Raw genomic sequence first — 109,983 nt, forward strand, 5'->3', positions numbered from 1 at the left:
CAAGCCCGGTGGACCATGCGATGGAAACCCGCATTGAACGCGTTCGCCAACACGTTCGGTGACCGCTGGCCGGGCGCCGAGAAGTACTAACCACGAACGCCGAAAACACCGTTCCTGTTACAGACCCACGCCTTTTGAGTTCTATGAGGCGCTGGCCCGTGCTGAAAGCCGCAAGCGATGACGTTCGCGCGAGTCGGCCGCCATTGTGTGCGTTGCTCGCGCGAACGGTGGCGCAGGGCCTAGCGAAACTCGGGATCTCGGCTCCGGAAAAGGAGGTAGCGCACCGGGCTCTGACGCCCACCGTCGCTCACCAGGGGTTGTGCGCGTGTGGCGAGAATCTGCCATGTGACACTCAGAGGAGTCTCCAGGATCCTCGCCTGCGGTGAGCCATTCGAGTGATCCGGACGGAGGTGGCTTACACGCGCGGCAGGTATCCGTAGCGTTTCGTCTCCTGCGTGACCTGTCGGCTGACCCGAGAAGTGAAGGACTGGAACGGACGATGCTCCGCGACCACATCGATCTCGACGGTAGCTACCTAGTTGTGGAGCGAAACGTACCCGCCCCCGGCGATCTTGCCATCGTCGAACGCAAAGGCTTGGGCCATCCGGACACGTTGGCCGACCACTTGGCGGAGTCTCTTTCGCGCGCCTACGGTCGCTACACACGCAGGGAGTTCGGGGTAGTGCTGCACCACAACTTCGACAAGCTGAGCTTGCTGGGCGGTTCCTGCGAAGTTCGATACGGAGCGGGCCGAATGGTTGACCCAGTTCGCGTCCTGGTCAACGGTCGCGTGGCCCGTTCCTGTGGGGGAGTGTCCATCCCCGTCGATGACCTGATCGCCGGGGAGGTGCGTGGGTTCTTCGCCGACCGTATACCTGAGCTGGACGGGCACGTGTCCATTGAAATGAACGTGACCAGTAATCCCAGTCCCGGTGCTGTGCTGACCGGGCAGGGTTCCACTGACCGGGGGCGGTGGTTCGCGCCGCGGTCGATTGATGACCTGCGTGAGCGTCGGCAGTTGCTGGCCAACGACACGAGTCTCGGTACAGGCTGGGCGCCAGAGAACCGGGTGGAGCGTTTCGTAAGAACGCTTACTGATCACTTCTCCAGTCCGGATGGGTTTCGGGCGTCCCACCCCTGGTGCGGCTCTGACGTCAAGGTGATGGCTCACGGCGTGGATCGGGAGCTCGATGTGGTGCTGGCGGTGCCGCAAAAGTGCGAACAGGTGACGAGTCGTGCCGAGTACCTGGAGAACAAGGACGCCGTACTGGCTGAGTGCAGACGGATAGCGGAGCGGAGCCTGCCCGAGGTAGAGGCACGTTTCCACCTCAACGCCCGTGATCTTCCTGAGCGTGACGAGCTGTATCTGACGTACACGGGATCCTCGATCGAGTCCGGGGATGAAGGCGTGGTAGGCCGGGGTAACCGGGTGAACGGCCTGATCACGCCGCTGCGCCCGATGAACGTGGAGGGTGTCAGCGGGAAGAACCCCGTCTACCACGTCGGCAAGCTCTACAACGTGGCCGCGGACCGTATCGCCCAGCGCTTGTTTGAGGCGACCGGGGCACCGGCTGAAGTGCACCTGGTCAGCGCTACTGGGCAGCGCTTGGATCGGCCGTGGCGGATTGTGGTCCGGCTGGCCGAGGGCGGCGATGAGTTGGCCAACGACAAGCTGCGGGCGCTCCTGTTGGAGACTCTCGACACCTTCCCGTTGCTCACCGACGAGATCATCTCGGGCGATGGACCAGCGACGGCATGACAAGGCCCGCCGCCACGACATACCTGCTCCGCCACGCACCTAGTGCATACAGCGTCGACTACCGGGTCAACGGGGATCCAGCGGTCGATGTCCCCCTGACCAGCGACGGGGTTGCCGAATGTCGGGTGGCACGGTGGGCGGTTCCTAGTGAGAATCTCGGGACATGCGTGACCAGCGCGTTTGGTCGGTGCATACGTACGGCTGAGTGGGTTGTTGCCGGACGAGCTGAGGTGTATGTCGATCCACGTCTGAACGAGCTGGACTACGGCGCGTTTGAGGGCGCTGCTTTCCTGGACTACGCGCGTTGGCTCATCGAGCATGGCCCGCACGTTCGGCCGCCAGGCGCTGGGGAGTCGCAAACCGAGGGGATCGAGCGGATGCTTGCTGGCCTGCGGGGGGTGCTGGAACGGCCGGGGCCGCGTCTTGTCGTTGCTCACGGACTGCTCGTCTCGGTGATCCAATGGGCGCAGGCGTTCCCGCAGCAGTCGTTGACTGAGGTGTTTCTGCCTCCGGCGCCGTGCCTGAAGCCGGTGCTTATCGACGATGAGGAGCTACAGGTCCTGACAGGTTGGCTGTTATGCGATCTCGCTTCGGCGCAGGACCGCGGCTGGCATGTGGACCTCGGGGTATTCCCGCGAGAAGCGCAGGCTGCACTTGCTACCGTCGGTACACACGCTTCAGCAAATAGAGACGAGGACGAGGCAACTCATGCATGATGCCCGCACCCTGCTCGACCTGGGCGAGGACGCTGTTCGCTCCTTGGCTAGGCGGGGCTACACACTCGACCTGACCACGATCGAGGATCTTTTCACGCGCCGGAACTCCTCGATCAAGAGCGCGGATGAGTTGCGGGCCGAGTCCAAGAAGGTCGCGGCCGAGGTGGGCAAGACCGCCAAGGCCGGCGACGACACGACCGAGCTGAAGGAGCGTGCCCGAGCACTCAAGGATCGGGTACGCGAGCTCGAGGAAGAGCAGGAGAAGGTCGAAGGCGAGCTGCGCGAGATCCTGCTGACGATCCCGAACTTCCCAGCCGACGATGTGCCCGACGGTGCCTCCGAAGACTTCAACGTCGAGGTGCGCAAACACGGCACCCCGCCGAGCTTCAGCTTCGACCCCAAAGACCACGTGGACTTGGGTGAAGCGATGGGCATTTTCGACTTCGGTCGGGCCGCGAAACTCTCGGGTTCACGGTTCAGCGTCACGCGTGGGCCCGGCGCGGTGCTGGAACGGGCGCTGGCGACGTTCTTTCTGAATCTGCATACGGGTCGTCACGACTATCAGGAGATCGGTGTTCCCAACCTGGTGAACCGGGCCACCATGACTGGAACCGGTCAGTTGCCCAAGTTCGAGGACGACCTGTTCCGTACCGGGGTGGCCGATCGGGAGCTGTTTTTGATCCCGACCGCCGAAGTGCCGTTGACGAACCTGCACGCTGACGAGATTCTGCCGTCGGAAGCACTGCCCTACGCCTATACCTCGTGGACTCCGTGCTTCCGTTCTGAGGCCGGGTCGTATGGCCGGGACACGCGCGGCATCCTGCGGTTGCACCAGTTCTCGAAGGTCGAGTTGGTGCGAATTGTGCGTCCTGAGGAGTCCCGTGCCGAGCTGGAGACGATGCTCGGACACGCCGAAGTGTGCCTGAAGGAACTCGGGCTGGCCTATCGAGTTGTGGCGTTGGCCGCTGGAGATCTGGGCTTTGGTGCCACGTTCACTTACGACATCGAGGTGTGGTTGCCTAGCCAGGGCACCTATCGCGAGATCAGCTCGTGCTCGGACTGCGGCACCTTCCAAGCCCGGCGAGCGGCGATTCGCACCAAGACGAAGGACGGTAAGCGTGGGCTGGCTGCGACGTTGAACGGGTCGGGCCTGCCGATCGGGCGGACGCTGGCCGCGCTGCTGGAGCAGAACCAGCAGCACGACGGCTCGGTGGTCGTTCCCGAGGTGCTGGTGCCGTTCACCGGCTTCCGTCGCCTCGCAGCTGACGGCACTCCCGAGTCGTAGTCCGATGCTCGTCGGCGTCTGCGACTTCCCCGGCGACTACGCATTTCCGCCAGCTGGCTATGGCGGGATCGAGCGATGGCTGTGGGCGGTAGCCGTAGGCGCACGCGCCGCTGGAGCTGACGTGCACCTGCTCGGTCCGCACTGGCGGCCGGAACTGGCGGACGAGTGGCACGTGTGGCCGACCCGGCTGGAGGACGTGACACCGGGGTGCCAGGAGGCCCGCAAGCTGCGCGACGCCAGCTATGACCTCCTCGTGGTCGGCCACGAGTACCCGTCGCTACCTGCCTGGCGGTCGGTATGGGAGACGCTGGACGCCGATGTCGCCACATTCCAGCATTGGCCGTACTTCGAACATCGCACCGATGCCTTCGACGGGCTGCGATCGCGGCTGTACTGCTACTCGGAGCAGATGCGGCAGCGATACGCGGAGCATCTGCCCATTGCAGAGTTGGCTGTGCATCTCGGTCTGAATGAAGCCGAGTTACCGGCCCGCGGGGAGGGCGAGCTGCTGTGGATGGGCCGTATTGACCGGCAGAAGGCTCCACACCTGGCGATCCGTGCTGCCGGGCTCCTCGGGCAGCGCATCACCGTCGCCGGACCGGTGTTCGATGCCGACTACGTGGACGCCTACCGCGAGGTGTTCGGAGCGGAGCACGTGCGCATGGTCGGCGAGGTCGGAGGCGAGGCCAAGATGCATCTGCTGGCCGATGCGAGTGCGTTCGTCTATACCTGCGCCCCCAACTACATCGAGGCGGGAGCCGCATCGTTCGGTGAAGCACTACGCGCGGGAACACCAGTCGCCGCACTGGCCTGGCAGACAGGCACCTGCGCTCATGCCGCCCTTTGCGAGCACACTGGCAGCATCGCCCAGGTTCACCATGACGCCGACGACGCCATCGCTGCAAAAGCGCTCAGTGACGCGATTGAACAAGTGCTACCGTCCCGCGCTCGGGAGGTGCAGGAAATCGGACTGAGCCGTTTTGACCCGGCCGCGCATTTCCACGCACTCGCTACACGCCCATGCTGACCGGCCGTTCCGCCGAACTGCTGGCAGCACTCCAGCAAACCTTCCCGACCTGGAAGTGCACCCTGGACGGCGATCAGGTGACCCTCGTCTACGGACGCGTCACGAACGCGTTCCGGCCACCACGGCGCTCGCCGTCGTTGCCCGAGATGCTTACGACCCTCACGGAGGCCTGTACTGCCCACGGCATCCAACGACACCACCCGCTGCCGCTTCGCGGACTCGAGGACGCCGAGCTGACCTTCTCCGCTGTCCAGGCTCTCGACCCGTACCTCAAACACACCCAGCATCACGTCCATGCGCACGGCTTCCTCCCACAACCGGTCGTGCGCTTCACCGGCGAGCGTGACGAGCACGGCGCATTGTTACCGGGTTTCGCGACCTCCTTCGTCAACGTCTCGATCGTCGAGCCGATCGCAACGGTCCGCGAGCACGCCACCCTCATCGACGCCTGGATCGGCGTTCTCTCACGTCTCGGCTTCCACGCCCAACACCTCACCATCAGCGGCAAGCTCCCCGTCTGGCATCGCGCAGCGGTCGCTGGGATCACCCTGCGGATCCACCATGAGAGCCGGGAACTTGGGGACGCCGTGCTGCTGTGGAACCGCGAGAACCCGTCGAAACTGGCTACTGATATCGGCTCCGGCCTGGAACGGATGGCCTGGCTACTCACCCAACGCGACTGGGACCAGGTCGTATACGGCACCCTGGCTGAGCACGTGAGCCTTCGCGTCCTCGACGCTGTCCGAACCGCGACCCTCATTGTCGGCTCCGGCATCGACCTGGCCCCACGCGGCCCCGGCAACGCCATTCGCCGTTTGCTCCGCCGCGAAGTCACGTGCCAGGGCAGCCTTGGATTGAGTCGAATCGTCCGATGGGCACATGCCTACTGGACCGGGATTGCCCCACTGCCAATGCCGTGGGCCGAGGTCTGCCGCATCCTCGACTCGGAATTACTCGACTACTCGGCAACCGGTGCCGCATGGCCCCACTAAGCCCGGGCCTTCCGACGGGAGCGCGCCAGCGGCTTGTCGAGCACTACGGCTCGTCAATCCGTACCTGGTTGGGCGATGTCGAGGACAACGTCGCGGCCACTGCTTCCAGCTGCGACATCACCGTCGACGGATTCCACGATGCCGGGTGGGCCTCCGTGGTCGGCGTCGGACGCTTCACGACTGGACAGCCCGTCATTCTGAAGGCGATTCCCGACTCGGACCGCTACCAGCAAGAACGAGCAGCTCTCACGCACTGGGGAGGGCACAGCGCAAGTCGCCTGATTAGCTCCGACGATACGACTCAGATCCTCCTAATTGAACTCGTCGGAAGTGCGGCGGGTGGATCGCCACGGCCGGACGATCACATCGAACGAATCGCAGATGCGCTGCCACAACTACACGAGGTCGAAGTTAAATCCTGCACTCCGGTCCCAACCCTTCGCGGCTACTACGTTCGAACAGTTCTGCCAAGGATTGAGCGACGCGCGTCCCGATTCGGCGAGGCTGTCGGCGAACGAAACGTTCGGTTGGCCCTCGACCTGGGCGCCGATCTATGTGCGACATCGAATCAGCGCGCGATGCTGCATGCCGACCTCTACGCTGAGAACATCCTGTTCGACTCAAACCTGACTCCGGTCTTCATCGACCCGCACCCCAAGGTGGGTTCCCCGGCTTTCGACTGGGCGTTCTGGTGCGTCTACTACCGTCAAGACGGCGAATTTGCCACCAGGATACGACTCTGCCGATCACGAGTGCCTGGGCTGCACGACGAGGTACTGGCGTGGTCACTGACACTGGCCGTGGACGGCGCCTTGTACTACAAAGCGAATGACGAAACAAATGTCGCAGCAATGCAATTGGTCATCTCCTCACCCGAGTTGGCCAGCTTGCCCACTTAGATAACAGGGCAAACGTCTGGTGACGACCCCAGCAAGGGGTTCGCCGCCGCAGACTGATACGCGGAGCCGCAAGCGCCGTCAGACATCTGAATTGCTAGCTGGCCCAGGCGCGCCAGAAGGGAGTTTGTTCGTCAGCAGGGGCCAGGAGAGCGTCTTTGAGTGTGCGTGGTCGCACGTCGGACTCAGCGAGGTCGTCTACGGGACACCAGTGAAATTCCAGGTGGGCTTCCTGGCTGGTGGGTTCGCTGTCGGCGAGGTCGACCTCGAACACGAAGTTGAGTTCGTGGTGGGTGGTGTCGTCTTCGATGTATCCGTGTTCGACGACACCGAGGAACCTCGCAATCGTGGCCTCGGTCCCGAGTTCTTCCGTGATCTCGCGGATGAGGGCGGGTTCGACCCGCTCGCCGGGTTCGACATGACCGCCGGGCAGGAACGACCAGGACTTCGTGCGTTGCGTGGCGAGCAGCAGGTGTCCGTCCCGTCGGATGACGGCCCTCGCGATGATTTCCGTGGCAGCCGCGCCCATGTGTGGCCTTTCGTGTCGTTGGTGCCATCTAGTGTCCAGCTTGTGACTGTTGCGGATCTTACGGTCGATCAAGTGGTGGCTGCGGTGGAGCGGCTGTTGCCGGAGGCAGTTCCCGTCCGTCCTGTGGGCGTATTGCGTAAGGGGCGTAGCCATACGTCATGAGTATTGGACTCCGGTCTCGGGCGGCTGGTCGGCAAGGTAGGGCTGCATGGCGATAAAGCTGTCGCGCTGAGACGGCTCGATGAGCATCGTCGGGTGTGGGAGCACGGTGTGCCGGTGCCGAGGCTGCTGGGTTTCACGGGCGCCAGCAGTGCGGTGGGTGATCGGTTGTTGATTGTCGCTGAGTATCTGCCCGGTCGCGATGCCGAGGATTCGCGTTCGTTGCCTTCAGCAGTTATGGGCGACGTGATGTACTCCGCAGGGGCCGCTCTGGCGGGCTTGCACGGCGTTCCAGTGGCGTGCTTCGGCGATTCGGACAGTGGGCTGGGCCGGGGTTTCGCCACCTGGGACGCTGCGATCTCGTCGCGTGTCGAGTTGCTCGCTCGCGCCTACAGAGCGCAGAGCGGGTCTTTGGACGGCGACGTGGAGCGATTGGTCGCCGCCGGCCTGGTGTTGCTGGGTCGGCTCGCCGACGAGGTATCTGCCGTTGTGCGTCCGGCGCACGGGGAAGATGCTGGTTTACACCCAGCACAACGTCAACGCTGTCGCCCTCATCCCACGCATGTGCGGTGTACTTCTTGCCTCCGGCGTGACCGACGAAGATGGCCCCGCGCACGCAGACGCCCTGCGCGAGCCGTCAGATTCCAGGCGAGTCGAACGTACGTGCGAACATGGTAGTTTGCCGACGTGACTCCGCTGCCTTCACCTCCGCGCCGGACGGCGCGCTGCGCTACCGAGTCGGTCAGGCTGGCACGACGATCGCCGTCCTTCCTGCCACCTGCAAAGGCGGAGGGCACATCGTCGTTTCAGGAGTCAACAGAGCTATCTCTGCCGGGGGCGAGGTCCGCGTGGACTGCCCCGCCTGCGCCGCGACGCCCGGAGTCGACGCGAGCTGGCTGTTGACGGATGTCATCACCCTCCCAGCGCGTGAACGGGCTGTTGATCACGGCACACCTGCCTACCTCGGACCGATCGCCGCCCGCACGCGGTGGATGAGGTCGTCGTACGGTTGGTCGTCCAGCTCGGCACGACCGAGGCTGGCGTGACTGCTGGTGGGTCGACCTGGACGTCCTCTTCCGGCCGGCGGACGCACCACGGCACGTCATCGTGACCGGGCTGGACCTCACGGGCCTGGTCCCCGGTCAACTACACGGCCGTTTCTCGAGGGTGGAGGTTAGCCCGGTGTTGCCCCTGATCAACAGCCGAATCACGTAATCCAGAGCGACTTACGCCTGACAAGTATTGCCCGGAGGACGCCCGGTGTCCGAGTCGCCTTCAGTCTGACATTCCGCCGGATGACGGCTCGAGCGCCGCGGTGACGGCTTCGAGTTCGACCAGTGCGGCGGTGAGGTCCTCGATGATCTCGCGGGCGATGAGGTGTGGGGCTGGGAGGTTGTCGGTGTCTTCGAGCGACTCGTCACCAAGCCACGTGATGTCCAGGTTGACCTTGTCGCGTGCGAGAAGGTCGTCGTAGGTGAACGACTTGAATCGTTCGGACTCGATCCGCTCTGAGCGCGCCTTTCCCGGCGCGTAACACTCGACGAAATCGTCCAAGTGTTGACGGCGCAGCGGATTCTGCTTAGGCGTAAAATGTTGATTGGTACGCAGATCGTAGATCCAGAGTCTGTCGGTCCAGGGGCGTTCGGCCGCAGGCTTCTTGTCGAAAAACAGCACGTTCGCCTTGACGCCCTGTGCGTAGAAGATCCCCTTTGGCAGGCGCAACATGGTGTGCAGATCGAAGTCGCGGAGCAACTTGCGCCGCAGCGTCTCACCTGCACCGCCCTCGAAGAGCACATTGTCCGGCAGTACGACGGCCGCGCGGCCGTTGATGTCCAGGATCGTGGCGATGTGCTGAAGGAAGTTGAGCTGCTTGTTTGCCGTGGTAACGACGAAGTCCTGGCGTTCGATCTCGCGGTCTTCGCGAACCTCCAGCCCATCGGCGCCCACCATCGTCAACGAGGATTTACGACCGAACGGAGGGTTGGACAGAACAACAGACCAACGGCGGCCGGGGTCGGCGATCAGCGCGTCGCGCACCTCGATCAATGAGTCCCCAGCCGGATCTCCGATGCCGTGCAGAATCAAGTTCATCGCGGCAAGGCGGGCCGTCCCGTCGACAAGCTCGTGGCCGTAGGCGAAGTCGTGCCGGAGATGGTCCCTCTCAGTGCGGGTCATCGACTCCGATCCACGGGAGGCATACTCGTGCGCTGCGAGCAGGAAGCCCGCCGTCCCTGCGGCGGGATCGACCACGGTGTCCTTCACCGTAGGCTGGACGCAGTCGACCATAGCCTGGATCACCGCGCGGGGCGTGAAGTATTGTCCGGCACCGGACTTGATGTCTTCAGCTCCCTTGGACAGGAGCGCTTCGTAGGCGTCGCCCTTGATGTCGGTGCCGGTGGCCGACCAATTCTCCTTGTCGATGAGGTCGACGATGAGCCGCTTCAGTTTCGCGGGATCTTGGATCCGGTTCTGCGCCTTCCGGAAGATCGTTCCCAACACGCCTGGCCGCTTCCCGAGCTCTTCCAGAATGTGCCGGTACTGCGTCTCCAGCGCGTCACCCCTGGCATCCAGCAGGGTCTGCCAGGAGTATTCCGACGGAACGATCTGCTGCGGATTGAGTTCGCGCGTTGCACGTTCATGCGCCATCTTGAGAAAGAGCAGATAGGTGAGCTGCTCGACGTATTCGATCGTGCCGACGCCATCGTCACGCAACACGTTGCAGTAGGACCACAGCTTGTCGACCAACGACCGCGCGTTAAACATTGGCCAACTCTCCCAATAGGTTCATGTCAAATTGGTATCCACTTGCCCTCGAAGGAGCTCACCCGAGAAGGCAGTCATAAATAGTGCTCGCCGTAGGCGATTCACTCGATGTTGCGCCGTTTCGAGTGCCGACTCCTGCATCCTGACGCTGTCCAGACTTTCGCGAACTTGTGCGGCGATGCGCAACTGCTCACTAAGCGGGGGAAGCACTATCTCGACGTTCTTCAAGTCCGTTCCAGATATACCCATCTGCCCGGATGTTGTCTTTATCTTCGATTGAATCTGCTTCCTACCGTCTCCGAAACTGCACGCCAATGCGACGAAACCGGGATCTGCAAGATCAGGGTCTGGGCGCACGCGAATCAATTTGTCGGGATACGTGAGTGCGGGGATCCCGCCGGGAACCACAGCACATGCGCCGACATACTGCGAGTTCCCATTATAACGGGTGAATAGCAAGTCCCCGGGTTGCAGCAGCGCGTCGCTGCGCAGGAGATCCTCTGCCTCACGCTCCGAATAGCGCAGATCGGTTAGGTCGAGCGCCAATGGACGAACAGCACCGATTCGCAGGATTGGCGTGCCGTTAGGCTCCGCCTTCGCTCGCGATACAAAGATGCCATTACGCACACCAATGGATAGTCCGCCGATCAGGTGTCGTTTTCCGTTGACCTTGGCCAGCTCAGCGGAGACGATTGCAGCCCTAAGTCGCCTTGCTCGGCGGCCAGCCTGGTCAAAGTACGTAGCTGCCGCGTCGAGGCGAGAGAGATGGTCCTCAAGTAAATCCTGCAGTCGCTCCTGCTCATCCAAAGGAGGAATCGGAACAGGTAGCTGCTTGATCATTGAAAGACTTATCGATGCCAGATTTGTAGTCTGCTTGCCGTACCTCTCGAACCACTCCCTTGCGCACTCGTTGGCGAACCAAGCAAGGAGCTTTGGGCGCAGCGCTTCGTTGCGAATTCGCGCCCGAAACACGTGGTTCTGATGGATACAGCGAGGGATCTGTCCCTCCCATACCCATCCCCGCCCCAATTTGTCGCGATCGCCGCCCTCATTCAGCAATACATCGCCGGACTGAAGCTGAAGCCTATTAGCCGTAGATTCGGGCACACGGATTTCGGTCACCGATGAAAGATCGATGCGACCCCGCTGAACATTGGCGACACGCAAGTACGGCACAAGGGGAATCGTTGGGTCCGATTGCTTCTTCGAATCTTTCGTTACACCGCCAACAACATCGGCGATTTCGCCTAGCAGTGCCCACGTCCAACCGTCGGGGATAGGGAGCAGAGGTGTCATGCAGGCAGTTCCCTGTTCAGTTCGTCCAGCAGTTCGGCCGCACGGGACACGCCAAGGTCACGGAGGGCGCCGTCGGCACCGCCGCGGTCGGTGAAGGGGGCTCGGTCAAGGTCTTCGGGGGTGATACCGGCCGAGGACGCGACTACCTCGACCATGCGATCGAGCCACCACCTCTCGGTCTCACTGAACCTGGCTCCAGCATGTTCTTGCTGGTTTAGCCACGCAGCGTAGCGCTCACGAATTCGGTCAGCGTAAGGGACCAGCTCTTCGTCTTCGCCGATCGTGAAGCGTATGAGAGACACCAAGTCGGTGAGGGTGTGGCGGGTACTGCGGCGGACGCGACCAGCCGCGATGGCCTCGTAGGCGGCCCAGAGCACCTCGGGGGTCCAGTTGTAGGGAGGCCGGCTGATCCGGTCCGCCAGTTCCTGGATGTCGTCGAAGGAGATGTGACGTTCTCGGGCCTCGGTCATCAGTTGAATGGCAGTGATCTCGTCGCGGTGCTCTGCGAGGTACTGCGACCAGCTTTCGACGAGAGACCGGGCGCGGTCGGTGTCGACCACGCCGTGTGCGTCCAAGAGCACGTCCACACTGACCTCGTCGATGATCTGGTCGTGAGCGCGTCGGAGTTCGAGGATCCGGTTGCGCAGCTCGGGGTTGGCCGCCAAGGGCTCGATCGCGCTATCGAGGAGCTGCTGAACGACAGCGGCCGGGTCAGCGGCCCCCAGGACCGCGTGGGCCTGCTTGTCCGGGTCGACCGCATCCACGAGACCGCGAACGATGGCCTGGACTGCGTTGCCCGCAACCAGGTCCAGCTCGGCCCGCTCGGCGGGCGTGAGTTGCAACTCTAAGGCCGTCAAGCGTGAAGCGAGAGTCGCGGTCTCATCCTCAGTGAGTGTGAGCGTGGCCACCTTGTCCAGCAACTTCTTCAGGCTGATGCCCTTCTGGCGGTTCAGGGGCGGGTCGACGAAGTCGTGCTCGGTGACCCCGACGGCGTCGACAATGACGAATCGGGTCTTCTCGGTGGCGTCCGGAGTGACAGCGCGGAAGTCGGCAGAGGAGATCGTGCGTGCTCCGCGGCCCTTCATCTGCTCGAAGTACTGTGCCGAACGCACGTCACGCATGAAGAACACGCACTCCAGCGCCTTGACGTCGGTGCCTGTGGCGATCATGTCCACGGTGACCGCGATCCGCAGGACCGTCGAGGTGCGGAACGCTTGGAGCCGCCCCTTGGGGTCCTTCGCGTTGTAGGTGATCTTGGCGGCGAAGTCGTTGCCCTTGCCAAATACCTCCCGCACCGTCGTGACGACCTCCTCGGCGTGGTTGTCGTCCTTGCAGAAGATCAACGTCTTGGGCACGGCCGAGCGGCCGGGGAAGATCTCGGGCAGCTTGTCGCGGAAAGTCTCCAGCACCAGCCGGATCTGACTGGTGGAGGTCACCGCGCGGTCCAGCTGCCTACTGGTGTAGACGAGATCCTCGTTGAGCGCCTCTAGGCGTTGCACACGGGTGCGGCGATCCACCATCGGCACGACGGTGCCCGCCTCGATCTCGGAGCCGTCGGCGGTGATCTGTGTCTTGATCCGGTACAGGTCGAAGTCGACGTTGACCAGGTCAGCCACCGACTCGGGGTAGGTGTACTCGGATACCAGGTTCTGGCGGAAGAATCCGAAGGTCTGCTTGCCGGGCGTGGCGGTCAGGCCGACGACGTGGACGTCGAAGTACTCCAGCACCCCGCGCCAGACTCCGTAAATGGAGCGGTGCGCCTCGTCGACGATGACCAGGTCGAAGCTCTCCGGCGGCAGCAGTCGGTTGTACGCGACGGTGACCGGCGCCTCGGGGACGTAGCCATCCAGGCCGGGATCGTCGCCCTCGGCCACGTCCTCGTTCTTGAGCACCTTGAACACCCGCTGGATCGTGGAGATCGCCACCTGGGTGGAGCCAAGCATCCCCGCGCTGGTGAGCTTGTCGACGTTGTAGATCTCGGTGAAGCGGCGTCCGTCGTCGGGTGTGCGGTAGTTCTGGAATTCCGCCAGCGTCTGATCGCCGAGGTTGTTGCGATCCACCAAGAACAGTACCCGGTTAAAGCCACCGAACTTCAGCAGCCGGTAGGACTCGGCGACCGCCGTAAAGGTCTTGCCGGCGCCGGTGGCCATCTGCACCAGCGAACGGTCGAACCGCTGCTCAGCCAGCGACTTCTCGATCCCACGGATCGCGGCGACCTGAGCCTTGCGCATCGGTCGCTCGTCCAGCACCGGCAGTGTCCGCACCTTGGCTCGCCAGGTCGGCCGGGCCGGGTCGCGCTCAGCGTCCCGCAGGACGCGGGCGAGTGTCTCCGGCTTGGGAACGTTGAACAGCCGCCGGGACCGAGGCTGGGGGTCGTAGCCGTTGGTGAAGTGGGTCTCCGTGCCGCTGGCCTCGAAGACGAACGGCAAGCGCCCGTCCACGGTCAACGCCTTCAGCCGCACCTCGGGCGGCAACCCCTCGGCGTACATGGCGGACTGCCACTCAACGCCGGACAGGGTGGTCCCTACCGACTTGGCCTCGATGACCCCGACTACCCGCTTGTCGACGTAAAGTAGGTAGTCCACACGGCCGTGCCCCTTGGCCATGATCATCTCGCGGACCGCGATACCCAGGCCGGCGAACAAGTTGATGTGCTTCCGATCCTGGACCAACCATCCGGCATCAGCCAACTGTTGATCGATGAGCACCCGCGCCCGCTGCTCAGCGGCAAGCCTGGGATCGTCCGTCACCCCACTGCCTCCCCCACGCTGTCGTGTCGACCACAGAAGTATCTTCCACCACGGGCAGACCAGCGTAGGTAGCACTGACGCTGGAGCTGCTGACATGAAGATCGCCTGCCGACCTCTGCAAGTTACACACCGACAAGTTCAAAACTCCACACGAGGCCGTTCGCTGATATCCCTGTTGAGCAGAGTACGAACGTCCGCTTTGGGAAGCCCTGAGCGGTGGATAAACTCAGGGAATGAGACGCCGGTCGTTTCCGTGAGTTCCAGCGCGCGTCGTAGGAGTACCGGAGCCTCCGGGTTTCCCAGCGGGCCAGGCTCTACCTTGCGCCATCCTCGCACGGACAAGGCTTTCCATGCCTGCGCGTAAGTGTGCTCACTCATGACCCCGAGCGTCTTTGCCCTGACCAGCAGGGCCGCAAGTGAGACGTGCCACTTTGCCTTCAGGCGGAGAAATGTGGGCCAGTCGAGTCGGGCCGGAAGTTCGGGTTTGATGTCGTCGGCTGGCATGAGGAATGCGGCGGCGAACTCGTTGGCTTGATTCTCGGTAGCCTTGTCGCCGATTTGGCCATTGATGCCATGTAGGACGAGATGTCCTAGTTCGTGGGCTGCGTCGAAGCGTGAGCGGTCGCGCAATCCCTTGTCGGCTCCGAGAGCGACCACCGGCCTGTCAGGGAAGTCGACGCAGAATGCATCGACTTTCTCGATGCTGACACGGAAGCGAACAACGACTATCCCGTTCATTTCGAGCAGTCTCACGACGTCCTGAATTGGACCACGAGGCACGTTCCAGTGGCTTCGCGTCTGTGCCGCGGCGTGTTCGATATCGGTGGCTTGTAGAGGCTGTCCTTCGTCGGCAGGAACGCGCGGCAGGTTGAGATCCGGCAGCGCGACGTATTTTTCGAGCTCGAGTGCGAGTTCCCGTGTGAGGTGCACGTAGGCCAGTGCTTGTTGGCGATCTCGAGGAGAGGTGGACCTGAGGCTTCGGAAGAATCCGTTGAGCTGCTCCTGAGCAGGGGGACGGGCAGGGGCGGCGAAGAAAGACGGTGGCACGCGTAGCGCCACCGAGAGCCGACGCAGGGTCGATGCGGCGGGCCGGGTGTGCCCGTTCTCGAACTGGCTGACCGAGGCCGCCGTGACGGAGCCGACTTCTCGAGCCAGTTGCACCTGGGTAAGCCCTCGAAGCTCGCGCGCCATCCGCAGTCTGGCCCGGTCGAACAGGGCCGCGATGTCGCCGGGGTCCAATTGCGGGTCGTTCACGTCTTGTCTCCGCGCCAGTCCACGTCCGCTGGTGAGCGGACGATTCTCGATCTTGATCGGTCCGCTCGCATCTTAGGCATACCTTGGTTACCACTGAGTCAAGTTGCGTCCACTTCCGCCGACACGCCCGGGTGAGATGTGGCGACTCGGCGGCAATCTTCGCCGTGTACTCTACCTGAAACCAAGAAGATGATGCTCAAATCTGAGGCAATCGCACTCGGGGGATGGAGTCGTAGAAGTGAGGGTTCAGGAGTGCGCGGGGGACTTCAGGGGGTTGTGGACGTGACGCCGACGATCACGCATGCCGACGTGGCGGCCTTCGCGGAACGGGCGGTGAACCTGCCGCGCCAGACCGCGATCGACAGGCGAAAGCAGGTGAACACACTGCGCGACCGGCTGACGTCGCACATCGCGGACAACCCCGGGTTTTCGCTGGTGAAGATGCTGCACGCGGGCTCGGTGGCCAAGGGGACGGCGCTACGTACATTCAACGACTTCGACGTGGCGATCTACGTCAAGCGCGACGACGCCCCCGTCGAGGAAGCCGAACTGGTGGAGTGGATCAGCGCACGGCTCCGTGCGGCGTACAAGGGACTGCTCGACCCGTCCCAGATCACGCCGGGCACGCACTGCGTGAACGTCCACTTCAAGTCCACCGGCACCGATGTCGATGTCGTGCCGGTGCTCTACGAAGGCGACGCGGATGATCGCGGTTACCTGATCGCCAAGGACGCCGTTGACCGGACCGACTGGTTGCTCACCAGCGTCCGGCTGCACCTCGACTTCGTTCAGGTCCGGAAGAATGACTGTCCTGACGACTGGGCACAGGTGGTGCGCCTGGTGAAGTGGTGGGTCCGCGAGCAGGTCATGAGCAGCCCTCCGAGAGACAAGTTCCGGTTCAAGTCGTTCATGATCGAACTGCTCTGCGCGCACCTTCTGGATACCGCGCGCGTCGACTTCACCGACTACGCCACCGCGTTGGAGGGCTTCTTCGACTACATCGTACGCACGGAGCTCGGCGAACGGATCGCGTTCGACACGTATTACCCGGCGTCGGACCTGCCGAACACACGGGTCGGGGAGATCGAGATCTTCGACCCGGTCAACCCGGCGAACAACACCGCCCGCCTGTATGAGCACCGGGACCGTGTTCGGATCGTGGACGCGGCCGAGGCCGCCCTGGACGCCATCACCGAGGCGAGCTTCGCCACGACGAAGGACCAGGCCGTGAAGTGTTGGCAGGTCGTGCTCGGCAGCAGGTTCCGGGGGTAGCCATGACCACCTCCTACACGCGCTCAGAGTCCGCGACCTACAGCCTGACCTCCGCCAAATACGTCGCCTCGAAGATCGCCACCGATCTGCGGCAGGTGCAACGCTACTACGGCCGCCCCTCCGACACCGACATCGCGGACTACGCCTTGGAGGCGGCGCTGCTGTCCCACGGCGACTACGTCGACAAGGTCATCTACGGCTTCCAGCGTAACGGGGCCTGGGTTCCCGTCACGCTGGAGTACACCAGCGCCAACGGAACCCTGGTTGCAGACGATCGCGCAGGCGGGATCGACCGCCACGCCGACACCAGCGGCACCGTGTTCACCAGCTTCCTGCACTACAGCTCGAAATGGTCCCAACTGACCGGCACCGACCGGGACAACTTCACCGAACTGCTGCCCTTCACTCGCGCCAACGCCCCCGCCCCCGGCTACACGGGCGGTTACCACACCTCCGACCGCACCTACTCGGCCCACGGGACGGGATTCACCAGGAGCACCTACCGATCACTATGACCACCAGCAACGATCTGTTCGAGGACGACCTCGACCTCCCTGATCCCCTCGCCCAGCAGCGCTACGCACGCTTGATCGGGCTCGACCACGTCAAGACCCGTCTGGCCAAAGAAGCCGAACTGATCCTGCAACCGCACCTGTTGCGTGAGTGGAGTCTCCGCGCCCACGACACCGTGCTGCCCGCAGTCGACCGGCTGACTCACCGACCGCCGCTGATCATCTTCGCTGGCGACGTCGGCACCGGGAAAACCACCCTCGCGGAGACCTTCGCCGACACCATCGCCCGTCGGCACCGCATCGACGTGCGCGTCAAGCGGCTGAGCCTGCGCGCCCGCGGCACCGGCGCCGTCGGCGAAATGACCCGGCTGATCGGGACCGCATTCGACGTCGTACTCGACGAGGCCCGCGCCGCCGGTTCGACACGACCCACCATCCTCGTCATCGACGAGGCCGACGCCCTGGCCCAATCCCGCGAAGCCAGCCAAATGCACCACGAGGACCGAGCCGGGGTAAACGCGCTGATCCGCGGCATCAGCCAGATCGCCACCGAAGCACCCGGCGTCCTGGTCATCATGTGCACCAACCGCATCGGCGCCCTCGATCCCGCGATCCGTCGCAGGGCCGCAGCCGAGTTCGATTTCGTCCGCCCCCACGACGCCCAGCGCGCTGCCATTCTCACCGCTCTTTTCGAGGGAATTCACCTCAGCCCGTCGAACCTGGATCACCTGGTAGAGCTGACCGGACCAGACGGGCGCGGATACGGCCACACCTACTCCGACCTGGTCGACCGAGTGCTCGCCGCGACCTGCCTGGCCGCCTATCCCGACAATCCCATCACCGCCGAGCTCATCGCCGAGCAAGTCCGCACCTGCCCACCAACGCCTCCGTTCACGGCCCAGTCATGAAGCAGGTGCCAGCCGCCACCCGTCCAAGTGCAAGCGGCGCCCGCCTGACCGGCGACGACGTCCAGCACGCCGTGGCCTGGCACGCCGCCCTGCGCACCCTGGTCCCGCACACCGGGATCCAAGCCGTCACCGTCGAAGCCGCCCACGTCGGCAACGTCGACGACGTCGTGATCACCAAAGACCCCGGCCCCAACGACTACCTCCAGGTCAAGGCGACGGTGTCCGCACAGCGAGCCGCGACACTCGACTGGCTGTGCGAACCGACCCGAACCGGCGGGGCCAGCATTCTGCAACGGTTCCACCACGCATGGACCGATCTCTCTCAGAACGAGACGCACCCCCAGTTGACCCTGGTCACCACCCGCTCCATCGACCCCGCCGACCCGGTCCTGACCCTGCGAGATCGCCACGACAGGCTTGGCGAGCGACTCCAACACACAACGACGGCTAACGCACTCGCGGCCCGCAGCCGCCTCATTGACCACCTGAGCTGCACCGACGACGAACTGTTCGCCTTCCTCGCCGACCTGCGGCTGCGCACCGATGCCTCAGAAGCCGTCTGGCGAGACCATGTGGCCGAGATCAGCTACGCCGCCGGCGTCCGCGCTGACGACACCGCCTTCCGCCTCGGTATCACCGAAGTCCGGGAATGGGTCAAGACCAACCGGGTAGAGAGAACAGCCAGTGACGTCCGGGATGCGGTTGACCGGCTCGGGCTCCACGCCACCGAACCGTTCACCATCCTCGCCATCAACTCCCTCGACGACCACACCGCACATCCCGACGCCGCGATCAGCGTCAACTGGGTCGACCGGTTCCGCGGCAGCGAGGCCCGCAACCGCCGCGGCTTGAAAAACCCGCAGGAATGGGAAACCGTCCTCCGCCCACAACTTGTTGCAGCTCAGCGCACACTGCGCAGCCTCCGCGCACGCCGCATCCTCATCACCGGCACCATGCGGCTTCCCACCTGGTTCACCGCCGGAGTGATGTTCCAGGAAACTGCAGGGTTCACCCCGGCAAAGATCAAAGACGGGCAACTCTGGACCCTCCCAACCGGCCACGTCGCCCCCGCAGCGATCTCCCTGTCCCGCCCTCTCACCGACCTGCCAGCCGGACAGGATGTTGCTCTAGCCGTCGCCATCTCCGCCGACCTGACCGCCGACGTCCACCAGCACCTCGCCTCAACTGGCCATGACATTCCCCTGCTGATCGTCCGGCCATCCACCGGCACGTCCAACACGAGCATCGCCAGCTTGGACCACGCCTTCGGAGTGGCACTCGCCATCCGCGACCTCGCCCGCGAGATCGCCCGCACCCTCAGACCCCCAGTTCTACATCTCTTCCTCGCCACACCCGCCGGATTTGCCGTCCTCCTCGGCGGAATCTGGGACCGAGTCCCCACCACTCAGACCTACGAAGACCTCGCAGCCAATGGCTACGAACCAGCCTTCAGCATCCCCAACTAGAGCCCGTATGTGTCGTTTGGTGGACGAAGCCGATACCTCATGCCGTCACAAGTGCCTGTGACCACCTTGACCCAATAGAACGTAGATCCACATCGATCAGATTGAGTCGGAGCCCGGCCCCCGGCCCCGTGACCGCGGGCGTCCCCAAGAGCTTGGGTGAGACGCTGGATGACTGGATCTCCCTTCGCTGAGAACGTCCGACAAGGAGATCGCGGAGTTCATCGGCTTGTCGCTGGACAAGGTCCGTCATCACAGGCGGGTGATCCCGGCCATTCGGAAGTAGGACACGCCTCTGGCAGTCGATGCAGCCGTGGGGCGGGACCATCGTTCCCGCCCCCACGTGGCCGTCACACGCGCAGAGCAACTCCAAACGCGACTCGACTACCAGGTTGCCGGCACGAAACCGCTGGTCATCCCTGTTCCCATACTTGGTACTCCCTCCCCGAGGTCCGGCCCTCCGCAGAACGATCTCGCGCAGGTTGGTGCCCTCCCCGAGGTCCGGCCAGGGCGGCGGCACGTACCGAAGTCACCAATCGACAGGAGGGAATGGCGCCGCCACTGGGCTCCCAACAATGCCTCGACCTCCGAAGGATGGCGCGGCAACTGCATCTGACGAGCTGCGCTCCTCCGTGGCGGTACCCGCCCCAGGCTCCTCACCAGCATCGTCTCGTCGTCTCCGCTGGTGGCGATCCGAGGGGTCTGCTGCAATCGCGCGTCTCAGCAGGTCACAGAAGAGGCAACCGGACATGGGCAGCAGTCATCCCTGCCCGGCGTCAGCATCTCTGTCCTAAGCGAACGACCTCACCCATGATCCAGCCGACACACCGTCACCAACATGTTGGCCAGGTACACCTAGCGTCCCGTAGGAAGCCAGGAGCATTCGCAGGGCAACGCCCGCGGAGCGCAGGCGACCTCGCACGCTCGTCGTGGGTTCGACATCCACGTCGTCCGCCGATCGAGGCAACGCGGCCCCGTCACCACACCACACACATCGGTGGGAACTCATCCCACGACGACCCACTGGCTTTATTCTTAAGACCTAGCCTGGGAGGCCGTCACCGACACTGCCGTTTCGAACACCGTGAAGGTACTTCATTGGCCGGCAGGGCAAGCGCACTCTTTGTAACGTTTCGGCATATACATGTCTCCAAATGAGCTGTTTCTCGGTATTGCCCGGCGAAACCGACAACCGCGCATGCGGCGTTGTACCGCTCACGGAGGCCATCGTCATGATCGACCGTTCGGGTCCCGTTGCCCCGCACAACCAGAATTCCGTCCACGGGTTCGGTGATGTCGTTCCGGCTACGCCGGGAGCGTCGCTGCCAATTCCCGGCTCCGACTCCGACTCAGCATTGACGGACCGCAACGGTGCCGCCGCTGGCGGCGAGGCTTGGCCGTCGTGTCCGCAGCTTCTCTTCACCCCGGCTGAGGCGGGTGAGCTTCTCGCTGTGAAGGAGTCCTGGCTACGACGCCAAGCTGGGATGCGTGCGATTCCGTGCACGTTGCTGGGGAAGCACTTGCGTTTCTCGCGAACCGACCTGGAGCAGATCGCCGCAGCGGGCCACCGTCCCAGCGTTACGCACCCACGGCGTGGCGGCCGACGGACACGCCGGCCATCCCGGTCATGATTCGCGGCAACCATCGAGTCTTTTCCTTGTACGCCAGAGATTTTCCGCGGCATCGGGTTGCTCTCTGTCGGTTGTGGAGCGTCCATGGATGTCGTTGTGATCGTGACCCCCTCACCTTTGCGAAAGAGTTCACCATGCCCTGGGCAGAACAATCAGCAGACACCACCTGGCGCGTGCGGTATCGGCGCGACGACGGCACCATCGGCTCCATACCCGGCTTCCCCACCAGCACCGCAGCCAACGACCACATCGCCGACATGGAGGTCGCTCAACGCCACGGAACCTGGATCGATCCGGCCGCCGGGCGGATCACTGTGGCCGTCTGGGCGCCGGACTGGCTCGCCTCACTCGACATCGATCAGCGCACCGAGGAGAACTACCGCAGCTTCCTCACCAAACACGTCCTCCCTCGCTGGGGCAGCACCGCGCTGGCCGACATCACCAACCTACAAGTCCGTACGTGGGAGAAACACCTCCGCGCCTCCGGCCTGGCGAAGACCACTGTCGACAGCATCATCAAATGCTTCTCCCTCACCCTCGGCGACGCCGCCGACGAGAAACTCATCGCCGCCAACCCCATCCACGCCCGCCGCCGCGGGCGCCGCCGCCGCGCCCACCGCACGCCACGCAAGGTGTGGGCGGAGCCCGCCGAAGTCCTGCAGATCGCCGACCAGATTGCCCGGATCTACGGCCCCGCCGGCGCCGTCCTGTTCGTCACCGCGGCTTGGACGGGCGCACGCTGGGGCGAACTCGTCGGACTGCAACGCCACCACTTGCACCTCGTCGACGGCGACACCGGATTCCTCGTCGTCGACCCCGACCACGGCGCCCTGCACGAACCCAACCGGGGGCCGCTCTACCTCGGACCACCCAAAACCGAGGAGTCCGCCCGCACTATCACCCTGCCCCCGTTCCTCGTACCGCTGCTCCGCGCCCACCTGGCCACTCACAGCCACCCGCACGTATTCGTCACCCCGAACCACGACCTTCACCGCCGCAGCAACTTCAGCCGCCGCGCCGTCCGCCCCGCCGCCGACGGCAACACCCACATAACTAACCCCGCCCACCGGCTCCACCCCATCAAACCCGGCCTGACCTTCCACGGCCTGCGCCACAGCCACAAAACCTGGCTCATCGACGATGGCGTCCCCGAAATCGCCCAAGCCCTCCGCCTCGGCCACGTCCTCGCCGACAAAGTCCAACAGACCTACTCCCACGTCGCCACCGCCGTCGAACAACGACTCCTCCACGGCCTCCAAACCCGCTGGAACAAAGCCCTCGCCGACAACACCACCCCACCCGAAAACACCACCTGGCGCACAACCACCTCACCCCAGCAGTCATGAAACGCAGCCCTCAGCCGCCCACGGGCCAGCGCCGGCGCACGGCTACCCCACCGCACCGAAGGTCAACGCCCAAAACGCCTCAACAGAACCACCCATACGGGCGACCGAGGTGGAGCAGTTCTGGTGACCCCATTTCGCCCGGAACCCCACACTGCTCCAGTTTTGCTCCACCTACTGAACAGTAACTGAAGCGGAATCCACAATGGACGAATTTACGGTGCACCTAAAAACAACGCCCGGCCTGCGACAACACGCAGACCGGGCGATCATGAAAGCTGTGGAGCTAAGGGGACTCGAACCCCTGACCCCCTCACTGCCAGTGAGATTAGGGCTACTCTCCGTTCGCAGGTCAACGGTAGCAAGACGAGAATCCGGTAGTCAAACGTTGCCCTTGATTGCCGTTGGCACCGTTTCCATGCCGTTCAACACGCCCGTGTGCTCCAGGGTTGCTCCAGGCATAACCGCGTGAAGTCCGGCACTCCATCGTCATCAACCGTGGCTACGCTGCTCTGTCTTTGGGGCCGTTACAGTAGTTCATCGCGGATCTTCACGGCCGATCAGGCCGCACCAGTGGTCGATCGCTGCACATCGCCAGACTGCCCTACTGGCCCGGCTTGACATCATCTATCCCCTGCGCCAGACCGCGCTCGACGGAGATGCACTGCAACCGTCACCTCCACTCTTCCACCCGTGCGGGTTCGTTGCCAGCAGGGCGATCCCTCAGCACCCTCGGCGCTTCCATCCTCAGGCGCGTAGCGATCAGGACCGGCAAAGCCATCGAGATACACGACGCGGCCGTCTTTCGAGGTGAAACCTGTCTTGAAAGCGAACATGACGGATCTACGCCGCAAGATGCCGTGCTTGAGCACTGCACCGGTCTGTGTTGGAAGAACTTGTCGTTCGACGTCATCGCACCCACCGTGATCACCAGTACCACTAGTCGGCACCGAAATCACCACCACCATCAGCAATACCGCCAACGGACCCGCGCCCGAACCCGCTCAAGTAACACTGGAGGCCGCGAGCGCGACTTATTCGGTGAATCTCATCGTGTTGATCATTGCCTAGGATGTGTGTGTCACACAAATGGAGTAGCCGTCGCACTTCGCAACACGACGATATTGGGTTCGACGCACGAGATTGTCGGACCTCGTGTCTACAGTCAGAAAGCGGTCACCGACTGGTGCCCTGTCCGGTGACGCGGGAAGGTAACTGAGGCGTGGCGAAAACGTCGGCTGAGCACCTTTTTCACGAGTTCCGCACCAGTGCTACAGCCGACGTGACGATGTCGTTGCTGCGGTCACAGGACGCGTTGCTCCACCTGGCCTTGATGGCGGCTCACCTGGGGGACGGTCAGGTGGTCGATGGGCAGACGCTCACCGCCCAGATGGACGCCGATCTCCCCGCGTTACTGCGCAGTAATGTTTCCACTGGTGATCAGGCTGCAACGGAGGTAACCCTGGATGCCGACACGCTGCTGACCCGCTGGACCAAGAAGGGATGGGTGTATCGCAGCGTTGATCCACAAACTCGCGTTGAGCGCTACCAACTGGCCTCGGGGGCAGGACAGGCCGTGCGGCAAATGCGCAACCTGCAGCGGCAGACCTCGATTGCCACCGAGTCGGCCCTATCGATGGTGATGGCCGAGATGAGGCAGATCGCTATCGAGGCGAACCCTGATCCAAACGCCAGGCGAAGCGTGCTGAAGGAACAGCTCAAGGTCCTCGTTGCCCAGCTCGACGCGCTGGACAGGGGCGAATCCCCGGAGGTCAATCACGCGAACCTCGTCGATAAGGTCGGCACGCTCGCTCAGCTGGTGGAACGTATCCCTCCGGACGTCGCCCGGTACGGCGAGCAGATGCACGCCAACACCGCGGCACTGCTGCGGCAAAGTCTGAGCGACGACCCTGCTCAGTTCGCCGAGTCGCTGCAACGGATGTTCGACGGGCACAACGTCATCGCCGAGTCTCCGGAAGGGCAGGCCTTTCGAGCCTTCGCCACCGTCGTCGCTGTCCCCACCCAGCGGGCGCAGCTGGAGTCGGACATCGCCGAGATCGTGAGCCGCGTCAATGGGTTGCCATCACATCTGGCCGAACTCTTGGATGGGTTCATCGACGCGGTGTGGTGCCGGGTCCAAGAGGTGGAGGACACCCGCGCGGTGGCCTTCCGCCGCATGAGTAACTTCGTCCGCGGAGGGGACATCCTGCACTACCGAAGTATGAGCACCCGGATCAACGAAGCTCAGGCTTCGGCGGCGGAAGCCTTCCAGCGCACGCACGGCGGCCGCGATATCGGGTTCGTCGTCCCAATGAGCGGGGTGCAGACCAAATCGGTAGGTCGTGTGCGGCTTGATGACGGCGACTTCGCATTGCCTGACCCGGTGACCGACTCCAGCGGTGAATTTGAGATCGATCCCGCCACGCTGCTCGGACAGGAATCTATCGACTGGGCCGCACTACGCTTGGCAGTGCACTCGGCGATGGATGCCCGAAGCGGCTTCGCCACCCTCTCCGAGGTGCTCGAAGAGCTGACCAAGCCGCGCACCGGGGACATCATCGGCCTTTGGTCACTGGCCACCCGTTTCGGGGACGTCGATGACACCGCGCGAACCACAGTCTGGGCTCACACACGGCGCGGTCGACGAGAAATCACCGTCCCCTATCTGGTGTTCGGCGAACTGATTCCCGACCTCGTCGCCCCGCCCGCGCACCGTCCACCGCTGTGGTCTCAGCCCACTCTTCTAGAAGGTGTCGCCGATGACTGACACCGACATTCCACCGTTCGGGGATGTGTTCTCCGACGACCTGTTCGACGAGGACGATGGTACGACCACCACCCAAGTCGCACTTGATCCGTCAGACGTGTTCGACGATACCCACGACGGCATCGGGTCCCGGATCAGCGACGGAGATCTCCACCCGCGTTTCGTGGGCGACAGCAGCGAACTACCCGCCGAAGTGTGCTGGGCACTGCAGGAACTGGTCGCCGCCCCGCACGTCACCGACAAGTCGACGAGACACTGGCCGATCGTACTGCAGTTCGAGGACGTACTGCGCCGCCGACTGTCAGAGCTCGGTCTCATCCTTGAGGTAAACCGAGACCACCGGTACGCCTTCACCCGACAGGCCGACGATCCCAGTCCCCACAGCCGCACGCTCCTGCGAACCAGGACGCTCAGCCTCGCAGCCAGCACGCTGGCGCTGTATCTGTACCACCAATACGTGATCTCCCCGGACAACCCGATCGTCGAGACCGCGGACATGATCGACCACATGATGGCCTACAAGCGGGCCGACGACACGGACGAGGCCAACTTCCAGAAGAAGATCAAATCAGCGATCAAGGCACTCGACGACGCGGTGATCATCAAACCGATCAAGAACACCAGTCGCTACATCATCTACGGCGTGATCACGTCCATTCTCACCGCGGAACGGGTCGCCGCACTCGATCAGCGATACAAGGCGATCGCCCGGGGCAAATTACCCCACGGAGCCGACACCGACCCGACCACGAACACCCCAGCAGAAGAGGACAAGGATGCCTGAAACCGTCAACGGCAGCCGTACTATTCACCTGGGCCAGTTCCGCATCACCCGGTTGCAGGTTATCAACTGGGGCACCTTCTGCGGCTACAAAGACTTCCCCATAGACGAGCGCGGGATGCTACTTACCGGTCCGTCCGGGTCAGGAAAGTCCTCCCTCATGGACGCTCACTCCATCGCACTCCTACCCACCAACGACCATCGGTTCAACGCCTCAGCGGACCTGACCGCCCGCGGCGCCAAACAGGGCACCCGCAGTGTCACCGACTATGTTCGCGGCGCCTGGTCAGAGAACGACGACGAGCACGAACAGTCCCACGTGCAGTACCTGCGCGGCGGGAAAACGACCTGGTCAGCAGTCGGCGCCACATACGAAGACGGACTGGGGGCGGTCACCACCGCAGTCGTAGTCAAGTGGTTCACCGGCGCCGAAACCGACGGCGCTTCGATAAAGACGATGCACCAACTACACGACGGGCACTTCGATCTCAGAGTCCTCGAGACGTGGGCCGCGCAGGAGTACAACACACGCTGGCTCAAAGCCACGTACCCGGCGGACTATCCCGATAACCAAGCGAACTATATGCGCGCCCTGGCCAAACGCGTTGGACTCGGCACCTCGAAAACTGCTCTGTCGCTGCTGGGTAAGGCCAAATCCATGAAGAACGTCGGCGACCTGAACCAGTTCATCCGCAGCAACATGCTCGACACTCCAGTGACATTCGGCGCAGCACAGAAAATGCTTGACTCGTTTACCCCGCTCAACGCCGCATACGAAACCGCGCGCCGAGCGCACACACAGGAACACGTGCTGCGCGACGTACCCGAGTACTGGACTAAATACCAGAAATCCCGCGAAACGGGCAACCGCGCCGCAGCCCTTCTCGGCGCTCCCATGGACCACTATCTCCGCGAGGTGCACCTACGAGTGCTCCAAGAGGACATGGACCGTCTGGACCTAAACATCGACGCCTTGGACCGTCGGCTCACAGGACAGGAACAGGCCAAGAACGACGCTTACCAGAGCTTCATTTCGCTCGACCAACAGTTGCGCCGAGAAGGACAGGCCATGCAGGAACTCAAGGTCCGCCTGCAGGCCGCGAAAGACGAGGCCACAGCTCGCGAGAGCGCATACGGGTTTTACGCCAGCCACGTCACCAGGCTGGAACGGCGGTGCCCCGAGGATGAACCCGCCTTCACCGCACTGCGTGAGGAAGTACCGGAGATCCTGCACCAGGCACAAGCCGACAAGAAAAAGATCGAGCCAGACCGGCACACAACGTTCGCCGCCCTAGCAGACACGCGTCGGCTACACGACTCGAAAGCCGCCGAGCTACTTGCCTTGCAGACCGCAGGATCGCTTATCCCGCAACGAGAAAGTAAGCGCCGAGAGTACATCGCGCAAGCCACCAACGTCCCGGTGTCCGACCTGCCATACGCGGCGGAGCTGATCGATATCGTGGACGGGGAGGAGCGATGGCGCCCCGCCGCGGAGAAGGTACTGCGCAACTACGCCATGCGGATGCTGGTGCCCGACGTCCACAAAGATGTCGTCCGGGAGTTTATCGACAACAACAACATGGGCGGCATTGTCGAGTACAGCGTAGTGACGGCGACCTCGGCCCACCGACATCAACCACCCGTTGACGTTCTGGCGGGCAAGCTCACTGTAGACACCAACCATCCCAGTGGACCGTGGCTGGCTGGGCAACTGGCGCGTCAGTTCGAGCACAAGTGCGTCGAAACGGCCCGCGATCTAGAACAACACCGGATAGCCGTGACCGTCCGCGGCACGGTCAAACTACCGGGCAATCACTATCGCAAGGACGACCGACCGGAGCTAACCAACCCTTCATCGTACGTTCTCGGCGCCAATACCGCGGCCAAGCGCGCAGCCCTCGAGATCGAGGTCACCGAACTGGCCGTGGCCAAAGAACAAGCCCTCGAGGCGGCCGACGAACTCGACGTGAATTACCGGAACCTGGAGTCCAGGATCACGGCCGCGACCCAGATCGCCGACTACGACACCTGGGCTCAGCTGGACCACTGGACATCCAAGCGCAATGCCGGGGATTTTGAACAACGGATCGACGAGATCAAGGCAAGCAATGTCGACCTGCAACGACTGGAACGAGACCGCGACGACGCCGAGACCACCTGGACAACCGCGTCGGAACTCTGTTCAACCACCAAATCCAAGATTACGGAATACGGCCAGCAGCACACACAGCTGCTCAGCACCTATGAACACGAACTACCCAAACCACACACCATCGCCGACGACGAAGATCGTACTTACCTCGACCGCATATTCGCCGACATCGAAATCCCCGTTAACCCGGCAGCAATGCGGCAGGTTCGCTCCGCGTTCGGCAAGGCACTCGAACGCCACCGCGACCTTGCCGAAGCCGACGGCAAATATTCCTTCACGAAGGTCAAGACAGCCGTGGACCGCTTCCTGGAGTCTTGGCGAGACTTTGCCCCAGATGCCAGCGGTGACATCGAACGTTCGGGAGGCGACTTCGCAGCCCTGCACGAAGAGATCGTCCAACGACGACTGCCCGAAGCGATGTCACAGTTCCAGCAGATCATTACCGAGGACATGGTCCCGTCCATCGGTATGCTGCAACGAGAGATCGAAAATGCTGCCACCGACATCAAACGTCGCGTTTACATGGTCAACGACGGACTCCGGCGAGTCAAGTTCAACCCGGACACCCACCTCCAAATCGCATTCAAAGCAAACCCCTCCAACGATGTCAAGGAGTTCCAGCGCAAGGTGGACGCCTTGCTGAGCAACGCCCCAGCCGCACAGCGGGACGCACATAAAGCGTTGGCACAGTTCAAACGTGTGCGTGAGTTGATGACCCGATTCACCGCAGACGACGCAGCGTCGCGCCAATGGCGCAGCAACGTGCTAGACGTGCGCACCAGCTACGCCTTCTACGGCAGAGAAGAGAATTCCCATGGGATCACCGTGTACACCTATCGCAACACCGCCAGCAATTCCGGTGGCGAACAGGAAAAGTTAGTCGCATTCTGTCTGGCCGCCGCCCTGAGCTACAACCTGGCGGACGACGACTCCGACGGCCGCCCACGGTTCGCGCCGTTGATGCTCGACGAAGCGTTCAGCAAGTCCGACGAGACCTTCTCCGGACAGGCCTTGTCGGCCTTCGACGAGTTCGGGTTCCAGTTACTCATCGCCGCACCCATCCGCATGTCCGGCATCGTTGAACCCTTCATCGGGCAGGCGATCCTCGTCGAAAAGCGCATGACCACCGAGGGAAGCCACTCCAACGCGGCCATGGCCACCTTCGGCGACCTTGCGGTTCGCCGCACTGACGAGTCGGACGGAGGCACGGGTGCGGCAGCCTGACGACGTCATCGAACAACTGCGCAGGCGCTTCGTCCAAGAGTACCCGGACTGGGCCCGGCAAACGGGGACTTGGCCGATACGAATCAGCCTTCAGCCACCGACTACAACACAACGATCAGCCGACCCGATCGCCTGCCACACCTGGGCAGAGCAATGGCGTGCCTACAAGGGCCCCGGAGTGATCGAATACACCAGCTCGCGGTTCCCCACCGGCACACACAAGATGCCGAAAACACTGGTGTTGGGTCACCCGCGCGAAGTGGCGGCCGCCCACGCCGACACCCAACAAACATGGCAGCGCTGTGGGAGACGTCTGACCTCGCTGTACCACAGATTCCCAGAGGCCCAGTTCACCGGCATTATTCGCCGCCTCAACGACATGGGCGAGCGCGACTACCTGCGATTAGTCACGACAGTCACTTGGCTGCAAGCCAACCCAACATCCGGGATGCTGTTGCGCCAGCTGCCCATCGAAGGCATCGACACTAAATGGCTCGCCAAAAACGCCCACCTCGTACTCGCCCTACTCGGCACCAGCGACGCCGCCGACGACGAAACAACACCCGTGCCTCGGCGCAGACGCCTACACGAACGGCTCGGACTGCGCATTCCACCAGACCTCGTCCAGGTCGCCTTACTCGACCCCGCACTACGAGCGCAACTGGCGGGCATGCGTCACCTAGCTGCCAGTGTCGAAGACCTCAACCGATGGCAACACGTACCCAGCACCGTGGTGATCTTGGAAAACAAAGAAACCGGATACGCAATAACGGAGGACCACACCGATGTCGTCGTACTCCACGGCCACGGCTTCAGTGTCTCCTACTACGCTCAAATCGCCTGGGTGCGAACCGCTCGACGAGTCATCTATTGGGGAGACATCGATGCACCTGGACTCCAATTCGTCAACGATCTACGTGGCTACGGTATCGCCGTCAACACAACGCTCATGGACATGACGACACTGGAAGAGTTCCGACACCTCTCAGTCGACGGTGCAGGCCCTCAACGCAAATCGCTTCCCCATCTCACCGACACCGAACAACAACTGTACGAGCATCTAGTCGACCACGCCGCCAATCATGACAACGGACTACTTCTCGAGCAGGAACGCATCCCCTGGCCCCATGCACACCGTGCACTGGCCACAGCAATAGGAAGCGCTCATGACTCAACAGACGCTCAACGAGAAAAACTCGGCAGACCGACTACGAAGTGATCTTCGATCCAGTCCCGTCATAGTCTCAGGCCCCTCTTGACCTCATGATGTAGCGGTACCCACCTCCCAAATCGGGACAACCAGCAACATCACACTCTCGAAGGTCGTCATGGCATGGGCCGAGCAATCAGGACAACATTCGTGGCGGGTCCGCTACCGGCAGACCGCGGGCGGCACAAGTTCAGTGGGCGGATTCCACAGCGCCGAGGACACCCACGCCTACCTCTCCGACATGACCACCAACCGGCGGCGCGGTGCCTGGATCGACCCCGCCGCCGCCCGGACGCCCCTCGCCGACTGGGTCCAGCGCTGGCTACCCGCCCTCGACCTGGACCGCGTCTGCCGTCCAGCGGCAGCGTGGGTCCGGCGATCCTGTCCGCAACCGGACCATGTGGCCGCGAAACCACGCATCGAGCCCGGGGCACCGGCCGGCTCTGGCTGCAAACGTTCGGCGATCACGGGACGTGATCTGCGCCCTGGGCCGTCGCACAAGCGCTCACCACCAGTTGGGGTCGTCTATGCCTAACTCCTGCTGCATTCGACGTACGAGGATTTGAAAACGTTGCTCAAATTCATTGCCAGCCACGTGACTGTCCTCGATCACGAGATTACGTCGATGTGCAATCAAGAAGGAGGTGTCGCAAAAGAACTTTCGGAAGCCTTGACACTCGTAGTAGAGCGCCGGAGGGAGAACGAGGCAAAGTCGCGATAGCTTTGCCCGTAATTCTTCAGCGCCGGCAGGTCCGGTAGGTGACATGCGGATGTTTGGGCCTGACGAGTAGCGACTGTTCGTCGGGAATCTTTGACGATGGAGCGTCCGAAGGTGCATGACGAACGACGCGAAGCCCGTCCTACCCGTGCCGACAGGCTTCGAGATTGCTGGTTGACTCGGGTAGACTGGCGCGTCAGGCTGCGCGATGATCTTTGTGAGAGGCTGTCGTACGCAGCATTTCGGGAGTGATTCAACTAACGCAGGAGTAAGGGCTTGAGCTACCGGAACAAGACGTACGTAGCCTTCGCCAGCGAAGACATCCATTGCTATCGGATGATGGAAGCCTGGCGTGATAATGCGAACATCGACTTCTCATTCTTCGATGCCCACGATCTCTACGTAGCCCGCGATACTAGCTCGCGTGAACAGATCAAGCGCCGGTTGCGAGAGCGTATCTCAAACACTGCCAAGCAAGTTGTCTTGCTCGGGAGTAGTGCGGGTCGCCGCAAAGGCGGCGACGGATACTCGTTCTTGGCTTATGAAGTTGACACGGTTATTCAACTGGGGCTGCCGGTGGTTATCGTCAATCTGGGCGGAAGTCGTTCAGTCGAGAGAAGCTTTATTCCTCAGCCTTTTCTAGACGCCAACTACTACACTATGTCTGTCTCGTTTCAGCCCGCAATCATCAAGTATGCCCTAGATGAGTATGTGCCCGTCTTCAACGCCGGAGACGTGGCGGGCCCGCATTACTACAACCCGGATCACTATGCAAAGGTCGGCCTGTGAGTCGTCGACTATTGCGCGATCTGGGGACGTGGCGTTTCTGGGCTCGATTTGGACTGCGAGTCTTCGCGGTCGTCGGTGTCGAGGCGATGCTGCTTGGCCTGTTTGACGTCATTAAGCCGGACGCTATCTCCAAACTCAACTTTCCTGTGATTCTCGCGGTCGTGCTTATCGCATTGATCATCGGCGCAGTGCGTTCTTGGCCACGTCCCGTCGAGGAGAAGTACTCGGCACCCAAGACAGAGATCCGTTTAATCCCCGGCAACCTGTTTGAGTGCGCTGATAACTTAGTGATCGGGATGTCCAACACGTTTGATACGGCCGTGCCACATATTATCCAGCGCGGCAGTGTTCAGGGGCAGTTTCTGGAGAAGGTCTACAAGCAAGATCAAGACGCGCTCGATCAGGACCTGAACAGGGCGCTTGGTGGAGTTCAGTCATGTGGAACGATCGAAAAGCCAGGTAAAACGACGACTTACCCGGTAGGAACGATCGCCGTTCTACGTCATCATCGGACGCACTACTTTTGTGTTGCGTATTCGGCGATGGACAAGAACAACAATGCACAGGCCGACATCGACGGCTTGTGGCGCAGTCTTATGAACCTTTGGGAAGCCGTCCGCCAGACTACGAACGGTGAGGCGGTGGCTATACCTATCATAGGTGGCGGACAGTCCCGACTTTCCCAGGTTCTTCCCGCCCAGGACTCGATCCGATTTATTGCTCTATCGTTTATGTTCGCATCCAGACAAAAAAGAGTCTGTGAACGATTGGATATATTCGTGCGTCCAGAAGATCTGAATCGTATCGACATGCTTGAGTTTCAGGACTTCCTCACTTCGCTGAAACCGTCATAATGGCGACGGACAACATCGAAGCGCCTGAGGCTACTAGGTGCGCGTTCTGCGAGTATCTCTCTGGACTTCGTCCCTATACAATCCTTGGCTGCGACCGCTTGACTGCAACGCTTGTAACTCGGGAACAGCGCGGTATTTCTCATCTTCTCGTAGTGCCGCTGCGGCATTGCGAGACGATACTTGACCTTGAGGACAATGAGGCTGCGGCGCTGATGAAGGCCGTCAGGCAGGCGGCGCGAGCGATAGATGCTGCCGACAAGAGGCCCGGGATTGCGGTGTGGCAGAACAATGGCGTTCCGGCTCATCAAACCATTCCGCACGTGCACTTTCATGTCGCAGGAACGCTTCCCGGGGGGGATACCGAACGGGGGCGGGTCCGGGAGCTGTCCGTTGTCGAAACCGACCGAATTGCGACACGACTTCGCCCGTTCCTCCAAATGCGATCTGCGTGACGCGGTACGGAAGGATTGAAGGGTCAAAGGCCAAGGTTGATGTAGGTTTCGTCAACGTAACGAAATGTGCCGTTTAGTGCTTCCACTTTATTGCCATAGTAGTAGTCAGGCCAGTTGTCCAGAGCGTATTTTATGATCTTAGCCTCAAAGGAGATGTGAACAGCACCTTTGCCTCCTTCGATACTGGAGGGACAGCGAGCGGCGTCATATTGACGCATATCGTTGAGGTTCGCGACGATGATAGGTAGATCCAGGTAGCGAGCGTAACCGATCTCCCAAGGAATGTAACCGCGGATGTACTTCGTTCGCTCGCCGACCAGCAGAAGTAAAGTCTTCGAGTTTTGCATCCGAGCACGAAGTTGCACCTTGATTGACTCTGGCAGGCTGGAGTCACGCGCCATGTTAAGGTCATGAGCGTCGTGGAAGCCAAAGTCAATATGTTCGTTGTCGCGCCATGCCTTCAGGATGTTGTACCAGCGCATGTCCTCGTCGCCATCAAAGGCAACGTAGAGCTTGTTCCGATATGCCACTATTTCCACTCCTTGAGATCAGGCCTCCGCAAGGTGTCCAGGATGGTGCGTATCGGAAGTGTCATTCAACGTTCATCATTGACAGCATCCATTTCCGGGTCGATACCGTCAGGTCGAACGACCGCAGCGATCTCGTCGGCGATCTCCTCAATGGTGGACAGCGCGGTGTTACGGGCAATCTTGTCGACCAAGGACGGCGACTGCGCCATGACCTCATCCTTGGTGATCTCGTGCCAGATGGGCAGCAAGGTTTGCTCGCCGGACACCGATCGGCTGACGATGCCGTCCAGCTCGTACTGCGGCCAACCCTTGGCGAAGAACGACCGCGACAACACCACGATGCCGAACCTGCTCCGCGCTAGGCCGGTATCGATCTTGCGTCGCAAGCTGTAACCGATTCGCAGCTCGAAGTCGTCGAGCCATACCTCAACGCGGCGTTGCTGGAGAGCCTCGGCCAACGGCCGGGCCACAGTCGCCTTGTCCTCGCTGGCATGTGAGATGAACACGTCCCAGACGCGGCTGTCGTCACCATTGACGATTGGCGGAGCTTCGTGGCGGATGTTGGCGAGCGATCCGGCAGATGCCGAGCGGACTGTCGGTAGCGGCGGAGGCTCTACCGCCACGCTGGATCGCACCGAGTTCGCCCGCAGCCCCATGAGATCGACTGTGACGTACCAGTGACCGCTGCTGGGCACGGTGATCCGGAACGGGGAGCGCTTGGCCAGCCCGCCGTGGTAGCGATGCCGCTGACCGTTCTTGTACGCGCGCAGGTTGGTGCCGTTCATCAGGCGAACGTTTGCGCCTGTGTTCAGCGTTACGACCATGGTCGATCCACGCTGCAGGTTACCTAAGTTGTACTCCACGAACTTGGTACCCGTGGCCACGATGGGACCTCCTCTCCGAGACGTACGTCGCTCAGGAAGGCCAAGTTGAGGTCGTCCTCGTGATCGCGTGCCGTACTGCTCTTGAACCACTGCTTCTGGCAGGGGCTGTTGCCGCCGTGACGAGCGCCACGAGCGCTACAAGTCCAGCATGGGTAGCTGGTAGATCTGAGAACGACACGCGGGGGTATTTCCGCCGAGCTCGGGGCGTTTCGCGATAAAAAGGAACGGCGACGACACGGGCTTCGCAGCGTGCGTGGTGAACGTGGGCGGAAGCGGCGCAAGCACATCACCACGTCCAGTCACACACTCCTCCTATCACGAACTAAAACCATACCATTAGACATCGATCTGGCATGGTTTTAGTTCGGCACTCGCAGCTAAAAGATCGACTGAAGTGACTACCCCCGCTGCAGCCAAGTGTGCCGAGCAAGAGTCTTGAGCACGACAGAGCGAACGGAGACATAGAGGAGCCAGAACGGCCGTTCACAACCGTCAGCATGACCTTGAATTCGCCAAAGCCGCAGGTAGAAGCCCCTGCAATCGAAAGCCGTTTCAAGATCACCGGGATCTAACCATCGGGCTTTTAATCTGTGGGAATGCCGTGTCAGCGATTGTCGCATAGTGTCGCCCAGGGTTGATTTGTGCAGGTCAAACGGCATTTTTCGTCGGCGTTAATGCCGGGCAGTGTTGCGGTGTATCGGGCGCTCTGTGAGCAACGGAGCCCAATCGGAGACCGGCGGCTCACGCAAGCACCGTGCCGTCTACGAGCTGTGACTCTCGACGGCGCGCCGATGATGGCGGACAACCGGTCGTTCAGCGGTGGTGACGGCACCTTTCGACGGGGCTCTCCCCGATGAAGGTTGTGCCCGTGCTCGGCGCGTAGATGTCCACCGTGTTAGGTGGCGGCTGCTGTAGTCAAGGAATGTTGATTTTCGGCGTGTCGGGCCGGTGATGGGAGCGGAGCTTCGGTAAGAGAGGTCGTCCGCCAAAGACATCCTCGCCACCAGGAGCTCCGCTGAGCGTGAATTCTGTCATCACTCGTGTCATCACTGTAGCGGCGGGCCGGTCCGCGCCCGGTCATCTTGGTGAGCTGACCCAGCACCTGCCGTTCGAGATGGTCGATGAAGCACTGGCCGCCACCGGCACCACACAGTCCCGGCTGCGGGACCTGCCGTCGCGGGTGGTGATCTACCTGCTGCTGGCCGCTTGTCTGTTTCCCGAGATCGGGTATCCGGGTGTGGCGCAAACTCACCGCAGGCCTCTGGACGCTATCCGGACCGCGACACCGACCGCGGGTGCGTTAGCGCAGGCCCGCCGCCGGATCGGGGTCGCGCCGCTGCGGTGGTTGTTCGACCTGCTGCGCGGCCTAGCAGCCATACCGCGGCAGCGCGGACCCTGGTGGCGCGGGCTGCTGGTGTGCGCGATCGACGGCACCACCATGACCGTGCCCGACAGCCCGGCGGTGCTGACCCGCTTCACCAAGCAGGCTGGCAATCACGGCGGCACCGGCTACCCTCAGCTGCGCCTGCTGGCGCTGGTGGCCTGCGGCACCCGCAACCTCATCGACGCGGTCTTCGGCCCCACCACCACGGGTGAGACCACCTACGCTGCTGCGCAGTCTGCGGCCCAGGATGATCCTGCTGGCCGACCGAAACTTCGCCGCCAAAGACCTGATCGCCGACGTCGCCGCGACCGGGGCCGAGGTACTGGTGCGGCTGAAGAACGACCGCAAAATGCCGGTGCTGGCCCGCTACCGCGACGGCTCCTACCTGTCGACACTCGGCGCCGTGCGTGTGCGCGTCATCGAGGCCGAGATCACCATCCACGCCACCGCCGGCCACCACACCGGAACCTACCGGCTGGCCACCACCCTGCTGGACCACCACCGCTACCCGGCCGCCGAACTGATCCAGCTGTATCACCAGCGCTGGGAGATCGAGACCGCCTACCTAGAGCTGAAGTCGTCCATCCTGGACGGCCGCGTGCTGCGCGCTCGCACCCCCGGCGGAATCGAGCAGGAGGTCTATGCCCTGCTGGTGACCTACCAACCGCTGCGCATCGCCATGGCCGACGCCACCATCACCCAACTCGAGGTAGACCCCGACCGCGCCAGCTTCACCACCGCCCGGCACGCCGCCCCGCGACCTGGTGATCCAGGCTGCCGACGTCATCGCCGATGGTACTAGTCAGTGCCAAACCATTCACCTTCGGCGCACCCCTGAGTAGGACCTCACGGCTCGCCACGCCCGGCACCGGCCAGGTCAAGGGCGATGTCAATGATCATGTCCTCCTGCCCGCCGACCATACTGCGACGACCGACCTCCACGAGAATTGTTCGGGTATCCAGGCCGTATCGAGTGGCCGCCGCCTCGGCGTGGCGCAGAAAACTCGAGTAGACGCCCGCGTAGCCCAGGCTGAGGGTTTCCCGGTCCACGCGGACCTCGCGATCCTGCAACGGCCGAACGAGGTCATCAGCGGCGTCCATCAGCGGGAACAACTCGCACCCGTGCTCGAAGCCCATCAGATCGGCGACAGCGATGAAGGCTTCGAGCGGGCAGTTTCCGGCTCCAGCCCCCTGGCCGGCAAGTGAGGCATCGACGCGAGTGGCGCCGTTCTCCACCGCAACGACGCTGTTGGCGACGCCCAGGGCGAGGTTGTGGTGGGCGTGGATTCCCAGTTCCGTAGCGGAGTCCAAGCCGTCACGGTAGGCGCGGAAGCGTTCGCGCACATCGTCCATCGTCAGCCGCCCACCCGAATCGGTGACATAGACGCAGCAGGCTCCGTAGGACTCCATGAGCTTGGCCTGGCGAACCAACTCTGCGGGCTCGGCCATGTGGGACATCATCAGGAATCCCGAGACGTCCATACCCATTTCACGAGCGGCGCTGATGTGCTGAGCGGAGATGTCGGCTTCGGTGCAGTGGGTGGCGACCCGTACCGAGCGGACGCCCAGGGCATACGCCTGCCGAAGGTCGTGCAGCGTGCCAATCCCGGGCAGCAGCAACGTGGTCGGCACTGCTCGGCGGGCGGCGTCGCACACCGCCTCGATCCAGTCCCAGTCGGTGTGGGCGCCGACGCCATAATTGATGCTGGAACCGGAAAGTCCGTCGCCATGGGCGATCTCGATGGCCGCGACCCCGGCAGCGTCTAGAGCCGACGCAATCGCCCTGGCCTGCTCGACGGAGTAGCGGTGCCGGACGGCGTGCATCCCGTCCCGCAGGGTCACATCCTGGATGTACAACCGGTTCATCGGGCACTCCCTTCACCCGAGCGACGTGCGGCGATACGTTCGGCGGTGCCCAGCGCCGCAGAGGTCATGATGTCGAGGTTCCCGGCGTATGCGGGCAAATAGTGCGCGGCGCCTTCGACCTCCAGGAAGACCGACACCCTCACCGGAGCCGCGCCGCTTGGCAGCAGCGCGCGCAGTGGATCATCCACGGCGACCGCGTCGAACTGCACCTTCTGCTTGAGCCGGTAGCCGGGTACATAGGCCTGCACCCTGCCGACCATCGTCTCGACCGACGCCGTGATCGCCTCGGTATCATCGTCCGAGACCAGACAGTACACAGTGTCGCGCATGATCAGCGGCGGCTCCGCGGGATTCAGCACAATGATCGCTTTGCCTCGCTCCGCGCCGCCCACCTGTTCGATCGCCGCGGTAGTGGTCTCGGTGAACTCGTCGATGTTCGCTCGCGTGCCGGGCCCGGCGGACCGTGACGAGATCGAGGCAACGATCTCCGCGTAATGCACCGGCGTGACCGCGGCGACCGCCGCGACGATCGGGATCGTCGCTTGGCCGCCGCAGGTCACCATGTTCACGTTCGGGGCGTCGAGGTGAGCCTCCAGGTTGACCGGCGGCACAACGTAGGGACCTACGGCAGCCGGTGTGAGGTCGATGACCGTCCGGCCCAGCGCGCGCAGGACTTCATCGTGGTACTGGTGCGCCCCGGCGGAGGTCGCGTCGAAGACGTAGCGGACGTCGGTGAACTCGTCCAACCGCACGAGCCCGTCGACGCCTTCGTGTGTCGTCGCGAGCTTCAGCCGACGAGCGCGGGCGAGGCCGTCGGAATCCGGATCGATGCCGGCCATCGCGGCAATCTCGAGGGTTTCGGACAGCCGCAGTACCTTGATCATCAGGTCTGTGCCGATGTTGCCCGACCCGATGACGGCAACTTTCGCCTTGCTCACAGGGATTCTCCTTCGGCGGCGAAGACGACCCGTACCGAACCGAGTCCGGAGAGTTCGGCGTGAAAGACGTCGCCCGGCGCGGCGGCGACCATCGGCCCGAGCGCGCCCGTCAGCACCACGTCCCCCGCCCGCAGCGGGTCTCCTCGGCGGGCCAGCGTGGACGCCAGCCAGAGCGCGGCGTTGAGGGGGCTGCCGAGGCAGTCTGCACCGCTGCCCTCCGACACCACAGTGCCGTGACGAGACAACGTCATGCGCACCGACCGCAGGTCTACGCGGTCGAGCGTCACCCTGGTGCCGCCCAGCACGAACAGGCCGGACGAGGCGTTGTCCGCAACAGTGTCGACGATGGAGATATCCCAGGCGGCGATCCGACTGTCCACGATTTCCAGCGCGGCAACGGCGAACCCGGTGGCACGTACGAGTTCTGCCACGGTACAGCTGGGGTTCGGCAGGTCGTCGGTCAGGACGAGCGCAACCTCGGCCTCGACCTTCGGCTGCAGCAGCCGCTGGACGGGCACGAGCCCGCCGTCGGCCACGGCCATGTCGGTGAACAGCGCCCCAAAGTCGGGCTGCGCGACACCGAGCTGGCGCTGGACGGTGGGCGATGTCAAGCCGATCTTGCGGCCGGCCAAGCGTCGCCCCTCGGCCACGGCACGCTCGGTGTTCAGCCGTTGCACCGAGTAGGCGGCTTCGACGTCGCCGAAACTGAAAAAGTCGCGGACCGGCAGACACGGATTGCCGGTATCGATGGCGCCCTGCAGTAGATCCGCAGCTTCACGGACGGCGGCGCTCACGGCAGCCGCCTGGATGGGACGGGAGGACATGGGATACCTCCTGAATTCAGGCACCTGAAGGGGGACAGAACGGGGTCAAGCAGAAGCCGGACCAGGCGTCGGAGTACTCCGAGTCCGCCGCCGGGCTGAGCAGGTGGCGATAGCGTCCGGCGTAAAACACCAGCGGCTCTCCAACGCCGTCGGCGAGGTGGCGCACCTCGCCGACAAACAACGTGTGGTCGCCCACGGGGCGCGCTTCGACGATCTCCGCGCCCACCTGTGCCAACGCTCCCGGCACGAGGGGGACGTCGGCGTGGTCTTCGAACCGTGGTGCCAGGTCCGGGTCGGGCCTGCCGCTGAAGTGCTTGCTGACGGACTCCTGGTCCGCTGCGAGGACGCTGACGCCGTACACGCCGCTGGCCAGGAGGAGGTCGTGCATCTTCGCACGTTTGGCGATGGATACCACGACGAGGGCGGGCTCGAGGGACACTGACATGAACCCGTTCGCGGTCATGCAGTGCGGTCCCGCCGGGGTCGGCGTGCTGATGATTGTGATGCCGGTAGCGAACCGACCCATGGCGTCGCGGAACCGCCGAGGGTCAACGCTCGCCGCCGGCGCGGCGGTATCCATAAGACCTCCTAAAGATTCTAGCATCTTAGTCAGGTAAAAAAAAATATGTGATCATGATGCTTCAACTCGCGGCCGCACCAGAGGTCGCCAGCAACAGGTCCAGAAGCACCCCCTCCACGTTCGCGCTCACGACGGCGTCCACGAGACCGGCGAACTCGTCGAGCGAGGCGTCCGGGTCGACGACGATGACCCGGCCGGCGGCCTTGACCGCCTTGAGCGTGCCGAGGTCGTGCCGCCCGAGCCCGAGGTAGACCGCAGGCGCGATGCTGCGGGCCAGTGGCCCTATCTCGAGCTGCGGGGGCGCCTCCTCCGCAGCCACCGCGGCCGACGTCGCGACGAGCGCGATGCCCCGAGTCGCGGCGACGCGCTCGGCGACGCGCCGGGCGCCGGTGCCGAGACCAGGCCCGAGGCCGATGACCAACCGGGCCGCGGCGAGCCTCGGGCCGTCCGGAACTTCGACCCGGCGCTCCACCGCGGTGCACAAATCGTCGCCGGTCGCGGTGACGTCGGCGAACTCGACGTCCGGTTCTCCCTGGTCGCGAACGGCTCGCGTCGTGAAGGAACCGGGCCGCAGCGTGCCCAACGACGGTGTGGAGTGCGCGATCACCGGCGCGATCACGTCCGCCGATAGCGCCGGTTTGAGCCACAACAGGTCCGGCTCGTCGGTGTCCGCGTCGCGGACTTCCAGCGCGGTAAAGTCCCCCGTCAGGCCGAGGCCGAGTCGGGCGGCGACGCGCGGAGCGTAATCGCGGCCACGGGCGCTGAACGGGGCGATCACCGCGAACGGCGAACGCGCGGCGATCGCCGTGCTCAGCGCGTCGGTGACCAGATTCGTGCGGTATTCCGCCGGTTCGCCGCAGCGCAGCACCAGTACCCGATCGGCCCCATGCGCGTAGAGTACGCGCGGGAGGTCGTGCGGCTGGTCGCACGGCAGTACCGCGACGACTGTGGCTCGCAGGTCGCAGGCGACCGAGCGGGCGCAGGCCAACGCTTCGAGACTCGCCGGGTGCAGGCCGCCACCGGGCAGCGGCTCGGCGACCGTCCAGATCTCGCGCGACGGCGTGGGCACGACGACTTCGGCCACAGGTGCGACCGGCGCGAAAGCGGCCTCCAGCAGTTCTGCGGCGTCGAAGCCGACGCCGCCGTACTCCGCCGCCGAGCGCTCGCGGGCCTGGTGCCGGATCTCCGCGACGAAGGTCGGCGAACCCCGGGTGCCGAAGTCCCGCGGTCCTCCCCCAAGTTCCTCGGCGGTCAGCGTTTCGACGGCCGACGGATCGGCCTCGGTCACCCACGGCGGCTCGGCACCCCGCCCGACGGAGACCACCGCGGGCAACGCGACGGTCCAGGCTTCGCGGCCGACGTCGGTTTCGACGTCCGCGGAGAGGACGCCGTCGCCGACCCGCAGGTTCGTCACCTGGGTCAGCTGCGGCAGGCCGACCAGCTCGGCGACCTGAGGTCCAACCTGCGCGGTGCCGCCGTCGAGCGTCCACCGACCGGTAAGCACCAGGTCCGGGCCCTCCCGCGCTACGAGCCGAGCGAGCGCGCGGGCCGTAGCCAGGGTGTCGGCACCGGCGAAGCGCCGGTCGACCAGGTGCACGGCGCGGTCGGCACCCCGGCGCAGCGCGTCGAGTAGTGTCTCCGCGGCCGCGGGCGGCCCCATCGTCACGGCCACCACCTCCCAGCCGGTCTCCGCACGCACGGCCAGCGCCTGGGCCAGCGCGTGCAGGTCCGGCGGGTTGGTGACGGTCTGGTCGTCGTCCCGGCGGATCCGTTTCGTACGTTCGTCGAAGACGCCCCGCCCAGGCACCGGGACCTGCTTGAGACAGACGAGGATGCGGCCCGGTGTGCTCACCCCTGCGCTCCCGCGTATGCGTCGTCCTCGACGTCGTACTCTTCGCCCGGCGCAAGCATCCGGAACTCTTTCTTGCGCGCCCCGCACACCGGGCAGACCCAGTCGTCGGGGATGTCGCCGAACGGCGTGCCGGGCTCGATCCCGCCTTCGGGGTCGCCGAGGCGGGGGTCGTACACGTCTTGGCAGACATCGCAGATCCACAGTGCGCTGGCCGGGTCGGCCTGGGTTTCTTCGGTAGCCACCAGCGTCTTCATCGACGCCTCCTTTCGAGGGTGGAAGGGAGACGGCCCGGAACTCTGGACATCCGAGGCCGTCTCCCTGCTTTGCGCGGTGCCGGATCAGGGCTCGAGCCCCGCCATGCGCGTCATCCCGCGCACGCCCAGCCCGCCGTCGCTGTGGATAATCGTGCCGGTGACCGCGGGCGCACGTTCCTTCGCGGCAAGGAACGCGTAGGCCCAGGAGTGATCGTCCGGCTGGGCGACGACGCCCAGCGGGTTGATCCCCTTGATCAGGCCCTCGATGTCCGGGACGTCCTTCAGCGATTGGCCTTCGTTCGCGAGCGCGGGGATGCCGCGCAGATCCGTGATCGTGCCGCCGGGCGCCACCCCGTTGACCCGCACGTGCGGCGAAAGTTCGTACGCCAACTCGGTCACCAGACCGCGGACGGCGAACTTCGACGACACGTAGAGCGGACCGCCGCCCCCGGGGTAGAACCCGGCGTTGGAAATGGTGAGGATGACCTGGCCCCGGTTCTCGATCAGCTGGTCCAGCGCCGCCTTCACGGTCAGCAGGTTGCTCTTCACGTTGACGCCGAAGAGCTGGTCGAACGCCTCGTCGATCTTGTCCTTCGGTAGCTGCGGGATCTCGGTGAAGTAGTCGAACACCCCCACCGCGCACACGAGCGTGGTCAGCGAGCCGAACGCCTCTGTCACGTCCGCCACGGCGCGTTCGTTGTCCCCCATCAATGTCGCGTCGCCCTGCGTCACAACCACAGCCTCACGTGGCAGTTTCTCCTGCAGATCCCGCGCTTTCTCAGGCGAGATCTCGAGGACTCCAACCTTGGCACCCTCCTGCACGTACAGATCGACCACGGCACGGCCGATACCCGATCCACCTCCGGTGACCAGTGCCACCTTTCCGTCTAGGAATCCCACGTGAATCAGTCCTTTCCGAGCAGAGCCGACAGCGGCCGCGCGTCGAGCTTCACGCCGGGGCCATAAGGAGTGTCGAGAAGCTTCGAATACATTTCGGGTGTCTGCCAGGTGAGGCTTTCCAGCTGCAGCGGGTCGAGCAGGGTCTGGAACCCGAGCCTGGGGGAGCTGACGAGAAGGCGTTCGCGTTGGCCGGTACTGATGTAGCTGACCTGGATCACCGTGAATTCGTTGGCAATCTGGATGATCGGGTCCTGGCCTTCGTTACGGATAATGGTCACCGAACTGCCTCCGTCACATGATCAAGGCGAGGTTGTGTGTCATGACGGTGGTCTGGTCGAGCACGACCACCCGCTTGACGAGGCGGTAGCCGCCGGCCACCCGACGGAGCACGTCGTGGCGCTCACCGGAGAGAATGTCGAACGTCGCGACGTCACCGCGGGTGCGGTAGAGCAGCAGGTTCGACTTGACGGCCACCTCGTCCTCCGCCTCGCCGGCGGCGACCCGGATGTTGGTCACGAAGTGTCGTGATCGCGACGGCGGGTCCTCCGCCCACGCGTACTCGGTCTCCAACCTCAGGACGCGCATTTCCATCGAGTCCCAGTCGTCGTCCATGAGAGTCATGCCCTCGACGATGTCCGTCTCGGCCTCACGCTCGCGCGTGACCCGCAGCGGCACGACGTACGACAGGTCCTCGGCCACCAGGTCGAGCCACTCCCGGTACTTGCCAGCGTCGAGCAGTTCGGCTTCGGTGAAGAGCCATTCGGTGGCTTCACGGACCATGATGTCGGTGATCTCGGTTGCAGTAGTCATAGGTGCTACGCCTCCGCTCGCGCGAGTGTCTCGGCCGCGGCATCGTCGGACACCTTGCCGTTGCCGCTGCGCGGCGCCGGGTCGGTGACCATCAGCTGCATCCAGTACTCCATGAAATTCCGCTGGTTAGCTTCGGCATAGTCCATTGGAAAAGCCTTGCCAGGACCGGGCCAGTCGGGGTCGGGCTCGTAGACGCCACGGCCCATCTGGTAGTTGAGCTCCATGGTCTTGGCGTACTGGGCGCCCAGCACCCGCGTGATGCTGCGCCAGTTCTCGGCATCGTCCTGCTCGAACGCGCCGGAAATACCGAACGTGCGCACGTAGGCCTGGTAGCTCTCCTCCTTGTACCAGTCCGGCGCTTCCTTCTCGATCAGAAAGAAGGACATGATCTCCATCTTGTCCGGGCCGAGCGGGTGCCACAGCCGAAGCGTGAGGAACGACGTCGGCGGCGAGACGTGGTCCTTCGACATCAGGAAGTTGCCGATCGACAGGTTCGGGAACACGGTGCCGTGGATGAACGCGACCGGCCGGAACACCTCGACCTGCTCCGGGGAAAGCCGGCGCTGCAACTGCTCGACGATGTTCTCCGGCATACCCAGGAATTCGGGCAGCGGCATGCCCGGCGGCGGGCCGATGATGCCGAGGCCGTGCCCGTTCTCGGTGTGCACGTGCTCGCCGTAGAGCGCGAACTTCGGGTCCGGCGGGGCGAGCCCGAGTTCCACCATGGAGCGGTGCGTCATCATCGTGTGGTAGGCGTCGCCGACGAAGTTGTCGGCGCCGAGCTTCCAGTTCGCATCGACGACCCAGCGCTGCGGGGCGCCGACGACCTCCAGACCGGCGTCACTGCGGTCCAGCACGATGTCGAGGTAGAACTTCATGTCCCCGAGGTAGTCCTCGAGCGACTGGGCCTCCGGGTCGAGGCAGCCGAAGATCAACCCCTTGTAGGTGTCCAGTTTCGGGACCGGCTTGAGCTGCCACAGAGACTTGTCCAGCTTGTTGCCGTACGCTTCCCGCCCGGCCGGCACGCCCACAAGACTGCCCTTGTTGTTGTAGGTCCAGCCGTGGTACGGGCAGCGGAAGTGCGACGTGTTTCCCATTTCGGCGCGGCACACCTGCATGCCACGGTGGCGGCAACTGTTGAGGTGGCCACGGACCTCGCCGTCTTCGTCCCGGCAGACGATGAACTGATCTTCCGAGATGTAGCGGACGACGTAATCGCCGCGCTCCGAGATTTCACTCTCGTGCGCGAGGAACACCCACGAACGGCCGAACACGCGCTCACGCTCGGCATCGTGCATCTCCGGGTCATTGATGATCGCGGCTGGAACAGTCCAGTCGGCCTCTACGTCACGCAAACCCTGCTCGAGGATCTGCCGAAGTTCGTCCCTCAACATGTGACCACCTTGGCGTCAGACATCTTTGTCTCCTCCGGAAAGCGCGGGCCCGATACGGAGCAGGACCGCGTTCACAGCTTGACTGGTTCTAGGATACTAGTATCTTTGACTGCGATGTCAAACCCCAGTTGTCCGTCACGCAACCGAACCGAAGGAGAGCACACCATGGGAACACCCGTCCTGTCGCCGGAGTGGATGAAGTCTTACGCAGAGCTGTGGAACACCACGGACGCGACGCGCGAGGGCCTCAAGGAGCTGAGTATGGTCGTCGAATACCGGCTCGCCGAGAACGAGAGTCGCGCGGGCCAGATCGAGGTCAACGCCGGCGAAGTCGTGCGCGCCGGCACCCCTGCCAAAGGTGTGAAGCCGGACTTCCTGCTGACGGCGAAGGTCGAGACCTGGCAGCGCCTCGGCGCCGGCGAACTGCCCGCCGCCAAGGCGATGGTCACCCGGAAGGTCAAGTTCCGCGGTTCCATGTCGGTGGCACTCGCCAACCTGCCCGGCCTCGAAGCCGCCATGAAGATGTTCGGCCAGATCGACGACACCGACTGGTCGGTGGACTGACCGAGGTCGCTGTCCACGGCCTCGGCGTACCTGAAGCCGGAGCGGGAGTCCGCTCCGGCTTCAGCGCTGCCACCAGACGGCGGGAGACCGGCGCTCCACCCGGACCAATGACCGGCCACTGCAACCCGGCTCCCGCTCCAGCGCAGCCCGCTCGCCGTTGACACGCTAGAATCTCGGCGTGAGCGACAGTACGCAGCCCCGACCTTCCCACACCGAAAGGCCGGATAGTCCATGCCCATGATCGCGGCAGTCACCAAAACAGACCAGATCTACCAAGCGCTCCTCACCCAGCTACTCGAGGGACGCCATCAATTCGGCGAGCTCCTCAGCACCTACGACCTCGCGACTGAATTCGGCGTGAGCCGCAGGCCGGTGATGGACGCGATGATGCGACTGGCCGCCGCCGGATTCATCTCGATCATTCCACAGGTCGGATGCCAGGTGACGGTCCCGGACGAACGCAAGGTGCGCGACCACTTCGCAGTGGCGGGCATCCTCGAAGGGGCGGGCGCACGGCTCGCAGCACTCACCGCCACCGGCGCCCAACTGGCCGAAATCCACGACATGCTGGTGCGCGGCATCGGCCCGGCCAAGCGGAACGAAGCACTCGCCTTCGCCGCAGCCAACCGGGACTTCCACTCCGCCATATTGGCGGCCAGCGGCAACCAGCGTCTGACCGACCTGGCCATGGACAGCTGGGACCTCAACGACTTCTACCTCCAGAAGAACCGGTTGAGCACGGACCTGACGCGGGCGCAGACCGAGCACACAGAGATCGCGGAGGCGATCAAGCGCCGCGACGCGGACCGGGCCGGCAGGCTCATGGAGGAGCATCTTTCGCGGTTCTGGAAGTTCATGGAAGTGTAGTCACTCTCCCACCGAACGGGTGCGTGCCTACGACCATGGCACCCGTTTTCGCCATCGAGCGACGACAAGCTTGTTGCTTCTGAGATTCTAGTATGTCAAAATGGAGGCAGGTTGCGACAGGAAGGAATGCTGTGGAGCAGCACGTAAGCATCTGGGGCGATTTGGCGGGCGTCGAGTTGCGCCAGCGGACCGTGGACGCGGCCGGCATCGCCACCCGGGTGGTAGAAGCGGGTACCGGTCCGGCACTGGTCATGGTGCACGGCACGGGCGGGCATCTGGAGGCGTATTCGCGCAACGTCCGCGATCTGGCGAAGGAATTCCGGATCGTCCTCTACGACATGGCGGGGCACGGGCTTTCGGCGAAACCTGACCGGCCCTACACGATCGACTACCTCAGCGATCACCTGATCGCGCTGCTGGACGCGCTGGACATTGGAAAAGCGCATCTCTCCGGCGAATCGCTCGGCGGCTGGGTGGCGGCGTGGGCCGCGGCACACCACCCCGAACGGATCGATCGGCTGGTGCTCAACACTCCCGGCAACGTCACCAACAAGCCGGAGGTGATGGCCGGGCTGAAGGAATCGAGCATGAAGGCGGTCCGCGAAGCGAGCAGGCAGACCGTGCGCACCAGGGTCGAATGGCTTTTCCACGACAAGAGCCTCGTCACCGACGAGCTCGTCGACCTGCGGTTGCGGATCTACACCCAGCCGGGGTTCGAGGACGCGATGCGCAACATCCTCGCGGTGCAGGACTGGGAACACCGGCGCCCGTACGTCTGGTCCTCGGAGTGGTGCGGCCGCATCGTCTCGCCGACCCTGCTGCTGTGGACCGACCACGACCCGACGGCCTCCGTCGAGGAAGCCGCGCTACTGGAAGAGCTCATCCCCGGCAGCCGTCTCGAAGTCATCGAGGGCGCCGGCCACTGGCCGCAGTGGGAGAAGCCGGACCAGTTCAACGAGACCCACGTTAGGTTCCTGAAAGGAAAGTGATGACCGCACGAAACGGCACCGCGTACCTCGACCGGCTGCGCGCACACAGTCCCGAGCTGTGGGTCGGGGCCGAGAAGATCACCGACGTGGCCGGGCACAAGGCGACGTCCGGCGCCGCGGCCGAGATCGCCCGCCTCTACGACCTGCAGTTCAAGACCGACAGCATGCTCTTCGCGCCCGACGGCGGTGCTCCCAAGGAAGGCGTGCAGTTCCTGATGCCCCGCACTGCGGAGGACCTCGAGCTCCGCCGCGTCATGCACAAGCAGTGGGCGGATTCCAGCTTCGGCATGATGGGGCGCAGCACGGACTTCGTCAGCGCGATGCTGGTGGCGTGGAACGCCAACGCCGAGTTCTTCGGCGACGGCGCCGACCGGGTGCGCGCGTACTACAAGTACGTGCGGGACAACGACCTGTTCTTGTCCCACGCGCTGGCGGACCCGCCGGTCGACCGTTCGAAGCCGCCGTCGCAGCAGCCTGACCCCTACACCTACCTCGGCGTGAAACGCGAGACTCCGGACGGCATCATCGTGAGTGGCGCGAAGATGCTCGCGACGGCCGCGCCGTACTCCGACGAGATCCTGGTCTGGCCGTTCTCGCTACGGAAGTACGCGGCCGAGGAGAAGCCCTACGCCATCGCGTTCGCCATCCCGGCCGACGCGCCGGGCGTCCGACTGATCTGCCGCGAGCCGTTCGGCGGGGGGAATGCCTTCGATCACCCGCTGTCCAGCCGGTTCGACGAGATGGACGCCGTGATCGTGTTCGACGAAGTGCTGGTGCCTTGGGACCGGGTCTTCATCAATCAGGACTACGAGCGAGTGAACAACATCTGGGCGATCAACTCCAACGCCTTCACCGGCGTCCAGACCTCGGTCCGGATGCTAGCGAAGCTCCAGTTCGTCGCGGGCATCGCCAAGCGCGCGACCGAGATCGTCAAGACCGACCAGTTCCCCCAGGTCCGCGACGCGCTCGGCGAGATCACCACCTACATCGAACTGACCAGGGCGGCCGTCCTCGCGTCCGAGTCCGGTGCACAGCGCAACGAGGAGGGCTTCCTGTTCCCCGACGTCCGCCCGCTCTACGCGATCCGCAACTCCGGGAACCGCTGGTACCCGCGGGTCCGGGAGATCCTGCAGCAGATTCTCGCCGGTGGCTTACTCTACCAGCCAGCCGACGTAAGCGCGTTCGACTCACCGATCGCCGAGGACATCACCCGGTTCTACCGCGGCCCCGAGACGAACAGCCTGGACCGCATCGCGATCTACAAGGTGGCCGCCGATCTCGCGGTCTCCGCCTTCGGCGGCCGCCACGAACTCTACGAGCGGTTCTACGCCGGTGACCCGCTATTCCTCCGCATCAACACCCAGTTCAACCAGTACGACTGGACCGAACCGCTCGGCCTGATCGATGGGCTGCTGGCCACGTCGATCGGGCAAGCCGGCGTCCTGTCCGGCGGCACTGGCGAGGGTGCTGCGGCATGAGGGTGCGCGGCCGGCGGGCCCTGGTCACCGCCGGGTCGAGTGGGCTCGGCGCCGCGATCGCGGCTTCTCTACGGGCAGACGGGGCAGAGGTCTTCATCACGGGAACCGGGCCGCACACCGGCGAGGTCGCCCGTGATATCGGTGCGGCGGACTGGGCGATTGCTGACTTCACCCAGCCCGGTGCCGCGGCCACCGCAGCCGCCGCCGCGCGCGAGGCGCTCGGCGGCATCGACATCCTGGTGTCTAACACCGGCGGCACGCGCGCGGCGAAGGCCTCCGAACTCTCGGCGGAGGACTGGGATTCGGCATACCGTCTCCTGCTGAACAGCGCGATCTCCCTGACCAGCGCGGTATTGCCGGCGATGTCGGCGGCCGGGTGGGGACGGCTGATCTACGTCACCTCGGTCGGCGTGGTCAAGCCGTTGCCACTGCTGCACCTGTCCAACGTGATGCGGGCCGGAGTGGCCGCGCTGGCGCGGTCACTGGCCGCCGAGGTGGCTCCAAACGGCGTCACCACGCACGTCATCGCCCCCGCCCACATCGACACGCCGCGGCGGCGCGCGCTCGCCGCGGCGCGCGCCGCGGCGGCCGACGCGCCGGTGGCCGAGCTGGAACAACGGCAGCTCGCCACCGAGTTGCCCATCGGCCGGTGGGGACGTCCCGACGAGATCGCCGAGCTGGTGACCCACCTCTGCTCGGACTTCGCTGGGTTCCAGACCGGGCAGACACACGTCGTCGACGGCGGGATGACCTCAACCTAGGGGAGAATTATGACAAATTTCGAGCAGTGGATGCACAAGCTCCACGAGATGAAGGACTACGACCCGGAGCGGTCGATGCCGGGCAACCTGATCACCCCTTCGGCGAGTGCCCGGTGGCTTGAGGAGGACGTGACCGGCAACCCCAGCCGGGTCGGAGTGCTGGCCGACCTGCCGGCGAAGTCGATGGAGTTCTACCTCCAGGAAATTCCGGCAGGCACGGCGACCGACCTCCAGCGCCATGTGCACGAGTCCGTGCACTGCGTGCTCGAGGGCAGCGGCTACTCCGAGATCGGACCGGAAACACTCCGGTGGTCGGCCGGGGACTTCGTCTACACCCCGCCGTGGGTCTGGCACCGGCACTACAACGACGGCACCGAACGCGTTCGCATGATCCTCGTCGAGAACTCGCGGCAACTCGATGGCCTCGGCATCAACCGGCGGGAAAGCGCCGGGAACATCTCTTACGACAAAGTGGATAGGAGTTGACCTACTGATGGGCATTTCACAGGTGGCTCACGCCGAACTCGCCGTAGCCGATCTGGACGAGGCGATCGGCTTCCACACCGACGTCCTCGGCATGCAGGAACTCGGCCGGTCCGACGGCGCGGTGCGGCTGTCCGTCGGTATCGACGGCGGCTGCGACCTGGTGCTGACCGCCGGCGGGACCGGGGTTCGGAAGTTCGCGCTGCGCGTCGACGACGTCGCCGACCTCGACCGCTACGCGAAGCGTCTCGCCGAAGCCGGCGTTGCGACCGAGACCCGCACTGACGAACACCCCGGTGTGGTCCAGTCGCTGCAGTTCCAGGCACCCTCCGGGCACGTCATGGAACTGGCGCTGCTCTCGACCGGACCGCAGTACATCCACCCGTCGAAGGCCCCTCACCGAGGCGGGATCCGCGCGCTGGACTTCGACCACATCACCGTGCAGGCACAGGACCCGAAACCGCTGGTCGACTTCCTGGTCGAGCTGCTGGACTTCCAGATCTCCGATATCTTCGCCCCGGCGCCCGGAGTCATCGGAGCGGCCTGGTGCCGGGCCAGCACGCTGCACCACGACATCGCGATCATCTCCACCCCCGAAGCCGGTAAGTCGCTACACCACTACGCACTCGGGATGGAGTCGTTCGACCATCTCAAGCTGGCCGCCGACGAGCTCGCCCTGCACAACGTGCCGATCGAGGTCGGGCCGGGCCGCCACGGCGTGGGCGGCAACGTCTACACCTACTTCTGGGCCGCGGGGAACCGCTACGAGCTGTCGGCCGAGATGCCGCGGGTGCGCCGCAACGACCCCGTGGTGTGGGACGACTTCCCGAAGGCGTTCAGCCCGTGGGGGCTGCAGCCACCGGAGTCGTTCGGCCGCACTTCCTGAAAGTCCCCCAAAAAAGCCGGTTGGCCCGGCGGGTCAGTAAGCCCCCACCTGACCCGCCGGGCCAAGCGCCCTTTCCCAGCGAGCACAAGGAGAGCCCCGTGGTGCAGAAGTTCGGTGTCGACGACGTGCGTGGCGTCATCGCCGTCGCCCCGACCCCCGCGCTGCCCGGGGCGGCCGAGCTCACCGCACGCGACACCGTCGACCTCGACGAGTCCGACCGGATGATCCGTGCGCTCGTCGCCGACGGCGTGGACGGGATCATCACCAACGGCACACTCGGTGAGATGGCGACCCTGACGCTGGACGAATGGCAGGCCTTCACCGCCTGCGTCGCGGACGCGGTTTCGGACACCTCATCGGACCTACCGTTGTTCGTCGGCGCGACCACCCCTAACACGAGGGAGACCATCGACCGGATCCGCTTCCTGCGGGATCTCGGCGTGCGCGGGGTCATCCTCGGCCGTCCGATGTGGAGCGCACTCGGCGCCGACGCCCTGCTCGCCTTCTACCGGGACGTCGCGAACCTGTTCCCGGACATGGCGATCGTCCTCTACGACAACCCTGAGGCGTTCAAGGGGCCGATCCCGTCTGCGGTCTACGCCGAGCTCGCCAAGGTGCCCCAGATCATCGGTGCGAAGTACATCGCGATCACACCCAAGTTCACCGCGGACGTGGCCGCGGTCGGCGGGCGGCTCCGACTGCTGCCGCTGGAGAGCGACTGGCTCGCGGCCCATACGCTCCACCCAGAAACGTCACTCGGCTGCTGGAGCAGCAGCGCCCTGTGCGGCCCACAACCCGTGCTCGCCCTGCGCGACGCGATCCGCTCCGGCGACGTCGAGGCGGCACGGCACCTCACCCACCGCATCGAGTGGACCTACGAGCCTTTCCTCGCCAGGACGAACTTCGGCGAGTTCTCCAAGTACAACATCAGTCTCGAGAAGCTGCGCTTCGACGAGGCCGGCTACGTCACCGCAGGCCCCGTGCGCCCGCCGTACCACGTCGTCCCCGAGGCCTATGCCGAAGGCGCGCGGGAGAACGGCCGCCGCTGGCGCCGGCTCGTCGGCGAAGTCCGGGACTCGGACTCCTGAACCTCGCCCAGACCGCGCTGTGCATGGGGCGCGGCCGGTCGTGAAAAAACTGATGGCGCCGCCTCTGTAACTGGGCGGCGCCATCAGTCCGTTTATCGAGATTCAGATGCGCGGAGAGGGCCGAGGAGCCCACCCACCGTCTGCCCGACGGTCGTGACCACACCATCCAGCGGCGCCGACACGCTGACCGGCAGCTCGGCGATCGGTGCGGGTGCGGGAGTCGGTGCGGGAGTCGGTGCGGGAGTCGGTGCGGGAGGCTTAACCGGCTCGGCGGGCGCGGACCTCGCCGGAGCGGGGTCGGCCACACCACCGCGCGATGCCGAGGCTGGGCGAGCCGGAGCGCGGTCGACGTTCTCGCCGTGTGTCGGGTCCTGGTCTGCGTTTCCGGGCGCGTCCGGGACTGCGAACGACCCGGCGGAATAAGCTCGCATCCAGGCCATGACCTTGTTCAAATAATCCTCAGACCTGTTGTAACTGAGGATGGCACTGCGCAGTCCCGTCGCGGTTTTAAGGTCGCGATCGGCCGCGCAGAGATACCGCCCCGCCGACTCCGAGGAATCGTAGATGTTCTGCACATCAGCGTTGCCGTCACCCGATCCATCCGTGCCCCACTTTTCCCATGTCGACGGAATGAACTGCATTGGGCCGGCAGCACGTGCCCACTGCCCGCTCTGCCGGTCGACGATACTCGCGAAACCTGGCGAACCGTCCAGGGCGGGGCCGTAAATCGGGCGGACCATTGTTCCCTGTGCGTCAACGTCGCCACGTCGGGCGTGGTTCGACTCGATCTTGCCGATACCCGCGAGCAACACCCAAGCCAGGTGACAGCCCGGATTCTCGCGAGCTAGCAAGGTCTCGGCCCGACGGTAGGCGTCGAGAACCGTGGCCGGAATGCCCGAACTCGCACCAGGTCCGGTGGCAGCGCCGCGTCGGTGGCCCACCGGCGCGGCGAGCGGCGGCAGCACCGAAACTTCTGGGAGCGTAACTGGGAGCCGGGCCCCGGACACGAACGACCATGCCTGCGGAACCGGCGTGGTCGCCTGTGCCCGGTCCGTCGTGAAAAGGGGCAGGCGCCGCCCATCGGCGACGGGTTCGACCAGCAGCACCCCGCTGCCGACCACGACCGCGCTCGTCAGCGCGACTGCGGCGTAGGCGGCAGAGCTGATCCGGTGACATTTTTCCATCTTCCTTCGCTTTGTCCGAGCCCTGTGACTGCCTTTGCTGCGATTCCCGATCGATGCTGCCATGCCAGATGCCCTTCTGTTGCCTCGTCGAAACCAGGGGTGCTAAGATTCTAGCATGTTTCACCTGGAACATGAGTACAAAGAAAGGCTGGTGGCTCGATGCCCGTTGCTGTGTGCGCCCTGTCCCATTCGCCGCTGATCGGGTTCAACCATCCGGCGAAAGCTGTCGAGAAGCGAGTCGAGATGGCTTTCGACCAGGCGCGAAGTTTCATCGCGGAATTCGATCCAAACCTCGTTGTGCTCTTCGCGCCCGATCACTACAATGGCTTCTTCTACGACATGATGCCGCAATTCTGTATCGGAACGCACGCCACCGCGCTCGGTGATTACAACACTCCGGCTGGCGAACTCTCGGTCGCCAAATCCGCGCGGACAATGGCCAAGGACGTGCTGGCGGCCGGGATCGATATCGCCGTGTCCGAACGGATGTACGTCGACCACGGGTTTTCCCAGCCGCTGCAGATCCTTTTCGACGGGCTCGACAAAGTTCCCGTCGTCCCCATCTTCATTAACTCGGTTGCCACACCACTCTGCCCCGTCGGCCGCATCCGGCAACTCGGCACGGCGGTCGGCCACGCGAGCGCACACATCGCCGAGCAGCGCGTGCTGTTCCTCGGCTCCGGCGGACTCTCGCACGATCCCCCGGTGCCGCAACTGGAAAACGCCACCGAAGAGGTCGCCGCCCGGCTGATCGACGGCCGTAACCCGACGCCTGAAGAGCGCGCACGGCGGCAGTCCAGGGTGATCGCCTCCGGTCTGGAGCTAGCCGCGGGCACGTCGTCGATGCGGCCGATCAATCCGGAGTGGGATCGACAGTTCCTTGATCTGATTTCGGCAGGCGAGCTCCAGCACGTCGACGCCTGGGACAACGCATGGTTCGCCGAGCAGGCTGGGAACTCCTCACACGAGGTGCGAACCTGGATCGCCGCGTACGCCGCGATGGCAGCCCGCGGGAATTACGTGATTAACTACCGGTTCTACGAGCCGGTACCAGAGTGGGTTGCGGGATTCGCCGTCACCACAGCCGTTTCCGCCGACGCCTGATCCTCAAGGCACAGCGCCGCGCCGGACGCGTTCGACGACGAGGTCACGAGCGGGTCCGGCGCCCCGTGTCTCGTCCCGGCTTGAGAGGAAACCATGAAGTCAACGTTGACTCCGCCTCGGCTCGGCCGAGGGCACCGTATTCCCAAAGTCGTCTTGCGCGAGATCCGGGCGGTCACCGCACGAGCCCGGGCTCTGTTCGGCGGTGGTCCAGACCCGGACGTGGCCGACGATTTCGTTGCCGCGCACGAGATTCTGGCCGAAATCGCCGAGCGGGTCGGCCAACGTGCCACCGCAGGCCATACCGGCGAGGTCCTGAACCTGTTCATCGAGGTCTCCGATGTCCGCGAGCGACTGCGACAGGCTCAACTCGAACTCCGCGTGAGAGTCCACACTCAAGTCCAGGAAGCATTGGACCGGTTGCAGGACGCGCGCTCGGTGGCCCGGCTCGTGGAACGCGTGCCGGAGGCCGTATGCCAGCTCGGCTTCGACCGAGCGCTGTTCTCCGAGATCCGCGAATCGGTGTGGATACCACAGTCCTGCACCGTGCTGGGTGATCCCGGCTGGGCTGCGGAGATCCTGCGGATCGGCCGCACGGAATCCCCGGTGCTGGACCGCACCCTCGTCGAGACCGAGGCCGTGCGCAGACGACGTGCGCTGCTCGTCGCGGATACGCAGCGCGAAGTACGTGGGCTCGCCTGCCTGGTCGAGGCCGCTCGAATGGAGTCCTATGTGGTCGCTCCCGTGCTCAGCGACGACGGCGTCCTCGGGCTGGTGCACGCGGACCGGCACGTCCAGAGGCGTCAGGTCGACGAGTTAGACCGCGAGGTGTTCGGCATGTTCGCCCAGGGGCTCGGCATCGTGTTCCGCCGCACCGTGCTGGTCGAACGCGTCCAGTCGCTGCGGACCGAGGTCGATCAGTTCACGATGAACATCGCCAACACCATGGACCGGATCCTGAGTACCGGCCTCCCGGCTGCACCGGTCATCGGTGACCCCGTGGTGCCGCCGCCCGGCCCGGTGCCGACCCGGTCCTTCGTGGAGTCCGCGCTCACCCCGCGTCAGCTGGAAGTACTCAGGCTTTTGGGCGACGGCAAGACCAACGCAGGAATCGCCACCCGGCTGACGATCTCCGAGGACACAGCCAAGTCCCACGTCAAGCATATCCTGCGCAAGCTCGGCGCCGCGAACCGTGCCGAAGCGGTCTCGCTCTTCCTGCGGACGCAGCAAGCCCGGGGCGCGCCCGATTCCTCCTGAGCCTCACCAGAGGCTCCAAATCGCGGCGAGCGTGAACACCACGCCGATGACCTGGAGCGCATATCCGCTTCCCCGCAGCTTCCTGATCCGTCTCAGACGCTCGGTTTTCGGCAAGGTCGGGCTGATCCGCACTGCCGCCGCGCGGCGGCCCCACCGTCCTATCGTCAGCAGTACCGCACCCACAGCCGCGAGCACCGCGAAGTCCACGATCATCGCGGCGGCTGGGGATGCCCGGGCGCCTGTCCCGGGATCTGTCCCGGCGACGGCGACCAGCCCGGCGCCTGCTGCGGCGGTGCGGACGGGTCGGCCGGGCGGTATGCGTCGGCGTACCGCACGTCCGCACCCACGAGTTTCGCTCCGAGCCATTCTCGCCACGTTGCGAGCGCCTTCTCCAGCACTAGTTGCTGCTTCAGCTGGTCCTTCACCTGGTCGAAGACTGCGGGCTGTGGCGGCAGGACCTGGCGGACCCGGCCAACGTTCCAGCCATGAGTGGTTTGCGTGGGACCGAAAAGGCCGCCGGCGGGTACCGCGAACGCCGCCTTCGCGTATCCGTCCTCGAGCTGCGCCGCCGTCACCTGGCCGAGATCGCCGCCCTTGTCGCGCGTGGCGCCGTCCAGACTCCGCTGAGCGACGAGAGTTTCGAACGGTGTCCCGGCGTTGAGGTCGGCGAGCACCTGGTCTGCGTCCTCTTTCGTCCGTACCACGATATTGGTGATCTGCCGTCGTTCCGGATTGCCCAGCTGCTCCTTCCGCTGGGCGAACGCGTCCGCGACCTCGATGTCGCTGACCGAACTCCCCTTGGTGACCGAATCGAACAACTGCGAAACCGCGAGCTGTCGCTTGATCTCGTCGAGCACCGCGTCCTCGGACGTCCCGGTGGTGCCAAGCGCCTGTACGAACTTGCTCCTCGCGTCCGGCCCTTCACCGATCCGCTCGGAGATGAACCGGGTCAGAACGTCCTGCGCCGCCTTGTCCGCGATGACGATCCCGCGATCGCGCGCCGCACGCTCCAGCACCATGCCCACGGCGACCGCCTTCGCCGTGTCCCGGCGAAATGCTTCCGACTTCACGGTGTCCTGCGCGTCCGGTGGCTGTACCCCGTAGAGCGCCTTCAGGGTCTGGATCCGGTCCTGCAAATTCTCGACCGTCTCGGTCTGGTCGCCGTATGTGAAGACCACGCCGTCTGGCAGATCGTCAGCGCGCGACGACCACCAGGCGAGCCCGGAGCCGCTAAGCAGCACCACGAGCGTCAGTATGGTCAGGATGCGCCAGCTGCGCCTGCGGGGCAGTCGGATCTTGCCGGGCAGTGCGGTGAGTTTCATGAGTTGACTCCCACGAGTAGATCGGGCACTGGGGTGGTTTCGGAAGAGGGACCGGACCGGGTGCGGGTGGGCGCGAGCCAGACCACGAGCCACGCGGCAGCTATGGACAGCAAGACGGCGGCCGCGAGCAGTAGTCCGAACTGCCGGATCGCGTCGAGCCGCGAGAGCGCGAGCGCGAGGTAGCCGACGGTCGAGACCGCAGCGACCAGCAGCACGGATCTGCGCAACACGAGGTCGCGACGCCGTTCGGCCTCGGCCAGCAATACCGTGAACTCGCAGCCGACGGCGGCGATGAGGGAGCCCAGCGCCATCGTAATCGGCGTCAGGGAGATCCCGGTCATTCCGATGCCGAGCAGGCCTATACCGGTCGCGACGAGTGCGGCAGTGACCGCGCGCAGCGCGTCCTTACGCCTGGCGAGCACCACTACGAGCACCAGCCCTGCGACGGCGATGCCGAGCCCGTTCGTCCAGAACCGGTTTTCGGACACGAGCTCGTACCCGCGCGCGGCGACGACCGGCAGACCCGTCAGCTCGGCGTGGTACCCCGGCGGTGCCGGAGGAAGTTGGTTCAGCAAGTCGTCGCGCAGGCCGACCAGGCCCTCGACGTCATTGAGCCGGACCCCGAACGAGAGCACGGATTCCTGCCCGTCGGCCCGCAGGACCGAACCGGTGAGGTAGGGCGGCAGCAACCGGACGGCCGCGGTGATTTCGTCCTTGGTGGGCGCGGGCCCGAGAAAGTTCAGCAATGTCGGCAGCGAAACGACCGGGCGGAGGCGGTCCCCGTGCCGAGCGATGGTCACGTCCTGGGCCTGGCGCAGCCAGTCCAGCGCTTCCGGAGAGGTGACATCTGGGCCGTGCAGGACGACGTCGACCTCGCCCGAGGAGCCGATGACCTGCTCGACCCGCTTCGCGTCTTCGAACGCGGGCAACCCGTGCACGAAGCTCTCGATATCGCTCTGCAGTGACACCTTCGGCAACATCGCCCAGCCGCCGGCCGCGAGCACCGCCACTACCAGCCCCACACCCAACCGAACCGGCAAACTCGCCTTGCGTCCATTTCGGGCAACAGTGGATTCGGGCTCCACGTCGACCGGCCGGAACAACAAGCCGATGGCGAAGGCCACCAGCACACCGATACCGAGTGCGATGCCGAGATCCTGCACGAATGGCAGCGGCGCGAATGCCAGCGCACCGAACGCGGCCGCCGTGGCCGCCGCGACTGCGAACACCACCCGTCGGTCGGCCCGCCGTGACAGGTAGGTCGGGAAATCGCTGCCGACGCCGAGCAACACCGGCAGGAACGCCACCACCCCGAGTGACAGCGGCCGGCCGAGCCAACCGAACACCGCCACAGTCACCGCGGCGGCGGTCAGCGAGCCGGCGAGTGGGAGCAGCCGACGCCGGCGCCGGTGCCACGGCACGAGCAGGAAACACAGTGCGATCGCTAGCAGGGCTGCACCACCGAGCAGGGGCAGTTCCGCACGGACCTCGTCTGCCAGTGCACCGGCCATAGCGGGAACCCCGGACACGGTCACCGTCGCCCCGTCGACGCGGGCCGCATCGACTGTGTCCCGTACGCCCTGGACGAGCCCTTCGGTGGCTGCCTGATCGAGGTTCTGCCGGGGCCGCACCAGGATTGCCGCCGCCTTCGCCGACGGCACCACGAAATGCCACTGCGGTCGCGGGTTCCCGTCCGCACCGAACACCACGGCCTTGACGAACGCCTGGTTCTTCAACGTTGGCAGTCCGGCGGGCAGGGCCTGCACAAGCAGCTTGCCGTACCGCTGGTCGAACCCGCCCACCGCGTCGTCAGCAATCCTGGCGGCGGCCGCGTCGGACGCGCCGCGCTCCTTGGCCTGCGCCTGAGCCTGCGCGCGCAGCCGGTCACGGCGGCCGGACAGTTCGGCCATCAGGTCCTGCGCCCGACCAGCGACCTGGTTCAGCACGGTCCCCGGCCCGTAGACGGCCGCGACGTCGGGTAGCTTCGCGAGCTCGCCCTCCAGCTTGACCAGCGACGGCAGGTGCGGCTGGTCCAGCAGCAGCCCAGGCTGCTCCGCCTCGAGCAGCACGACCACCGGGTCGCCGCCGAAGGATCTGCTCAGCTCCTCGAACCGGGTGACGGCAGGGTCGTCACCCGGCAGCAACGAGCTGACCCCGGTCTCGATGCGCGTCCTCGCCAAGCCGGTGCCGACGAACCCGGCGAGGACGAGGAGAGCCGCTGCCATCGCAAGGACCTTGCGGGACGGGCAGCTCAGTTTGAGGCGTCTCACTTCGGCGGATCCTTCTCGACACGCGGGTAGGAACCGGTGAACGGGCCGGGATTCGCCGACTGTCCCGGCGCCGGGAAGGGGTTGTTCTTCTTGAGCGGCCCGACGTCGATGTTCGCCGGCAGGCCCTTCACGCTCTGCTCGTTGAAAACCATGAACAGCCGGATCGCGTTGCCGTTGGCGTCACCCCGCGCCGTCACCTGGCCAATGTTGGTGAAGAACGCGGCGACGTCGCGGGCGTAGGGCACGAGATAGGACAGCATCGGGTTCACGTCGCCCAACGCCACGTTCAGAGTCGGCAGGAAATTCGACGCGTCCGCGGCTACCGCGGGCACCCGCTGCAGCGTGCCGGGAGCCGCGTCGAGTACGCCGTTCAGCGAAGGCAGCAGGCCACGCAAATCCGCGGATGCGGCCGGCAGGTCCTGCAGTGCGGCGTTGAGATCGGGCGCGGCCGCATTCAGGCCGCTCGCGACCGGGGCAAGCGCTGGCGACAACCGGCTCAGCTCACCGCTCGCGTTCTTGGCGGTGTCCATCAGGCCAGGCAGCCGCCGCAGAACCTCACGGAGCTCGGTGTCACTGCCCGCGGTCGCCTTGGTGAGCTTCTCGGCATCTGACACGAGGTCGGCAATCTGCCCCTGCCGGGTGTCCAGCGCCGCCAGCAGCTTGGCGGTGTTGCCGGTGAGCTCCTGCAGATCCCCGGACTGGGCCGCCAACGCGTCGAGCGCATCGTGGCCCTCGCGCCCGAGGTCGCCCAGGCCCTGCAGCGCCTGGGAAACACCCTCCTTGGTGTCCTTCGTACCGGCACCAAGCGAGCGGACCAGCGAGCCCAGTGAATCCTTCGTCGGCTTGTCGAGGCTCGTGAGCACGTCGTCGAGTTCGACGGCCTCCTTGCCCGCCGACGACGGCAGCACGGTGCCGTCGGGCAGAGCAGGTCCGCGGCCGTCGGTGATCTCGAGGTAGGTCTCCTGGATCAGCGTCTTGTTCCGGACCTTGACAGTCACACCCTCGTGTAGCGGAGCGTTCCGGTCGAGCCGCATCGTGACGTGCGCGAGGTCGCCTTCGGTGCGCAACGCCTGGACCTTGCCGACCTTGACCCCTGCAATGGTGATGTCGGAGTCGTAGACCAGGTTCGACGCCGTGCGAAACTGCACCTCGGCCGTGTAACCCGCCTTGGAGATGCCGGGTAGCCGGCCACCGGAGTTCAACCACAGGTACCCGAACAGTCCGGCACAGGCGGCGATGAACACGGCCAGCACCAGGGTCCGGATGTGGGGGACATGCCTACCGGGAATCCTCATTAGACACTCCCTTATCGTGGGACGGCGGCTTGCAGTGCGGGCAACAGCGGCAGCAGGCCCGTGATGCTTTCCGGCGAGAGCTGGGCCATGGCCCGGTACGCCCCGCCGGTCCCGTCGCGCAGACTCGTGATCGACCGGGAGTTCGTGACGAACGCGGCCAGGTCGTTCAGGTACGGCAGCACCGCCGTCGTGATCGGTCCCAGCTGTCCGGTCACGGCATGCAGATCGCCGAGCGAGGCGTTGAGGTCACCGACGAACGGCCGCAGGTCTCGGACGACGGGTATCGCCTTGTCGACGACCGGTCGTGCGGAGTCGACGGTCTGCCCGAGCTTGTCGACCGTGCCGGTGAACTTCTCGAGCGAGCTGGGCAGGGTTCCGCTCGCCTCGCGAAGCTTGTCCAGGACTGGGTCCAGCTGGGCACTCAACGCACCGACGCTCCCGGTGGCCTGCTGGAGCTGGTCAGTGAAGTCCGGCAGCTGTGCGAGCGCGGCATCGAGGTCACCGTTGCGCTGCCCCACCGTCGCCAGGGTCTTCTGGAGTGACTCGGCCAGTGCGCCGAGCCGCTCGTCATCACCCCCGGTAGCCGACGCGATCTGCCCCAGCGCGGTGACCAGCTTCTGCAACGTCTCCTTGCGGGTTTGCAGAGCGGTGACGACGGGCTGCAGGTCCCGCACCACTTGATCGGTCGCGTCGAGGCCCTCTGGCAGGTTGGCGGGCGCCCCGGCCAGCGCGACGTCCGATTCGGCCAGCAGGGTGGTCAGTGCGTCCCGAGTGTTGGCATCCAGGTGCCCGAGTGCTTCGTCGACCTGCACCGGCCGCACCGAGTTGGCGACGGGCAGCACCCCGCCCTCCGGCAGCCGCTTTCCCGGCGGACCACCAGGATTCAGCTCGACATACATTTCGTTCAGCGGGCTCTTGGGTCGTAGTAGGACACGTGCGTTGTCGTAGATCTGGTGTCCCTTGTCGATCGCCAGCTCGAGCCGCGCGTGCCCTCGGTCGTCGACGCTCGCCTCGCGGATGTCACCGACGGCTATCCCCGCGATCCGCACCTCCTGCCTGCTCGCGGGGTTGATCGCCGGCGCGGACTCGAAGGTGACCGAGTAGCGGTTCTTGCCATCCCAGGGCACTCGGACCTGCTGCATCGTGAGGATGTAGCCACCGGCCACCAGCCCTGCGGTCACGAGCGCGACCAGCGCAAGAACGTTGCGCTTGAGCTGCGGTTCGCTCGAGATCCGCTGCCAGGTACGCCGAATCCGGCTCGGGTGCGCGTTCATCGGCCGCTCCTGTTCTCCGGTGTTGCGCCCTGCAGGTGGGCGAGCGTGTTCATCAACTGCTCGAAGTTGATCGGGGTGCCCGCGATGCTGCCGCCGCCGAAACCCGGCTGGAGGCCGACGGCTGTCCCATTCGGGTCGGTGAGCGAAGAAGCGCGGTCCATGGTCGCGAACATGTAGCCGACCTCTTTGTACAACGGATGGTCCGAGCCGCCGCCTGCGTAGATGCCGGTGCCCTTGAAGGGCGACAGCACCCTGTTCATGATCGGGCCGTTGACACGGTCAAGCACCGGCCCACGAACGTCGTCCAATACCTTCGTAGTGCCGTGCGCGGCGGGCACGAGCTGCTCGACCAGCGGCTGCACGTCGGTTAGCAGGCCGCGCACGTCCGTAAGCAGCGGCCGGGTCCTGGCGAGCACCGGATCGGCGTGCTCCAGGAACACGTCGAGCTCCTGCGCGACCGGACGCGCGGGGTCCGCGGTGTCCCGTAGCTTGCCGAGCGTGACGCCGAGGTGGGCCAGCCCGTCATCCGCGTTATCCAGCGTCCTCGGCAGGTCGGCGATCGCGGTGGCGATGTCGGTCCGCCGGTTGTCGAGCGTGGAAGTGACCTGCTGTAGGTTCTGCACGATCGAGTCGAGCTGTCCCGGATTCTCGGTCAGCACGCGAGCGGTCGACTCGAACCCGTGCACGACGCTAGTCAGGTCCGTGCGCGGGTCCGTGCCCTGCAGGCCCTGCAAGACCGGCGTCGCCGCGTCAAGCGTGCCCGGCGCGTGGGCAAGCAGTCGTTCGATCGCCGATCCCCCGCCGGCACGCAGAGTGCCGTCGAGGCTCTGTGTCGCGGACCGGATACCCTTCACCGCGTCGGGCTGCAGGGTGTCCGCGAGCTGCTGAAGCTCGACCGGGATCCGAGTCCGCTCGACCGGGATCGTGCCGGCGAAGGTGGTCCGGTCGCCACCCGGGGCGAGTTCGACGTAGTACTTGCCGCCGAGAATGGTGGTCGGGCGCAGGGCCGCGCGCGGTGCGCCGCCGAGTTTGTCCGTGACACCGTCGTCCACCTTGACCTCGACCAATGCCGAACCGTCGTCGGCCCGGCTGACTGAGGACACCACTCCCACCGGGACACCGGCGATCTTGACCTGGGACACGAACGGCTGCAGGTGGTAGTCCTGGGCGAACTGGACGCGGACGATGTCTCCGGGCCGGAGCGCCGTCGCGAGACGATCCTTCTCGACCAGCGCGTACCCGGCCAGCAGCGTCACTACGAGGACTACGACGCCGAGCTTGAACGCTGACACCGGACGTCGTTTCGCCGTACGGAAGTGCAATGACAGCGCCTTCACCGGTTTCCTCCTGGGATCTTCCGTGCGTCCTGGGCCGCCTCGCCCGGTGCGGGATAGGGATTCCTGGCGACCAGTGGATCCCGCACACCGCCCTGCCCGAGCACGGACTCCTCGCTGAACAACAGGTACAGCCGCAGAAAGTGGCCGTTCTCGTCACCGTGCGAGAGTGCTGCGGCCCAGTTCGTGAACCACCCGCTCACTTCCGGCGCATAGGGAGCCAGCACCCGCAGAAACTTGTCGGCACTGGCGAACGTGTGTGTCAGCCGGGGCGCCAGCGGTCGCGCATCGGCGACGGTCTTCGTCAAGTCGGACAGCGCGGGCTCGGCCTGCTTGCCGACGTCCGGCACCTTTCCCAGCGGCGGCACCGCCTCCCGCAGCACGCCCCGGAGGTCAGAGGTCGCCTGACCGAGCGCACGCGCTCCGGGCACGAGCTGTGACATGCCCGTATGCAGGTCCTTGAGCGGCGCCTGCAATGACTGCAGACCGGACCTGGCCGCCTGCAGTGTGCTTGGCGCGCGCCCGATTACGTCGTCGAGCGGTTTCCCGTCGTCCACCGCGACGGCCCGCATCGTCGTATCGAGTCGGCCGAGCAGGTCCGACAGCTGCTGCTGCCTGCCCGCGAATCGGGTCGAGAGCCGGTCGGCTGCGGTGAGCAGCGCCGTCAGGTCCGCGCCATCGCCGACCGACAATGCCTTTGACACAGTCGCGAGGTCGGGCAGTATCTCCGGCGCGGCCTTGAGCGCGTCCTGCAGGTCCTGCGCGTGCCCACCGGATCCGCCGCCCACTTCCCGGACGGTCGAACCCAGCGCGTTCCTGGTGGGTGCGTCGAGAACGTCCAGCAGCTCGCTCAGTTCCTGCGTTCCCGCGGTCCGCTTCGAGGGGATGACGTCCGCCGGGCCGAGCTTGCCCGCTCCTGGCGTGCCCGGGGTCAATGAAACGTACTTCTGCCCAAGAGCGGACCGTGATGCCACCGTGACGGTCTTGGCCTCCGCGGCCGCGTCTCGGTATATCTCCCGCGTGCCGTCCAGCTGGAGCGTCACCCGCGGCGTGCCGTCGACCAGCCGGACGTCCTTGACCTGACCGACCCGGACACTTGCGACGCGGACGTCGTCACCGGGGCGGAGCGCGCCGACGTCGGAGACGTCGGCGTCGACGAGGGTGTACGTCGCACCCGGCAGTCCCTGGTCCGCGGTGAGCGCAAGCTGCAGCGCGAGGGCGAATACCACGAGGACGACGACACCCGTGAGCATCGAGCGGAACTTGCGCGTCCGGCGCTTGGCCATCAGGAACCTCCGAGCAGGAAGTCGAGAACGCCGCTCTCCTGGCGCTCGTTGAGCCCGGTCACGCCACCGTCGGGCGCGACGAGGGACTTCGGATCGAGCAGGCCCGACGAACCGACAGAGTCGGGCAGCTCAGGCAACGGCGACGAAGCTGGCGGCTTGTCCGCTCCCGGGGTCGTCGGCGGAGGCGGGGTCCCGGTCAGCGAGGGCAGCAACCCGGTGATCTCCTCGGGATGGATGATCGCCTGACCCCGGAAGTAGTGCGAAAGGCCGTCCCAGCCGTTGGTCGACATCGCCCAGAACCGGAAGAAGTTCAGGACATTCTCGATATTGTCGGTAAGCTGGACAGTGAGCGGTTTCGCCCCGGCGACAGTGCCGCGCAGACCCGGGCCTGCCTTGCGGAGTTCCTCGACGACCGGCCGCGCCGCGTCCATCAGCTGCTCGGCGCGCTCGAGCACGGGTTTCGCACTCGTCAACGCCGGGTCGGCGGACTCGCTGAACTTCCGCAACTCGTCGCTGATGGCGGAAAGGTTTTCGGTCGTCGGTCGCATCCCCGCGAGCACCGGCGTGGTGGCCTTGGCAGTTCCGGTGAGCTCGGCGAGGGTGTCACGCGCCGCGGCGAGGGTGCTCGGCAGCTCGGCGAGTGAGGCGTCCAGTCCTTGCTGGTTGTTCGCCGTGACGTCGAGCACCTGTCGTGAGGAGTCGACCAGGCCGTCCAGCGTCTTGCCGTTGTCGGCAGCCAGTGCGCTCGCGACCGGCTGCACGTTGTCGACGAGGTCAGTGAGCAGCTGGTTCTGCTGGCCGAGGATCTTGATCAGCCCGTCGGTGTCCCGCATTGACGACGCGAGCGCCTTGATCGAGGCCCGCGCATTGGCGCCGTTACCCTGCATGCCCTGGCCCAGCATCGTGACCAGCGCAGCCAGCGACTGGCCAGTCGGTTCGTCGATCGTGTTGAGCACCTGGTCGAGGTCGGTGGCCTGCCCGGTCTGCGCGACCGGCAGTACGTCACCATCGTTCAGCAGCGGCGCTGACGCGGTGCCCCGCTCGAGGTCGACGTAGCGCTCCCCCAGCAAACTGACCGGCCGCACGGTGGCGCGGGCGTCCTTGTGTAGAGGCAGTGCCATTCCATCGATTTTGAGGGTGACGATCGCCTTCGCGTCGCGGACGCCCATGTCGGCGACCTCGCCGACGGTGACCCCCTTGATCTTCACGTCGTTGCCGACGACCAGCGGGCTCGCGTCGGTGAACTCGGCGGCAATGGTCAGTTTTTCCGGCTGACCACCGGATTCTGTGTTGATGACCGCGGCTCCCGCCACGGCTACCGCTACCGCTATCGCGACCAGCGCGGCCTGGATCTTGCGCAACGGCTTCATCGGACACCACTCCCGAACGCGTCGGTCCACGGCTGCCCGGCGATCGCGCCGGGCGCCGGAAACGGGTCACTGACCATCCCGGGTGGCATGACTCCGGGGTTGTTGACGAAACTCGACATCCCGGCCGGGATGTTGACCCGCATGTAGTGGCCGTTGCTGTCGTAGTTGGCGGCCGAGGAGCCCCAGTTCGACAACCAACCGACGACTTCGGGCGTGTAAGGCCGCAGGAAGTTCAGAGCAGGCGTCAGCGAAGCCACCGCGGAGTCCGTGCCGGGTAGCGCGCCGTGCGCACTGTCGAGCAGTCCCGGGGTGAACTGCAGCAGCGTCCCGAGCGAACCCAGGGTCGGCCGCAGCTGCGCCACGGTCGGCCGGAGGTCCGCCAGCACCGGGCGCAGATTGCGGGCCACGGCGGGCAGGCGATCGGTGGCCGGGCGCAGATCGTCCAGCAGCGGCACCACCTTGTCGACCGTGCCGGGCACGGCGGCCAACGTCTGGTCCGCCGTACCGAGAGTGGCTGGAAGCTTCCGCAGCGCCGCGCGCAACTGATCCCGTTGCTGCGCCACTACACCGGTCGCATTGGACAGCCCGGAGACGATGAGACGCACCTGCTGGTCACGGTTCACCAGCGTGGTGACCATGTCGTTCATCCGTTCGACCAGCTCCTTGATCGCCGGCCCGTCAGAGCCGACGGCGCGCAGCACTTCACCGAGTGCCTGCAGCGTCGGTCCCGCCTTCCGGACGGTCTGCTGGAGATCGTGCTCGTTGCCGGCGACGGTGCGGTCGAGTCCCCGCACCAGCGAGCTGAGGTGGGCGCGTGTGTCCGGGTCGAGCGCGTCTAACACCTTGTCCATCTCGACCGGGTCGGACACCTTGCCGTCCAGCGTGCCGCCCGCAGGGATCACCGGGTTGGTCTTCGGGCCGTCCCGCACATCGAGTTGCCGTTCACCCAGCACGGCCTTCCAGACGATGCTCGCCGACGCCCCGGAGTGCAGTGGTGCGAAGTCCTTGGTCAGCTTCATCGTGACCAGAGCCCGGCCGTCCTTAATAGACACCTTGTCCACGCTCCCGGCGTCGAAACCGTTCACCAGGACCTTGCTGCCGGCGATCAGCCCGGTCGCCGACGGCAGCACCACGTTCGCCGGGTACTCGTCGTCGCTCGGCGCAACCAGCACTGCAGCGGCAGCCACCGCTGCCACCGCCAGCACGAGGAGAGGAATTCTGCGCATCGCTTCAGTCCATTCCCAGCGGTCCGGCGGAGTCTCCGGAGAGGAACTGCCGAACGAACGGATCCGGGGAGTTGAAGGCTTCCTCGGTCGGTCCATAGTGGACGACTTTGCCCTTCCAGATGACCCCGACGTAGTCACTGACCTTGCGTGCGGTGCGGATGTCGTGGGTCACCAACAGGTAGGTCCCGCGGTACTCCTGGTGCATGTCGAGGATCAGGTCGTTGAGCAGGCTGGTGCGGACCGGATCGAGCCCCGAATCCGGTTCGTCGAACAGGACGATATCCGGGTTCATCACCAATGCTCGCGCGAAGCCGGCGCGTTTGCGCATACCGCCGGACACCTCGTTGGGGTATTTGTAGGACGAGCGGTCGAGGCCGACCTCCTTGAGCCGCTGGTTGACGATCGTCTCGATCTCGTCCTCACTCATGTCGGTGTGTTTGCGCAGCGGGAATGCGGTGTTGTCGTAAATGTTCATGGACCCGAACAGGGCACCGTCCTGGAACAGGACACCGAACCGCTTGCGCAGTTCGTAGCGCTCACGTTCGCCGATCTTCCAGATGTCGCGACCGAAGATCATCACTTCACCCTGATCCGGCTCAAGCAGACCGACAAGATGCTTGATCAGCACACTTTTCCCAGTTCCGGACGGGCCGAGAATGGTAGTAATCGCATTGTCGGCGAATTCCAGATTGAGCCCCTGCAGCACGTCGAAGCTGCCAAAGGACTTGTGGACATCCCGCACCTTCATCGTGTGCACCCGCCCCGACAAGCCCATCGTGTTGACGACCGGACCGTTCATTCCGGTGACCATGAATTCTCCTTGTCAGTTACCGATCGGCATGTTCGGGTAGGAGCCCCAGAAGAACCAGGTGCCGAGCAACCCGACGACATGGATGAGCACCATGTTCAGCATCATTGACTTTGCAGTGTTTCTCCCGACTCCCACTGATCCGCCGGACGCGGTGTATCCGTAATAACAGCCAACAAAAATGATAATCGTGCCCATCGCGACCATTTTCGACATCGCGGCAATCAGGTCGTAGGGGTTCTGAAAGAGCCAGAACATATAGGAATAGCCGCCACTGGAAACCGTGCCCAACTGATATACGGTGACGAGATGCATAGAAATGAACATCAGGCCTAGCCCGACGATGTAGAGGAAGGGCATGCAGATCCAAGCCGCGACAATCCTGGTGCCAACGAGATAACTCCGCGACTTAATTCCCAGCACCTCCAGCGCATCGATCTCCTCGGCGATACGCATCGACCCGATCTCCGCGACGAGCCCGCAGCCCACCTTCGCGGCGAAGATGTACGCCCACATGTAGACCGACATCTCGCGCAACCCGCAGACGTCATTGAACACCGCGGAATAGATCGGGGCGCCGATCTGCTTGAGGGTATAGCTGGCCTCGGTCGCGCACATTGTGCCGACGACGAACTGCATCAGCCAGATGATGATTCCGCTGGACAGAATCAGAATGCCGGCCTGTGCGAACACCTCGCTGACGTGGTGGCGCAACTCTGGCAGGCTACGCACCGTGCGGCCAGCGAACTTCATGATGTCACCGCCGGCCGCGACCGCGTCCCGCAGTTTCGCCGCGATCCCGCCGACCGTGATTTCGATGTCGGGTGTCGTCGTCCGACCCGTCGGCTTGTCCCAGTGCCCACGCCGAACCTTTTCGGTCATTCCGCATCCCTCACTTGAAGACCTGCATGTCCGGGTTCAACCCAAGCAGCACTGACGTGTAGACGTAGTTGAAGATCCATATCGAGGCGAACGAGATGACCACCGCCTGGTTGACCGCGCGGCCGACGCCGATCGGGCCACCCTGAGCGTTCAAGCCCTTGTAACAGCAAACGACCGAGAGGATCAGTCCGAACGCGAGGGTCTTCACGATGCTGCCCCACATGTCCGTCGTGGTCGCGTTGGACCAGAAGTTCCCGATGAACGCTGCGCCGGTGGCGCCAAAGATCGGCACCGCCGCGATATAACCGCCGATCACACCGCACACCAGTGCGAACACCTCGAGCAGGCCCGTCATCAGAGTGACTGCGATGATCCGGGGCAGCACGAGGGTCCGGACCGGGTCGACGCCCAGGACCTCCATGGCATCGATTTCCTCGCGGATCCGCCGTGCGCCGAGGTCAGCGGTGATAGCAGTACCCATCACCCCGGCGACGATCATCGCGTCGATCCACGGCGCGAATTCGCGGACACTTGCCATCAGCAGAAAGGAACCGAGCCGGTCGGGAATTCCGAGCACGCTGTAGAGGCTGCCGCCCTGCATGCCCGGGCCAGCGAAACCGAGCGCAGTCGTGGAAATGATGACCGGGAGCCAGCACCTGCGCAGCGTTTCGGCCATCAGGTCACGGACTTCGCCCCAGTAGCCGAAAGGGTAGCGGATTCCCAGCCAAAGCACCCGGCCGAGCAGGTGGACGATTTCCCCGGCTTCGACCAGCGGGCGCTGCACGGTGGAAGCCCATCGCCGGGTAGGCGCCGATTTAGTTGCTGTCATTCCCTGCCGCCCTGCTTGCGGCGAGCATGGACGAGGTGGCCGGCGAAGCCAGCGAACCCACCGGCCGCGACGGCGACACCGACGGTGGCCAGCACCTGTTGCGGCCAGACCAGCCCCGAGGTGATGAAGACCAGTGGCAGCACGAGAACGTAGCTGCCAACGGCGGTCACCGCGCCGTGCAGAATCGGAGACAGGGCATCGCCCGTGCGGAAACCGGCGATCGCGAAAGCGACGATCGCGGTGATCAGCAGGAAGGTCGCGCCGGCCACCGGTGCGACGGCGGCGGCGATCGGCTGAAGCAGCGCGCCGATCACCAAAACGACGAAACCACGCCAGATACCACGACCGGAGGCCACGAGATCGATCCCCCGGGACATCGGGGGCCGGATGTCGGACTGCGCGACCGGTCCGACTCGCGATCGGATCACCATTACACCCAACTCCTTCTTCGAGCGTGACCGTCCACACCGGCTACCCGCATTGCGGGACTGCGATGGTGGGTAATGATGCGGCGCACAGCACCGAGAGTGCATCACCATCTGGCGGCAAATGAACTACCCGTTGGGGTAGCGACGTTCCCAGGCACGCCGGGAAAGCCAACGTTGTCAGGCTAGAGGCGCGCCACGGTTGGGCCTCTACTATGGACGTCGGCTACCGCTCGCCAGGTTTGGCGTCAGCAGCAGCGCCAGCACTCCGGCGAATAGGTCGAGATCGTCCACGATGACGAGCACCAAGCGCCGATCACTCACCTGTCCTTGGATATGCCATGCACATTCCGCCACCAAATCGGCCATCGTGGTCACCCTGAGTCACGAAGAAAGTAGTATCCCAGCCAACACGCAAGCGGCCCCGGGCGCGTTCGCCGTCCGGGGTGATGCTGGCAGTCGCGCTGCCGAAGGTGTCCTGCTGCTGATTCACTGTGCTCGACTCGACCTTCGCGATGGTCACGGTCGCCTTAACCTGTGCCGCCGGCAGCCCGTCGGTGGCCATCCTGCTGCTGAGGGCAGCCTGATCCGGGCGGTGCCGGGGAGGGTGGGAGCAGCCCTGACAAAGCCGGGATGTGACTAGTTAGGAAAGGCGATGCAGGTTCGGGCCGAGATGGTGCTGGTGTCGTTGTTGATCGCAGTCACGATGCATTCGAGCATCAGGTGCTGGAATGCGACGTAGGTCTTGAGGAGAGCGGCTTCGTACGCCCAGGTCACCGCCTGGTCACCGAGGCCGCTGCTGTCGATCTCCGGGTCTCGATGCGCCCCGAGGGTGCCCTTGGACTTCTCGGCTGCCTTCTTGCCGCTCTGCTTCTTTGCATCAGCCCACGTTAGGCCAGTTCAAGCACGGTCGTGATCTCTTGGAGTGTATTGGCTCCAGGTCACGCCGGCCCCGGCCTCACGAGGGGCGACTCACCCGCAGCACGCTCAGCGATCCCCGCGAGGCCAGCGCGGCACGCGCCTGCTTATCTCCGGACTGCGCGACCGGCTGCCTGTCATGCGACGGAGAGGTGGTTACGTCGGTCGTTGCGGGGCACGATGGCGGCGGCGGCTTCGGCGGTGTCGCGGGCGAGTTCGGGCAGGACATGGGTGTAGGTGTCGGCGGTTGTGGCCGATGCGTACCGCCGGTACCGGGAAGGTGCCGGTGCGGGCGAGCTTGTACGCCGTGGTGCGGCCGAGGCCGAGTATGCGGGCGGCGGTCATCAGGTCTGTGGTCACGCCGAGTTCTCCGAGTCGTTCGCGCGACCACGCCGGCGACGACACGGCCGTGGTTGTCGAGTCGGGTGCGGCGGAACGGAGACGGTCACAACCGTGCACAGCAATCTCCTCCGGTAAGAAGATGGTGAGTTCGGCGGTCAGCGCGGGTTCTCGTGCGCGGGCGGAGACCGAGATCAACGCACATCGGGCTGGTGGGACTACGGGACGCCGGCGCGGGGCCCCTGAGGACAGGCGACCGGGTGAGCAGACGGTGCGGGCGGTGAGCGGGCTGGTCGGAGAGCGCCCACTGCTCGACCGGGCCGGAAGACGCCGTTCTCGTCGGGGTGCTGCTGTGTGGCAGGTGCTGCTGTGTGTGGGCATGGCACAGCGCCCTTTCACAAGGTCGAGCGAGACGGGAATGTCGGCGTCGGTGGACGTGGCGCTCCGGGACGGGATCGCCGGTGTCCTCGCACCCCGGAGCGCCACAGGTTCAGCGGCGCGGGTGGGTACTGCTGCGGCGACCGCGCGCCGGAGCGGCACGGCTGGACGTCGTGTCTCGCGTCGTGCTGGCTGGCGGCTGGCAGGGCGGATGGTGCAGGTGGGTCAGGTCGTCGAGCAGGAGGCGTAGTGCGTGTGCGGCTTGCTGGGGCATGACTCCGTTGCCCAGGGCCCGCAGTTGCGCGGTGCGGGGTAGGACGAGGTGCTCGGCGGTAGCCCAGCCCGGGGGCAGGCCCATGAGCCATTCGACGAACGGCGGCGCGAGGACGGGGCGGCCGTGCCGCCCGAGCTGCGTCGGGTACGGCGCGGGGTGGCCGGTGATGAGTTCCCAGCGGTGCACGGCGGCGCCGTACTCGCCCCAATCCACCGGCCCAGGCTCACCGCGTGCGGCGCGGCGGGCGCGCGGGGCGCGGGCGGCTGCCACGGTTACTCACCTCCGTCCGCGTGCTCGTGCGGGGGCGGGGCGTGGTGACGGCGATGACGACCGAGGGCAGCATCAGGTCGCCCTTCGAGCCGCGTTGCGCGGGGCAGCCTTTCGTGCCGTCGGTCGCCCGCGGAGTCGGCAGGAGTCGTAGAGTGTCCACGAGAGACGGGCCTCCTTGTTGGGAAGCGGAGGAGATTCCGTTGGAAGAACCGTCGTGCGCGGTCGGTGTCGGCAGCAGGGCCCCACGCACCCAGGGAAAGACACCTACGAATCCCCGTTACCTTTTTTGGAATTTGTGTTGCCGCGCACCACGTTCCGTCTATCGGTGACGGCGCTGCGCTGAGTGCGCGGGCGCGGTCGGGCAGGGACGGTCCGCCGTCGTGGGTGGAGTGGGTGCAGTTCTTCGCATCCGAGGCCGTCGGGGTCGGCAGCAGCCGTACCGAGTCGGTCAGCGTCACGCACCCCGCCGGGATCGGACGGCCTGGACTCGTCACGGTCTGGATCGCCGCCGACCGCGAGTCCGCCGCCGTCGGCGTCGGCGTCGGCAACAACTGGGCCGGCCGGACTACCGAGTCGACCGCGTCGTTGAGGTTCACCTGATGCCCGCCCGCGCGCCTGCGTGCGGGATCGGCCGGACCGCGTGGCTCTCCGTCGCGGGCCTGCGGGGTCGGCATCATCCGCATCCCGTCCCGGCTGGGGGACGGCACACAGGAACACCCGTTCCCGTCGATGGGCGGCGCCGATGTCGGCGGCGCGTACGCAACGCCAGACCGCGTCATACCCCGCTTCGGCCAGCCCTGCGAGTACCCGGTCGAGACCGCCGTGTCGCCATCGGAGGGCGGCGACGTTCTCCACGATGACCCTGTTGACTGCACTATCGAGTCGATCATCCACAGTGTTCTGATCACGGGTGGTCACCGGACGGTGTAGCGGAGGTTGTTGTTCGTGCAGAACGTGGGACCGGATGCCGGACGCAATGTGGCGGGGCTGCGGCTGCCGGTGGTCGGCAGTGTCGTGGCGACCGGCCAGGTGGGACTGCCGTTCACGGTGGTCGATGCCGCTGGTCGGGCGGTCGAGCCGATCTCGGAGTTCGTGCGGGAGATGGTCGCCGGGGACATGCCCGACTCGTCGTGCCGCTCGTACGCCTACGACCTGCTGCGTTGGTGGCGTTTCCTGGCCGCGATCGAGGTCGAGTGGGACCGGGCGCAACGCGTGGACGTGCGGGATCTGGTGTTGTGGTTGCGGCACGCCCGCAATCCCCAGCGGACCCGCACCCGGCTGGGGGCCCCGACGCCGGGGTCGGTCAACACGCGCACCGGCAAGCGGCACCTGGCCGAGGGATACGCGCCACGCACGATCAACCACCAACTGTCGGTGCTCAAGCAGTTCTACGACTTCCACCTCGGAGCGGGCCGTGGCCCGGTGGTCAATCCGGTTCCGGCGGCCACGCGCGGCGGAACGCGGCCCGGTGCGCATGGCAACCCGCTCCATGAGTTCGTGCCGCACCGACGGGGCGCTTACCGGCAGAAGGTCCCCGAACAGGCGCCCCGGGTCGTGGACGACGCGTTGTGGAACGAGTTGTTCGCGGCGATGACCAGCCACCGGGATCGAGCCATCCTGGCGACCTACATCTCCAGCGCGGCACGGGCCAGCGAACTGCTGGGCATGCGCTGCGACGATCTGGACTTCGGCCGACAGACCATCAGTGTGGTCGGCAAAGGCACCTGCACCCGGCAGACCATCCCGGCGTCGCCGGACGCCTTCGTGTGGATCAGGCTGTACCTCGCTGAGGGCCATGTCGCACCAGTTGAGGAGCCGCTGCCGGCGGACGCCCCGCTGTGGGTAACCCTGCGGGGGCCGCGAAAGCCGCTGAGCTACTGGGCGATGCGGGCGGTGCTCAACCGCGCCAACGACCGGCTCGGCGCGAACATCACCCTGCACGACTTGAGGCACACCTGCGCGTCGCGGATGATGGCCGACCCGAACATGGCCATCACCGACGTGCAGGCCGTGCTGCGGCACAAGAGCCTGACCACAACCGGCATGTACGGCACCGTACAGTTGGACGAACTGATCAACCGGACGCTGGAGCACCACGCCCGCCGCGCCGCCCCACCGCCGCCCCGGCCGCATCCGGCGTACAACGCCGCGGATCTGGCCGTGCTGTTCGGCGAACAGGCCGGGTGAACCATGACAACCATCGGGCACACGGTCACCGCCGTGCGCAAGACCCCGGCGGTGGCGCCGCCACCGACCCGGCCAGCCGTGGACCGGGCCAGCCTGGGAGCCTGTGCCACCGAGTTGCGCGACGCCGAGTTCGATGACTTGCTGTCCGCCAGCCTGCACGTGCTGCCCGACACCGACCGGGACCGGATCAACCGCCGTCGCGCAGCGCTGCGCGCGGTCACGACCTGGCTGCTGGCGTTCGACGGCCAGACGTGGCAGCAGCGGTGGGTCGCCAGCGGGATCGACACAAGCGGGCGTGCGTGGAGCGACGAACCCAGCCGCACCCGTCGCGGCCGGTTGATCAAAGGCGCCGAGATGCTGATCTGCTGCGGCGTGCTGCACCCGGACTACCCCTGGCTGCTGGACACCGGGTTCAACTCGCTGTTCGGCACCTATCAGCGCGCCTGCGACTCGGCCGGATTCGCCCGCGTCCGCGACGCCTTCCGTGCCCAAGGAACCGGGGACCGCGTCGCGCACGACGCGCTGAATCACCTGGCCCGGATCAGGATCGTCACCGCCAAGCGGTTGACCGACGTCACTGCGGAGGATGTGCTGCACTGTCAGTACGCCGTCCGTACTCGGCGCAAGCCCTGCACACCGGGCGAGGCGCTGTGGCGCGCCCTGCACGGGCTGGGCATCATCACCGGCCCGGCCCGTCACCGATCGTTCGATGTTGGCGTGTTCCTCGATCAGGGCCGGGTTTGCTTCGTACGCATCGAGGCACATGCGGGACTGATGGTGCACCATCCGCGCCACCTGGCAGGCTGACACAGCCCATGGATCATGAGCCGCTGCCTCCGGGCGGTCAAGCGGGTCGGGTGCTGCCATCACGTTGCTCCTTGACTGATCGATTGTGGGATACAACGACCATATCGGGCAGCACTGACAAAGAGGGTGCTGTCGTGGCCGCCCCGTATTACGTCGAGGGCTGACCGTCTAGTGCTACGGCAAGTTGTCCAACCGTTACGAAGTCCCGTCATATGCGCCGCATCGTGGACACGACTGTAGTGAAGTCAGGCGCCGTCGACTGGGGCATCCGGACGTGGCGGCCCCCCGACCGTGTCCGGAGTCAAGAAGTTGGCAGGGATTCGGTCGATTGAAATGTCGTAATGGTCGGGTCGGTCAGGCCCAGGTGCACTTTCCTGGGCCGGTTCCAGACCAGCGCCTCGTGTGGCCTGATCTCGTTGTACTCAATGCGGTAGTCCTCGGCTCGCTTGGCGAGCATCTCGGCGTCGTCGATCTCGTCGATGTAGAGCCGCTCGTACTTCAACGTGCCGACCCCTCGTTCGCGTGACCTGTTCTGCCCCGGTGTCTTCACCCGGGTACGGACGTGGGCCAGCTCGGGATGGCTGACGAGAAGGCCTCGAAACGGAACGAGCAGAACGGACCACCGTTGTCCGTCACGATCGTCTCTACCAGCATGATCTCCCCGGTCTGATCGACCGGACCGTCCTCGACGAGCGGGTGACCGTACATGGCCTCGTAGTCGACCAAGGCAAGCTCGACGGCATCGATGACATCGTGCTGGTTCGCCGTCGGCGACACACGTCAGGGGTGCTCGTACTTGGACCCGTAATACCGACAGCCAGCCAGCCGCCAGGTGCCACCGGCCGTGGTCTCGAACTCGGAGAAGTCCAGCTGCCACACCTGGTTCGGATCCGTCGGCTCGTTGGCAAGGGCCGCCTTCATGCGCTCGGCCAGCTTGCGGCGTTCGCGGTGGTAATGCTCGGGCTAATCAGGCCCTCATCACGCGGATCCGCAGCACTGTCGCCTTACTCACGACGTGGCCGTTGGGTGGACCATCGCCCAAACCTTGCCCCGCGTCGGTTCCGCGCTCTCGTGCCCCAGCACGCGCTCCCGCGCTGCGTCCCGGGACGGCCGCGGGCCACGGACCTTCGACTGTCCGCCAGCCCTGGTCTTGGCCTGCCAGCGACGCCAGGTGCGTTCCGGGGACGCCGAACTTCTCGCACCACCGCGAAGTCGGCATCCCGGACTCGATCCGGATCACCTCGAGGTGCTCGAAGGGGCGAACCTGCCCTCCGCGCTCTTCTTCCAGTCCCGTATCTGACCGCGGCCTCACCCAGCGCCTGCATCAGGTCCTCGACCTCAGCTTTCAGCTGCTGCTCCCGCGTCGAGGGCCCGGACCGGCCCCGCCGTGAGCGCGGTCTTCCCGACTCGAGGAAGCTGGCCTTCCAACGCCCGATCGACTACTCGGAAACCTTCTCCCGCCGAGCCGCCTCGGCGATCGTCATCTCCCCGGCCAACACGCTCAGAACGATCCGAGTCTTCCGCTCGGCCGAAATCACAGGGGGTCTAGCCATGGCTCAGATTCTCCTTCAGGACTGACCTGACAGCCCTGCCAAAATCTTGACGCACAGTCACCTGACACCAGCAACCATGAAACACGGACCATCAGCCATCCACGGACCATCAGCCATCCACGGGCCAGCGCCCTCGCGCGGCTACCCATCACCACTGCCAAGCCATGGCGCGGATCGACGCCGAGAACGACTCGACAGAAGCACCCATACGGGCGATCGGGCTGGAGCAGTTCTAGTGACCCCATTTCGCCCGGAACCCCACGCTGCTCCAGTTTTGCTCCACCTACTGAACAGTAACTGAAGCGTAATCCACAATGGACGAATCTTCGGTACACCTAAAAACAACGCCCGACCTGCGAAAATATCCAGGTCGGGCGATCATGAAAGCTGTGGAGCTAAGGGGACTCGAACCCCTGACCCCCTCACTGCCAGTGAGGTGCGCTACCAGCTGCGCCATAGCCCCGAATGCGGAACAACCCGCATCTCGTAGGTACTAACGGTACAACACCCCACGAGGCCGCAGGAAAGGGGGTCGGCTCCACGGTCGGACCGCAGTGAAGCCGGCCGAAGGAGTCCAGGTCGTACTCCTCCTCGCCGTCGGGGACCTGGCGACGTGGCCGTGGATGCGGTGGGGCTGCGCCGCTGAGCCAGGCCGAGACGTTCGTCCCGCTGCCGCTGGAACTCCTCGACCGTCATCCCGGGATCCTCGTTCTCCGTCCGAGCAGGGGCTGACCGGGAGTTGTCCGGATGCGACGTGCCCGCGCATCGGCCGGTTCCCCAGCACCCCGCGGATCAGCGAAGAGCAATTCGCGCACCCCATGAGGGGAAGCCGCCGGATGGTCCAGGACCGTGGAGATGCAGGTCAGCGCTGTCCGGAAGCAGTCAGCCGATCGAGCCACTGAGGGTCGGAGAAGTCCACGATCTCGCCGCCGGAAACCACTGTCGGGGTACCAAAGCCCTTGTTTCCGCCGCCGAAGTCCTGCTCGAGGGCCGGGTTGTTCTTGACCTCTTCCATCTTCGCGGTCAACTGCTGGTCGTACGTGCCGTTGTTGACGCACTGCTCGAAGCTGTCGCTGGCGATCCCTAGGTCCCGGCCGAGCTGAATCAGCTGCTGCTTGTCGTAGCCGCGTTTGCCCTCCTCCGGCTGGCTCGCGAACAGGCTGTCATGGAACGCCCGGAACTGTCCCTCGTCCGCGGCGCACAACGCGGCGTTGGCCGCGTCGAGGGAGTAACCGGGCGGGTCCGACCGCTCGACCAGCATCGGCAGCATGTGCGTACGCACCTTCAGCTCACCCGCGGCCACCTTCTGCTCGATCTGGTCGCCATAGGTCTCCTCGAACTGCGCGCAGACCGGGCAAAGGAAGTCCGCGTAGACGTCGATCGTGGTGGGCGCGTCCTGCTCACCGGAGACCACGACGAGCCCGTCACGCTCCACCGGGTATTCGACCCCCGGTTCCACTGCCGCGGGGATGGCTTCACCCTCGGTGGCGTTCTTCGATGCATTGGTCCACAGCACACCACCGATCACGGCACCGGCGAGCAGTACAACGCCGATTACCACGGCGACGATCTTCTTCGTGTCGCCGCCGCCTCTTGCCTGGGTCACAGCCTTGCTGGCGCCCGCCGACTGCTGCTGCCGTCGCTTACGCGCGTTACGTTCCGCTCCACCCACTGGTCACGTCCCTTTCGTTTCGTCCACATTGACCGCAAGCGACGGCTCCGGCTCGTCGTCTTCACCTGAACGAGTCCGTCCGCGCTCCCAGCCGAGCCAGCCATCGGCGGAGAAGAGTGTTCGAGGGCGGATCATCAGCCACACCGCGAGTAGCAGGAAGCCCGTGTCCCGCGCGATCTCCTGCGGGTAGCGCGTCTCGCCGGCCTCGACCTGGCCACCGCCGCCGAAGCAGCCGCAGTCGATCGTCAGTCCGCGCGCCCACGACTGGATCACCGCGGCGATGAACACCAGCAGCACGGCCGCCGAGGCAACGGCGGTCAACCTGGTGAGTCCCCCGGCCAGCAGTAACAGGCCGAGCACCAGCTCGAGCAGTGGCATCGCCGTCGCGACCACGCCGATCACGCTCTCCGGCAGGACCTCGTATGCCTGCACCGCCAGATAGGTCTGCCCTGGGTCGGTGAGCTTCAACCAGCCGGAGACCAGCCAGACAGCCGCGAGACCGAGCCGGATGAGCAAACCGGCGACATCGAGCACGCGCTGGGACGGTCGTCGCACGCGCCCTAGGCTAGTCAGCGACCCTGAGAGCAATGTGAGCGACCTGGAGTGCGATGCGACTGTCCCGGCTGGCCGGTGTCCTCACGTTGATGTCCGTGCTTTCCATCCCGTCCGCCTGCGCGAGTTCGAATGCCGCGCCAGACTCCGTCGTCACCCGAGCGAGCGATCGGGACGCACTGACCATCGGCATCCGGTTCGACCAGCCGGGCCTTTCAGAACGGACTCTCGACGGCCGGTTCATCGGCTTCGACGTCGACGTCGCCACCTACATCGCGGGCGAGCTCGGTGTGGATGCCGAGGACATCACCTGGAAGGAGACCACGGCCTCGCGGCGCGAAGCCGATATCACGTCGGGCGCGGTCGACCTCGTAGTCGCCACCTACTCGATCACCGACGAACGGGAGCAACTGGTCGCCTTCGCCGGTCCGTACTTCGACACCGGTCAGGACCTGCTGGTCAGGCTGACCTCCTCGGAGATCACCGGGCCGGACACCCTGGACGGCCGCAAGCTGTGCGCCGTCAGCAAGTCGACGTCGGCGCAGCAGGTGAAGGACCGTTTCTCCAAGGCCGTCGAGTTGATCGAGTACCCCCGTTACCCCGACTGCGTTGCAGCGCTGCTCGCCGGTCAGGTCGATGCTGTCACCACCGACGCGGTGATCCTCGCGGGCTATGCCGCCCAGAATCCGGAGCTGCTGAAGGTCGTCGGCAAGCCGTTCTCGACCGAGCGTTACGGCGTCGGCCTGCGAAAGGGCGATGCGGACGGGGTGGCGAAGATCAACCAGGCGATCGAATCGATGATCGACAGCGGCGCCTGGCTCGATTCCCTCACTCGCAACATCGGGCCATCCGGCTACGCACTTCCGTCACCTCCCGAGGTCACACAGCGGTGAAGGTCGAACTTCCCGATCTCCCGGTACGGTCCGTACTCGGCGAACTCGACGACGCTCTGGCAGGTCACGGCAGCGCCGTTCTGGTGGCTCCGCCCGGCACCGGGAAAACCACGGTGGTCCCGCTACACCTCGCGCTGAGTGCTCACCCGGACTCCGGCCGGATCGTGGTGGCCGAACCCCGGCGGCTGGCTGCCCGTGCCGCGGCGGCGCGGATGGCCGACCTGCTGGGTGAGCCGGTGGGTCGTACGGTCGGCTACTCGATCCGGGGTGAGCGCAAAGTATCGGCGGCGACCCGGATCGAAGTGGTGACCTCTGGATTGCTTGTCCGCAGGGTGCAGGGCGATCCCGAACTCCCCGGTGTCTCCACTGTGCTGCTCGACGAGTGTCACGAGCGGCACCTGGACGCCGATCTGCTGTTGGCGTTGCTGGTGGACGTACGTGCGGGTCTGCGCGATGACCTGAGACTGCTGGCGGCTTCGGCGACCGTCGCGGCCGAGCGGCTCGCGGCTCTGCTCGGTTCGGCCCCGGTGGTGACGGCCCACGCCCGCACCCACCCCATCGAGATCGTGCACAACGCCGCGGGCCGTGGGGAACGCGTCGAGCAGCACGTCGCCAGAACGATCCGCACGGCATTGACCGACGCCGAGGGCGACGTACTCGCGTTCCTGCCTGGCGTCGGGGAGATCGCGCGAGTACAGGACCTGCTCTCAGCAGTGTCCGAAGTGGATGTACTCCCACTGCACGGGCGGCTTCCGGCGGCCCAGCAGGACGCTGCCCTGCGGGTGGGACGCCGGAGACGAGTCGTGCTTGCCACGGCCGTCGCCGAATCCAGCCTGACGGTGCCGGGAGTGCGGATCGTCGTGGACTCGGGCAGGGCCAGAGTGCCCAGGGTCGACCATCGCCGTGGTCTTCCCGGATTGGCGACGATCCGTGTCTCCAACGCGGTGGCCGAGCAACGCGCGGGAAGGGCGGGGCGGGAGGCGCCGGGAGTCGCCTACCGCTGCTGGCCGCGTAACGAGCACGCCGCCCTGCCCGCATTCGGCGAACCGGAGATCCGCACCGCGGAGCTTTCCCGCTTCGCACTGGAGCTGACGTGCTGGTCCACTCCGGACGGAAGCGGACTGTCCTGGTGGGACCAGCCGCCAGCCGGGCCGTTGGCCGCGGGACGCGAACTGTTGCGACTGCTGGGTGCCACGGACGAGCGCGGGGAGGTCACCGAGCGAGGGCGCCGGATGGCCGCGCTCGGGCTGCACCCGAGGTTGGCCAGGGCGCTGCTCGACGGAGCGGCATCAACAGGTGCGCGCAGCGCGGCCGAAGTTGTCGCACTGCTGGACTCGGGAGCGACGCTCACCGACGTGGATGCCGAACTACGCAGGCTGCGCGATGCGTCCGATCCGGCGGCACGACGTTGGCGCGCTGATACGCGCAGGCTGGCAGGCCTGGTGACCGGTGCCTCCGGCGGTTCTGCCGACGCGGCGTTGGTCGTCGCGCTCGCGCACCCCGAGCGACTCGCACGCAGGCGGTCGCCCGACTCCCCCGTATACCTGCTGGCTGGCGGCACCGCGGCCGAATTGCCACCGGGCAGCGGACTCGGCGACTCGGAGTGGCTGGCGGTCGCCGAGGCCACGCGCGACCCGGGAAAGGCACACGGGGTGATCCGGCTCGCCGCGCGTGCGGACGAGCACCTTGCCGTGCAAGCGGCCGGTGACCTGTTGTCCGAGGAGTACGAGGTCGGTTGGCGGGGCGGTGATGTGGTGGCCAAGACGGTCCGCAGGATCGGAGCGATCACCCTCACTGAACGCCCACTGCGCGAACCGGATCCGGCGCTGGTCCACTCCGCGTTGACCGAAGGCCTGCGCACGGAAGGTTTGGGGCTGCTGCGCTGGACGGAGGACGCGACGAGGCTGCGTTCCCGACTGGCGTTCCTGCATGCCAAGCTCGGCGCTCCGTGGCCACCGATGGACGAATCGGCGTTGTTGGCTGCGCTGAACTCCTGGTTGGAGCCTGAACTGTCCCGCGCGACCCGGCGTGCTGATCTCGCCCGAATCGACGCCGGCAACGCCCTGCGCAGGCTCCTGCCCTGGCCCGAAGCATCGCGACTGGACGAACTGGCCCCGGACCGGATCGCCGTGCCGACCGGATCGCGTATTCGCGTCGACTACTCCGGCGACGAGCCCGTACTGGCGGTGAAACTGCAGGAAACGTTCGGTTGGCTGGCCACACCACGCATCGTCGACGGTCGTGTCGCGGTAGTCCTGCACCTGCTGTCTCCGGCCGGACGGCCGGCAGCCGTCACAGCCGACCTGGAGTCGTTCTGGCGCAACGGCTACCAGCAGGTGCGCGCAGACCTGCGAGGCCGATACCCGAAGCACAGCTGGCCGGAGGATCCGCTGTCGGCGGACGTGAAACCACGGCGACGCCCGTAGGCCGCCAGTCACGGCCCACATCTTGACTTCAACTCCCTTCCACGATGTTCAGAAGGGCCTCGGCCGGCGGGGTTTGTGGAGGTGGGGTGGTCGGCTGGTGTGTCGTTGGCCGGTGGGGGTGGTGATGGTGAGGGTGTTGTCGTCTGGGCTGACGGTGTAGTTCCAGCCGGGTTGGTCTTTGAGGCGGTGGTGGGTTTTGCAGAGGCTGATGAGGCGTTGTTCGGTGGTGGTGCCGTGTTTGTGCCAGTCGAGGCTGTGGTCGAGTTCGCAGGACTGTGAGGGTCGGTAGCAGCCGGGTGCGCGGCATTCGCGGTCGCGGATGCGCACGTATTCGTCGAGGGCGGTGGTGGGGCGGTAGCGGGTACGGCCCAGGTCGATGGGATGACCGGTCATCGGGTCGGTGAGGATGCGCCGCCAGGTGGTGTTGGGTCCGGTGGCGATCTGGCGGGCCAGCCATGCCGGGATGAATCCGTGTCCGGTCATGTCGGCGGGTTCGTCGTCCAGTTCGAGGAGGGTAGTGGCGGCGACGTAGACGAACACCTCCGCCCGCACATTTCCGGTGCCGGTGCCGTCGCGCAGGCACAGCTTGGCGAAGAGGTCGGCGCGGAGCTGGTCGAGGGTGTCGGTGGCTCCGGCGTGGCGGAGCCTGCGGGCGTCGCGGTCGATGCGGGCGTAGATCGAGGTGGCTATTTCGGCGGGCAGGTCGGCGATCAGGGTGGCCATGCCCTCGCCCTGTTGCACTAGTTGCAGCGACCGTTCCTCCCGGCGCCGCGCGACCCGCTTCGCATACCCGTCGGGGTCGACGGTGGCGACAACATGGTGCGCCGCCCGCCGCAACTGCGTCGGGTCCTTGCCCGCCAACCGCCGCGAGAGCCGCTCATCGGCGATCCGCGCCAGATCATCGGACAGGGATCCGGTGACGTCGGCGATCTTCGACGCCTTGTACCCGTCCACCACCCCCGCTTTCATCGCCGCCAGGGTGCGTGGCAGTCGGGTCGTCAACGCCACCGCCAACGACACCATCCGCTCCGCCGCATGCGGATTGACCGACAACGCCAGCGCGACCTCTTGAGCGACATCCCGAGTTGCCCCCGGAGATGTTGAGACCAGTTCGGCGATGTCGGACAACTGCCGGGCCTCTATTTTGGACCGTGTCCGCTCGATCGACTGTAGCCGCGCGACGAGGACCGATCTTCGCCGGGACAGCCCCGGCACCACCACATTTCCCCCTGAACCAGTCACCCCACGATTATAGAAAGAGGGTCCGACAAAACCGGGACACAGCGGTCCCGTCCTGGCGTGCCGAAGACGAGCCCGAACCGCACCACGTACACCACGTTCCCAACACCCACACTCAAACTGCCAACACGAGCCCCGAAACTGCCAACTCGGCCCCAGAATCTGCTAAGTCGGGCCCCGAAACTGCAAAGTCGGGGCTGGAATTGCGAACTTGGGTTAGGTTAGGGGCTTTTGTTGTGGGGGTGGGAGTTCTTGGGCCAGGCGCTCGTCCTCCGCCTCGTCGTCCTCGTGCAGGCCTTGTTGTACGGCCTTGCGGATCTGCTCGCGGTTCTCCCGGACCACGTGGGCGAAGAAGTCGTCGATGCGGGGATCGGTCAGCACCTCGAGGGTGACTCGCATGACCGTGTCCACAACAGACTGGACGATCTCGTCGTGGAACGGGAGCCGGGAGAACCGGCCTGCCTGCGGATCCTCACGCAGCTTCTCGGTGACGATCGACCGGAGCAGCTCGCGGTTGTCGCCGAGTGAGCGGGCGAGGTTCTCCGGGTAGTTCCCGGTTTCCAGGACCTTGACGACCTCGTCGAGCACAGCGATGGTGATGGGCTTCTTGATCGCCAGCACGATCGGCCGGGTCATCTTCTCCACGAACCGCTGGGTGACCTTCTCGCCGAAAGTCCGGTCGGCGGTGCGGGCGAGCCGGGTGATCACCACGACGATTCGCAACAACCGGAACCCACGAAGCGCGGGATGCGCGATCGGGATCATCCCGAGGATCTCGTACCAGTTGCGCATGGGAAAGCCCCGGTCCCAGCGGGTGGTGCGCCAGCGGAAGAGGAACTCGATCAGGAACACACCGCAGATAGCGGTGTCGATGATGAAGACGGTGTATTCGGTCTCGGTGCTGACGTCGGCGAACGTCACATAACCGAGCAGTCCGACGGAGAACACCGCCAGCACGAGCATCACGATGTCGAGGGCGACGAGACGGCGCAGGCGGGGCGCGTTCCGGCGGACAGTCATGGCCGCATTCTGCCGGTGGGGCCCGAGGTCCGCCTGGCCAGCCCCTGACCAAAGTCGGGTAGGGCCGTCGCCGATCGTGCGCTGTGGCATGGGATGTCCGGTTTCTACCGTGAGGCCTCACCGATTTTCTGGAGGAACCTCATGATTTCGCTTCGCGGGCTGACAAAACGGTACGGCGAGAAGACCGTCGTCGACGAACTCAGCACGCAGATCGCGGCCGGCGCGGTCACCGGCTTCCTCGGCCCCAACGGCGCGGGCAAGTCGACGACGATGCGTTTGGTGCTCGGGCTTGATCACCCCAGTTCCGGAGCGGCACTGGTGCGTGGAAAGCCGTACGCCGAACTGCGCCATCCGCTGCGGGAGGTCGGAGCGCTGTTGGAGGCAAAGGCACTGCATCCCGGCCGGAGCGCGGGCAAGCACCTGCTGGCGATGGCACGCAGCAACGGCATCGCCGAGCGCAGGGTGGAGGAGGTGCTGGCCGCGGTCGGTCTCTCCGACGTCGCCGGAAAGCGGGCGGGGTCGTTCTCGCTAGGTATGGGACAGCGCCTCGGTATCGCGGGTGCGCTGCTCGGTGACCCCGCCGTGCTCATGTTCGACGAGCCGGTCAACGGCCTCGATCCGGACGGCGTCCGGTGGGTGCGGAACCTGATGCGGTCGCTGGCCGCGGAGGGCAGGACGGTGTTCGTCTCCAGTCACCTGATGAGCGAGATGCAGCTGACCGCGGACCGGCTCGTCGTGATCGGGAAGGGCCGGCTGCTGGCCGACACCTCGATCGACGAGTTCATCGCCAGCAGTTCGCCGCGGTCCGTACGGGTCCTGGCGCCAGACGATGCCGACCGGCGATTACTCGCCGATCGGCTGCGGGCGCACGCGGAGGTCGAGCAATCGGCCGGCGGGGAACTGATCGTCCGCGGTGCGGGGGCCGAGTTCGTCGGTGATCTGGCACATCGGCTGAGATTGCGGTTGCACGGTCTGACAAGCGCCACAGCCTCACTGGAGCAGGCCTATGTGGAACTCACCGCCGGTTCCGTCGAGTACGGCGCCCCTTCCGGGCAGAAAGCGAGTGTCTGAGCCATGACCACGGTCGCCGAAACCGGACAAAGGCACAACGGCGGGCAACTACCGGGTGCGATCGCCGCCGAATGGACGAAACTCTGGTCGCTGCGCTCCACCTGGTGGAGCCTCGCCTCCTCGATCTTGCTGACGCTCGGTTACGCCGCACTGACCGCCATCTCCGTTCGGGTGCAGACGGACAACGGCGAGGTGGCTCTGCGCTTGAGCGCACCGGAAGTCGCCGCCAGCGCCGTCTTCTATCTCGCGCAGTTCACCGTGCTCGCCTGGGCCACCATGTCCATCGCCGGAGAGTACGGCTCGGGCAGTATCCGTTCGACCCTGCAATGGGTGCCGATCCGGACGCGAATGCTGCTGGCGAAGGTCGTCGTACTCGCCCCGATCCTGTGTGTGCTGGGAATCGGCCTTGGGGCCAGCGCCATCGGCCTCGCGGAACTGGTCATGGGCGATGCGGGTTCGCCAGCCACCGCCGGTGACGGGGTGGAGATGTCGCTCGCGATCGGTGTCTACTGCGCCCTGCTCGGCGTACTCACCCTGGGCATCGGCACCGCGCTGCGCAGTGTCGCCGGCACGATCACCGTGACGTTCATGCTGCTGCTCGTGGTGCCGATGCTGCTGGCAGCCATCGGGATGCGCGCGGCGAGCGATTACCTGCCGGGGATCGCGGGCCTGAACCTCATGTTCGGCCCGGACGGGGTCAATCCGGTCACCGGTACGTCGTCCCCGTACCCACAGGTGCTCGCACTGGTGATCCTCGTGGCCTGGGCACTGTTGTCGCTGGGTGCCGGGGCTGCACTGCTGCGCAGGCGCGACGCGTGAGCCAGGACCGGGGCGAAGCTCTCAGCCGTCCCGGTTCACCAGCCCCGCCTCGTAGGCGAGGATGGCGGCCTGCACCCGGTTGCGGGCGCCGAGGTGGGCGAGGATCGAACTGACATACGCCTTCACCGTGCCCTCCACCACGTACAACGTCGCCGCGATGGCCGCGTTGGACAGGCCTGACCCGAGGAGCGCCAGCACCTCGCGCTCCCGATCGGTGAGCCCCTCGATGCGGGCCCTGGCCGCGGCCTGCCTGCTCAGCTGCCCGCCCGACATATGTGCGATCACCCGATGTGCGACCTTCGGCGAGAGGTACGCGGCGCCGTCGGCCACTGCCCGCACCCCGGCCAGCAGCTCCCGTGGATCCCCGGACTTCAGCAGGAAGCCACCCGCTCCATCGCCGAGGGCCCTGGCGATGTAGTCGTCCTCGCCGAACGTCGTCAGCATGATCACCCCCGTCTCCGGGCGCACCCTGCGGATCTCCGCCGCCGCGGCGAGCCCGTCCATCCGGGGCATCCTGATGTCCAGCAGTGCGACGTCCGGCCGGGTCAGCATGACCTGGTCGACGGCCGCCCTGCCGTCACCAGCCTCGCCGACGACCTCGATACCGTCGTCCGCGGCCAGGATGGCCGACACCCCCGCGCGAACCATCGCCTCGTCGTCGGCCAGTAGTACCCGGATCACTCGTTGTCCTCCCCCGGTCGGTTGAGTAGCAGGTCCTTCGACACCAGTTCGCCCCGTTCGAAGCACAGGCGGTAGACGTCGCCACTGGTGCCGAGCAGGCCCGCGTCGGTGCCGTAGTACTCACATACCGCGCCCTGCCGCGTCGGCGGTTCGGCCACGTCCGGACGTTCCAGGCGCTGCTGCCCCGGCAGCACCGGCTCCAGTTCGGCCCGCGGCTGACCGATCCGCATTCGATCGTAATCGCCGGGTACGAGCACGGAACCGAACATGTTGATCAGGTAGTAGGCCGCGGAGATGGCGAACATCGCGATCAGCACGCCGACCGGCAGCACGACCGCATTGATCAGGGTCAGTCGCAGCTGCCGACGTTGGGTGGCGAGCTGGCGGGCGGAGTCCGTGGTGGATCCGGCCCGGTCATGGGCAGCGGGAGCTTCGTGTGGCAGCCGTGCCGATATCTCGAATCCGCCACGCTCGCTCGGGCCCGCGTGCAGTGTGCCGCCGAGCAGCCGGACCCGTTCCCGCAGACCGGTGAGCCCCCAGCCACCCGAAGCAAGTCCTGGAAGCGGGCCTGCCGGGGGTGGGTCGTTGACCAACGACACCTCGGTGACGCCGGCGCTCTGGCGCACCCCGACCCACACGGCCGCACCGGGAGCATGCTTCGCGGCGTTGGTCAGCCCCTCCTGGACCACCCTGCGGGCGGCCAGTTCAACCATCGGTGGGACGCCGTCGAAGGGCTCGACCTCCTGTGCGACGGCCATCCCCGAGGCCGTGGCGCGGTCGACCAACTCCGAGATCGCCTCTCCCGCGGGCCGGACCGGAGCTCCCTCGTCGTCCGCACGCAGAACTCCGATGATCTCGTGCAACCGGTCCGTGGCCGTTGCCGCGCTCTCCCGCAACTCGCCCGCGGCGGCCCGGTCCCGCTCACCGAGGTGCGCGGAGACCTCCAGCGCGCCCGCCCGCAACGCGATGAGGCTGAGTTCGTGACCGAGCGAATCGTGCATGTCGGTGGCGATCCTGGCGCGTTCCCGCAGCTTGGCCTGCTCAGCCGCCACACGTTGCTCGTTCTCCAGCCGCTCAGCACGCTCCCAGCCGGTACGGGCCAGGTTCTCCCTGAGCCGGAGGTAGCGGCCGAGGTGCCAGGGCACGAAGATGGCGAACAACAGGGTCGCCACCAGCGACAGCCAGCTGCCGACGACGTCCTCACCGATGAAGTAGGCGAACGGCAGTCCGGCAAGAGCGATACCGGCGAACGAGAGCACCGCGGGCTTGGCCTGCTCCATCCGGCGGCCAGCGAGGTAGCCGGCGACGAGCATCAGCAGGATCGGCCACACCGGGAACCGGCCGAGGTAGTTGGGCAGGACGGCGAGGCTGGAAGCCGCGGCGGCGGTCAGCGACAGCAGCGGAAACGCACGGGCCGACGCCAGCGAAACGGTGGTGACGACCAGCCCGCCGATCAGTTCCCACCGATCGGGGTTGCGCCGCGTCTCGTAGACGACGAGCAGGCAGATCATCGCCCAGACACCGACCTCGAAGAGCAGGATCGCTCGCTGCCGCCAACTCCCGCTCACCCGGCTCACGCTACCCAGCTCACCCATGACGGGACACTGCCGAAAGTCAATGGTCACCCGCCTGACCAGCTCGTCTCGGTGCCGTAGTGGACCGGATGAGGCATGATGACGCGAAATCGGGTTTCGCGCTTTCCCGGGAAAGTGCGAAACCCCGCGCGCAAGCACCGCGCTTTCCCGGGAAAGCGCGTCGTGAAGGGAGCGAATATGCCCGGTCCCACCCGCGGCCTCGCCGAACAGCTCGGGGGTCCGCTCCCCGATGGGATCGAGACCCTGGACGACGCGAACAAGCAGGTGTTGGCCGAGGCATTGCGCGAGGCGCGACGACAGCAGGCCGCAGCGCTGAGCGCGGCCGCGGAGGACTCGCTGAAGTACGTTCCCGCGCTGCTGCGCGGCGCGGTGCGCAAGGCGGTGGGTCTGTGAGCGGGCCGTCGGTCACCCTGGCCGAGTTGGAGTCGCGTGCCGAGGTACTCAAGCTCGCCAGGCTGCTCAAGACCCCGGCCGAGCGGCTGGACTTCCTGGAGCAGGTCGCCGCCGGCGACATCCGCGCACTCCGGGAGCAGGCCACGGACGTGCTGTTCGACGCCAACCTCGGCGTGCTGCAGCGCATGGCGGCGGCCAGCAAGCTGCTACCGGTGTCGGTGCTGGGCCGGATCGCGGAGAAGGTCTTCGGGCCGCTGCTGTGTGCCCGGCTCGCCGGGCTCATCGACGTCGCCAGGGGCGTGGATGTCGCCGGCCGCCTGTCCCCCGCCTTCCTCGCCGATGTCGCCGCCGAACTCGATCCCCGCAGGGCCAGCCGGATCATCGCCGGAATCCCCGCCGACACCGTGCGCGAGGTGGCGCACGAACTCGTCGGCAGACAGGACTGGATCACCATCGGCCGCTTCGTCGGCCACCTGCCCGACGGGACGGTCTCGGCCACGCTCGACGCCGTCCATGACGAAGCCCTGCTGCGGGTCGCGTTCGTGCTCGACGAGAAGGAACGGATCGACCACGTCGTCGACCTGCTTCCCGGGACGCGCTTTCCCGGACTCGCAGCGGCGGCCGCGGAACACGACCTGTGGCCCCTCACCTTCGACCTGCTGACCCATCTGAGCCCGGCGCACCAGCAACGGCTGACCGACGCCGTGGCCGACCTGGAGCCCGGCGTACGAGCACAGGCCGCGGAACAGGCTGAAGCACTTGGCCTGCTTCGCGAACCGGGCCCGGTGCGCGAAGCACTTAGCTGATGCGCGCACCCTTGCGCCAGACCGCCCAGGTCAGCGGCACTCCCGGGCGATAGGCCAGGTGGGTCACCGAGGGCGCGTCCAGCACCTGCAGATCGGCGCGAGCCCCCGGCCGCAGCACGCCGACGGCCCCGTCCCCGGTGTCCCTGCGCAACGCACGTGCCCCACCGGCGGTGGCCGCCCAAACCGCTTCCGCGACGGACAACCGCATCTGCAGTACGGCGGTGGTGACGCAGAACGCCATGGACGTCGTGTACGAACTACCCGGGTTGGCGTTGCTGGCCAGCGCGATCGTCGCCCCCGCGTCGAGCAGTCTGCGAGCGGGCGCGAGGGGTTGCCGGGTCGAGAGATCACACGCGGGCAGCAGCGTCGCGACCGTGTCCGATTCAGCGAGCGCCTCCACATCGGACTCCGAAAGGTACGTGCAGTGGTCGACGCTGGCCGCTGCCCGCTCGACCGCGAGCCGCACCCCGGGGCCCTCCCCGAGCTGGTTGCCGTGCACCCGCAGGCCGAGCCCACGCTTCGCCGCCGCGTCGAGGACGCGCGCGGACTGGGCCTCGTCGAAGGCGCCGGTCTCGCAGAACACGTCCACCCAGCCGACGTGCCCCGCGACGGCGTCGAGCATCTCGCCGCAAACTAAGTCCACATAGGACTCCGCGTCCGCGCCCGGTGGCACGAGGTGCGCACCGAGAAAGGTCACCTCGTCCGCCACCTGGGCAGCGATTCTGGCCGAGCGCTCCTCGTCGGCGACGCTGAGCCCGTAACCGGTCTTCGTCTCGAGGCACGTGGTTCCCTGCCGCAGCGCCTCTTCGGTATGCCTGCGCAGGTTCGCCAGCAGCGCCTCGTCGCTCGCCTCCCTGGTAGCGGCCACGGTCACCGCGATACCGCCCGCGGTGTACGGCTCTCCGGACATCCGCGCCTCGAACTCGGCCGTCCGGTCGCCGGCGAACACCAGGTGGGTGTGGCTGTCGACCCAGCCGGGCAGGACCGCCCTTCCGCCCACATCCATGCGCTCGTCGGCTTCGGGAGCGCTGCTGGCGGGACCGGCCCACGCCACCCGTTCCCCTTCGAGCACCACCGCGGCGTCGCGCACGACGCCGAGATCCGGATCGTTCGTGGTCAGCTCCGCGATGCCGGTGACGAGTGTCGAACTCGCCGGGTCCGAGTTCACTGCCACAGCTCTCCGATCTCCCTGGCCAGCACCGACTCCGGGTGGCGGATGAACTGATGAGCGCGGTCGCGCACCACCCAGCGGCCCGCGACCAGGACGTCGCGAACGTCGGAAGAGGTCGCCGCGAAAAGGGCTCCCTCCGGTGCGGTCCCAGCGGTACGCACCGACCCGAGGTCGACGGTGACTAGGTCGGCCGCCGCGCCCTTCGCGATTCGGCCTGCCTCCGGCCAGCCGATGGCTCCGTGGTCGGTCGCCGCCGCCATCAGCTCGTTCACCGCGAACCGCCCCCGGCGTTCGTCCGCGAGCCGCTCGTCCAGCTCCAACGCCCTGGCCTCCTCGAACGGGTCGATCACGGCGTGGCTGTCGCTGCCGAGGCACAGCCGGGACCCCGCGTCGGACAGCCCGCGCGCCGGGCCGATGCCATCGCCGAGATCCCGCTCGGTGGTGGGGCACAGGCAGGAGCGGGTGCCGGAGCGCCCGAGCTGACCGATGTCGTCGCCGGTCAGGTGCGTGGCATGCACCGCGACGGTGTGCTCACCGAGCACTCCCGCTTCGGCGAGCAGGGTGGTCGGGGTGCGGCCGTGCTGGGCGAGGCACTGGGCGTTCTCGGCGCGTTGCTCGGAAAGGTGCACATGCAGTGGCCGCCCGTCGGCCCACTCGGCGACCACCGGCAGCTGATCGGCGGGAACCGCGCGCACCGAGTGCACGGCGGCGCCGACCCGCACATGCCCGGTCTCCGGCACGAACGCCTCCACCCGCTCCGCCCACGCGTGGGCGTCTCCGTCGCCGAACCGCAGTTGACGCTCGTCGAGTTCGGTACCGAAACCGCCGGTGAGGTAGCAGGTGTCCAGCAGGGTGAGACGGATACCGGCATCGGCCGCGGCCCGGACCAGCGCCGCGCTCATCGCGTTCGGATCGTCGTACCTCGTCCCGCCTGGTGCGTGGTGCAGGTAGTGGAACTCGCCGACTCCGGTGTAGCCGGCCAGCACCATCTCCGCGTACACGGCACGGGCCAGCCGGTAGTAGGAGTCCGGATCGAGGCGTTCGGCGATGTCGTACATCCGCTCGCGCCAGGTCCAGAACGTCCCCTGGTCACCGTGGGTGCGACCGCGCAGTGCCCGGTGGAAGGCATGGGAGTGGCCATTGGCCGCGCCGGGCATCGTCAGTCCATTGAGGATCGTTCCGGCCCTGGGCAGGTCGGCTTCCACCGAGACGATGCGGTCGCCGTCGATCTCGATTCGCACGCTCTCGGCCACTCCGTCCGGCAGCCAGGCGTACTCGCACCAAAGCGTGCTGTGACCGGCGGGCGACTGCGATGAGGGCTGTGTCATATCGCCGAATTCTCCAGTACGTCCGCAAGGGCCGCAGCTCCGCGTTCGACATCGGCCGCCTCGGCGAACTCCTCGGGGGCGTGGCTGATCCCGGTGGGGTTGCGTACGTACAACATCGCCGTGGGCACGTGCGCGGCAAGGATCGCGGCGTCGTGTCCCGCTCCCGTCGGTAACGCGGGTACGCCACCGAGCACGCGATCGAACTCGTCGCGCAGGACACGATCGAACACGACGTCGTCCGAGCACGACTCCTCGGTGACCGTCACCGAACAGCCTTCCTGCCCGGTCGCCTCGCGAGCGGCCTCGGCGATCTCGGCGACCATCGCGGGTGTGGCCCCCGATCCCGGCACTCTGGCATCGAGCCACAGGTCGACGGTCGAAGCGATCACGTTCGTGCCACCGGGCTTCGGCACCAGCCTGCCCACGGTGGCCCTTGCCTCCGGCCAGGCCGCCGCCACCCTGCGGGCGGCACCGACAACGGCCGCGGCGGGCAGCATCGGGTCCCTCCGGTCGCTGAGCAGTGTGGCACCGGCATGGTTTCCCTGGCCGGAGAAGGAGAACCGCCACCGGCCGTGCGCGATGACCGTACTGCCGAGCGCGACCGGCGCATCCTGATGGATCAATCCCTTGCCCTGCTCGACGTGCAGTTCGACGAACCGGCCGATCCGGCCGAGTACCGCGGGGTCGGTACCGAGTCGTGCCGGGTCGAGGCCCGCGGAGGCGGCGGCGTCGGCGAAGGTGGTCCCCTCGGCGTCGGTGAGCCCGCGTGCCATGTCGACGTCGATCGCCCCGGTCAGCAACCGCGAGCCGAGGCACGGCACGCCGAACCGGCCACCCTCCTCCTCGGCGAAAACCACGAGCGCGATCGGCCTGCCCGGGGTTACTCCCCTGGCCCGCAGCAGATCCACGGCGGCCAGTGCGCTGACCACACCCAGCGGTCCGTCGAACGCGCCGCCGCCGGGTACCGAATCGAGGTGACTTCCGGTGACCAGTGCGTCCGGACCCGGCTGCCCCCACCACGCCCACAGGTTGCCGTTGGCGTCCGTTTCCACTTCGAGGCCACGAAGGGCGGCCTGTTCGGTGAACCACTCGCGCAGTTCCAGTTCGGCGGGCTCGAACACGTGCCGGGAGTAGCCGCCGCGCAGGTGATCCCGGCCGACCCCCGCGATGTCGCCGAGCAGCGCTCCAGCGCTCATGCCTGCTCCCGCATCGGGATCCGCACTCCACGCTCCTGCGCGACGTCGATCGCGTGGTCGTATCCCGCGTCGACATGCCGGATCACGCCGGTACCGGGGTCGTTGGTCAGCACCCGCTCCAGCTTGCGTGCCGCGAGTTCGGTGCCGTCGGCGACACAGACCTGACCGGCGTGGATGGACCGCCCCATCCCCACGCCACCACCGTGATGAATGGACACCCAGCTCGCCCCCGACGCGGTGTTGAGCAACGCGTTGAGCAGGGGCCAGTCGGCGATGGCGTCCGAACCGTCGGCCATGCTCTCGGTCTCGCGGTAGGGCGAGGCGACACTGCCCGAGTCGAGGTGGTCGCGGCCGATGACGACCGGTGCGCTCAGCTCACCGCTGGCCACCATCTCGTTGAACTTCAGTCCGGCGCGGGCCCGCTCGCCGTAGCCCAGCCAGCAGATCCGCGAAGGCAGGCCCTGGAACTCGATCCGCTCGCCCGCCATCCTGATCCAGCGCGCGAGCGATTCGTTCTCGCCGAACAGTTCGAGCATCGCGCGGTCGGTCGCCGCGATGTCGGCGGGATCGCCGGACAGCGCCGCCCACCGGAACGGACCCTTGCCCTCGCAGAACAGCGGCCGGATGTAGGCGGGCACGAAACCGGGGAAGTCGAAGGCCCGTTCGCACCCGCCGAGCTTGGCCTCCCCACGCAGTGAGTTGCCGTAGTCGAACACCTCCGCGCCCGCGTCGAGGAACCCGAGCATCGCGTCCACGTGCTCGGCCATCGACTCGCGGGCGCGGTCGGTGAACTCGTCCGGCTTCTTCGCGGCGTAGTCGTGCCAGTCCTCGAGGTCCACGCCCTTCGGCAGGTAGGCGAGCGGGTCGTGTGCCGAGGTCTGGTCGGTGACGATGTCGACCTCGACCCCACGGCGCAGCAGCTCGGGAAGCACCTCGGCCGCGTTGCCGATCACGCCGACCGACAGCGCCCTGCGCTCCTGTTTCGCGGCGGACACCCTGGCGATCGCGTCGTCCAGATCGGTCGCCAGTTCGTCGAGGTAGCGATGCTGCACCCGCCGCTGCGCCCGCGCCGGGTCGCATTCGACGACGAGTGCGACGCCGTCGTTCATCGTCACCGCGAGCGGCTGGGCACCGCCCATCCCGCCGAGCCCTGCCGTGACGGTGAGGGTGCCTGCCAGAGTGCCACCGAACTTCCTCTCGGCGACGGCGGCGAAAGTCTCGTAGGTGCCCTGCAGGATGCCCTGGGTACCGATGTAGATCCACGAACCGGCGGTCATCTGCCCGTACATGGTCAGCCCGAGCGACTCGAGCCTGCGGAACTCCGGCCAGTTGGCCCAGTCGCCGACGAGGTTCGAGTTGGCCAGCAGCACCCTCGGGGCCCACTCGTGGGTCCGGAACACGCCCACCGGCTTGCCCGACTGCACCAGCAGGGTCTCGTCGTCCTCGAGGGTGGTCAGGCACCGGGTGATGGCGTCGAAGCTGGCCCAGTTCCGGGCCGCTTTGCCGGTACCGCCGTAGACCACCAGGTCCTCAGGACGCTCCGCGACCTCGGGATCGAGGTTGTTGTGGAACATCCTCAGCGCGGCCTCGGTCTGCCAGTTCTTCGCGGTGCGGCTACCGCCGCGGGCAGCGCGGATCGTTCGGGTCATCGTTCCTCCACATGCTGGGTTACGGCGTCGAGCAGCGCGCCGGAGCGGACGAGCTCCTCGGCCGCGGCGATTTCCGGGGCGAGATGGCGGTCGGGACCGGGGCCGGGCACGGTCGCGCGCAACAGGTCCCGTGCGGCGGCGGTGGCCGGGGCGGGACGCAGCGGCGCGCGGAAGTCCAGTGCGCGTGCCGCGGTCAGGTACTCGATCGCGAGCACCGTGGTCAGCCCGTCCACGGCGCGGCGCAGTTTGCGAGCGGCCGACCAGCCCATCGAGACGTGGTCCTCCTGCATCGCGCTACTCGGAATCGAGTCCACGGAGGCAGGCACGGCCAGCCGCTTGAGATCGCTGACGATGGCGGCCTGGGTGTACTGGGCGATCATGTGGCCCGAATCGACACCGGGGTCGGCGGCGAGGAAGGCGGGCAGGCCGTGGGAACGGGCGACGTCCAGCATCCGGTCAGTACGTCGTTCGGCGATCCCCGCCAGATCGGCCACCGGGATCGCGAGGAAGTCCAGCGCGTAGGCCACCGGAGCACCGTGGAAATTGCCGTTGGACTCCACCCGGCCGTCGTCGAGCACCACCGGGTTGTCGACGGCGGCGGCCAGCTCCCGTTCGGCGACCAGTCCGGCGTGCTCGAGGGTGTCCCGGCCCGCTCCGTGTACCTGTGGGGCACACCGCAGGGAGTAGGCGTCCTGCACCCGAGGACAGTCCGGGCCACGATGGCTCGCCACGATCTCCGACCCGGCGAGCGCCGCCCGCATCCGCTCGGCGGATCGGGCCTGCCCGGGATGCGGGCGCAACGCCTGTAGGTCGGCGGCGAAAGCACGGTCGGTGCCGAGTAGCGCCTCGACGCTCATCGCCGCGGTCAGGTCTGCGACGTCGAACAGCCGGTGCAGGTCGGCGGCGGCCAGCACCAGCATGCCGAGCATGCCGTCGGTGCCGTTGGTCAGCGCCAGCCCTTCCTTCTCAGCCAGCACCACCGGCTCGATCCCGGCAGCTCGCAGTGCGTCGCCGGCCGGGACTCGGCTGCCCTCCGCGTCGAACACCTCCCCCTCGCCCATCAACGCGAGGGCGACGGCGGCGAGCGGGGCGAGATCACCGGAGCAACCGAGCGAGCCGTGCTCGTGTACCACCGGGGTGATGTTCGCGTTGAGCAGCGCGGCCAGCGTTCTCGCGGTGACCGGCCGGACGCCGGTGTGTCCCGAGGCGAGAGTGCGCAACCGCAGCAACATCAGGGCGCGGACGACTTCGGTCTCGACCACCGGACCGGCGCCCGCGGCGTGCGAACGGATCAGCGAACGCTGCAGCTGGGTGCGGCGGTCCTCGGGGATGTGGCGGACGGCGAGCGCACCGAATCCGGTGGAGACGCCATAGGTCGGCTCGGCCGCTCCGGCCAGCGCGTCGATGTGCTTGCGCGCCTCGCTGAGGGCTCGGTCGGTCTGCTCGGCCAATTGCACCTCGGCGCCCGCGCGGGCAACCGCGACGACGTCGGCGGGAGTCATCGGCGCGGAACCGAGAACGACGGTGTGGTTCATGCCCCCATCTCAACCTGGATGGGGTGGTGTGGACGAGGCCTCGATCGGGGAGACTGTCTGGTATTCCAGACCTATCGAGGAGGAGGCCGTGGCGGCGAGCAGCGATGTACCCGCACTGCGCAGGGGTTTGGCCGTACTGAGCATGCTCTCGAAGAAGGCGGGGCCGGTGTCCGCCGCAGCGGTGGCGCGCGAACTCGGCCTGCCGCGCTCGACCACCTACCATCTGCTGGCCGAACTGGCGGCCGCCGGATTCGTCACGCACCTGCCCGAGGAACGCCGCTACGGACTGGGAATCGTCGCCTTCGAACTCGGCTCGGCGTATCTGCGCCACGAGCCGCTGGAGCGGCTGGCCGCGCCGCTGCTGCGTCTGCTGGTCGATCGGATCGGCCACAACGCACACCTCGGCGTACTGCACGGGAACGAGACGCTGTATCTGATCAAGGAACGTCCAGCCCGGCCCGAGACTCTGGTCACCGACGTCGGTGTCCGCCTACCAGGGCAGTTGACCGCGTCCGGGCGGGCCATCCTGGCCCATCTGCCCGCGGCGCACGTTCGCGCACTCTTTCCGGGCGCCTCGGCGTTCGTCGACCGAACCGGACGAGGTCCCCGGAGTCTCGCCGAACTGCGGCGAACCCTCGCGGCGGACCGCAGACTTGGCTGGGCGGTCGAGAACAGTAACGTGACGGAGGGTTTCGCCTCGGTCGCCCTGCCCGTATTCGACCACGGCGGCAGGCCGTTGGCCGCCATCAGCGTGACGTTCCGGCATGTCTGCGAGAACGAGCCATGCCAGCGGACCTGGCCGGAACTGGCGGCCGAGGTCGCGCGCACGGCAACGGAACTGACGGCCCGCCTCGGTGGCCGGGCGCCCTAACGCAACTCCCCAGAACTGCCCGAATCGGTAAGCGTCCGCAGGACCTCTGGCAGCGAGTCGCGAACCTTGTCCAGGCCCCGGCACTGATTGGGCACAAACCGACAAGTCGTCAATATGTGCCGTAGTCACCTCGGGTAGCCGCGCGGGATGGCGCCGGGCGGGGCGCTGATGTGTCAGCTGGCGTTTCACCGGCTGTACGACCAGCGGATACGAAACGGGACCGCACCCCAGTGGGGTACGGTCCCGGTCGTTGAAGCTTATGTCACAGCGGGGTGACGCCAGAGGCCTGCGGCCCCTTCTGTCCCTGCGTGATCTCGAACTGCACGCGCTGGTTCTCCTCGAGGGTACGGAAACCGTTGCCCTGAATCTCCGAGTAGTGCACGAAGACGTCAGCGCTGCCGTCCTCCGGTGCGATGAAGCCGAAGCCCTTTTCCGAGTTGAACCACTTCACGGTGCCCTGTGTCATTCTTTCTCCTGCTTTCAACAACTTCTAACCTGCAAACCTTCTGACATCTCCGATGCCGCCGAAGCGACATCTCGGCCGACGTGCAGAACGGTGACTTCTACCGGATGGTGCCGGCGGAAAAAGAACCGCTCGCAACTCTGTCTTGCGAGCGTGAGGACACGAACACAAAAACTACGACCGCGCCCTAGTCAACCACACACCGGCCGAACGCGACAGCCCGGGCGCCGTTAGGCCCCGTTCCAGCCGCGCTGCACAGCACTCAGAGTCGTCCGACCACCTGGTCAGACGCATAACCGCCCTGCGAAGGCAGGAGTCCGAGCATCGCCAGCATCTCGGCGCACTCTTCCGCGTCCTCACAGTGGCTGGCGACCGTACGTGCGGCCTGTCCTGCCTGGACGCCGAGCCGGACCTTCTCCTCGGCCTTCACCCCCGCCAGCCATCCCTTGTCCTCGGCGGGATCGGGCCGTCCGACGTGCCGTGACCAGGCCATCTGTCACCTTCTCTTCCGACGTGGTGACATATGTCGACACCAACGCCACGAACGGGATTCATGCAACGCGTTCTCACCGGGGCGGGTCAGCGGGACACAAACCATCCGCATGGACATTCACTAATACGGACATTCCCATCATGACACCCCTTCGCCCCGCCACAACCCCCGAACGCAAATTAGTTTCCGAGCGGTCGGTTGGCCTTCGATGGTGACAAGTCCGGGAAGACACATGTTTTTGCGAAGCAACTTCACGGACGATCGTTGACTCCGAGGCGTTACGGCCACCCTGCGGCCCGCACACGACGAAGCGGCCCCTTCCCGGTCGGAAGGGGCCGCTTCGCTGAAGGGTGGAGGTGCCGGGAATTGAACCCGGGTCCTCTGGCGCCTCTCCAGGGCTTCTCCGTGCGCAGTTCGCTGTGCCTCTACTTGGCCCCATCGGTCACGCGAACAAGCCGATGTGACGGGCCCAGCCACTGTTGGTTTCCCAACCGGTCCCCGTGGCCGGGGCCGGCGGTAAGCCTCCTAGCTGATGCCGGCGACCGGGTCGGAGGCATACCCGGGCCGACAGTCCTCACTCTCGCTTAGGCAGCGAGAGCGAAGTCGCCACGCGAAGCGTTGGCGACCTGGACGCGCTCATTAGAGTTGGCGCATATTCGTTTGCGATGACGCTTACGGTGGTCTCTCGCCTGCACCGGCACGCTTCCCCTGAATCAACGTCCAAAGTCGAAACCGTTCACCCCCTAGGGCTTGTCTACATCCACACCAGGATAACGCCTGGGGCAAGCCGGATATTTCCCGCGCCACCCGAGGTGTCCTGGTGGGGTTGTCCCCACCACACGAACGCCCGTCCCCACCATCGTCTCACCGCGCTCACCAGGCCATTCTTGGTTCATGTCGCTCATGACAGGAAGGAGCCAGGTGATGGCCCCGGCACCCACCGGCCGCGCAGCGGCCAGCACACGTCCCAGGCTCGGCGGATCGATGACCTACCTGCTGCTGAACTTTCCCCTCGGCATCTTCTGGTTCGTGGCACTGGTCGCCCTGATCGCGGTGGGCGTCTCCACGGCGATCATCTGGATCGGCGTGCCCATCGCGGCATTCGCGGTCCTGCTCTGGCGCGGCGGCGCCAGGCTGGAGCGGGCACGGACCGCGGCTCTGCTGCACACGTTGATCCCGATGCCGTACCGGCCACTGCCGGAGGGCGGGCAGAAGGCGCGCTGGACGGCACGGCTGCGGGACGCGGCGACCTGGCGTGACCTGGTCTACCTGGTGTTGCTGTTCCCCCTCGGCGTCATCGAGTTCGTCCTGCTGATCACGACCTGGTCGGTCTCACTTGCCCTGCTGACGCTGCCGATCTACTACCGCTACCTGCCAGAGGGCGCCTACTACTTCCCCGCGTGGGACATTCGCTGGATCACCGTCGATACGACCGTGGCCGCGCTGCCGTGGGCCGCCCTCGGTGTCCTGTTCGTCGCCGCCACAGTGGTCTTCACCCGTGCGCTGGCGGGGATGCATGCCACGTTCGCCCGAAGCCTCCTCGGCCCGGCGCGCGGTCGCGAACACGAGACCGAGGACCTCTCCCGGGCACGGCCGATCGACACGGTGGCAGGATGGTGACCGGCACCATCGACACTGCTCATCCGCAGGGAGGCCGCTCGATGGCCGAGGGCAGTATGGACGTTGACCAGCGCCGGCCGATCGCGGTGAAGGCCATCGCCTTCATGATCGCCAGCTTTCCGCTGCGCCTGCTGCAGTTCATCCTCATCGTCACAGGCGGCCTCGTCGGCCTCGCCACCGTCATCATCTGGGTCGGCCTGCCGATCCTGCTCGGTACGACACAACTGGTCCGCTGGCTCGGCGACCTGGAGCGGCGCTGGGCGCGGAAGATGCTCGGTATCCCGCTGGCCGACGCCGAACGCCTCCCGGCCGGCGGAAACGTCCTCCGGCGCTGGCGCGTCCACCTCGTCGACTCCTCCACCTGGCGCGATCTCGCCTATCTGATGATCTGCTTTCCGCTGGGTATCCTCGAATTCGCCGTCGGACTGACCTCGATCATCCTCCTGCCGATGGCCATCTGGGTGGTCCCATGGATCGGCTGGGCCCACGGCAGACTGGCGATGGCTCTGCTCGGACCGGACCGGAGCCAGCGGCTGGAGCACAAAGCCGAGCGGCTGCAGGCTTCCCGTGCGCGCGGCGTCGACGCGGCCGAGGCCGAACGCAGGCGGATCGAACGCGACCTGCACGACGGCGCACAGCAACGCCTCGTCGCGGTGGCGATGAGCCTCGGCCGGGCCAAGTCCAAACTCGACAAGGACCCGGAAGCCGTACGCGCACTCATCAACGAGGCGCACTCCGATGCCAAACTGGCGGTCTCCGAACTACGCGACCTCGCCAGGGGGATCTATCCCGCGGTGCTGGCCGATCGCGGTCTGGACGCGGCACTGTCGGCACAGGCCGCGAAGTCCCCGATCAGGGTCGAGGTCTCCGTCGACGTCGACCCACGCCCACCGGCCGCTGTGGAGACCACGGCGTACTTCATCGTCGGTGAGACACTGACGAACATCGCCAAGCATTCCGGGGCCAACGAGGCCCGTGTGCGGGTCTGGCGTACCGGGGACACGGTCACCGTCGAGGTCACCGACAACGGTCACGGGGGCGCGGAGATACGCCCGGGGGGTGGGCTCGCGGGCCTCGCGGATCGGGCTGCAACGATTGACGGCGTCATCACTGTCGTCAGCCCGCCAGCAGGCCCCACGGTGGTCCGCGCCGACCTGCCCTGCACCTGGTGAGCTGACCCATCACTGGGGAGTCACCAGATGCGTGTGGTCATCGCCGAGGACGCCGTCCTCCTGCGCGCGGGAGTGCAACGCCTGCTCGCCGACGAGGGCATCGACACAGTGGCGGCGGTGGACAACGGGGACGACCTGGTCGCCGCCATCGAGGAACACCGGCCCGACCTGGCCATCGTCGACGTGCGCATGCCACCGACCTTCACCGACGAGGGCCTGCGCGCCGCCTTCCGGGCCAGGGAGGTGGTCCCCGGTCTACCGGTGCTCGTGCTCTCCCAGTACGTCGAGGAGAGCTACGCCGTGGAGCTGCTGTCCGCTGGTGCGGGCGGAATCGGTTACCTGTTGAAGGAGCGTGTCGCGGATGTCGCCGACTTCCTGGACGCGGTGCACCGGGTCTCGGGCGGCGGCACCGCCATTGACCCCGACGTGATCGCGCAGCTGATGGCACGCGGCCGGAAGAACCCGCTGGACGCGCTCACCGCGCGGGAGTCCGAGGTACTCGGACTGATGGCACAGGGACTGTCGAACACCGCCATCGCCAACACCCTCGTGGTCTCCCACGGCGCGGTGGAGAAGCACATCGGCAACATCTTCGCCAAGCTGGGACTCGAGGCCAGCGCCGAAGAACACCGGCGGGTACGCGCAGTGCTCACGTACCTCGGACGGACCTGACCGACCCTCGGGACTCCACCCTCCGCGACCATTCGGCCCACCGGGGATCACCCGTCTGAGGGCGGTCCGGCCAAGGGCCGCTCGCCTACGATTGTTGACGCGAGACAACGCCGGAGACGGGTGAGGAGGGCTGGCGATGACCGCGATGAGCGTGCGGTTCTTCGGAGGACCGCTCGACGGCAGGATCCAGGACCTCGGTGCTGCCGAACCTGTCTGTGGCAGCGTGATGCGCCACGTCCACCTGCACGACGGCCCCAAGATCGAGACGCACTACCAGCTCGGCTACACCGATCGCACCGGGTGGGAGTACCGGCTCTGCGGGTTGCCCGCGCCAGACGAGGTCGGCGAGCGGTAGGGCACACCCCACCGGCTCACTGGGGAAAAGCTGACTCCGAAGAGACCGGCTGGCACGGCTGTGCCGGGCAGGCGCCCCGACCAGGCTCTGGGGTATGCCCAAGCCCAGCATCAGCCCGTCTCGCACCCGGGATCCGTTCCTCGATCTCGTTCGGACGATGGCAGTCCTCGCCGTGGTCGGCCAGCACTGGATCATGCCGGTTCTCGGCTACGACAACTCGACGGTCGCCACCGGAAATGCCCTCACCACCCCCGGCTGGTGGGCGTTCACCTGGCTCTCCCAGGTGATGCCCCTGGTCTTCTTCGCCGGTGGCGCGGCGAACCTGATCTCACTGGGACGATCCACGAACACGCGACTCTGGCTCGGCGCAAGGGTGCACAGGTTGCTACTGCCCGTGCTGCCACTGATAGCCGTCTGGTTGGTGATACCAGAACTGTTGCGCGGTCTCGGAGTTCCCGAGCAGCCGTTGCAGGTGGCTGGCTCCATAGCCGCCCAGTTGCTCTGGTTCCTCGCCGTCTACCTGCTGACCGTGCTGGCGACCCCGCTGCTGGCCGCCGCGCACCGCCGGTGGGGTCTGGCAGTGCCCCTTGCGCTCGCCGGCGCGGCCGCGCTCGTCGACGTCGCCCGGTTCGCGGACGTCCCGCTGGTCGGCTATGCCAACGCGGTGTTCGTCTGGCTCGCGGTGCACCAACTCGGCTTCCACTACACGCGGGGACGCCTCGGCGAACTCCACGGACGTCGTGCACTCGGCCTGGCCGCGGGCGGCTTCTCGATCACCGCGCTGTTGGTACTCGCCGGCCCGTACCCGGCCAGCATGATCGGTATGTCCGGTGCGCCGATGTCCAACATGAGCCCACCGACTGTGCTGCTGACCTTCCTCGCCGTCGGCCAGATCGGCCTGCTGCTCGCCGCGCGTCCAGCACTGAACGCGCTGGCGGCCCGGCCGGGCCCGCGCGCCGCACTGTCCTGGCTCGGGCCGCGGTTCATGACCGTCTACCTCTGGCATATGCCCGCCCTGATCGTCGTGGCAGGGGTGACCGTGCTCGGACTGGGCTACGCCACTCCGGCTCCCGGTTCCCTGGACTGGTTCGCGGCGATGCCGGTGTGGCTGCTGCTGGCCGGCGCGGTACTACTCGGCCTGCTCCGAGTGTTCGGCCGGTTCGAGGTCCGGCAGGCCGCCGTGGCGGCTGTGGTGCCCACCGTGCAGCTGGTGGCGGCGGGGGTGCTGGGCTCCACCGGACTGCTGGGCCTCGCCGCTGGCGGTTTCACCACGCCACCGGGAGCCGATCTGCTCGGCGGGCCGCTCCCCTGGGTGGCAATCGTGTTGGGCGCCTACCTGCTCACCAACCGGCCGCTGCCGGTGCGGCAGGCCGGCGTGCAACTGTTGACCCGGAGCGTCGCGACCTGGAACTCCGCCCGCGGGACGAGGGTCTGAGCTCGTCAGAGCCTGAGCAGTGCGGCAGGCGTGTCGTGCAGGACCGCCCGCAGGAACGGCAGGCCGAGGCGCTCGTCCTCGGCCCAGGCCGCGATCGCCCGCAACTGCGTGGCATAGGGGTACGGGATGTTCGGGAAGTCGGTACCGAGGACGATTCGTTCCGGCGAGCGGGCCAGCCGGTCAGTCCAGTCGGGCGGCAGGGGTGTGGTCTGCTCGGTGAAGGGCACGCCGACCATCGTCGTGTCCAGGTAGACGCGGGGATACCGCTCGACCAGGTCGAAGGCGGCTTCGTACTCCGGCATCGCGGCGTGGGCCAGCACGGCGGTCAGCTTGGGGTGGCGGACGAGAACCTGCTCGAAGATGTCGAGTCCGGTGTGCGTGCCGCGCAGCGGCCCGTGCCCACAGTGGATCACCACGGGAACGCCGCTGTCCGCGAGCGCGCCCCAGGCCTCGTCGAGCAGCGGGTCCCGCGGATCGTAGCCACCCACCTGTACGTGGGCCTTCACGCATCGCACCCCGGACCGCAGGGCGGAGTCCACGTAGGACGCGGCGCCCGGTTCGGGGAAGAGGGTCGCGGTGGGTACGGCGTCCGGCTCCCGTTCGGCGAACTCCATCGCCCACCCGGTCAGCCACTCGGCCATTCCCGGTTTGTGTGGGTAGACCAACGGCGCGAACCGGACGACCCCCAGCCGCCGCAACGTCGCCAGCCGGTCCTGCTCGGACTGCCGGTAGTGGATCGGCCAGGCCATCCCGTAGTTCTGCTCGGCCTGGTCGAAGTAGGCCCAGACCTTCCGCATAACAGGCTCGGGCAGGAAGTGGACGTGCATGTCCACGATGCCGTCCAGTCCGAGGGAACGCAGCCAGGGCTGAACGTCCTCATCGGACTCCGGCAGGCTCACTTTCGGTACTTTCCCTTCACCGCTCGGCCCATCGCCCGCTCGACTTCCTTCCTGGCGTCGCGCTTGGCGATGTCCTGGCGCTTGTCGTAGGCCTTCTTGCCCTTGGCGAGCGCCAGTTCGACCTTGACCTTGCCGTCCTTGAAGTACATCGACAACGGGACCAGGCTCAGCCCGCTCTCCTTGGTCTTGCCGATCAGCCGCTCGATCTCGCCACGATGCAGCAGCAGCTTGCGGTGCCGCCGCGCCTCGTGGTTGGTCCAGGTGCCGTGCGTGTACTCCGGGATGTGCACGTTCCGCAGCCACACCTCGCCGTCGTCCACTGTCGCGAACGCGTCGGCCAGTGAGGCCTTGCCGGCGCGCAGGCTCTTCACCTCGGTACCCACCAGAACCAGCCCGGCCTCGTAGGTGTCCAGGATCGAGTAGTCGTGCCGCGCTCTGCGGTTGGACACGATTACCTTGCGGCCGAGTTCCTTGGGCATGGCGCAACCCTACGTGTTCGATTTCCAGGTCGCAGCAGGGTTATCAGTTGCGACGCGGAGCGTCCTGCTGGGGCGGTGGCCGGGTGACCGGTGGGCTAGGACAGTGCTAGTGCCGGACGTACAGGCGGAGCGTGACATAGCCCGTGATGGCAGAGATCAGTACCGAAACACCCAGCAGGATGGGCGCGACGGGGAACAACACGTTCAGCAGGGATATCTGCGGAATGATGCCACCGGTCGCGCCGAGTACCTGTTCGAAGAACACGAACTTGCCCGCGACCAGCAGACCGATCGACAGGACCGCACCGATCAAGCCTGCGACAACCGCCTCGAGCAGGAACGGCAGCTGGGTGTACCAGCGGGTCGCGCCGACCAGACGCATGATGCCGACCTCGGTGCGGCGGGTGAACGCCGACAGCTGGATGGTGTTGGAGATCAGCAGCAACGCGGCCATCGCCTGGATCAGCGCGATGATGAAGGTCATGTTGCGAACGCTGTTGAGCACGCCGAAGAAGCGGTCCAGGAACTTGTTCTGATCGTTGATGTCGTTCACCCCGGCCTGACCGGAGTACTCCTGCACGATCACTTCACTGCGTTCCGGATCGAACAGCTTCACCTGTAGCGAAGCGGGCAGCGACTCCGGCCTGGCGAGCTCCACGAGCTCCGGCTGACCCTCGAAGATCTGCTTGAACCGCTCGAAGGCCTCTTCCCGGTTCTCGAACACAACGGACTCGACGGCCGGGTTGCTTTCCAGCTGCTGACGCAGCGACGCGCACGGCTCCTGTGAGCAGGTCGGGTCGTTGGCGCTGACGTCGGCGGTGAGGTTCACGGACACTTCGACGTCGTCGAGGTAGCTCACCCTCATCTTGTCGATGGTGTTGACCACCAACAGGCCACCGCCCAGCATGGCGAGCGAGATCGCCGTGGTGAGGATCATCGCGATGGTCATCGTGACGTTCCGGCGCAAGCCGGTGATGACCTCGCTGAACACGAAACTGGCACGCATCGGGGCGGATATCCTTGGGTCGGGGTTACGGGGTGAGGCGGGGGTGCGCTGAGCGTACGGCGGGTCAGCGCCCGACGCCGTACACACCTCGCTTGTCATCACGGATGACCTTGCCGAGCTGCAACTCGACAACACGTCGGCGCATGGAGTCCACGATCGAGTGGTCGTGGGTCGCCATCAGCACGGTCGTGCCGGTGCGGTTGATTCGCTCGAGCAGCAGCATGATGTCCTGGCTCGTGTCGGGATCCAGGTTTCCGGTCGGCTCGTCGGCCAGCAGGACCAGGGGCCGGTTGACGAACGCCCTGGCGATCGCGACCCGCTGCTGCTCACCACCGGAGAGTTCGTTGGGCATACGGTCGGCCTTGCCGTCCAGGCCGACCAGTTCGAGCACCTCCGGCACGACCTTCGTGATGGTGTGCTTCGGCTTGCCGATGACCTCGAGTGCGAACGCGACGTTCTCCGAGACGGTCTTGTTGGCCAGCAGCCGGAAGTCCTGGAACACGCAGCCGATCGTCTGGCGCAGCCGGGGGACTCTGCGCCGGGCCATCTTCGCGACGTCGAAGTTCGACACGTAGACACGGCCTTTGCTCGGCACTTCCTCGCGCAGCAACAGCCGGAGGAACGTCGACTTGCCCGAGCCCGATGGGCCGATCAGGAAGACGAACTCGCCCTTGTCCACATCGACGGACACACCGTCAAGCGCCGGACGCGTCGACGTCTTGTAGGACTTGGAAACACTTTCGAGCCGGATCACGGTGGGCCATCCTACCCATGGCACCCGTTAAGCCCTGGTTGCCTCCGGTTTCACCGCTTCCGCCCCAGCCCTCCCGCACCCCAAGGATGGGGTGTCTGCAAGTACCACCGAGCAAGATCACCTGCGCAGCTTTCTACCGCCGACCGGCGAAGCCCTGAGCGAGGGTGTCGGCCCTGCGGGCACCGGTTGGCGGCGGAAAACTGCGCTGTGGATCTTGCTTGGGCGTACTTGCAGACGTACCAAGCCGGGGACGGGTCAGGCGCCGGCGTCCATGGACTGCTTGCGCCAGCGGATGCCGGATTCGAGGAAGCCGTCGATGTCGCCGTCGAGCACTGCCGACGGGTTGCCGACCTCGAACTCCGTGCGCAGGTCCTTGACCATCTGGTAGGGGTGCAGCACGTAGGAACGCATCTGGTTACCCCAGCTGGAGCCGCCGTCCTTGAGCGCGTCCAACTCGGCGCGGTCCTGCTCCTTCTGCCGCGCCAGCAGCTTGGCCTGCAGCACCTTCATCGCCGCGACCTTGTTCTGCAGCTGCGACTTCTCGTTCTGGCAGGAGACGACCACTCCGGTCGGGATATGGGTGAGCCGTACCGCGGAGTCGGTGGTGTTCACGCTCTGACCGCCGGGGCCGGAGGAGCGGTAGACATCGACCCGGATGTCCTTCTCCGGGATGTCGATGTGGTCGACCTCCTCCACCTCCGGCATCACCTCGACGTGCGCGAAGGAGGTCTGCCTGCGGCTCTGGTTGTCGAACGGCGAGATCCGCACCAGCCTGTGAGTACCCTGCTCGACGGAGAGCGTGCCGTACACATAGGGCGCGCTCACCTTGAACGTCGCCGACTTGATGCCCGCCTCTTCGGCGTAGGAGATGTCGTAGACCTCGGTCGGATAGCCGTGGCGTTCGGCCCAGCGCAGGTACATCCGCAGCAGCATCTCGGCCCAGTCGGCGGCGTCGACGCCACCTGCCTCGGAGCGGAGGGTCACCACCGCGTTGCGGTCGTCGTACTCACCGGACAGCAGGGTGCGGACCTCGAGCAGGTCGACCTCTTTGGCCAGTTGCGCGAGGTCCTGTTCGGCCTCGGCCACACTTGCCGCGTCACCCTCGTCCTTGGCCAGCTCGTGCAGTACGCCCAGGTCGTCGAGCCGCTGGCGCAGTTCGGTGACCTTGCGCAGCTCGGCCTGGCGGTAGGAGAGCTGGCTGGTGACCTTCTGCCCGGACTCCGGGTCGTCCCACAGGGACGGGTCGGACGCCTGCTGCTCGAGGTCGGCGACCTGCGCGCGCAGGGTCTCGAGGTCCATCACCGACTCAACCTGGGTCAGTTTGCCGGTGACGTCCTTCAGGCCTGTTTCGAAGTCAGCACTCACGCCAAACAAGGTTACGGCAAATCCCCCAGCCGCCGTCGGCACACCGTCCGAAGCGGCCGGGGGACCGGCGTCAGGTCACTGGGCGGCGATCGTGTCCAGCAGTTTGATCGCGGCCTTCGCGTGGGCCTGGCCGAAGTCGGCCACCGCCTTGGTGACCGGGTCACCCGCGGCCTTGACCGCTGCCTTGGCGGCGTCGAGCTCCTCGCTGTAGACGGCACGCGCCGACTCGAACAAGGTGGCCCGCTGCTTGGCCGTCAGCGATCCGGCGTGCACCAGGCGCAGGATGAGCGGGCTGCGCAGGTGATCGGGACCGGCATCGGAGACGAGCCAGGCCTTGAAGGCCTTCTTCCCGGCGGCGGAGATGACATATTGCTGGCTTGAGCGCGGCCCCTGCTTACCCAGGCGGACAAGGCCTTCCTTGGCCAGAGCTGGAAGCTCCCGGTAGACCTGGCTCCGGGTCACGCTGAAGAACGCACCGAAGCGTTCATCGGCGGCCGCGACGAGCTCACCGCCCGTGGCGGGACCGTCGTGGAGCAGGCCAAGCAGTGCTGCGGCAGTTGCATTCAAATCGGACACGCATCTACCGTGCCATGTTTTTCCATATCTGTCCACAGTGGTCTACCTCGACGTCCACTGTGGAACCCTACGATCGTAGGTACCGACACCCGAACGGACCATGCGATGACCCCGTTCGCCAGACCCTCAATGCACGCGGCATGCAAATCGGACACCAAACGGCCCAACGCCACCATTCATCTGCCCCACAACGAACGTGTCCGCAACTACCGCGCTTTCCCGGGAAAGTGCGACCCAGGCGGCACCCAACCGAAACCAGCGCACACAACGCCACCACCGCAGGGGCAAGGGGGCGCAGCCCCCACGGGGGGCGAGGGGCGCAGCCCCCACGGGGGGCGAGGGGCGCAGCCCCAC

General features: G+C 65.9%; 101 protein-coding genes, 2 tRNA genes, 1 other RNA gene and 2 pseudogenes. 47 read left to right on the plus strand and 59 right to left on the minus strand.

Annotated elements, in window-relative coordinates; all coding sequences use genetic code 11:
- The first annotated feature begins 499 nt into the window (after positions 1-499).
- The 6 genes from D0C15_RS16770 to D0C15_RS16790 all read left to right on the plus strand — a co-directional run bounded on the left by D0C15_RS16770 (position 500) and on the right by D0C15_RS16790 (position 6,678).
- Positions 500-1,759, plus strand: coding sequence for a methionine adenosyltransferase (locus D0C15_RS16770; protein WP_116046380.1), 1,260 nt, complete (start codon positions 500-502; stop codon positions 1,757-1,759).
- The gene (locus tag D0C15_RS16775; RefSeq protein WP_116046383.1) at positions 1,756-2,475 is read left to right on the plus strand and encodes a histidine phosphatase family protein; all 720 of its coding nucleotides are present in this window, start codon (positions 1,756-1,758) and stop codon (positions 2,473-2,475) included. Before D0C15_RS16770 ends, D0C15_RS16775 begins: the two co-directional genes overlap by 4 nt.
- Positions 2,468-3,760 (plus strand): serine--tRNA ligase, encoded by a 1,293-nt coding sequence (serS, locus tag D0C15_RS16780; RefSeq protein ID WP_116046386.1) that lies wholly within the window; start codon positions 2,468-2,470, stop codon positions 3,758-3,760. The genes D0C15_RS16775 and serS overlap by 8 nt, the downstream gene beginning before the upstream one ends.
- 4 nt (positions 3,761-3,764) lie before the next feature.
- On the plus strand, positions 3,765-4,787 hold the full coding sequence (locus D0C15_RS16785; RefSeq protein WP_116046389.1) for a glycosyltransferase: 1,023 nt from the start codon (positions 3,765-3,767) through the stop codon (positions 4,785-4,787).
- Positions 4,781-5,779, plus strand: coding sequence for a hypothetical protein (locus tag D0C15_RS34140; RefSeq protein ID WP_162830105.1), 999 nt, complete (start codon positions 4,781-4,783; stop codon positions 5,777-5,779). The genes D0C15_RS16785 and D0C15_RS34140 overlap by 7 nt, the downstream gene beginning before the upstream one ends.
- Positions 5,780-5,847: 68 nt before the next feature.
- A complete protein-coding gene (locus D0C15_RS16790) occupies positions 5,848-6,678 on the plus strand; it encodes an aminoglycoside phosphotransferase family protein (protein WP_162830106.1) in 831 nt (276 codons plus the stop codon).
- 94 nt (positions 6,679-6,772) lie between these two features.
- On the opposite strand, the gene D0C15_RS16795 is transcribed toward D0C15_RS16790, so the two are convergent.
- The 5 genes from D0C15_RS16795 to D0C15_RS16820 form a co-directional block, all read right to left on the minus strand.
- On the minus strand, positions 6,773-7,204 hold the full coding sequence (locus D0C15_RS16795; protein ID WP_116046394.1) for an NUDIX domain-containing protein: 432 nt from the start codon (positions 7,202-7,204) through the stop codon (positions 6,773-6,775).
- Positions 7,205-8,638: 1,434 nt separating this feature from the next.
- Complete coding sequence (locus D0C15_RS16800; RefSeq protein WP_245975888.1) at positions 8,639-10,108, minus strand: class I SAM-dependent DNA methyltransferase; 1,470 nt, start codon at positions 10,106-10,108, stop codon at positions 8,639-8,641.
- A gap of 39 nt (positions 10,109-10,147) precedes the next feature.
- On the minus strand, positions 10,148-11,422 hold the full coding sequence (locus D0C15_RS16805) for a restriction endonuclease subunit S (protein ID WP_116046400.1): 1,275 nt from the start codon (positions 11,420-11,422) through the stop codon (positions 10,148-10,150).
- The gene (locus D0C15_RS16815) at positions 11,419-14,172 is read right to left on the minus strand and encodes a type I restriction endonuclease subunit R (RefSeq protein WP_211323226.1); all 2,754 of its coding nucleotides are present in this window, start codon (positions 14,170-14,172) and stop codon (positions 11,419-11,421) included. The genes D0C15_RS16805 and D0C15_RS16815 overlap by 4 nt, the downstream gene beginning before the upstream one ends.
- A gap of 138 nt (positions 14,173-14,310) precedes the next feature.
- On the minus strand, positions 14,311-15,426 hold the full coding sequence (locus tag D0C15_RS16820; protein ID WP_116046404.1) for a helix-turn-helix domain-containing protein: 1,116 nt from the start codon (positions 15,424-15,426) through the stop codon (positions 14,311-14,313).
- 282 nt (positions 15,427-15,708) lie between these two features.
- Between D0C15_RS16820 and D0C15_RS16825 the strand changes: the two genes are divergently transcribed.
- The 5 genes from D0C15_RS16825 (at position 15,709) to D0C15_RS16850 (ending at position 22,558) form a co-directional block, all read left to right on the plus strand.
- Positions 15,709-16,698, plus strand: a complete 990-nt coding sequence (locus D0C15_RS16825) for a CBASS oligonucleotide cyclase (RefSeq protein ID WP_211323227.1) — start codon at positions 15,709-15,711, stop codon at positions 16,696-16,698.
- Positions 16,699-16,700: 2 nt separating this feature from the next.
- The gene (locus tag D0C15_RS16830) at positions 16,701-17,213 is read left to right on the plus strand and encodes an HORMA-1 domain-containing protein (protein ID WP_116046407.1); all 513 of its coding nucleotides are present in this window, start codon (positions 16,701-16,703) and stop codon (positions 17,211-17,213) included.
- Positions 17,210-18,118 carry an AAA family ATPase gene (locus tag D0C15_RS16835; RefSeq protein ID WP_116046410.1) on the plus strand — a complete coding sequence of 303 codons (909 nt, stop codon included), beginning with the start codon at positions 17,210-17,212 and terminating at the stop codon, positions 18,116-18,118. Before D0C15_RS16830 ends, D0C15_RS16835 begins: the two co-directional genes overlap by 4 nt.
- A complete protein-coding gene (locus D0C15_RS16840; protein ID WP_116046413.1) occupies positions 18,115-19,584 on the plus strand; it encodes an SAVED domain-containing protein in 1,470 nt (489 codons plus the stop codon). The genes D0C15_RS16835 and D0C15_RS16840 overlap by 4 nt, the downstream gene beginning before the upstream one ends.
- A 1,762-nt stretch (positions 19,585-21,346) precedes the next feature.
- Entirely contained in the window at positions 21,347-22,558 is a 1,212-nt protein-coding gene (locus D0C15_RS16850) for a tyrosine-type recombinase/integrase (protein ID WP_116046415.1), read from the plus strand.
- A 278-nt stretch (positions 22,559-22,836) separates the two neighbouring features.
- On the opposite strand, the gene D0C15_RS34145 is transcribed toward D0C15_RS16850, so the two are convergent.
- Positions 22,837-22,898, minus strand: a tRNA-Ser gene (locus D0C15_RS34145).
- A gap of 879 nt (positions 22,899-23,777) precedes the next feature.
- Between D0C15_RS34145 and D0C15_RS16855 the strand changes: the two genes are divergently transcribed.
- The 8 genes from D0C15_RS16855 (at position 23,778) to D0C15_RS35740 (ending at position 33,502) form a co-directional block, all read left to right on the plus strand.
- Positions 23,778-25,322, plus strand: a complete 1,545-nt coding sequence (locus tag D0C15_RS16855) for a DUF3375 family protein (RefSeq protein WP_091675998.1) — start codon at positions 23,778-23,780, stop codon at positions 25,320-25,322.
- Positions 25,315-26,106 (plus strand): DUF4194 domain-containing protein, encoded by a 792-nt coding sequence (locus D0C15_RS16860; RefSeq protein WP_091675996.1) that lies wholly within the window; start codon positions 25,315-25,317, stop codon positions 26,104-26,106. The genes D0C15_RS16855 and D0C15_RS16860 overlap by 8 nt, the downstream gene beginning before the upstream one ends.
- Positions 26,099-29,479, plus strand: a complete 3,381-nt coding sequence (locus tag D0C15_RS16865) for an ATP-binding protein (protein ID WP_091675994.1) — start codon at positions 26,099-26,101, stop codon at positions 29,477-29,479. Before D0C15_RS16860 ends, D0C15_RS16865 begins: the two co-directional genes overlap by 8 nt.
- A complete protein-coding gene (locus tag D0C15_RS16870) occupies positions 29,466-30,698 on the plus strand; it encodes a Wadjet anti-phage system protein JetD domain-containing protein (protein ID WP_162830107.1) in 1,233 nt (410 codons plus the stop codon). The genes D0C15_RS16865 and D0C15_RS16870 overlap by 14 nt, the downstream gene beginning before the upstream one ends.
- Before the next feature lie 109 nt (positions 30,699-30,807).
- Complete coding sequence (locus D0C15_RS16875) at positions 30,808-31,224, plus strand: hypothetical protein (RefSeq protein ID WP_116046421.1); 417 nt, start codon at positions 30,808-30,810, stop codon at positions 31,222-31,224.
- A 459-nt stretch (positions 31,225-31,683) separates the two neighbouring features.
- Entirely contained in the window at positions 31,684-32,196 is a 513-nt protein-coding gene (locus tag D0C15_RS16880; protein ID WP_116046424.1) for a TIR domain-containing protein, read from the plus strand.
- Positions 32,193-33,050 carry a macro domain-containing protein gene (locus D0C15_RS16885; protein WP_143101910.1) on the plus strand — a complete coding sequence of 286 codons (858 nt, stop codon included), beginning with the start codon at positions 32,193-32,195 and terminating at the stop codon, positions 33,048-33,050. Before D0C15_RS16880 ends, D0C15_RS16885 begins: the two co-directional genes overlap by 4 nt.
- Entirely contained in the window at positions 33,050-33,502 is a 453-nt protein-coding gene (locus tag D0C15_RS35740; RefSeq protein WP_091675983.1) for an HIT domain-containing protein, read from the plus strand. The genes D0C15_RS16885 and D0C15_RS35740 overlap by 1 nt, the downstream gene beginning before the upstream one ends.
- 23 nt (positions 33,503-33,525) lie before the next feature.
- On the opposite strand, the gene D0C15_RS16895 is transcribed toward D0C15_RS35740, so the two are convergent.
- Together D0C15_RS16895 and D0C15_RS16900 are read right to left on the minus strand one after the other, a co-directional pair.
- Positions 33,526-34,032 (minus strand): TIR domain-containing protein, encoded by a 507-nt coding sequence (locus D0C15_RS16895; protein WP_091675980.1) that lies wholly within the window; start codon positions 34,030-34,032, stop codon positions 33,526-33,528.
- A 65-nt stretch (positions 34,033-34,097) separates the two neighbouring features.
- Positions 34,098-34,916 (minus strand): DUF1883 domain-containing protein, encoded by an 819-nt coding sequence (locus tag D0C15_RS16900; protein ID WP_211323228.1) that lies wholly within the window; start codon positions 34,914-34,916, stop codon positions 34,098-34,100.
- A 1,021-nt stretch (positions 34,917-35,937) separates the two neighbouring features.
- Between D0C15_RS16900 and D0C15_RS35745 the strand changes: the two are divergent.
- Together D0C15_RS35745 and D0C15_RS34740 are read left to right on the plus strand one after the other, a co-directional pair.
- Positions 35,938-36,258: pseudogene (locus D0C15_RS35745) on the plus strand (transposase domain-containing protein); the annotation flags it as partial.
- A gap of 250 nt (positions 36,259-36,508) precedes the next feature.
- On the plus strand, positions 36,509-37,102 hold the full coding sequence (locus D0C15_RS34740; RefSeq protein ID WP_211323229.1) for a transposase: 594 nt from the start codon (positions 36,509-36,511) through the stop codon (positions 37,100-37,102).
- A 44-nt stretch (positions 37,103-37,146) separates the two neighbouring features.
- Here the strand turns inward: D0C15_RS34740 and dmpG are convergent, their stop codons facing one another.
- The 10 genes from dmpG to D0C15_RS16955 form a co-directional block, all read right to left on the minus strand.
- Positions 37,147-38,166, minus strand: coding sequence for a 4-hydroxy-2-oxovalerate aldolase (gene dmpG, locus D0C15_RS16910; RefSeq protein WP_020501042.1), 1,020 nt, complete (start codon positions 38,164-38,166; stop codon positions 37,147-37,149).
- Positions 38,163-39,104: an acetaldehyde dehydrogenase (acetylating) gene (locus D0C15_RS16915; protein ID WP_116046425.1), complete on the minus strand. Its 942-nt coding sequence runs from the start codon at positions 39,102-39,104 to the stop codon at positions 38,163-38,165. The genes dmpG and D0C15_RS16915 overlap by 4 nt, the downstream gene beginning before the upstream one ends.
- Positions 39,101-39,928: a 2-keto-4-pentenoate hydratase gene (locus D0C15_RS16920; protein ID WP_075849220.1), complete on the minus strand. Its 828-nt coding sequence runs from the start codon at positions 39,926-39,928 to the stop codon at positions 39,101-39,103. The genes D0C15_RS16915 and D0C15_RS16920 overlap by 4 nt, the downstream gene beginning before the upstream one ends.
- A 16-nt stretch (positions 39,929-39,944) precedes the next feature.
- Positions 39,945-40,508 (minus strand): flavin reductase family protein, encoded by a 564-nt coding sequence (locus tag D0C15_RS16925; RefSeq protein ID WP_091675978.1) that lies wholly within the window; start codon positions 40,506-40,508, stop codon positions 39,945-39,947.
- A gap of 61 nt (positions 40,509-40,569) precedes the next feature.
- Positions 40,570-42,360 carry an electron transfer flavoprotein gene (locus tag D0C15_RS16930; protein ID WP_091675975.1) on the minus strand — a complete coding sequence of 597 codons (1,791 nt, stop codon included), beginning with the start codon at positions 42,358-42,360 and terminating at the stop codon, positions 40,570-40,572.
- Complete coding sequence (locus tag D0C15_RS16935; RefSeq protein WP_020501046.1) at positions 42,357-42,614, minus strand: rubredoxin; 258 nt, start codon at positions 42,612-42,614, stop codon at positions 42,357-42,359. Before D0C15_RS16935 ends, D0C15_RS16930 begins: the two co-directional genes overlap by 4 nt.
- 84 nt (positions 42,615-42,698) lie before the next feature.
- Positions 42,699-43,514, minus strand: a complete 816-nt coding sequence (hcaB, locus tag D0C15_RS16940) for a 3-(cis-5,6-dihydroxycyclohexa-1,3-dien-1-yl)propanoate dehydrogenase (RefSeq protein WP_091675972.1) — start codon at positions 43,512-43,514, stop codon at positions 42,699-42,701.
- Positions 43,515-43,519: 5 nt separating this feature from the next.
- On the minus strand, positions 43,520-43,792 hold the full coding sequence (locus tag D0C15_RS16945) for a hypothetical protein (RefSeq protein WP_020501048.1): 273 nt from the start codon (positions 43,790-43,792) through the stop codon (positions 43,520-43,522).
- A gap of 13 nt (positions 43,793-43,805) precedes the next feature.
- On the minus strand, positions 43,806-44,324 hold the full coding sequence (locus D0C15_RS16950) for an aromatic-ring-hydroxylating dioxygenase subunit beta (RefSeq protein WP_116046426.1): 519 nt from the start codon (positions 44,322-44,324) through the stop codon (positions 43,806-43,808).
- 5 nt (positions 44,325-44,329) lie between these two features.
- Positions 44,330-45,718, minus strand: a complete 1,389-nt coding sequence (locus tag D0C15_RS16955; RefSeq protein WP_091675967.1) for an aromatic ring-hydroxylating dioxygenase subunit alpha — start codon at positions 45,716-45,718, stop codon at positions 44,330-44,332.
- Positions 45,719-45,883: 165 nt separating this feature from the next.
- Here D0C15_RS16955 and D0C15_RS16960 point away from each other — a divergent pair, with 165 nt between their 5' ends.
- The 8 genes from D0C15_RS16960 to D0C15_RS16995 all read left to right on the plus strand — a co-directional run bounded on the left by D0C15_RS16960 (position 45,884) and on the right by D0C15_RS16995 (position 52,834).
- The gene (locus D0C15_RS16960; RefSeq protein ID WP_091675963.1) at positions 45,884-46,282 is read left to right on the plus strand and encodes an SCP2 sterol-binding domain-containing protein; all 399 of its coding nucleotides are present in this window, start codon (positions 45,884-45,886) and stop codon (positions 46,280-46,282) included.
- Positions 46,283-46,519: 237 nt separating this feature from the next.
- Positions 46,520-47,149: a GntR family transcriptional regulator gene (locus D0C15_RS16965; protein WP_211323230.1), complete on the plus strand. Its 630-nt coding sequence runs from the start codon at positions 46,520-46,522 to the stop codon at positions 47,147-47,149.
- Positions 47,150-47,280: 131 nt separating this feature from the next.
- On the plus strand, positions 47,281-48,138 hold the full coding sequence (locus tag D0C15_RS16970; protein ID WP_020501053.1) for an alpha/beta fold hydrolase: 858 nt from the start codon (positions 47,281-47,283) through the stop codon (positions 48,136-48,138).
- Complete coding sequence (locus tag D0C15_RS16975) at positions 48,138-49,616, plus strand: 4-hydroxyphenylacetate 3-hydroxylase family protein (protein WP_091675958.1); 1,479 nt, start codon at positions 48,138-48,140, stop codon at positions 49,614-49,616. Before D0C15_RS16970 ends, D0C15_RS16975 begins: the two co-directional genes overlap by 1 nt.
- Positions 49,613-50,377, plus strand: a complete 765-nt coding sequence (locus D0C15_RS16980) for an SDR family oxidoreductase (protein WP_116046427.1) — start codon at positions 49,613-49,615, stop codon at positions 50,375-50,377. Before D0C15_RS16975 ends, D0C15_RS16980 begins: the two co-directional genes overlap by 4 nt.
- Positions 50,378-50,386: 9 nt before the next feature.
- Positions 50,387-50,863: a cupin domain-containing protein gene (locus D0C15_RS16985; protein WP_026197883.1), complete on the plus strand. Its 477-nt coding sequence runs from the start codon at positions 50,387-50,389 to the stop codon at positions 50,861-50,863.
- A gap of 7 nt (positions 50,864-50,870) precedes the next feature.
- On the plus strand, positions 50,871-51,746 hold the full coding sequence (locus D0C15_RS16990; protein WP_091675953.1) for a VOC family protein: 876 nt from the start codon (positions 50,871-50,873) through the stop codon (positions 51,744-51,746).
- Between the two features lie 98 nt (positions 51,747-51,844).
- Positions 51,845-52,834, plus strand: a complete 990-nt coding sequence (locus tag D0C15_RS16995; protein WP_091675950.1) for a dihydrodipicolinate synthase family protein — start codon at positions 51,845-51,847, stop codon at positions 52,832-52,834.
- A gap of 92 nt (positions 52,835-52,926) precedes the next feature.
- Here D0C15_RS16995 and D0C15_RS17000 read toward each other — a convergent pair whose 3' ends face one another.
- Positions 52,927-54,018: a lytic transglycosylase domain-containing protein gene (locus D0C15_RS17000; protein ID WP_020501059.1), complete on the minus strand. Its 1,092-nt coding sequence runs from the start codon at positions 54,016-54,018 to the stop codon at positions 52,927-52,929.
- Positions 54,019-54,177: 159 nt separating this feature from the next.
- On the opposite strand from D0C15_RS17000, the gene D0C15_RS17005 reads away from it, so the two are divergent.
- Complete coding sequence (locus D0C15_RS17005; RefSeq protein WP_245975890.1) at positions 54,178-55,122, plus strand: 3-carboxyethylcatechol 2,3-dioxygenase; 945 nt, start codon at positions 54,178-54,180, stop codon at positions 55,120-55,122.
- 93 nt (positions 55,123-55,215) lie between these two features.
- Positions 55,216-56,376, plus strand: a complete 1,161-nt coding sequence (locus D0C15_RS17010; RefSeq protein WP_245788638.1) for a LuxR C-terminal-related transcriptional regulator — start codon at positions 55,216-55,218, stop codon at positions 56,374-56,376.
- Positions 56,377-56,379: 3 nt separating this feature from the next.
- Here the strand turns inward: D0C15_RS17010 and D0C15_RS17015 are convergent, their stop codons facing one another.
- The 15 genes from D0C15_RS17015 to D0C15_RS17090 all read right to left on the minus strand — a co-directional run bounded on the left by D0C15_RS17015 (position 56,380) and on the right by D0C15_RS17090 (position 72,876).
- Positions 56,380-56,589, minus strand: coding sequence for a hypothetical protein (locus D0C15_RS17015; protein ID WP_091675942.1), 210 nt, complete (start codon positions 56,587-56,589; stop codon positions 56,380-56,382).
- Positions 56,586-57,698 (minus strand): peptidylprolyl isomerase, encoded by a 1,113-nt coding sequence (locus tag D0C15_RS17020; protein ID WP_091675940.1) that lies wholly within the window; start codon positions 57,696-57,698, stop codon positions 56,586-56,588. The genes D0C15_RS17015 and D0C15_RS17020 overlap by 4 nt, the downstream gene beginning before the upstream one ends.
- Positions 57,695-59,923, minus strand: a complete 2,229-nt coding sequence (locus D0C15_RS17025) for an MMPL family transporter (RefSeq protein ID WP_091675937.1) — start codon at positions 59,921-59,923, stop codon at positions 57,695-57,697. Before D0C15_RS17025 ends, D0C15_RS17020 begins: the two co-directional genes overlap by 4 nt.
- 41 nt (positions 59,924-59,964) lie before the next feature.
- On the minus strand, positions 59,965-61,263 hold the full coding sequence (locus D0C15_RS17030; protein ID WP_091675935.1) for an MlaD family protein: 1,299 nt from the start codon (positions 61,261-61,263) through the stop codon (positions 59,965-59,967).
- Between the two features lie 11 nt (positions 61,264-61,274).
- Positions 61,275-62,537, minus strand: coding sequence for an MlaD family protein (locus tag D0C15_RS17035; RefSeq protein WP_116046429.1), 1,263 nt, complete (start codon positions 62,535-62,537; stop codon positions 61,275-61,277).
- Positions 62,534-63,874 carry an MlaD family protein gene (locus D0C15_RS17040; protein WP_116046431.1) on the minus strand — a complete coding sequence of 447 codons (1,341 nt, stop codon included), beginning with the start codon at positions 63,872-63,874 and terminating at the stop codon, positions 62,534-62,536. The genes D0C15_RS17035 and D0C15_RS17040 overlap by 4 nt, the downstream gene beginning before the upstream one ends.
- Positions 63,871-65,157, minus strand: a complete 1,287-nt coding sequence (locus D0C15_RS17045) for an MlaD family protein (RefSeq protein ID WP_116046433.1) — start codon at positions 65,155-65,157, stop codon at positions 63,871-63,873. The genes D0C15_RS17040 and D0C15_RS17045 overlap by 4 nt, the downstream gene beginning before the upstream one ends.
- Positions 65,157-66,527 (minus strand): MlaD family protein, encoded by a 1,371-nt coding sequence (locus tag D0C15_RS17050; RefSeq protein WP_091675924.1) that lies wholly within the window; start codon positions 66,525-66,527, stop codon positions 65,157-65,159. Before D0C15_RS17050 ends, D0C15_RS17045 begins: the two co-directional genes overlap by 1 nt.
- Complete coding sequence (locus D0C15_RS17055; protein ID WP_245788636.1) at positions 66,524-67,753, minus strand: MlaD family protein; 1,230 nt, start codon at positions 67,751-67,753, stop codon at positions 66,524-66,526. The genes D0C15_RS17050 and D0C15_RS17055 overlap by 4 nt, the downstream gene beginning before the upstream one ends.
- A 4-nt stretch (positions 67,754-67,757) precedes the next feature.
- A complete protein-coding gene (locus D0C15_RS17060) occupies positions 67,758-68,564 on the minus strand; it encodes an ABC transporter ATP-binding protein (RefSeq protein WP_116046435.1) in 807 nt (268 codons plus the stop codon).
- 12 nt (positions 68,565-68,576) lie between these two features.
- A complete protein-coding gene (locus D0C15_RS17065) occupies positions 68,577-69,443 on the minus strand; it encodes an ABC transporter permease (protein ID WP_245788634.1) in 867 nt (288 codons plus the stop codon).
- Between the two features lie 10 nt (positions 69,444-69,453).
- Entirely contained in the window at positions 69,454-70,227 is a 774-nt protein-coding gene (locus D0C15_RS17070) for an MlaE family ABC transporter permease (protein ID WP_091675919.1), read from the minus strand.
- A gap of 41 nt (positions 70,228-70,268) precedes the next feature.
- The gene (locus tag D0C15_RS17075; RefSeq protein ID WP_091675916.1) at positions 70,269-70,703 is read right to left on the minus strand and encodes a hypothetical protein; all 435 of its coding nucleotides are present in this window, start codon (positions 70,701-70,703) and stop codon (positions 70,269-70,271) included.
- A gap of 310 nt (positions 70,704-71,013) precedes the next feature.
- Complete coding sequence (locus D0C15_RS17080; protein WP_116046438.1) at positions 71,014-71,262, minus strand: hypothetical protein; 249 nt, start codon at positions 71,260-71,262, stop codon at positions 71,014-71,016.
- Between the two features lie 1,182 nt (positions 71,263-72,444).
- On the minus strand, positions 72,445-72,876 hold the full coding sequence (locus tag D0C15_RS17090; protein WP_162830108.1) for a hypothetical protein: 432 nt from the start codon (positions 72,874-72,876) through the stop codon (positions 72,445-72,447).
- A 393-nt stretch (positions 72,877-73,269) separates the two neighbouring features.
- On the opposite strand from D0C15_RS17090, the gene D0C15_RS35065 reads away from it, so the two are divergent.
- On the plus strand, positions 73,270-73,476 hold the full coding sequence (locus D0C15_RS35065; protein WP_245788650.1) for a hypothetical protein: 207 nt from the start codon (positions 73,270-73,272) through the stop codon (positions 73,474-73,476).
- Positions 73,477-73,632: 156 nt separating this feature from the next.
- Here the strand turns inward: D0C15_RS35065 and D0C15_RS35070 are convergent.
- Positions 73,633-73,794 (minus strand): annotated as a pseudogene (locus D0C15_RS35070) (hypothetical protein); the annotation flags it as partial.
- Positions 73,795-73,821: 27 nt separating this feature from the next.
- Between D0C15_RS35070 and D0C15_RS17100 the strand changes: the two are divergent.
- Complete coding sequence (locus D0C15_RS17100) at positions 73,822-75,063, plus strand: tyrosine-type recombinase/integrase (RefSeq protein ID WP_116046442.1); 1,242 nt, start codon at positions 73,822-73,824, stop codon at positions 75,061-75,063.
- A gap of 3 nt (positions 75,064-75,066) precedes the next feature.
- A complete protein-coding gene (locus D0C15_RS17105) occupies positions 75,067-75,870 on the plus strand; it encodes a hypothetical protein (RefSeq protein WP_245975891.1) in 804 nt (267 codons plus the stop codon).
- A 301-nt stretch (positions 75,871-76,171) separates the two neighbouring features.
- Here D0C15_RS17105 and D0C15_RS34745 read toward each other — a convergent pair whose 3' ends face one another.
- From D0C15_RS34745 to D0C15_RS34755, 3 genes are read right to left on the minus strand one after another with little or no spacing between them, the layout of a single operon-like run.
- Positions 76,172-76,420, minus strand: a complete 249-nt coding sequence (locus D0C15_RS34745) for an integrase core domain-containing protein (protein WP_211323231.1) — start codon at positions 76,418-76,420, stop codon at positions 76,172-76,174.
- Positions 76,417-76,647 (minus strand): hypothetical protein, encoded by a 231-nt coding sequence (locus tag D0C15_RS34750; RefSeq protein ID WP_211323232.1) that lies wholly within the window; start codon positions 76,645-76,647, stop codon positions 76,417-76,419. Before D0C15_RS34750 ends, D0C15_RS34745 begins: the two co-directional genes overlap by 4 nt.
- 3 nt (positions 76,648-76,650) lie before the next feature.
- Positions 76,651-76,791, minus strand: a complete 141-nt coding sequence (locus D0C15_RS34755; RefSeq protein ID WP_211323233.1) for a hypothetical protein — start codon at positions 76,789-76,791, stop codon at positions 76,651-76,653.
- 250 nt (positions 76,792-77,041) lie between these two features.
- Between D0C15_RS34755 and D0C15_RS35490 the strand changes: the two genes are divergently transcribed.
- Positions 77,042-77,170, plus strand: a complete 129-nt coding sequence (locus tag D0C15_RS35490) for a hypothetical protein (RefSeq protein WP_281270709.1) — start codon at positions 77,042-77,044, stop codon at positions 77,168-77,170.
- A gap of 643 nt (positions 77,171-77,813) precedes the next feature.
- Here the strand turns inward: D0C15_RS35490 and D0C15_RS17120 are convergent.
- From D0C15_RS17120 to D0C15_RS17135, 3 genes are all read right to left on the minus strand, one after another.
- Positions 77,814-77,886, minus strand: a tRNA-Ala gene (locus D0C15_RS17120).
- Positions 77,887-78,285: 399 nt separating this feature from the next.
- Positions 78,286-79,095, minus strand: a complete 810-nt coding sequence (locus tag D0C15_RS17130; RefSeq protein WP_116046444.1) for a DsbA family protein — start codon at positions 79,093-79,095, stop codon at positions 78,286-78,288.
- Positions 79,096-79,098: 3 nt separating this feature from the next.
- Positions 79,099-79,650 carry a MauE/DoxX family redox-associated membrane protein gene (locus tag D0C15_RS17135; RefSeq protein WP_211323234.1) on the minus strand — a complete coding sequence of 184 codons (552 nt, stop codon included), beginning with the start codon at positions 79,648-79,650 and terminating at the stop codon, positions 79,099-79,101.
- Between the two features lie 53 nt (positions 79,651-79,703).
- On the opposite strand from D0C15_RS17135, the gene D0C15_RS17140 reads away from it, so the two are divergent.
- Both D0C15_RS17140 and hrpB read left to right on the plus strand, forming a co-directional pair.
- Positions 79,704-80,540: a glutamate ABC transporter substrate-binding protein gene (locus D0C15_RS17140; RefSeq protein WP_116046449.1), complete on the plus strand. Its 837-nt coding sequence runs from the start codon at positions 79,704-79,706 to the stop codon at positions 80,538-80,540.
- Positions 80,537-82,966 (plus strand): ATP-dependent helicase HrpB, encoded by a 2,430-nt coding sequence (gene hrpB, locus D0C15_RS17145; RefSeq protein ID WP_116046452.1) that lies wholly within the window; start codon positions 80,537-80,539, stop codon positions 82,964-82,966. The genes D0C15_RS17140 and hrpB overlap by 4 nt, the downstream gene beginning before the upstream one ends.
- Positions 82,967-83,014: 48 nt before the next feature.
- On the opposite strand, the gene D0C15_RS17150 is transcribed toward hrpB, so the two are convergent.
- Complete coding sequence (locus D0C15_RS17150) at positions 83,015-84,208, minus strand: HNH endonuclease signature motif containing protein (RefSeq protein WP_245975893.1); 1,194 nt, start codon at positions 84,206-84,208, stop codon at positions 83,015-83,017.
- Positions 84,209-84,421: 213 nt separating this feature from the next.
- Positions 84,422-85,225, minus strand: a complete 804-nt coding sequence (locus tag D0C15_RS17155) for an ion transporter (RefSeq protein WP_116046454.1) — start codon at positions 85,223-85,225, stop codon at positions 84,422-84,424.
- Positions 85,226-85,366: 141 nt separating this feature from the next.
- On the opposite strand from D0C15_RS17155, the gene D0C15_RS17160 reads away from it, so the two are divergent.
- Both D0C15_RS17160 and D0C15_RS17165 read left to right on the plus strand, forming a co-directional pair.
- Positions 85,367-86,296 (plus strand): ATP-binding cassette domain-containing protein, encoded by a 930-nt coding sequence (locus D0C15_RS17160; protein WP_116046508.1) that lies wholly within the window; start codon positions 85,367-85,369, stop codon positions 86,294-86,296.
- A 3-nt stretch (positions 86,297-86,299) separates the two neighbouring features.
- Positions 86,300-87,115, plus strand: coding sequence for an ABC transporter permease (locus tag D0C15_RS17165; protein WP_116046457.1), 816 nt, complete (start codon positions 86,300-86,302; stop codon positions 87,113-87,115).
- Between the two features lie 21 nt (positions 87,116-87,136).
- Here the strand turns inward: D0C15_RS17165 and D0C15_RS17170 are convergent, their stop codons facing one another.
- Positions 87,137-87,796, minus strand: coding sequence for a response regulator (locus tag D0C15_RS17170; protein ID WP_116046459.1), 660 nt, complete (start codon positions 87,794-87,796; stop codon positions 87,137-87,139).
- Positions 87,793-89,391 (minus strand): sensor histidine kinase, encoded by a 1,599-nt coding sequence (locus tag D0C15_RS17175; protein ID WP_116046461.1) that lies wholly within the window; start codon positions 89,389-89,391, stop codon positions 87,793-87,795. The genes D0C15_RS17170 and D0C15_RS17175 overlap by 4 nt, the downstream gene beginning before the upstream one ends.
- 177 nt (positions 89,392-89,568) lie before the next feature.
- Between D0C15_RS17175 and D0C15_RS17180 the strand changes: the two genes are divergently transcribed.
- A complete protein-coding gene (locus tag D0C15_RS17180) occupies positions 89,569-89,784 on the plus strand; it encodes a hypothetical protein (protein WP_116046465.1) in 216 nt (71 codons plus the stop codon).
- Complete coding sequence (locus D0C15_RS17185; protein WP_245975895.1) at positions 89,781-90,590, plus strand: hypothetical protein; 810 nt, start codon at positions 89,781-89,783, stop codon at positions 90,588-90,590. Before D0C15_RS17180 ends, D0C15_RS17185 begins: the two co-directional genes overlap by 4 nt.
- Here D0C15_RS17185 and hutI read toward each other — a convergent pair.
- Genes hutI through hutH form a run of 5 tightly spaced genes read right to left on the minus strand, consistent with a single transcriptional unit; the run spans position 90,583 to position 97,469 of the window.
- A complete protein-coding gene (hutI, locus tag D0C15_RS17190) occupies positions 90,583-91,764 on the minus strand; it encodes an imidazolonepropionase (protein ID WP_245975896.1) in 1,182 nt (393 codons plus the stop codon). The two genes, D0C15_RS17185 and hutI, sit on opposite strands and share 8 nt — an antisense overlap.
- A complete protein-coding gene (locus tag D0C15_RS17195) occupies positions 91,755-93,089 on the minus strand; it encodes a formimidoylglutamate deiminase (protein ID WP_116046467.1) in 1,335 nt (444 codons plus the stop codon). The genes hutI and D0C15_RS17195 overlap by 10 nt, the downstream gene beginning before the upstream one ends.
- Positions 93,086-94,285, minus strand: a complete 1,200-nt coding sequence (locus D0C15_RS17200) for an allantoate amidohydrolase (protein ID WP_116046469.1) — start codon at positions 94,283-94,285, stop codon at positions 93,086-93,088. The genes D0C15_RS17195 and D0C15_RS17200 overlap by 4 nt, the downstream gene beginning before the upstream one ends.
- The gene (gene hutU / locus D0C15_RS17205; RefSeq protein WP_116046471.1) at positions 94,282-95,934 is read right to left on the minus strand and encodes a urocanate hydratase; all 1,653 of its coding nucleotides are present in this window, start codon (positions 95,932-95,934) and stop codon (positions 94,282-94,284) included. Before hutU ends, D0C15_RS17200 begins: the two co-directional genes overlap by 4 nt.
- Entirely contained in the window at positions 95,931-97,469 is a 1,539-nt protein-coding gene (hutH, locus tag D0C15_RS17210; protein WP_116046473.1) for a histidine ammonia-lyase, read from the minus strand. The genes hutU and hutH overlap by 4 nt, the downstream gene beginning before the upstream one ends.
- Before the next feature lie 88 nt (positions 97,470-97,557).
- On the opposite strand from hutH, the gene D0C15_RS17215 reads away from it, so the two are divergent.
- The gene (locus tag D0C15_RS17215) at positions 97,558-98,340 is read left to right on the plus strand and encodes an IclR family transcriptional regulator (protein ID WP_116046514.1); all 783 of its coding nucleotides are present in this window, start codon (positions 97,558-97,560) and stop codon (positions 98,338-98,340) included.
- A gap of 262 nt (positions 98,341-98,602) precedes the next feature.
- Here the strand turns inward: D0C15_RS17215 and cspE are convergent, their stop codons facing one another.
- From cspE to ssrA, 3 genes are all read right to left on the minus strand, one after another.
- A complete protein-coding gene (cspE, locus tag D0C15_RS17220; RefSeq protein ID WP_091678561.1) occupies positions 98,603-98,806 on the minus strand; it encodes a transcription antiterminator/RNA stability regulator CspE in 204 nt (67 codons plus the stop codon).
- A gap of 259 nt (positions 98,807-99,065) precedes the next feature.
- Positions 99,066-99,296, minus strand: coding sequence for a hypothetical protein (locus D0C15_RS17225; RefSeq protein WP_116046475.1), 231 nt, complete (start codon positions 99,294-99,296; stop codon positions 99,066-99,068).
- 348 nt (positions 99,297-99,644) lie between these two features.
- Positions 99,645-100,040: a transfer-messenger RNA gene (gene ssrA, locus D0C15_RS17230) on the minus strand.
- A gap of 180 nt (positions 100,041-100,220) precedes the next feature.
- On the opposite strand from ssrA, the gene D0C15_RS17235 reads away from it, so the two are divergent.
- The 5 genes from D0C15_RS17235 to D0C15_RS17255 all read left to right on the plus strand — a co-directional run bounded on the left by D0C15_RS17235 (position 100,221) and on the right by D0C15_RS17255 (position 104,550).
- Entirely contained in the window at positions 100,221-100,916 is a 696-nt protein-coding gene (locus tag D0C15_RS17235) for a sensor domain-containing protein (RefSeq protein WP_116046477.1), read from the plus strand.
- Positions 100,917-100,972: 56 nt separating this feature from the next.
- Complete coding sequence (locus tag D0C15_RS17240; RefSeq protein ID WP_425455402.1) at positions 100,973-102,088, plus strand: sensor histidine kinase; 1,116 nt, start codon at positions 100,973-100,975, stop codon at positions 102,086-102,088.
- A gap of 27 nt (positions 102,089-102,115) precedes the next feature.
- Complete coding sequence (locus D0C15_RS17245; protein ID WP_116046480.1) at positions 102,116-102,760, plus strand: response regulator transcription factor; 645 nt, start codon at positions 102,116-102,118, stop codon at positions 102,758-102,760.
- A gap of 136 nt (positions 102,761-102,896) precedes the next feature.
- Complete coding sequence (locus tag D0C15_RS17250) at positions 102,897-103,115, plus strand: hypothetical protein (protein WP_116046482.1); 219 nt, start codon at positions 102,897-102,899, stop codon at positions 103,113-103,115.
- 94 nt (positions 103,116-103,209) lie between these two features.
- Complete coding sequence (locus tag D0C15_RS17255; protein WP_116046484.1) at positions 103,210-104,550, plus strand: acyltransferase family protein; 1,341 nt, start codon at positions 103,210-103,212, stop codon at positions 104,548-104,550.
- Between the two features lie 5 nt (positions 104,551-104,555).
- Here the strand turns inward: D0C15_RS17255 and D0C15_RS17260 are convergent, their stop codons facing one another.
- From D0C15_RS17260 to D0C15_RS17285, 6 genes are all read right to left on the minus strand, one after another.
- Positions 104,556-105,449 (minus strand): amidohydrolase family protein, encoded by an 894-nt coding sequence (locus D0C15_RS17260; RefSeq protein ID WP_245975898.1) that lies wholly within the window; start codon positions 105,447-105,449, stop codon positions 104,556-104,558.
- Complete coding sequence (gene smpB / locus D0C15_RS17265) at positions 105,446-105,928, minus strand: SsrA-binding protein SmpB (protein ID WP_116046487.1); 483 nt, start codon at positions 105,926-105,928, stop codon at positions 105,446-105,448. Before smpB ends, D0C15_RS17260 begins: the two co-directional genes overlap by 4 nt.
- A 106-nt stretch (positions 105,929-106,034) precedes the next feature.
- Positions 106,035-106,934 carry a permease-like cell division protein FtsX gene (gene ftsX / locus D0C15_RS17270; RefSeq protein ID WP_116046489.1) on the minus strand — a complete coding sequence of 300 codons (900 nt, stop codon included), beginning with the start codon at positions 106,932-106,934 and terminating at the stop codon, positions 106,035-106,037.
- Positions 106,935-106,998: 64 nt separating this feature from the next.
- Entirely contained in the window at positions 106,999-107,688 is a 690-nt protein-coding gene (gene ftsE / locus D0C15_RS17275) for a cell division ATP-binding protein FtsE (protein ID WP_116046491.1), read from the minus strand.
- Positions 107,689-107,943: 255 nt separating this feature from the next.
- The gene (gene prfB, locus D0C15_RS17280; protein ID WP_211323235.1) at positions 107,944-109,053 is read right to left on the minus strand and encodes a peptide chain release factor 2; all 1,110 of its coding nucleotides are present in this window, start codon (positions 109,051-109,053) and stop codon (positions 107,944-107,946) included.
- 75 nt (positions 109,054-109,128) lie between these two features.
- Positions 109,129-109,629 (minus strand): PadR family transcriptional regulator, encoded by a 501-nt coding sequence (locus D0C15_RS17285; protein ID WP_116046496.1) that lies wholly within the window; start codon positions 109,627-109,629, stop codon positions 109,129-109,131.
- Between the last annotated feature and the right edge of the window lie 354 nt (positions 109,630-109,983).

The organism is Amycolatopsis palatopharyngis (assembly GCF_003385185.1).
In the GTDB taxonomy this organism is placed as follows: domain Bacteria; phylum Actinomycetota; class Actinomycetes; order Mycobacteriales; family Pseudonocardiaceae; genus Amycolatopsis; species Amycolatopsis palatopharyngis.

Excerpts from the sequence above, each read along its gene's own strand:
- D0C15_RS16770 (WP_116046380.1), top strand. The coding sequence starts at position 500 with ATGCTCCGCGACCACATCGATCTCGACGGTAGCTACCTAGTTGTGGAG.
- D0C15_RS16775 (WP_116046383.1), top strand. The coding sequence starts at position 1,756 with ATGACAAGGCCCGCCGCCACGACATACCTGCTCCGCCACGCACCTAGT.
- serS (WP_116046386.1), top strand. The coding sequence starts at position 2,468 with ATGCATGATGCCCGCACCCTGCTCGACCTGGGCGAGGACGCTGTTCGC.
- D0C15_RS16785 (WP_116046389.1), top strand. The coding sequence starts at position 3,765 with ATGCTCGTCGGCGTCTGCGACTTCCCCGGCGACTACGCATTTCCGCCA.
- D0C15_RS34140 (WP_162830105.1), top strand. The coding sequence starts at position 4,781 with ATGCTGACCGGCCGTTCCGCCGAACTGCTGGCAGCACTCCAGCAAACC.
- D0C15_RS16795 (WP_116046394.1), bottom strand. The coding sequence starts at position 7,204 with ATGGGCGCGGCTGCCACGGAAATCATCGCGAGGGCCGTCATCCGACGG.
- D0C15_RS16805 (WP_116046400.1), bottom strand. The coding sequence starts at position 11,422 with ATGACACCTCTGCTCCCTATCCCCGACGGTTGGACGTGGGCACTGCTA.
- D0C15_RS16830 (WP_116046407.1), top strand. The coding sequence starts at position 16,701 with ATGACCACCTCCTACACGCGCTCAGAGTCCGCGACCTACAGCCTGACC.
- D0C15_RS16835 (WP_116046410.1), top strand. The coding sequence starts at position 17,210 with ATGACCACCAGCAACGATCTGTTCGAGGACGACCTCGACCTCCCTGAT.
- D0C15_RS16840 (WP_116046413.1), top strand. The coding sequence starts at position 18,115 with ATGAAGCAGGTGCCAGCCGCCACCCGTCCAAGTGCAAGCGGCGCCCGC.
- D0C15_RS16850 (WP_116046415.1), top strand. The coding sequence starts at position 21,347 with ATGCCCTGGGCAGAACAATCAGCAGACACCACCTGGCGCGTGCGGTAT.
- D0C15_RS16860 (WP_091675996.1), top strand. The coding sequence starts at position 25,315 with ATGACTGACACCGACATTCCACCGTTCGGGGATGTGTTCTCCGACGAC.
- D0C15_RS16865 (WP_091675994.1), top strand. The coding sequence starts at position 26,099 with ATGCCTGAAACCGTCAACGGCAGCCGTACTATTCACCTGGGCCAGTTC.
- D0C15_RS16875 (WP_116046421.1), top strand. The coding sequence starts at position 30,808 with ATGGCATGGGCCGAGCAATCAGGACAACATTCGTGGCGGGTCCGCTAC.
- D0C15_RS35740 (WP_091675983.1), top strand. The coding sequence starts at position 33,050 with ATGGCGACGGACAACATCGAAGCGCCTGAGGCTACTAGGTGCGCGTTC.
- dmpG (WP_020501042.1), bottom strand. The coding sequence starts at position 38,166 with ATGAACCGGTTGTACATCCAGGATGTGACCCTGCGGGACGGGATGCAC.
- D0C15_RS16920 (WP_075849220.1), bottom strand. The coding sequence starts at position 39,928 with ATGTCCTCCCGTCCCATCCAGGCGGCTGCCGTGAGCGCCGCCGTCCGT.
- D0C15_RS16925 (WP_091675978.1), bottom strand. The coding sequence starts at position 40,508 with ATGGATACCGCCGCGCCGGCGGCGAGCGTTGACCCTCGGCGGTTCCGC.
- D0C15_RS16935 (WP_020501046.1), bottom strand. The coding sequence starts at position 42,614 with ATGAAGACGCTGGTGGCTACCGAAGAAACCCAGGCCGACCCGGCCAGC.
- D0C15_RS16950 (WP_116046426.1), bottom strand. The coding sequence starts at position 44,324 with ATGACTACTGCAACCGAGATCACCGACATCATGGTCCGTGAAGCCACC.
- D0C15_RS16955 (WP_091675967.1), bottom strand. The coding sequence starts at position 45,718 with ATGTTGAGGGACGAACTTCGGCAGATCCTCGAGCAGGGTTTGCGTGAC.
- D0C15_RS16960 (WP_091675963.1), top strand. The coding sequence starts at position 45,884 with ATGGGAACACCCGTCCTGTCGCCGGAGTGGATGAAGTCTTACGCAGAG.
- D0C15_RS16965 (WP_211323230.1), top strand. The coding sequence starts at position 46,520 with ATGATCGCGGCAGTCACCAAAACAGACCAGATCTACCAAGCGCTCCTC.
- D0C15_RS16975 (WP_091675958.1), top strand. The coding sequence starts at position 48,138 with ATGACCGCACGAAACGGCACCGCGTACCTCGACCGGCTGCGCGCACAC.
- D0C15_RS16980 (WP_116046427.1), top strand. The coding sequence starts at position 49,613 with ATGAGGGTGCGCGGCCGGCGGGCCCTGGTCACCGCCGGGTCGAGTGGG.
- D0C15_RS16985 (WP_026197883.1), top strand. The coding sequence starts at position 50,387 with ATGACAAATTTCGAGCAGTGGATGCACAAGCTCCACGAGATGAAGGAC.
- D0C15_RS16990 (WP_091675953.1), top strand. The coding sequence starts at position 50,871 with ATGGGCATTTCACAGGTGGCTCACGCCGAACTCGCCGTAGCCGATCTG.
- D0C15_RS17000 (WP_020501059.1), bottom strand. The coding sequence starts at position 54,018 with ATGGAAAAATGTCACCGGATCAGCTCTGCCGCCTACGCCGCAGTCGCG.
- D0C15_RS17005 (WP_245975890.1), top strand. The coding sequence starts at position 54,178 with ATGCCCGTTGCTGTGTGCGCCCTGTCCCATTCGCCGCTGATCGGGTTC.
- D0C15_RS17010 (WP_245788638.1), top strand. The coding sequence starts at position 55,216 with ATGAAGTCAACGTTGACTCCGCCTCGGCTCGGCCGAGGGCACCGTATT.
- D0C15_RS17015 (WP_091675942.1), bottom strand. The coding sequence starts at position 56,589 with ATGATCGTGGACTTCGCGGTGCTCGCGGCTGTGGGTGCGGTACTGCTG.
- D0C15_RS17020 (WP_091675940.1), bottom strand. The coding sequence starts at position 57,698 with ATGAAACTCACCGCACTGCCCGGCAAGATCCGACTGCCCCGCAGGCGC.
- D0C15_RS17025 (WP_091675937.1), bottom strand. The coding sequence starts at position 59,923 with ATGGCAGCGGCTCTCCTCGTCCTCGCCGGGTTCGTCGGCACCGGCTTG.
- D0C15_RS17030 (WP_091675935.1), bottom strand. The coding sequence starts at position 61,263 with ATGAGGATTCCCGGTAGGCATGTCCCCCACATCCGGACCCTGGTGCTG.
- D0C15_RS17035 (WP_116046429.1), bottom strand. The coding sequence starts at position 62,537 with ATGAACGCGCACCCGAGCCGGATTCGGCGTACCTGGCAGCGGATCTCG.
- D0C15_RS17045 (WP_116046433.1), bottom strand. The coding sequence starts at position 65,157 with ATGGCCAAGCGCCGGACGCGCAAGTTCCGCTCGATGCTCACGGGTGTC.
- D0C15_RS17050 (WP_091675924.1), bottom strand. The coding sequence starts at position 66,527 with ATGAAGCCGTTGCGCAAGATCCAGGCCGCGCTGGTCGCGATAGCGGTA.
- D0C15_RS17055 (WP_245788636.1), bottom strand. The coding sequence starts at position 67,753 with ATGCGCAGAATTCCTCTCCTCGTGCTGGCGGTGGCAGCGGTGGCTGCC.
- D0C15_RS17060 (WP_116046435.1), bottom strand. The coding sequence starts at position 68,564 with ATGGTCACCGGAATGAACGGTCCGGTCGTCAACACGATGGGCTTGTCG.
- D0C15_RS17065 (WP_245788634.1), bottom strand. The coding sequence starts at position 69,443 with ATGACCGAAAAGGTTCGGCGTGGGCACTGGGACAAGCCGACGGGTCGG.
- D0C15_RS17075 (WP_091675916.1), bottom strand. The coding sequence starts at position 70,703 with ATGGTGATCCGATCGCGAGTCGGACCGGTCGCGCAGTCCGACATCCGG.
- D0C15_RS17080 (WP_116046438.1), bottom strand. The coding sequence starts at position 71,262 with ATGGCCACCGACGGGCTGCCGGCGGCACAGGTTAAGGCGACCGTGACC.
- D0C15_RS17105 (WP_245975891.1), top strand. The coding sequence starts at position 75,067 with ATGACAACCATCGGGCACACGGTCACCGCCGTGCGCAAGACCCCGGCG.
- D0C15_RS34755 (WP_211323233.1), bottom strand. The coding sequence starts at position 76,791 with ATGAAGGCGGCCCTTGCCAACGAGCCGACGGATCCGAACCAGGTGTGG.
- D0C15_RS17140 (WP_116046449.1), top strand. The coding sequence starts at position 79,704 with ATGCGACTGTCCCGGCTGGCCGGTGTCCTCACGTTGATGTCCGTGCTT.
- D0C15_RS17155 (WP_116046454.1), bottom strand. The coding sequence starts at position 85,225 with ATGACTGTCCGCCGGAACGCGCCCCGCCTGCGCCGTCTCGTCGCCCTC.
- D0C15_RS17160 (WP_116046508.1), top strand. The coding sequence starts at position 85,367 with ATGATTTCGCTTCGCGGGCTGACAAAACGGTACGGCGAGAAGACCGTC.
- D0C15_RS17165 (WP_116046457.1), top strand. The coding sequence starts at position 86,300 with ATGACCACGGTCGCCGAAACCGGACAAAGGCACAACGGCGGGCAACTA.
- D0C15_RS17175 (WP_116046461.1), bottom strand. The coding sequence starts at position 89,391 with ATGGGTGAGCTGGGTAGCGTGAGCCGGGTGAGCGGGAGTTGGCGGCAG.
- D0C15_RS17180 (WP_116046465.1), top strand. The coding sequence starts at position 89,569 with ATGCCCGGTCCCACCCGCGGCCTCGCCGAACAGCTCGGGGGTCCGCTC.
- D0C15_RS17195 (WP_116046467.1), bottom strand. The coding sequence starts at position 93,089 with ATGACACAGCCCTCATCGCAGTCGCCCGCCGGTCACAGCACGCTTTGG.
- D0C15_RS17200 (WP_116046469.1), bottom strand. The coding sequence starts at position 94,285 with ATGAGCGCTGGAGCGCTGCTCGGCGACATCGCGGGGGTCGGCCGGGAT.
- hutU (WP_116046471.1), bottom strand. The coding sequence starts at position 95,934 with ATGACCCGAACGATCCGCGCTGCCCGCGGCGGTAGCCGCACCGCGAAG.
- hutH (WP_116046473.1), bottom strand. The coding sequence starts at position 97,469 with ATGAACCACACCGTCGTTCTCGGTTCCGCGCCGATGACTCCCGCCGAC.
- cspE (WP_091678561.1), bottom strand. The coding sequence starts at position 98,806 with ATGACACAGGGCACCGTGAAGTGGTTCAACTCGGAAAAGGGCTTCGGC.
- D0C15_RS17225 (WP_116046475.1), bottom strand. The coding sequence starts at position 99,296 with ATGGCCTGGTCACGGCACGTCGGACGGCCCGATCCCGCCGAGGACAAG.
- D0C15_RS17235 (WP_116046477.1), top strand. The coding sequence starts at position 100,221 with ATGGCCCCGGCACCCACCGGCCGCGCAGCGGCCAGCACACGTCCCAGG.
- D0C15_RS17240 (WP_425455402.1), top strand. The coding sequence starts at position 100,973 with ATGGACGTTGACCAGCGCCGGCCGATCGCGGTGAAGGCCATCGCCTTC.
- D0C15_RS17245 (WP_116046480.1), top strand. The coding sequence starts at position 102,116 with ATGCGTGTGGTCATCGCCGAGGACGCCGTCCTCCTGCGCGCGGGAGTG.
- D0C15_RS17250 (WP_116046482.1), top strand. The coding sequence starts at position 102,897 with ATGACCGCGATGAGCGTGCGGTTCTTCGGAGGACCGCTCGACGGCAGG.
- D0C15_RS17255 (WP_116046484.1), top strand. The coding sequence starts at position 103,210 with ATGCCCAAGCCCAGCATCAGCCCGTCTCGCACCCGGGATCCGTTCCTC.
- smpB (WP_116046487.1), bottom strand. The coding sequence starts at position 105,928 with ATGCCCAAGGAACTCGGCCGCAAGGTAATCGTGTCCAACCGCAGAGCG.
- ftsX (WP_116046489.1), bottom strand. The coding sequence starts at position 106,934 with ATGCGTGCCAGTTTCGTGTTCAGCGAGGTCATCACCGGCTTGCGCCGG.